This is a genomic window from Amycolatopsis sp. NPDC004368 (genome assembly GCF_053602515.1).
On record NZ_JBSGDT010000002.1, the window covers coordinates 1 to 113910 of the forward strand.

Here is a 113910-nt window from a genome sequence, read left to right on the forward strand (position 1 = left end):
TGCGCCGCGGCCGGGCCGGTGGACGTCCACCGGCTTTCGACCGCACTGCCTACAAACGCCGCAACGTCGTCGAACGTTGCTTCAACCGTCTCAAGTAGTTCCGTGCCATCGCGACCCGGTTCGACAAGACCGCCGCCTCCTACCGGAGCATGATCGATCTGGCCACACTGCCCATCTGGCTTTGAGGATAGGCCCTGGGGAGGGCGGGGGTTTGCCTGGTGAGTTCCGAGGGCGGATCAGCGGCTGCGCGGTCACGGATTGGCCGCCGCGAAGTGCCGTGGTCAGATGGGCGTCCAGCGGGGTGAGGGCCGCGGGCAGATTGGTGTAGACGGGAGCGTGCCTGGAGGTGCCGTCCACTGCGATCGCTAGTGGCGTGGTTTCGGCTGGGTCGGTGGTGCTGGTTTCGTGACGGCGGCCAGCGCTGATCACGTCGTTGAGGGACGTCGCCGGCCACGTGTCGCAGCGGTCTCGTCCGGTGTTGCCTGGCGGGGATCGAAGCCGGGTCCCTCAACTGATCGCAGGTCAGCGCTGGCCACGACGGCAGCCGCGGCGAGCGTCAGAACCGCCTGACCCAACGAGGGCGGGGGTTTGTCCGGTGAGTTCCGCGGGGCTGATCAGCGGCTGCGTGGCCACGGATTCGCCGCCTCCAACTGCGCCGCCAGGCCCAGTAGCAGGGATTCCCCGCCGGGTGGGGCGACGAGTTGGACCGAGGTCGTCAAGGCCAGAGCCGGGTGGTGGCCGACCGGGACGGAGAGGGCCGGGTAGCCCGCGAGGTTCCAGAAGCCCGTGAAGTCGGCGACGCGGACGGACGGGACGACGTTCGCGAGCCAGGAGCGGCGGTGCCAGCGCGTGGCTTTCGGGGGGAGGGTCGCGAGTGTCGGGGTGATGAGGACGTCGTGGTCGGAGAAGAACGCTTCGGCGCGGGTGAGGAACGTGGTGCGCGCGCGGTCGTGGACGAAGGGGCGCGTGAGGTGGCCCAGGCGGACGTGGGTGCGCGTGCGGGGCTGCAAGTCGCGGAAGGTGAACTCGGCGTCGGCCTGGGCGGCGGGGCCGGCGAACCAGCGGGCGAGGAGCGCGAGCACGGTGTCGAAGCCGTACGCCGGCGTGGCTTCCGCCAGGGTGTGGCCGGCCCCGCGCAGCAGGGCGACGGCCTGCGTGACGGCCCGGCCGAGCGGGCGCGGCAGCGGGGTGTGGGTGACGGGGACCTGCTTCGAAAACGCGATGCGCTGCGGAGCCGGCGTCGGCACGTCGGCCAAGGCGGGGTCCTCGCCGAGGACGGACATGAGCAGGGCCGCGTCGGCGGTCGTGGTGGCGAGGGGGCCGTGGGTGGACATGCCGAACCAGCCCTCGGTGGGCTCCTGGACGACGCCGCGGCCGGGCTTCAGGCCGATCAGGCCGCACATGGCGGCGGGCAGGCGCACGGAGCCGAGGCCGTCGGTGCCGTGCGCGACGGGCACGAGGCCCGCGGCGACGGCAGCCGCGCTGCCGCCCGAGGAGCCGCCCGCGGTGTACGCGGGTTCCCACGGGTTTCGGGACACGCCGTCGGGGTCGTCGCTCATCGGGTAGAGGCACAGCTCCGGCACGCGCGTCAGGCCGACGATCACGGCACCGGCTGCCCGCAGTCGGGCGGCGATCACGCCGTCCTCGGCAAAGGGTGCCTGCGGCCCCGCGGCCGACCCCCAGCCCGCGTACTCGCCGGCGACCTCCGTGACGTCCTTCACCGCCACCGGCACACCGGCCAGCGGCAGATCCCGCAGGTCGGGTCGCGCCGCGACCTCCGCCGCCTCCGCCAGGGCCTCCGCCGCCCGCACCCGTCGGAACGCCCCGACGACGCCGTCCGCCGCCGCGATGCGGGCGAGGGCGTCCTGGGTCACCTGGACCGGGTCCAGCTCACCGGCGCGCACCGCGCGCGCGATCTCCACCGCAGTCTGCACCATGGTCCGCACCCTAACCGTCCTCAGTGGACAGCCACAAGGCTCCGCACGTGCGGGGAGGTAGCCAAGGTGCACGTGGGGCGGCCCCGGGCAGTCGCACGCCGAGCGATGGAGCCCCGCGGGCCGCGTCACCTCGGGCAGCTCAGCCGCCGGTTCCGGCTAAAACCTTTGCGCTCGAACCAACTGTGAACAGGTCCAGACCGAACAACTCAGGACGCGAGAGCCTCCGGTGACCGGGTCCAACGTGCCACCCACAGGGCAACCTCGCGGCAGCTGGTGAGCCACTTGCCGAAAGGTCCAGACAATCAACGACCGGGCAGGCCGCGCCTCGGCCACGTCCCTTCAGCCGAGGGCGCTCACCTGAAGCAGGCAGAGGCACCCAGCATCGACCACAGCAAGGCGTTGAACCGCCGAAGAGCCAGCGCCCAAAAGGCCCACAGCGGTGCGGACCGGCCAAAAGTCCAGACCGGACACGTCCCCAGAAACCTCGGGCCACAAAAGGAACAAAAAGGGCCTTCCCTCACAAAGAGGGAAGGCCCGAGCAGAAGCCGGTGCTCAGATGGCGCCGGCGCGCAGAGCGTAGGCCACCGCGTGGGCGCGGTTGTTCAGGCCACACCGGGTCATCAACCCGTAGAGCACGTTCTTCACCGTGCGTTCCGAGTAGCAGAGCTTCGTGGCGATCTCCTCGGTGCCGTAGCCCTCGGCGACGAGCCGCAGCACGTCGCATTCGCGGGCGGCCAGGCCGGACAGCGTCAGGCCGTTGGGCTCGAGCACGTCGCGGCGCATGCGCTGGACCTGGCCGAGCAGGGCGCCCTGCAGGCGGGGCGGCAGGCTGGCCGTGCCGTCGCCGGCGGTGAGGACCGCGGTGACCAGCTCGGCGCCGCCCGTCTCACGCCGGGGCAGGATGGCGACGACGCCGCACTCGATGGCGGTCATGAGGTCGCTCTCGCGGAAGTGGTCGGCGACGATCACGAGGTGCGGTCCGGCCAGCTGTTCGGACTCGCGCCCCAGCTCCTTGACCCGCGACAGCACGCGGTCGGTCACGTGCTCCTCCATCACGAGGACCACGTCGGCCTGCGCGGCCGAGTCCTCGGGGAGGACCTGCAGCTCCGCGCGGGTGCCCAGCAGACTCGCAGCGCCGGCCTTGGTGATCGGGTCCGAGGCGAGGACTGCGACCTTCACGAGCTTCACGACTTCTCCTACCGCCACTCCTGGTTGACGGTGACAAGTCTCGCGCGCGTGACTTCACGTTTTCTTACCAAGAGTCTTCACATCCGGCGAAGTTGTGAAGAAGTTCCCCATACCCGCAGGTCAGCGTCTTTTACTCACATCTTCACGAAGCCCTTGACGTCGGCGCTGAGACCGGCTGACTTCACGGCTGGGAGCACACCCCGCACGAACCCGCGGCCGACTTGCCGGCGATCTCGCGGAACGCCTCGCGCGCCCGCGCGACGCAGCCGGGCATCCGGTCGACGGCGTCGGTCCACGCCCGCTTGGCCGACCAGTAGCGCGCCTGCGCCTCCGGCGTCCAGCCCGCCATGTCCCGTTCCACAGTGGACTCCAGCTCGGCCAGCACGGCCCGGATCCCGCCGGTCGTCTTGCCCATCCGGTCCAGGATCTCATCGGCGTCGGTGAAGTCGAAACGCCCTGCGCTCATGTGCCGCTCAAGCCACCCGTCCACGGGGCCACCCGCTCGTCGCCGGCCGCGCCGCCGGTGACCGCGAGCAGGTCGGCGAGCCGGCCCAGGATGAGGTCGTACTGCTGTTCCCAGTCGTTCATCGCCTGGCCGAAGCGCACCGAGGCCTCGCCCCGCCACGACGCCTGCAGCGCCGCCATCTCGCTGTTGACCCGCCTCAAATGGGCGTTGGCCGAGTCTATCGCGCGGGCGAACTCACCCGCCGCACCTCGCATACCGTCCGGCACCATCGTCGGAGGAATCGAATTCACGATGTCTCCTCACCACACGTCCCCAGTACCCGCGCCCGTGCCGCGTGGGCTTGGCACCGAGCGTGACCCACCGACGGGGGGTGGTGAAACCGCGGACCAGGTGGTATGCCCGATTTTCGGATATCCTTGCCTGCGGTTCCACCGTGCTTGCGCCGGTGGAGTTTCCCCCGTGTTCGCCGTCACGCCGAGTGGCGGTCACGCCCCGCCCCCAGACTGGCGGCCCGGCGGCACGCGGACCCGGCCCACTCCACCACCCGTTCGGGCGTAAGATCACGACTGGCATCCGGCGTGTGACGATCCGTCAGGCGCGTGAAGGGAGACCGATGTCGGCAGCGGACGGCGCGGCGGGCGGTATCACCGCGCCGAAGATCCGGCTGCTGGGCCCGGTCCGCGCCTGGCGCGGCGCCACCGACACCGAGCTCGATCTCGGCTCGGCCCACCGGCGCACGGTCCTCGCGGTGCTCGCGATGTCGCCCAACCGCACCGTTTCCCGCGAAGAGCTGATCGACGCCGTGTGGGGCGACGCTCCCCCGGCCAGCGCTCAGGGCAGCATCTACACCTACATCTCCGGGCTGCGCCGCGCGCTCGAGCCAGGCCGGGTGAAGGGCGCCGGACCGCAGCTGCTCGCGTCGATCGGGTCGGGGTACTCGCTGTGCGTCAACCCCGAAACCGTCGACGTCCACCACTTCGAAGCGCTGCGCGAGCAGGCCCAGCGCCATCTGGCGGCCCGCGAGTGCAACCTCGGGCTCGCGAAGCTCGACGAGGCGCTCGCGCTGTGGCACGGCGAGCCGCTTCAGAATCTGCCCGGCCCCTTCGCGGCTTCGCAGCGCGCGCGGCTGGAAGAGCTGCGTCTGACGACGGTCGAGCGCCGCGCCGAGGTCCTGCTCGACAACGGCGGGCACCACGAACTGCTCACGGAGCTGCTCGCCTCGGCGCGCGAGCACCCGTTCCGCGAACCGTTGCACGGGTTGCTCATGCGCGCGCTCGCCCTGAGCGACCGCCGCACGGAAGCGCTTGCCGTGTACACCGACCTGCGGGACAAGCTGATCGACGACTTCGGCACCGAGCCGGGCCCCGCGCTGCGCGAGCTGTACGAGCGCCTGCTCGGCGGCGGTTCCCCGGTGGAGCGGCCGGCGCCGCGGCCGGCCCCCGCGCCCGCCCGGGTGCCGCGGTTCCCGTTGCCGGTGCTGCCGCCGCGCGCGGAGATCTTCTTCGACCGCGCCGGCGAGACGCTGCTGCTGCGCGAAACCGTCGCCGGCCTCGACGGCGGGCTCGGCCGTTCGGTGTGGGTCGAGGGCGAACCCGGCATCGGCAAGACGGCGCTGCTCGCCGAAACCCTCGCGATGGTGCAGGACGCGGGCGCCAAACCGCTGTTCGCCTCGGCCGACGCGCTCGACCAGCGCTTCACCCTGCGGCCGCTGCTCGACGCGCTCGGCGTGCACCCGCGCGCGTCGGACCTGCGGCGCGCGGAGCTCGCCGTCGCGCTCGCGGAGAACCCCGGCGCCGACCCGGTGGAGGGCATCCTCGGGCTGGTGCGCGAGCTGTGCGCGGACGAGCCGCTCGCGCTCGTGGTCGACGACCTGCAGTGGGCCGACGACGCCACGCTGCGCGTGTGGCGCTACCTCAGCCGGGAGACGCGGCGGCTGCCGTTGCTGCTGATCGGCGCGTGCCGTCCGGTCCCCCGGCCCGCCGAGCTCGACGCCCTGCGTGCGGAGCTCGCGGCCGACGGCACGGAGCTGCTCACGCTCGGGCCGCTGCCGGAGAGCGCCATCCGCGACCTCGCGGGAGACCTCGCCGGTGCCCCGCCGGGCCAGGTCCTGCGCACGCTGATCGCGTTCGCTTCGGGAAACCCGCGCTACGCCAAGGAAATCGTGGAGACGCTGCTCTCCAACTCGATGATCCTGCTCGACGGCGCGCAGGCGATCGTCGACAGCAACACCTGCCGCACGATCCCGCCGCCGCTGGGTTCACGCGTCACGCTGTACCTGAGCTTCCTCTCCAGTGGCACGCGAGACGTGCTGCGCTGGGCTGCGTTGCTGGGCAAGGAGTTCTCGCTCGCCGACATCGCGATCGCCACCGAACGGCAGGCGACCGCGCTCGTCGGCGCCGTCGAGGAAGCGCTGGCGGCCGGCGTGCTCACCGAGTCCGACGCGCTGCTGACCTTCCGCCACCCGCTGCTGCGCCGCGTGCTGTACGAAAAGACGCCGGCCGCGATGCGCGTGGCGCTGCACCGCCAGCTCGCCGAGGCGTTCCAGGGCGCGGGCGCGCTGCCCGAGCGCGTGGCCGAGCAGCTGGCCGCCGCGCCGGTGCAGGTGGACCCGTGGGTCACGGCGTGGTTGACCGAGCACATCGGCACGGTGGCGGCGGAAGCGCCGCGCATGGCCGTCGACCTGCTCAAGCACGTGGTCACGCAGCCGACGCTGCCCGCCGACGCGCGCGAGCCGCTCACGGCCACGCTCGCGCGGCTGCTCTTCTGGCTCGGCCGGGAACCCGAGGCCGAGGCGCGCTCGGTGGTCGCGCGGACCGAGGACAGCAGGCAGGCCGCGGAGATGCGCTGGATCCTCGCCTACATCTACTACCGGCGCGGCGAGTTCGCCGAAGCGTCCGAAGAGGTCCGGCGCACGCTCGCCGATCCGAACGTGCCCGAGATGTGGCGCGGCCGGCACGAAACGCTGCGCGCGACGCTCGACCGCCTGGCCGTGGCCGAAACGTCCGAACCGGACCTGTCCGAGCTGGGTGTGCTCGACGGGCTCGACGACGCGGCCGAACCGCTGAGCACCGCGCGCCGGCTGGCCGCGACCCGCGCCGTGCCGGGCGAGATGCACCTCGCCGGCGCCGTGCACTACTACTGGCGCGGCCGCTGGCCCGAGGCGCTCACCGAGCTCGACACGGTGATCAAGGGCGGTGCCGAAACGGCGTCGTACGTGTTGCGCAGCCCCGGTTCCGCGCTGCTCGTGCACGGCGTCGGCGCGTTGATCGCGAGCCACCGCGACGAACCGGAAGAGGCGAGCGCGCACCTCGACGCCGCCGCGCACCAGCACTGGCCGGCCGACCTCGAGCCCAACGGCGGCGACTACCTGCTGGCCGCCGAGGCCCAGCTGGCCGAGCTGGAAGGCAACCCGGAGGCGGCGCTGGCCGCGCTGACGCCGTTGCTGGACCAGGGTTATCCACCTTCGGCGCGCCAGCAGTGGCTGCCCGATCTGGTGCGCCTGGCGATGCAGCTGGGCGAGCCGCACTACGCGTACCAGGCGCTGCGGCTCATCGGTGACACCGACGGCTCCGATGTCCCACCCGCGCACACCGCCGCCGCGGCCCACTGCCGCGGCCTGGTTTCGGGCGACCCCGACGCGATCCTCGGCGCGGCCGCGCACTACGAGGCCGCCGGCCGCGTGCTGAAACACGCGCGCGCGACCGAGGACGCCGCGATCCTGCTCGCGGAACACGGCCGGCTCGACGAGGCGCGCTCGGCGTTCCGCGCGGCGCTCACGAACTACACCGCGCTCGGGGCGGCCTGGGACGTGCGCCGGGCCGAGACGCGGATGCACCCGCACGGCATCCGCCGCGCCAATCCCGTTCGCAATCGCGCGTCGGGTGAATGACCCGGTTCCCCGATCAGCGGAACCGGCCCTGAGGCCCGCCGGATGGTGGCCACTCGGACGATGCCGGGTGATCACCGGCTGCCGGTAAGCTCGCCGGGGTCAGACCGGTACGTCGAATGGAACGGCATGCCAGGGGATGCGCACAGCGGGTTGCGGGTGGACGTGCTCGGCCCGTTGCGGGCCTGGCGGGGTCCGGCCGAGGTCAAGCTCGGGCCGGCGCGCCAGCGTGCCCTCTTCGCGATGCTCGCGGTCAACGCCGGCCGGTCGGTGCCGCGCGCTGAGCTGATCGCCGGGGTGTGGGGCGACTCGCCGCCGGCCAGCGTCGAGGGCAGCGTGCACACGTACATCTCGGGCCTGCGCCGCGCGCTCGACCCCGAGCGCACGAAGTGGGCGGCCTCGGGCGTGCTCGTGTCCGACGCCGGTGGGTATTCGCTGGCGCTGGAGCCCGAATCGCTCGACGCGGCCGTGTTCGAACGTCACCGCGAGCTCGCCCAGCAGCACACCGCCGGAAGTGATCACGACAAAGCCGCCGCGGAGTACGACTCGGCGCTGGCGCTGTGGCACGGCGAGGCGCTGTCCGGCGTGCCCGGCGCGTTCGCCGAACGCCACCGCGAGCACCTCGCCGAGCTGCGGCTGGACACGCTCGAACGCCGCGCCGCGGCCGTGCTGGAGCTCGGCGGCCACCAGGACCTGATCGCGGAGCTGACCGTGCTCGCCGGCGAGCACCCGCTGCGCGAGTCGGTGCGTGAGTCGCTCCTGCTCGCGCTCTACCGCAGCGGCCGGCACTCCGACGCGCTCGACGTGTTCCGCGACGCCCGCGCCACCCTGCGCGCCGAGTTGGGCGTGGAACCCGGGCCGCGGCTGCGCGAGCTGCACCAGCGCGTGCTGGAACAGGACCCGGCGCTCGACCTGCCCAGGGCGAAGGCGCCCGAACCCGCGGCCGGTCCCGCGCCGATCTCGGTGCTGCCGCCGCGCGTGAGCCGGGCGCTCGACGACGGAGAAAGCGGGCCGTTGTTCGGCCGCGAAGCCGAGACGGAGCAGCTGTCCGAGCTGCTGGCCGAGGTCCGCGACGGGCGGGGCCGCGCCGTGTGGATCGAGGGCGAGCCGGGCATCGGGAAATCGGAGCTGCTCACCCGCGTGTTCAGCCACGCCATGACCGGCGGCTTGCAGCTCGCGTGGGTGGCGGCCGACGAGCTGAGCACCCGGTTCCCGCTGCAGGTGATGCTGGAGTGCCTCGCGATCGACGCCGCTTCACCGGATCCGCGCCGGGCGCGCGTCGCGAAGGAGCTCACGGGCGAGGGGCCCGCGCAGCGGGCGTGGGGTTCGAGCGACCCGGTCCTCGGCGCCGTCGACCGGCTGCTGTCGCTGGTCGACGAGCTGTGCGCCGACGCCCCGCTGGTGCTCGTGATCGACGACCTGCAATGGGCCGACGAGTCGAGCGTGCTCGTGTGGCACCGGTTGTGCGCGGCGACGCGGCAGCTGCCGTTGCTGCTCGTGGCCGCGACCCGGCCGGCGCCGGACCGCGCGGAGCTGGCGCAGCTGCGCCGCGGCGTCGAGTCGCGTGACGGCGTGGTGCTGGACCTCGAGCCGCTGGAGTCCGACGACGTCGTGCGGCTGATCGAAGGGCTGCTGGGCGCGGACCCCGGTCCGGGCCTGCGTGAGCTGGCCGCCCGTGCCGCGGGAAACCCGTTGTACGTGAAGGAAATGGTCGACGTCCTGGTGCGCGCCGGTGCGGTCGAGGTCGACCGTGGATACGCCGACGTCGACGACCCCGCCGAGTTCGAGACGCCGCGCTCGCTCGTGGCGGCCGTCGACCGGCGGCTCGACTTCCTGCCGGCCGAGACGCAGGACGTGCTGCGCTGGGGTGCGTTGCTGGGCATGGAGTTCGCGGTGGGTGACATCGCGGCCGTGCTCGGGATCCGGCCGTCGGACCTGTTGGGGCCGCTGGAAGAAGCGGTGGCGGCCAACGTGCTCATCGACACCGGCACGCAGCTCGCGTTCCGGCATCCGTTGCTGCGCCAGGCTCTTTACAACCGGCTGTTGTCGGGCACGCGGGCGGCGCTGCACCGGCAGGCCGCCGAAGCGCTGGCCCGGATCGGGGCGCCGGTGAAGCGGGTGGCCGAACAGCTGGTGGCCGCTCCGTCCACTGTAGACCCTTGGGTGCTGGACTGGCTCACGGAGAACCAGTCGGCCGTGACCAACCGCGCGCCGCTGATCGCCGTCGAGTTGCTGGAGCGCGCGCTCACGGCGTGCTCGGCCGCCGACCCGCGGCGCGAGGCGCTGATCACCGCGCTGACCAAGGTGCTCTTCCGGCTCGAACGCAACCCGGAACCCCTTGCCGTGCAGGCACTCGAGCTGGCTCGTGACCCGGAGAACGTCGCGGAGATGCGGCACTTGCTGGCCACGCTGCGGTTCCGGCGCGGCGCCGTCGCGCTCGCCGTGCAGACACTCGAAGAGGCCGAGGACGATCCGGCGCTGCCCGAGATCTGGCACGTTCGGCGCCGGCACCTGCTGGCCAACTTCCGCCGCGGCGGGCTCGACGACCTCGACGTGGCCGAGGCCAGCGCACACCAGGCCCGCGCCGAGGCCGACGGCGATCCGTACCTCACGGCCCACGCGCTGCAGACGTTGTGGCTGGTCGATTCCGTGCGCCGGCACCACGAAAGCGCGCTGACGAACATCGACGCGGCGATCGAGGCCGTCGGCGACGAGCACGAGCTGGCCGACCTGCACTTGGACCTGCTGGACAACCGCGTCTTCACGCTCCAGAACCTCGACCGGCTCACCGAGGCCGACCGCACCCTGCGCGCGGCGGGTGAGATCGCGCAGCGACACGCGATGCCGATCGGGTTGCAGGTGTCGGTCGCGGTGCACCGCTACTGGGAGGGGCGCTGGGACGAGGCGCTGGTCGAGCTCGACACCGTGACGGAGGACGGCCCGGCGATCACCTTCTACGGCCTGCGTGAACCCGGAGCGGCGGCGCTGCTGTTGCACGGCGTCGCTTCGCTGATCGCGGCTCGGCGGGGCGAACGTGGCCAGGCCGCGGCGCACCTGGACGCGGCAGAGGAATACGCCCCGGCCACCGGCGCCGAACGCGAGAGCTTCGACTTCCTGCTGGTGGCCAACGCCGTGGTGGCGTGGCAGCGCGGGGAGATCAAGGAAGCGCTGGCCGTGCTCGAACCGATCTTGAACCCGACGTACGCGCAGATGATGCTGCGCCACCAGTGGTTGCCGATGTTCGTGGGACTGGCGCTGGAGGCCGGCGACCTCGCGCTCGCGTTGCGCGGGCTGGCGGTGTGCGAGGAGGAAGCGGCCAAGGAACGCGAGCCAGCCCGGGCCCACGCGGCCATGGACTGGTGCCGCGGCCTGATCGACGGTGACCCGGCGCCGGTGCTGCGGACGGTGGAGCACTTCCGCGCGGTGGGCCGCAGACCCGAGCTGGCCGCCGCGCTGGAAGACGCGGCCGTGCTGCTCGCCCGCACCGACGACCTGCCCGCGGCACACACCGCGCTGGACGAGGCGGCGGAGCTGTACACCTCGCTGTCGGCCCGGTGGGACCTGCAGCGCGCGGAGAAACGCCTGCGGGAGCTCGGTGTTCGCCGCGGCGGGCGGTTCGTGGCCGCCGCACGGCCGGGCCACGGGTGGGATTCGCTGTCGCCGCTGGAGGTCCGGATCGCGACGCTCGTGGCGGAGGGCCGGTCCAACCCGGACATCGCCACCGAACTCGCGTTGCCGCGGCGGACCGTGCAGGCTCACGTGGCGCGGTTGCTGGGGAAGCTGGAGTCGCCGTCGCGCAGCGGGGTGGCCAACGCGGTCGCTCGCCGGATCGGCTGAGGTTCACGCGCCCGATGCCCCGCTGCGGCGCCGGGCGCACCCAACGCCACAGCGGGGGCACATCAGGGCAGGGAGTTGAGCTTCGCGACCTCACCCAGGAACCGACCGGAGTCCTTGATCGTGCGCACCTGCGTCTCGAAATCCACGTGGATGAGGCCGAAGCGTTGCGTGTACCCCATGCCCCATTCGAAGTTGTCCAGCAGGGACCAGGCCAGGTAGCCGCGGACGTCGGCGCCCCGGGTCATGGCGTCGTGCACGGCGCGGATGTGGGTGTCCAGGTAGGCGACGCGCGCGGGGTCGTGGACGCGGCCGTCGGTCACGGTGTCCTCGAAGGACGCGCCGTTCTCGGCCACCACCAGCGGCAGTCCGCCGGTGTGGGAGTCGAGCCACACCAACAGATCCGTGAGCGACGACGGGGTCTGCTCCCAGCCGAACGCGGTGAGCGGACCGCGCGGGGGCAGTACGTCCATGCCGCGCAGGCCGGGCAGCGGGCAGTTGCTCGTGGCGAGCGGGTCGTCGAGCGGGGCGACGCGGGCGGGGGCGTAGTAGTTCACGCCGAGCCAGTCGATGGCGGCAGCGATGAGGTCGGTGTCGCCGTCCTTGATCGCAGCGGCGAAGCGGCCGCCGTGGTGTTCGACGTCGGCCATCACGTCCTCGGGGTAGCCGCGGCCGAGCACGGGGTCGAGGAAGAAGCGGTTGTGGATGCCGTCGAACTTGCGCACGGCTTCGCGGTGGGCGTCGGTGTCGCCGTCGGCCAGGGCGGGTGCGAAGTTCAGCGCCAGCGAGAAGTCCTGGCCCGGCCGGGCCTGCTCGGTGAGCGCGCGCATGGCGAGGCCGTGGCCCAGCAGCAGGTGGTGCGCGGCGACGAGCGCGGTGTCGTAGTCCTGGATGCCGGGCGCGTGCACGCCGCTGCCGTAGCCCAGGAAGGCGGCGCAGAACGGCTCGTTGATCGTCGTCCACTGGGGTACGCGGTCGCCGAGGGCGTCGTGGACCACGGCGGCGTAGTCGGCGAAGCGGTACGCGGTGTCGCGCGCCGGCCAGCCGCCCTCGTCCTCGATGGCCTGCGGCAGGTCCCAGTGGTACAGCGTGAGCACCGGCAGGATGTCGCGGCTCAGCAGCTCGTCGACGAGCCGGTCGTAGAAGGCGAGACCTTCGGCGTTGCGGGTGCGGCCGTCGGGCATCACGCGCGGCCACGCCACCGAGAACCGGTACACCGGCAGCCCCAGCTCGCTCAGCAGCGTCGCGTCCGCGCCGTAGCGGTGGTAGTGGTCGCACGCGACCGCGCCGGTGTCGCCGCCCAGCACCTTGCCGGGAGTCGCGCTGTAGGTGTCCCAGATGGACGGTCCGCGTCCGCCTTCGGTGGCCCCGCCTTCGATCTGGTACGACGCGGTCGCCGCGCCCCACCAGAAGCCGGACGGGAACTCGAGCTCAGCCATGCACAGCACCTTTCAGGATCCCCCGCACGATGTACCGCCCCAGGACCAGGAACAGCGCGATCACCGGGAGCACGCCCAGCGTCGCGCCCGTGAGCATCAGCGCGTAGTCGGTGTAGTAGCCACTGGCCAGCTGCGAGAGCACCACCTGCACGGTCGGCGTCTCGTTGGGGTCGAGCACGACCAGCGGCCAGAAGTAGTCGTTCCACGTGGCCATGAACGTGAGCATCGCCAGCACCGCGGCCTGCGGCCGGATCGCGGGCACGGCCACGTGCCAGAAGGTGCGCACCACCGACGCACCGTCCACAGTGGCCGCGTCCACGAGCTCGCCGGCCACCGCGCCCTCGCACGCCTGGCGCATCCAGAACACGCTGAACGCGCTCACCAGTGCCGGCACGATCACCGCCTCCAGCTTCCCGTACCAGCCGAAGTCGCCGACCACGAGGTACAACGGGATCACGCCGAGCTGCGCCGGCACCATCGCCGAGCCCACCACGAAGAGGAAAAGGCTGTTGCGGCCGGGAAACCTCAGCCGCGCGAACGCGAACCCGGCCAGGCTCGCGAGGACCACATTGGACACCATCACCGTCACGGCCACGATCAGCGAGTTGCCGATCGCCAGCCAGAAGTCGACGGTGTCGAACACGCGCCGGATGTTCTCCAACAGGTGCCCGCCCGGCAGCAGCAGCGGTGAGGTCTCGCCGATCGCCGCGTTGTCCCGGGTGGAGATCACGAACGACCAGTACAGCGGGAAGAGCGACGCGCCCACCACACCGACCAGCACCACGTACACCCAGGCGCCCGCGCGCCGCCGCGGGATCACGGCGCGCTCACGAACCGGCGCACCAGCCGGTAGTTGAAGAACGCGAACAGCACGCAGAACACGAACATCACCCACGAGATCGCCGAGGCGTAACCCGCGTCGAACTTGCCGAAACCCTTTTCGTACAAGTACATCGTGAGCGTCTGGAACTGCCGGTCGTTGCCACCCGCGCCGCTCGAGCCGGTGGCGTCGAACAGCTGCGGTTCGGCGAACAGCTGCAGGCCGTTGACCGTGCCCGCCACCGCCGTGAACGCGATGGTCGGCCGGATGCCCGGCACGGTCACCGACCAGAACGAGCGCCAGCGCGACGCGCCGTCCAGCGCCGCCGCCTCGTACAGGTCCTGCGGCACGGCCTGCATCGCCGCCAGGTAGATCAGCGCGTTGTAACCGGTCCAGCGCCACATCACCATCGTCGCCACGGCCAGGTGCGAGGACCACTTGCGGGCCTGGAAGGAGATCGGGTCGATCCCGAACCAGCCGAGCACCTCGTTGACCACGCCGTAGTCGCGGCTGTAGAGCTGCGTGAAGACCAGCCCCACGGCCACGACCGACACCACGTTGGGCAGCAGCACGCCGGTGCGCCACCACGTGGCCGCGCGCAGCGGCCGGTTCAGCAGTGCCGCGATCCCGAGCGCCAGGAAGAACTCGGGGACCGCGGCGAGCAGGAAGATGCTGGTGGTGTTGAACAGCGCGTTGTAGAACCGGCCGTCGGTGAACAGCTCGGCGTAGTTCGCGAGCCCGAACCCGCCCTGGTCGCCGCCGAGCAGGTCCCAGTCGTGCAGCGAAACCCAAGCCGTGTAGACGATCGGGAACGCGCCGAACACCGCGAACACGGCGAAGAAGGGGGCGATGAAGAGGAACGGCGTCGCCTTGCGGTCCCACCGTCCCGACCGAGCGCCGCGCACGGCGCCTACTTGATCGCCTCGCGGCCGAGGTTCACGGCGTCCTGCCAGGCCTGGTCGACCTTTTCGGACCCGTCCTCGATCCGCCCGAGCGCCCGGCCGAACTCGGGCCGGACGTCGGCGTCGTGCAGACCCCGGTAGTTGGGACGCAGGGTGTCGGCGGACGCGGCGTAGATCCGGCCGATCGGCGCGCCGGAGAAGTACGGGTCGGTGTGGGCCACGACCTGCGGGTCCTTGTAGACACCCGGCTCGCTGGGCAGGATGCCGTCGGACAGGAAGATCTTCTTCTCCTGCTCGGGCGCCGTGAGCCACTTCGCGAGGTCGTAGGCTTCGTTCGGGTGCTCGCTCTGCTTCGGGATCGAGAGGAACGACCCGCCCTGGTTGCCGCTGGCGCCGGGCACGGTCGTCACGTCCCACTTGCCGGTGTTGCCGTCGCCGCCGGCTTCCTTGATCTGCGTGAGCATCCAGGCCGGGCACGCGATCGTGGCGAAGGTGCCCTGCTTGATCGCGACGTTCCAGGCCTGCGTGTACGTGGTCGCGCCGGCTGTCTGGCCCTTCTGCGCGAGGGTGCCCGCGAGCATGAAGGCGTTGCGCACGCTCGGGTTCGTGCCCGCGATGTAGGAGTCGTCGCGCGAGGAGAAGTAGTTCTCCGGCGACTGGTTCAGCATCGCTGTGTAAACGGTTCCAGCGGAGTCGGCGAACTTCACCTTGGGCAGCTTGTCGGTGAACCGCTGGGAAAGCTTCGCGTACGCGTCCCAGGTGGGCATGAGCTTCGCGACGGCCTCGCGGTCGGTCGGCAGGCCCGCCTGCTGGAACAGGTCGCGGCGGTAGCACATGGCGAGACTGCCCATGTCCGTGCCAAGGCCGAGCACGTCGCCGTCCTTGGTCCCCTGCGCCCACTTCCACGACGCCCACTGGTTCTGCAGCTGTTCGGCGCCGTAGTCCCCGAGGTTCACGAACTTGTCCTTCACCCCGAGGTACTTGGGGATCTGCTGCTCCTCGATCGCCACGACATCGGCCGCGCCGTGGCCGGCCGCGAGCTGCGTGGCGAGGGTCTTGAAGTGCGTGTCGAAGTCGGTGACCCGGCTCTGGATCTCGATGTTCGGGTGATCCTTCTCGTACTGCGCGAAGAGCGGGGCATAACCGAACTCACCGAAGGTGGCCACGGTCAGCTTGATCTTCCCGCCCGAGGCGGCGGAGCCCCCGCCGCAAGCGGTTGTCAGCAGGAGGAGCGCGGTCGTCAAGACGGCGACGGTCGGGCGCCGGGTCAGCTTTCGCACGGGGTGAGCTTCCCTCAGATAACACCTGCGCGCAGGGCGTAGGCGACGGCATGCGGTCGGTTGCGCAGCTTCAGCCTATTGGTCATGCCGTAGATGACGTTCTTCACGGTCCGTTCCGAGTAGCAGAGCTTGCCCGCGATCTCCGCGGTGTCCCAGCCCTCGGCCATCAGCCGCAGCACATCGACCTCGCGCGGGGACAGCGCCGCGCCACCCGCGGTGTGCTGCAGGCTCTCGGCCTGACCGAGCAGATCACGCAGCGACGTCTCCCTGCCCGACGCGGCGGCCGTGATGCTGCGGACGAGCCCGTCGCCCGCGATGGCCTCGCGCGGCAGCACGGCCACGACGTGGCAGGCGGCCAGCTCCGGCAGCTCGTCGGCGTCGACGTACCCGGCGACGAGGACGATCGCGGCCGGCGTCTCCGAGGCGGCCGCGCGCAGGGCGGCCTTCAGCTCCGTCGTCACGCGCCCGGCGGCGAACACGAGCACCGCCGCTTCCCCGCGCCGCTGACCGGGCAGCACCTGCACCTCGGGCCGCGACCGCAGGTGGTCGATGATCCCCGCGAGCGCAATGGGATCCGAAGCCCACGCCGCCACCCTGACCTGATCCATCGCCGCTACCTCCCTGAAGAAACACCGATCCCGTGTCTGCCAGTCTGGACACAGCGGCTTCACGAATTCTCTAGCCGCGATGAAGCCGTTCTTCACGGCGTGAAGTCGAGCTCCACCAGGGGCTGGGCCACCGTCGCGTCGAGCCAGGGACAAAACGTGTAAGGAACTCATGAAAATGCCCGCCCGGAAGCGGCTACCTGCGGCGATCGCGACGACCTTACTGGTTGCTGACGTTCTCGCCGGATGTGCTTCGCCCCACACGGTTTCCGGTACCGCGCAGGCGCAGCCGGGTGCCGAGCCGATCACGAGTACGGCGCCGACGGCGTCTTCCGGGTCTTCGATGCCCGCGCCACCACCGTCTTCGCGCTCGGCTTCACCGTCTTCATGCGACTCACTGATCGCTTCACTCGACGTGCGCGCGCGAGTCGCACAGCTGGTGGTGCCGGGTGTCGACGCGGCGAATCCCGCGGCGGTGACAAAACTTGTCCAGCAGTACCAAGTCGGCGGGTTCTTCGTGGGAGGCAATAAAACCACGCTGTTGCAGAATAACGCGCTGGCCGCCGTGCAGAACGCCGCGAAGATCCCGGTGGCGGTTTCCGTCGACGAAGAGGGCGGGCGCGTGCAGCGCATCGACGACCTCGACGGCTCGATGCCGAGCGCGCGTGAGCTCGCCGCGACCAAGACCCCGGCCGAGGTTCGCGCCCTGGGTGTGCAAAGGGGCCGACAGCTGCACGCGCGCGGGATCACAATGGACTTCGCGCCCGACGCCGACGTGAGCGACGAACCGGACGACGCGGTGATCGGAGACCGTTCGTACAGCTCGGATCCCGCCAAGGTCCGCCAGTACGCCATGGCTTTCGCCGAGGGCCTGCGCGAGGGCGGTGTGACGCCGGTGCTCAAGCACTTCCCCGGCCACGGCCACGGTTCCGGCGACTCGCACAAGGGCACGGTCACCACCCCGCCGCTCGACCAGCTGCGGAAGGTGGACCTCAAGCCGTACGAGAACATCGCCGACTACGGCGCCGTCGAGGTGATGGTGGGTCACCTCGACGTGCCCGGGCTCACCGACGGCGTGCCCGCGTCGATCTCGCCCGCCGCGTACCAGCTGTTGCGGGGCGACTACCACTTCACCGGCCCGATCATCACCGATGACCTCGGCGGCATGAAGGCGATCACCGACCAGTACCCGCTGCCCGACGCCGTGCTGAAAGCCCTGCAGGCGGGTGCCGACGAGGCGTTGTTCTCCTCGGGCAACGGCGACGTCGGCGCGGTGCTCGACCGGCTGGTGAAGGCCGTGTCGAGCGGCGAGCTGCCCGCGGACCGGGTGGCGGCGTCGGTGGAGCGGGTGCTGAAGTCGAAGCACGCGTGCACGTGATCGGAGTCCATTCCGGACTACCAGGGCTACGCTGACGTCCGGATCACCGTCTCGGGAGGAGCACCACATGACGACGGACGCCACGGCGGCCGGCACCCTGCAACTCGGCGGCGAGCTGACCGTGAACCGGATGGGCTTCGGCGCGATGCGCCTGGCCGGCCCGGGAGTCTGGGGACCGCCGCAGGACCTGGCCGAGGCGTCGGTGGTGCTGCGCCAGGCGCTGGCGATGGGCGTGAACCACATCGACACGTCGGACTACTACGGCCCGCACACCGTCAACGAGCTGATCCGCACCAACCTCGCTCCGTACCCGGACGATCTGGTGCTGGTGACGAAGGTCGGCGCGCGCCGCAGCGCCGACCGCGGCTGGCCGCCCGCGCTGACGCGCGACGAGCTGATCTCCGCCGTGCACGACAACCTGCGCAACCTGGCCGTCGAGGCGCTCGACGTGGTGAACCTGCGCCTGGGTGACGAGACGGGCGGCTACCCCGTGTGCGTGTCCATCGCGGAACCGTTTTCCGTGCTGGCCGAGCTGCGGGAACAAGGTTTGATCCGCCACCTCGGTGTGAGCCACGTGACGGCCGAGCAGCTCGACGCGGCCCGCCAGATCGCGCCGGTGGTGTGCGTGCAGAACGCCTACAACCTCGCCCACCGCGACAACGACGAGCTCGTGGACAAGTGCGCCGAGCTCGGGATCGCGTTCGTGCCGTACTTCCCGCTGGGTGGCTTCAGCCCGCTGCAGTCCGCGGTGCTCGACGCGTGCGCCACGCGGCTCGAGGTGAAGCCGATGCAGGTCGCGCTGGCCTGGCTGCTGCAGCGTTCGCCCGCGATCGCCGTGATCCCGGGCACGTCGTCGCTGGCGCACCTGAAGCAGAACATCGCGGCGGCGTCCTTGGCGCTCCCGGCCGACGTCGTGGCGGAGCTCGACTCGATCGGTGCCTAGTTCGGCGTCACCTCCAGCGTCACCGTGCGGTTGGCGGCCGCGTCCGTGCCCGCGTGCACAGGCGTGGCCTGGTCCGCGCTGGTGATCGCGAACGTGGTGAGCGGTTGTCCGCTCGCCGTCGCCAGCACGCGGGCCGCCGAAGCGGCGCGGGCCAGCGCGGTCGACGAGCCGCCGGTGGCCGGGCCACCGGGCACGGCGACACCGTGGCCGATCACGGTCACCCGCACGTCGAGTCCCTTGAGGACGGCGCCCCAGCGTTGCAGCGCCCGCCGGCCATCGGCGCTGGGGCTGGTGGCGTTGGGACCGAAGAGGCCTTCGTCGAAGGTGATGGTGACGGCGGAGCCGGTGGTCACCCGCACGCCGTCGCCGCCGAGCCGCGAAGCCAGCGCTGCCAGCTCCTGCTGACGGCTTTGGTCCGCCGCGGCCGCCTGCGACAACGAGGCGTGCAACCGGTCCAGCTCGGCCTGCACGGCGGGACTCGTCGTCGCGGCCGGTGTCGCACTCGACGCCGGCTGCGGTACGGACCACGGCAGCGTCACCACGATCGCCGCCGCCCCGGCCACGGCCACTACCGCCGCGCCGAGGGCCGCGAGCCGTCGGCCGACCGGACGTCGGCGCAGCCGTCCCGAGCGGATCCTGGCGATCACCCGCCGTCCGGCCAGCGCCGCCTCGGACTCCGGGGCCAGCACCTGTACCAGCGCCCACGCCGCGTCGGCCAGCTCCAGGTCACCGGCTTGGGCGTGCACGCGGGCGAGCAGGTCGAGCCGGGCCACGTTGTCGCTCGCGTCGCGCTGCAACAGCTCCACGGCTGCCGCGTACTGGCCGAGGCGTGCGAGATCGGCCGCCTCGGCGAGCGTCAGCTCCTCGGTGAGCTCGCCGAACACGGTCATCACGGCCGCTCCTGACGCTGGATGCCGTCGAACCCGCCCTGCGCGTCGCGCGGCAGCAGCGCGCCCAGCCGGAGGTTCACGTCGTTGAGGGTCGTCCAGTTGCGGGCGTTGAGCGCGTTCTCGCCTTCGCGGACGAGTTCTCGGGCGCGCCTGGGGTCGGTCATCCGGTCCTGTGCGGCGCGCAGGGCGTGGAAGATTTCCTCGTCGAGTGAACCGTCGCGGCGCAGCAGCAGCACCTGCAGGTCGGTGGCGCGGTCGGAGAGGCGCTCCGCGGCCGCGACGTCCCGCGCGTCGCGCACCGTCTCGTACCGGCGTTCGATGTCGGCCAGCTCCGTGCGGTCCTCCTCGGATCCGACGCGCTCGACGAGCTCCCGGCAGTGCTCGATCTGGTCGCGCAGCCGGGCCATCACGTCGGGGATGCGCAGCTCTTCCTCGATGTCGTCGAGCTCGGCCTGGACCTCGCGCATCCGCTGGTCCGCGGCCACGGCAGCGCCCTCGTCGTTCGCGCCCGAGGTGACCTCCGAGCGCACCGCCGCGACCGTGCCCTTCTCGTCCAGCCGCATCAACAGCCCGCGGGCTCGGTCGGAGCGGGTCGTCTCGGCTTCGGCGCGCAGCTGCTCGTAGCGCGCCTCCAGCTCGTTGAGCTGCCGCCGCAGGGCCGGCACCTCGGGAACGGTGGTCTTGCCGAGGTCGACGTCGGCGTCGAACTGCTCGTCGAGAACCGGCACGTCCGCGGTGACCGTGACCAGCCGCGACTGGTCCATCTCGAAGGTCACCAGCACCTCGCTGCCTCGCGGCAGGTCGCGGCGCACGTCCTGGGCCTTGATCTCGATGAGCCCGACCTGCTTGTTGCGATCACCGCGGCGGAACTCGCCCTCGGCGATCGGGATGCGGATCACCGAGCCCTGCTCGGAGCGGCGCACGCCCGCGGTCGTGTAGAACGGCTGCGTGGCCTGGGCCGGCAGCGGCTGGTTCTTCATCAGCATCGGGGTGAACGAGCCGTCGGCCTCGGTGATGCCCACGCTGAAGACCACGGACTCGCCCGGCATCTCGTTCAGCACGTGGGTGATCGTGAAGCCGGACGGGTCGACCGGCATTCGTGCGCCTGCCAGGTCGATCAGCTCGACCTCGAAGCGGTTCGCTTTCCACTCTTCGAGCGCGACATCGAGGGTGAACGCTCCGTCCGGCGACAACGCTACTTCCGCGCTGCGGTACTCCAGCCCACTCTGCACCGCGCTCAGCGCCACGCGAAAACGGGCCCACTCGGCGCCGCCCGGAGTCTCGAACCGGCCCGAAATCGGAATGGACTGGAGACTGGTCGTGGTCGGGCAGGACAGGACGACGGAGAACTCGCCGCGCTTGGCCACGACCTTGGCTCGCGGCAGCGCCTGCGTGCCGGCGTAGATCGCGGCGCCCCGCGCCACGACCGTACTCGGGTCCTGGCTGTGGTCGAGGGGGATGCCGAGCCCGTCGTTCGGGTCGGCCAGCAGTTCGCGCAGCCCCGGCGCCAGAGTCGGGCCGCCGACGAGCAGAAGCCGGTCGATGTCGGAGGTCTTCAGGTTCGCGTTGGCGAGCGCTTCGCGGCAAAGGTGCACCGCACGCAGGTAGAACGGCATGGCGAGCCGATCGACGTCCTCGCGCCGGAGGGTGTACTCGAACAGCTCAGACGCACCGCCGCCGAGGTTGAGTTCGGTCATGATCTGCGCCTGGTCGGTCGACGACAGCGCGATCTTGGCCGATTCCGCGGCCGCGCGCAGCACCGTGACGACGTTGAGCCAGCGTGGGTTGTCGACGGCGAAATCCTCGAGCCCGAACTCCTTCGCGGCGGCGGGGCCGAGGAGGCTGCCCACGATGGCCGCGTCGATGTTCTTGCCGCCGAGGCCCAGGTCACCGGCGTGGTGCAGCACCGAGAGCTCACCCTCGACCGTGCTGACCACGGCCGAGTCGAACGTGCCACCGCCGAGGTCGAACACCATCCAGTAGGCACTGCGGCTCTCGTTCTGGAACCCGTACGCGAACGCGGCCGCCGTCGGTTCCTGAACCAGCGGACAGCGAACGGTGAAGCCCGCGAGCTTCGCCGCTTCGCTCGTGGCCTCGGTCTGGTTGAGGGCGAACGCCGCCGGCACGGTGATGACCGCGGCCGCGGGCGGCTCACCGAACCGGCGGGCGGCGTCGCCACGCAACGACTTGAGCACCTCGGCCGACAGCTCGACCGGTGTCATCGACAGCCCGGCGCGCGCGAAGGTGCGCCTCGCGTCCGCGTAGCCCATGGCCTGCTTGAACTCGATCTGAACGTTGTCCGGGTCGCTTTCCCGGCGCGACTTCGCCGCGGCGCCGACCTGGATCAAGCCGGGTTTCGGCATCCACACGGCCGACGGCGTGTAGTCGCCCTGCACGTTGTTCTTGACCACCGAGACCTGGCCGGCGTCCAGCACGGCGAGCGCGCTGTTCGTCGTGCCGAGGTCGATGCCGAAGTCAATGGTGTCCCGCATGAGCTTCCTCCGCCTCAGCCGTTATCCGACTCGGTGCCGGGGGCGACCGGGCACCCCACGATGACCTGTCCCATCTGAATCCTTCGCCCAGCCAGGTAAACCGAAGGCCGCACCGTCTCCACCACCCGCTCGGACACGAGCCGGGGTTCGTCCTGGAACAGCAACGCTTCCAGCGCCAGGCCCGAGTCGAACGCGATGCCGTCGTGGTCCTGGATCCGCACTCCGGCCGCGTCGAGAGCCTCCTGGCTCGCCGACAGGTACCGGCCGGCCTGCCTCGCCACGCGGTCCTGCACGCCCGTGAGCTTCTTGCGGGCCCGCCAGAACGCGGTCGCCGCCGCGGCCAGGTCCGATTCGGACAGTGCCGGCTCCCCCGCTTTCCCGGCGGCGCCTTCGGCCGCGGCCAGGAGCGCGGAGACCTGTTCGGCCAGTACCCGCAGCCGTGCTCGTTCTTCCGCACCCCACAGCGGTTCGGGGATGCGGAACTCCTTGTGCTGCCGACGCTGGCGCCGGTCTTCGGTGTTCGTCACACCCGTGTCCTCTCCGTGGTGACGTGGGCGGTCCCGACCACGAGCAGCAGCACCGCCGTCACCACCGTGATCCAGGCGGGGATCGGCGTGCCGCCCGCGTGCATCGTCCGAAGCACGACTCCCGCCACGACATCGGTCACGATCAGCCCGGTCAGCCGGCGGCGCCCCCCGATCGGGTCGCCGGCGAGGCCGAGGGTCAGGAACAGGCCGGGAACGCCGATGAGCAACGAAGGCAGCAGCGGCGAGGTGAGCAGCGAGTTCAGCAGAACGACACCGAAGGCCACGTGCAGCAAGGCCGCCAGCACCCGGCCGCCGGAATAGTGGCGCAGCGTCGGCCGGCGGTCCTGCAGCAGTTCCACCGAGTGGATCATCCGGCGGGCCTGATCCCGGTCCTCGTCGCGCGGTGCGACCTCGACGATGGTGTTCAGCACGGGGATCGCGTCGTCGTAGCGGCCGCGTTTGATGTGCCCGGTCACCGTGGTCCACAGCTGCCCGACGTCGACGGGGGCGTGCACGCGGCGGGAGCCGAGCGCGTCCTGCTCGTTGCGCTTGACGGTGGCCGTCGTGCCGGGGTCGTTGGTGAGCCGTTCGGCGAGGGCGAACACGTCGCGCAGCAGACCGGTGGGCGCGCCCGGCGAGTCCGCGAGTGCCACACCGATGTTGTTCAAGGCCACCGCCGACAGCTCCGCGAGGGTCTCGGTGCGGCGGAACTCCTTGCGGGGCACGAGTTGTTCGAGACGGTCCAGTGAGCCGCCCAGCGATGCCACGGCGCGTTCGGCCGCCGTGCGCGCCTGGCCTTCGTCGAGCAGCCGGCGCAGGTCCTTGAGCAGGGCATCCACGCGCGCGTACGTGGGCTCGGCCGCTTCACTGCGCGCGTCGGCCACGGTGTGCTTGTCGCCGCCGAACAGCGGCAGGTACCGCACGAGCCGGTGGGGCTCGGCGGACTCGGCCGTGACCGCGACGAGCGGGGCGAGCAGGGCCTCGGGCAGGCCGCCGCGAATTCCGTCCACAGTGGACTCATCGAGCCGCCGGTCGCCGAGCACCGCCACCCGGTGGGCGAGGTGGCGCCAGAAGGCCTCGCTCTCGAGCGTGGCGGCCCAGCTGCGCGCGGCCTCGTCCCACAGCGGCGCCGGGTGGTCCTCGCTCACCTCCAGCTCCGCCTCGAGCGCGGCCGCGTGCGCCGCCACGGCGAGGTCGTGCTTGTGGTGCAGCTGCGGCGGGCACTCGCACTCGTCGGGGATGCCCCAGGTCCAGAACAGCTCGTCGACGAACCGCTGCTCGGTGTTGCCGAGCGCGTCGAACGCCGAGCGGATCTCCTCGGGCGTCGTGTCGGCCGGCACGCCGGGCGGGCGCGAGCCGCCGACGTCGAGTACGCCGAGGACGCGCTGCCGCTGTTCCCGCACGGCGCGGCGCGAAGCTGTGGCCGGGAGGCCGGTGATCCGGAAGGGGTTGCGACGGTAGAGACGTGGCGTGGCGATCGCCCGGAGTCGCCCGGCCGCGGTCCGTTCGCGGCTGTCGTTGGCACCCATGGTGGGGAAGGTAGGCGGGGGCCTCGGGAGGGGTCCCGGTTGGTTTTGGTTGGTGGTGGGGGTGGGGGGCGGGAGTGGGTCAGTTTGTGGGGTGGGGGTGGGGGGCCGGAGTGGGTCAGTTCGTGGGGGGCCGGACTGGGTCAGTTCGTGGGGGTGGGGGCTTGGGTTGTTGGTGGGTGATGGTTGGGGTCGTTGGCCGACAGTAGGCGAGGGCTTGCCGCCTTCGGCGGAAAAGGAGATCGGGGCAGGGCTCCCCGAGCGGCAATTGTTGCGACGGTTCGGGGGTGTTTGTCAAGGATGGAAAGACTCCTTGACAAACACCCCCGAACCGCGCTGTCGCTTTTCGTCGGGGGCCGGCCGGGGGAAGGGTCGGGGTATGGGGTTTTCGCGGACTTGAGTTGGGCTGCCCGGTGGCGGTTTCAGGGGGGAAGGCCGAGTTGTCGAGGGGCTGGGTTGCGCTTGGCCCGGCGCGATTTCAGGAGGAAGAACGGGTCGTCGAGGAGGTCAGATGTGTTGGGCCGGCTGCGGAGCCGAGGTGCAAGGACTAGTTATCGAGAAACCGCAACTGGATCGAGCCACGAGCACTGCCCAACCTCAACTTCAGCTCGACTCACGGACCGTCAGCGAAACCGGCAAAACCCGGCGCCTCGGTGGAGGTTCGCGGCCGTCCAGCATCTCCACCAGCGTGGCCACCATGGCGTGCACCTGTTCGCGCGGGTCCTGGTGCACCGACGTCATCGGTGGTGTCATCTCGGGGGCCAGGGTGGCGTTGTCGTCGAAGCTGACGACGGCGACGTCGGCCGGGATGGTGCGGCCGGTGGACGAGAGGGTGCGCAGGGCGCCGACGGCCATCATGTCGCTGGCCACGAACACGGCGTCGAGGTCGGGGGCACGGTCCAGCAGCGCTGCCATGGCGCGGGCGCCGCCGGCGAGGGTGAAGTCGGACTCTTCGGCGAGGTCGGTGGGGTCGAGACCGGCGTCGACGAGGGTTTTGCGCCAGCCTTCCAGGCGGTCGATGGGGGCGCCCTGGTCCTGGGGGCCGGCGATGGTCGCGATGCGGCGGCGGCCGCTCGACACGAGGTGGGACACGGCGAGACGCGCGCCGCCCTCGTTGTCGAAGTCGACGACGTGCACGCCGCGGCGCAGGTCAGCCGCCTGGCCGCCGAAGACGACCGGCACGCGGAGCAAGCGCAGCGCGCGGGGCAGCGGGTCGGCGCGGTGCGGGGCGAACACGAGCACGCCGTCGACGTGCCCGCCTTCGAGGAAGCGCACCGTGCGCGTGAGGTCCTCGCGGGTGTCGCTGAAGATCAGCACCATCTGGCAGCCGACGTCGGCCAGTTCGCGGTAGCCCGCGCGCATCACCGCCGTGCGGTAGGGGTCGTCGAGCAGCCGCGCCTCCGGTTCCGACAGCACCACGGCGACAGCGCCCGTGCGCCGCGTGACCAGCGACCGCGCGGCCTGGTTCGGCGAGTAACCGAGATCGCGCGCCGCGGCCAGCACCTTCTCGCGAGAGCGCGCGCTCACGTAGGTGTCGTCGTTCAGCGCCCGCGAAGCGGTGGAGCGCGAGACACCGGCGAACGCCGCGACATCTTCCAGCGTCGGGCGCTCGTCCTCGGACCGAGGCGCCACCGGCACCCACCCCCTGACTTGAGCTCGGCGGCCAGCTTAGCCGCACGATTCAGGGAGCGCTCCCGGAAGGGCACGCTCCGATAACCACACTTGACATGGAACTCCAGCCCACCCACACTCGTCAACCGTCTGGGAGCGCTCCCAGAAATCGAACCTTCAAGGGGTTGACGGTGTTGGCAACGGTGACAACGTTCCGGAAGGGCCTGGCCCTCGCGCTGGGCATCACGACGACGGCGCTCGCCCTGGCGGCGTGCGGTGGCGGCGGTGGCAGCAGCAGCGACATCCCGGCGGCGGCCGGGCCGAACGAGCACGTGGAGCTCACGCTGGCCACGTTCACGGAGTTCGGCTACGAGGCACTGATCCCGGAGTACGAGCGGCTGCACCCGAACATCAAGATCACGCACCGCAAAACCGGCCAGGGCGGCCCGTACGCGCAGGACATGATGACCAAGCTCGCGGCGGGCTCGGGTCTCGCCGACGTGCAGGCCGTGGAGGAAGGCCACCTCTCCGACATCCTCGCGAAGTCGTCGAAGTTCTACGACCTCACGCAGATCGGCCCGGCCGACGCGAGCGCGGACCGCTGGCTGCCGTGGAAGTACGACGCCGGCAAGGACAAGACCGGCAAGCTCATCGGCTACGGCACGGACATCGGGCCCGACGCCATGTGTTACCGCAAGGATCTGCTCCAGCAGGCCGGACTGCCGACGGACGACGCGTCGGTGAAGGCGATGTTCGCCACCTGGGACAGCTACTTCGCCGCCGGCGCGCAGTACGCGTCGAAGACCGGCAAGGCGTGGTTCGACTCGGCGGCGCAGAACTTCAACGCGATGGTGAACCAGCTGCCCGTGGGTTACCTCGACAAGAGCGACAAGCTCACCGTCGAGTCCAACCAGGGCATCAAGGACGCGTGGGCGAAGGTGACCGACGCCGTCGCGAAGGGCGAGTCGGCGAAGCTCACCGCGTTCAGCAACGAGTGGAACTCCGGCTTCCGGCAGAGCGCGTTCGCGACGAAGGTCTGTCCCGCGTGGATGCTCGGCGTGGTCAAGGAACAGGCCGGGCCGGAGAACGCCGGCAAGTGGGCCGTCACCGACGCGTTCCCCGGCGGGGGTGGCAACTGGGGCGGCTCGTACCTGACCGTGCCCACGCAGAGCAAGCACCCGCGGGAAGCCGCGGCGCTGGCCGCCTGGCTGACGGCGCCCGAGCAGCAGCTCAAGGCGTTCCAGGCCAAGGGCACCTTCCCGAGCCAGGTCAAGGCACTGGAGAGCCCCGAGCTGCTGAGCCAGACCGACGCGTACTTCGGCGGCGCGAAGGTCGGTGAGCTGTTCGTGGCGCAGGCCAAGAAGGTCACCCAGGCGCAGTACAAGGGTCCGAACGACGGGCAGATCCAGGAGAACGTGACGGCTCCCGCGCTGCAGGCCGTGGAACAGGGCAAGTCGCCGGCCGACGGCTGGCAGCAGCTGGTTGACGGCGCGAAGAAGCTCGCGCGGTGACGAGCACCGTCACGCGCGAAAGCACGCAGGCCGGGGTGCGGCGTCCCGCACCCCGGCCGGGGCTGCGCGACCGGCTGTCCCGCTGGGACGTGAAGGTGTCGCCCTACCTCTACGTGGCACCGTTTTTCGTGGTCTTCGGCATCGTGGGGCTGTTCCCGCTGCTCTACACCGCGTACGTGTCGCTGTTCCACTGGGACGCCGGCGACGACAACCCCGATTTCATCGGCCTCGACAACTTCAAGGAGCTCTTCGCCGACACGCAGTTCTGGCACTCGCTGGAGAACACCGTCAGCATCTTCCTGCTCTCCAGCGTGCCTCAGCTGATCATCGCCGTGCTCCTGGCCGCCTTGCTCTCCACGCGGCTGCGGGGCGCGACCGGCTGGCGCGTCGGGATCCTGCTGCCGTACGCGGCGAGCCTGGTGGCGCTCGGGATCATCTTCGCGAACTTGTTCGGCCCGCGCTACGGACTCGTCAACGGTCTGCTGCAGACGATCGGACTGTCCCCTGTGGACTGGCAGGCCAACCGGTTCGCGAGCCACGTGGCCATCGCGATCATGGTCAACTGGCGCTGGACGGGCTACAACGCGCTGATCGTGCTGGCCGCGATGCAGGCCATCCCGAAGGAGCTGCACGAGGCGGCACTGATCGACGGCGCGGGCACCGTGCGGCGCTTCCGGCACGTGACGCTGCCGCTGCTCAAGCCGACGCTGATCTTCGTCACCATCACCTCCACGATCGGCGGGTTGCAGATCTTCACCGAGCCCAAGCTGTTCGACGCCATGCCTGGCTCGAACAACGGCGGGTCCACGCACCAGTTCCAGACGGTGACGCTCTACCTGTACCAAACGGCGTTCGAGAACTTCGATCTCGGCTACGCCTCCGCGATCGCGTGGGTGCTGTTCCTGATCATCGTGGTCATCGCGGCGCTGAACTACGTGCTGACCGGCCGGATCGCGCGCACGCCCCGAAGGAGGAAGGGATGACCACGCTGACCACGCGGGTGAGCCGGCTGGGCAAACCCCGCAAGGCCACCTACTGGGTCCTGGCCGTGTTCGTGCTCGGGTCGCTGTTCCCGTTCTACTGGTCGTTCCTGGTCGCCAGCCGCGACAACGGCATGCTCACCGAACGCGTGCCGCCGCTGCTGCCGGGCGGCAACTTCTTCGCCAACGCCGCGCGCGTGTTCGACACCGTGCCGTTCTGGAAGGCGCTGGCCAACAGCGTGATCGTGTCCGGCACGGTCACGCTCACCACGGTGCTGTTCTCCTCGCTGGCCGGGTTCGCCTTCGCCAAGTTGCGCTTCCGCGGCCGCAACGCGTTGTTCGTGTTCATCGTGGTGACGCTCGCGGTGCCGACGCAGCTGGGCATCATCCCGCTGTTCATCGCGATGTCGAAACTCGGCTGGGCCGGTGGGCTGCAGGCGGTGATCGTGCCGAACCTGGTCACCGCGTTCGGCGTGTTCTGGATGCGGCAGTACACCGTGGACGCGGTGCCCTACGAGCTGATCGAGGCCGCGCGCGTGGACGGCTGCAGCATGATCCGGATCTTCTGGAACGTGTGCCTGCCCGCCGTGCGCCCGGCGGCGGCGATCCTGGCGATGTTCACGTTCATGATGTCCTGGAACGATTTCCTGTGGCCGCTGGTCGTGCTCGACGTCGGCAACCCGACCGTGCAGGTGGCGCTGGAGAAGCTGCAGAGCGGCTACTACGTGGACTACTCGCTCGTGCTCGCCGGCACCACGCTCGCGACGATCCCGATCCTCATCGTCTTCCTCCTGCTCGGCCGCCAGATCGTGGCCGGGATCATGCAAGGTGCCGTGAAAGGGTGACCATGTCCGTTGACTCACAGGCCGCCGGAACCGGGCTCGCGTTCCCGCCCGGGTTCGTCTGGGGCGCTGCCACGGCGGCGTTCCAGATCGAGGGGTCGACCACTGTGGACGGACGCGAACCGTCCGTGTGGGACACCTTCGCCGCCCGCCCGGGTGCGATCCGCGGCGGTGACACGGGCGAACCGGCGGCCGACCACTACCGCCGGGCGGGCGAGGACGTCGAGCTGATGCGCTCGCTCGGCCTCGGCGCGTACCGGTTTTCCCTGGCGTGGCCCCGGATCCAGCCCGACGGTGTGCCCAACGTGCGGGGCATCGCGTTCTACGACCGGCTCGTCGACTCGCTGCTCGCCGCCGGGATCGCGCCGTGGGCCACGCTGTACCACTGGGACCTCCCGCAGCGGCTGGAGGACCTCGGGGGCTGGGCCTCTCGGGACACGGCGTACCGCTTCGCCGAGTACGCGGAGACGATCGTGGGCGTGCTCGGCGACCGCGTGGCGAGCTGGTCGACGCTCAACGAGCCCTGGTGCGCGGCGATGCTCGGCTACGCCAAGGGGGTCCACGCCCCGGGCCGTGCCGATCCGGGGGCCGCGGCCGCCGCGGCCCACCACCTGCTGCTCGGCCACGGGCTCGCGATGGACGTGCTGCGCCGGGCTGCCCCGGGCGTGCCGGCCGGGATCACGCTCAACCTGTACCCGGTCACGCCGGACTCGGCCGGGCCCGAAGACGCCGAGGCCGCGCGGCTGGTCGACGGGCAGCAGAACCGGCTGTTCCTCGACCCGGTGCTGCGCGGCGGCTACCCGGCCGACGTGGTGGCCGATCTCGCGCCGTTCGGGTTCGCCGACGTGGTGCTGCCCGGCGACGAGGACGTGATCGCCGCGCCGGTCGACTGGCTCGGCGTGAACTACTACCGCGACTACCGCGTGGCCGGCTCACCGCGGCCGGGCAGCTCACCAGCCGAAGCAGAGTGGTTGGGCGCGGCGGGTGTGCACTTCGTCCCCGACGCGGCGGCGCCGCTCACCGACTCGGGCTGGGAGGTGCGCCCGGCCGGGCTCACCACGTCGTTGCTGCAGGTGCACCGCGACTACCGACCCGTTCCGCTCTACGTGACGGAGAACGGCGCGGCCTACCCCGACGTGCCGCACGAGGGCGAGATCGCCGATACCGACCGGGTCGCGTTCCTCGACGCGCACCTGCGCGCGGCGCACGACGCGCTGGCCCAGGGCGTGGACCTGCGGGGCTACTTCTACTGGTCGCTGCTCGACAACTTCGAATGGGCCGAGGGGTACGCGAAACGGTTCGGGCTCGTCCACGTCGACTACGCGACACAACGGCGAACACCGAAACGCAGCGCGCATTGGTACGCGGAGGTGATCGCGCGGGGCGCGTTGGAAATTCACCCTGAAAGCGCAACGCACCATTCACCGGGACATCCATAAATCGACGTAACGGACAAACGGGACGCCCGGTGTTCGCCGCCGTGAACACCGGGCGACCAGCGGCCCGCACTGGTCTGAACCTGTCTGACAAGACAACCCCGCGACCTGCTGTGATCGCCCAGCTCACCGTTGCCAACTCCCAAGGTGAACCGGTATAACTTTCTTCACGCCACGCACGAAGTGGTCGGCAATTCGGTCCCCCACCGTTTCGATGAATTGTCGCCCGCATTCCGATCCCTGCCGTTTCCGCCGCATTCGGCCGGGCCCGGCCGATCGTGCGCGGAATTCTCTCTCCCCGTCTCCTTGGAGTGCCCGAATGCGCATTTCGAAACTCAGAACCCTCGCTGCCGCGGCCCTGCCCGTATTGGCGGGTGTCGCCATGGCCACCGTCAGCCCCGCCGTGAGCGAGGCCGCCCCGGCCGCGGGCGGTGCGTTCCCCGCCCACTACTCGGCCCCGTACCTGCAGGTCAGCGACGGCGACATCGGTCAGATGGCCGCCGACATGAACGCGACCGGCACGAAGTTCTACACCCTGGCGTTCCTCACGCCCTCCAGCGGCTGCAACCAGCTGTGGGAGGCGAACGGCACGGGCGTGGGCTCGTTCAAGTCGCAGATCAGCTCACTGCAGGCCGCGGGCGGCAACGTGATCCCTTCGTTCGGCGGTGCCGCCGGCGGCGAGATCGCCCAGACCTGCACCAACACGGCGAACCTCACGGCGGCCTACGCCAACGTGGTCAACACCTACGGCACTCCGCGCCTCGACTTCGACATCGAGGAAGACACCATCAAGGACACCGCGGCCAACCAGCGCCGCAACTCCGCGCTCGCGGCGCTGCAGCAGCAGAACCCGAGTGTCCAGGTGGACTACACCCTCGCCGTCGACCCGAGCGGCCTGGGTTCCACGCAGATGGACATCCTGCGTGACGCCAAGAACAAGGGTGTCAACGTCAGTGTCGTGAACCTGATGGTGATGGACTTCTACGACGGCCAGCCGGTGCTCGGCGACGCGCTCGCGTCGGCGCGCTCGGCCGCGAACCAGCTCGCGAGCCTGTACGGCATCTCGACCTCGGCGGCCTACGCCAAGATGGGCCTCACGCCGATCGCCGGGCGCAACGACGACGGCGCGCAGTTCAGCCAGTCGGACGCGCAGCAGCTGGAGACGTTCGCGGCGCAGAACGGTGTGCAGGAGCTCTCGTTCTGGGAGGTCCAGGACTACGACCGCGCCACCGGGTACGCGTACTCGCGGATCTTCAACGCCATCACCGGCGGCGGTGGCGGCACCACCACGCCCCCGCCCACGGGCGGCAAGCAGATCACGGGCTACGGCGGCAAGTGCGTGGACGTCGCGGGCGCGAACCCGGCCAACGGCACCAAGGTCGAGCTCTACACCTGCAACGGCACCAACGCCCAGCAGTGGACCGCGACCGGCGGCACACTGCAGGCGCTGGGCAAGTGCATGGACGTCGCCTCGGCGGGCGTCAACGACGGGGCGAAGGTGCAGCTCTACGACTGCAACGGCACCGGCGCACAACAGTGGACCCGCTCGGGCACCCAGTTCGTGAACTCCGGCTCCGGCAAGTGCCTCGACGCCACCGGGCCCAGCTCGGCCGACGGCACGCAGCTGCAGATCTGGACCTGCACGGGTGGGGCCAACCAGCAGTGGTCCATGTGAGTCGGTGATTTTCGGACTCGTTCCACGAGCCGGTGGGGAGCAGCTTCCTTGCTCCCCACCGGTTTTTCGCGTTTTGAAGAACTTTTCGCGTTTTGCCGTCATGGCTCGCGAGGTCGGTCGTCGGATCCACGTCGGCCCGCCCACGAGCAGAAGCGAGGCAAAACGATGACCGTTCAGTGCCACGACGCGGAACAAGAGGTCGGCGTGTGGTTGACCGGGGAGTTCTCAGGACGGCTGCCCGCCACGACGGTGGCGGACGTGATCCGCGCGACGCGGCGCGACCTGGAAGGCCGCATCGCGACGGAGGAGCTCGGCGAGATGCTGCACCGCATGGCCCGCGCGCGGCTGCAGCGGCTGCTCACTGCGGACGGCCGGATCCCGCGTTCCCGCTGACGGGTTTCTCGTCCAGCTCCGGGGTCGGTGTTCCGCCGAAGAGGTCCCGCAGGCGGTTGCGGCGTGCGAGGTAGTGGGCGCCGAACCGCCGGCGCGACCGGTCGAGCTTGCGCCCGGCGTAGCGGCGCCGCGCCCACGCGGAGTCGGGTTTCGCCAGCCGCAGCGCGCCGACCAGCGCGATCAGCGGGACGACGACACCCAGCACCCCCGTGGCGAGCTTGCCCTTGAGCAGGCAGACCAGCGCCGTGACCAGGTGTACCGCGATGCCCAGCAGGTACGACCACATCGCCGACTCGCCACGTGTCTCGCCGATCGGTGACGCTTCGAGCAGCAGCAGGATCCCCAGCGAGCCACCGATGAGCACAGCGTCGATGGACTTGCGGCCGCTTTCGGCCCAGTAGACGTCGTCGAGGTAGAACCAGAGCGCGAACTCGTCGAGCACGAGCGCCGCACCCACCCCGAACAGCCCGGCCAGGATCTCGCCCCACGGCGCGTCGGGCGAGAAGCGGAACTCGAGCGCGCCGACGACGAGCACGAGCAGGATGCCCCACACCTGGTGGTGCACGTGGACGCCGCCGATGTGGATGTCGTGGATCAGGCCCGTTCGGCCCTGCGGTTTGCGCTGCTTCGCGCGGATGCGGCGGGTGAGGCCGCGCACGACCACGAACGTGAGGAGGAACCCGACCACCGCCCACATCGAGGCGGCGCGGCCGGTGTCCACGAAGACGCGGTCATACCAGTCCACGGCAGGCTTCTTCCCTCGTCGCCGGAAGCTGCGGTGCCGTCCATTGCCGATCCGGCCGGCAGCCACAGCGGGGACGCTCGCCTGTCAGGGTACGTCCAGTTTGGTGCCCGCCTGCTTTTTGGCCGGATCGGCAACCACTGCTTCGTCCTCGTTGTCCTTTTCCCTGATGCGCTCGCCGGTCGTGTGATCCTGGCGCGGGTAGGGTCTTCCCCGTGCGTGTCGAGATCGTTTCGCTGCTCGTGTCACCTGTGCACGCGTTCGAGGGCCGTCCCGCCGACGGGCCGCGACCGGACCCCGTGCCGGTGTCGCGATCCTGCGTGGAGGTGCGTGCCGGCCTGGGCCTGGTCGGCGACCGCTACTTCAACCACGCCGCCCACCGCGACGCCGCGGTGACCGTGTTCGACGTCGACGCGCTTGCCGAGTTCGGCCCCGTGGACCCGTTGCTGACGCGCCGCAACATCCTGCTGCGCGGCTTCCGCATCGACGACCTCGCCGCTCGCCGCGACCGCCCGGGCGCGTTGTTCACCCTCGACAGCGGCGACGGCCCGGTGCGCTTCCAGGCCCGCCGCCCGGCGAACCCGTGCGCCTGGATGGACGTGACCGTCGGCCCGGGCGCCTTCCGCGGCCTGCGCGGCCGCGGCGGCGTGCGGTGCGTGCCGCTCGACGACGGGGTGCTGAGGGTGGGGCCGGCTCGGTTGACCGTGGAGGAACCTTCCTTGGAGGCCGGATGACCGACGCTTGGCACCAACCCCTGCACCACATCCCCGGCGGCTCGCTCACCGGTGACACCAACCAGACCACCGGCATGCGCCGGTACGAAGCCATCTCGGGCAAAACGGTGGGCTCGCGGAAGGTCTGGATGGGCGAAACCCACGTCACGCCCCACACCAACTCGGGCGACCACCACCACGGCTCCGCGGAGACCGCCATCTACGTGCAGTCGGGCCACCCGGTGTTCGTCTTCGCCGAGGGCACCTCGGAGGTCCGCATCGAGACGTCCCCGGGGGACTACGTGTTCGTCCCGCCGTACGTCCCGCACCGCGAGGAAAACCCGACTGGCGAGGACGCGGTGGTGATCATCGCGCGCAGCAGCCAGGAGGGGATCGTGGTGAATCTGCCCAGCTTGTGGGCCGAGGTGGAAATCCCGTCGGAGTAGGTTCGCGCCCCGCGTCAGGACCCCGGCGACATCCGGCTGCTCAACGGCAACGTCTGCCGCTCCGGCGGCCACCACACCTGCGCGGGCGGCGGCGGCACGTCGTCCTCGGGCAACTCGAGCGCGTCGAGGCCCTTCTGCCACCGGCTCCAGTGCGCGGCGCACAGCCCGCGCCACAGCGACGCCTCCGAGCACTCCTGCCGTCGGCACGGCTGCACCTGCTGCCCGCTATCCACCACGTTCACGTCTCCAACCACGCGACTCGGCTCCCGACGCTTCCCAGCTTGCCCCGGAAACGATCGGAACACCCCGTGTCCGCGCCAACACAACCCTTGTGCAGCAACGACAACGACGAGGCTCCAGCGTACTCCCGCCCACGTCGAGCCCGGGTTCGGGCGTGCGGCACCCGTTCAGCGGTTGACGCTGTCGTCCCGGTGGAGGTGGCTGAGGTCGTACTCCCGCGCCGCGGTTCGCTGGGGCCGGGTGCGGAGCAGGGACTCGTCCGGGGAGGAGTCCACGTCGTTCAGGCCGAGGGTGACCGCGTGGCGGATCTGTTCGCGGTTTTCGCGCACGACGGAGGAGAAGAAGTCGTCGATGCGGGGGTCGAGGAGGACTTCCAGGAGCACGCGGAAGGAAGCGTCCACGGCCGCGCGGACGATCTCGTCGTGGAAGGGCAGGCGGCGCAGGCGGCCGAGTTGCGGGTCGGCGGCGAGCTTTTCCGTGATGATCGCGCGCAGTTCCACCTTGTTCTCGCTGAGGGACTTCGCGAGGTTCTCCGGGTAGTTGCCCGTCTCGAGGACCTTGACGACCTCGTCCATCACGGCGATCGTCACGGGTTTCTTGATGGCGCGCACGAGCGGGTCGGACAGCCGGTCCATCAGCCGGTAGAAGAACTGCTCCCCGACCGCCCGGTCGGCCGCCCGGCCGATGCGGATGAGCAGCAGCAGCCCGGCGATCAGGTGGTGCTGCGCGACGAACGGCGGGTACGCGACCGGGATCATCGCGAAGACCTCGTACCAGTTGCGCGTGAGGAAGGCCGTGCGCCAGGCGACCTTGCGCCACCGCCACAGGAAGTGGAGCAGGAAGATGCCGCAGATGACGCAGTCGACCCGGAAGAACCACGCGTCGGCCTCGGGCGGGGGCGGGGAGCCGAGCAGCAGGTAGCCCAGGCCGCCCACGGAGACGACAGCGAGCAGGAACATCACCCAGTCGTCCACGTGCACGTTGCCGGGGAGGATCCCGCTGTTGAGCTCGGCCTCCCGCCGGCCGGTGGTGGTCATGCCATCTCCAGGAATCGACGCCGCGTGGCCCGATCATGGCACGTCACGACCCTGCGGGCCGCGCGACGAGCCCGCGGTCAGGCAGCGACGACCGGTCCCACCGGTACGGCCGGGTCCGAATCCACCCCCGTCGGCCACCCCGCCGCCGTCGAGCATCCGGCGACGAAGAGCACAGGCAGCGCCGGCAAAGCGACCTTGTCACGGATTCCGGAGACCCCGGACCGTCAGGCGAACGTCCGCGCCGCGCAACAGCTCCGCTGGATCACGCAACTGGCCCGAGCAGCGTCTCACCGAGCGGAGTCGTCAGGTACAGCACCGAACGCCCCGACCGTTGACCCGCCACCAGACCCGTCTCGCGCAGCACGCGCAGGTGCTGGGACACCGCGCTCGGCGAAACGCCCAGCGCCCCCGCCAGATCCGTGGTCGTGGCGGGCGAGCGCAGTGCCTCCAGCAGCTCGGCGCGCGGCCGTCCGAGCAACTTGACCACGGCGGCACCGGGACCGGCCAAGCCCACTGTCCACAGTGCACCGATGCCGCGCGCCGGGTAGCGCACCGTGGTCTGCGTCGCGGTGTTGTGCTTGATCAGCACGTCGGGCGAGCCGAGCACCAGCGGCATCAGCACCAGCCCACCGGGCCCCCGGTTGACGACCAGGTCCGGCCCGACCTCCGAGAGAACCAACCGTCCCGCCGTCCACCGCAACGACGGGTGCAGGTCCGCGAACAGCCGCTCGCTGCCCCCGACGGCCAGCTGCCGGGCCCGGTGGGCGACGTCCGCGTCGAGCACCGCGCGGATCCGCGGCCAGAACGGCGCCACCAGCCGGGAGTACGCCGTCCGCAATTCGCCGGCCAGCGAGGCCAACCCCGCCGCCGGACGCGCCGCCAAGCCGGCCAGCGCGGGCGGCAGGCGGTCGCCGAAGACGCGCGTCAGGCTCGCCCGCACGTGCCGCGCGGTGGTGTGCCTGAGCGCGGCGAGGTCGTCGTCGATCGTGCTGCTCACGTGGGCCGGGGCGGGGACGAGGAAATTGGGCCAGCTCGGCTTCTCGGCCGTCAGCAGCGCTCGCGCCAGCGGCACGTCGAGCGGATCACGCGCGAGCTCGTCGGCCGCCCACCGCAGCCAGCGCCGGTGAATCGGCCCGCGGTTGCGTCCGAGGACCTGGAGCAGCGCCGCCACCGTTTCCGACAACGGCGACACGGCGAACCGCGTCGCCGCCAGCTCGGCGACGCCGACCTCGACGATGCGCGCCACGGAGCCGAGTATGCAGCACCGGGCTAAATCGTGTCGGCGCTTCGCGGGGAACCGCAAGATCGGCCGCATGACGCGACTTCTGCCGGCGTACCGGCGACTGTGGTGGGCCGCCGGGATCAGCAACGTCGGCGACGGCGCCTTCACCACCGCCGTGCCCCTGCTGGCCGTCTCCGTGACGCGCGATCCGCGGCTGATCTCGCTGGTCACCGCCGCCGCGTTCGTACCGTGGCTGCTGCTCGCACTGCCCGCCGGCGCGTGGGCCGACCGCCACGACCGCGTGCGGCTGATGTGGCGCGCCCAGCTCGCGCAGGCCGTGGTCGCCGCCGCGGTCGCGCCGGCGGCCGCCCACGGCAGCATCACCCTGCTCGTGGTCGCCGCACTGGCCCTCGGCGCGGGCGACGTCGTCTTCGGCACGGCTGCGCAGGCGTTCCTGCCGGACGTCGTACCGAAACCCTTGCTGCACAGGGCCAACGGCTCCCTGCAGGCCGTCACCACGATCGGCGTCCAGTTCGCCGGCCCGCCACTGGGCAGCGTGCTGTTCGCCCTCGCCGCCGCGCTGCCGTTCGGCCTCGACGCCGCGTCGTTCGCCGCCTCCGCCGCCCTGATCGCGACGCTGCCCCGACGCCCGCACCGGGCCAGGCCGAAAGCCCCGATCACCGAAGGCCTGCGCTGGCTCGCACGCCACCGCCTGCTGCGCACCCTCACGCTGGTCCTGGGCGTGAACACGTTCTGCGGCCAGCTGGCCAACGCCACCCTCGTGCTCCTCGCGACCCAGACACTGCACGTCAGCGCCCGCGGCTACGGCGTGCTGCTCGCGGCCGCGGCGCTCGGCAGCGTCGCCGGCGGCCTGGTCAACGCGCGGATCGTCGCCCGCATCGGGCCGCCGGCCGCGCTGATCGCCAGCCTCGCGGTGAACACCGCCGTGTTCGCCGCCATCGGCCTGGCCCCGGCCGCGCTCGTGCTCGGCGCTCTCCTGGCGGTGAACGGTTTCGTTACCACGCTCTGGAACGTCGTCACCGTGAGCCTGCGCCAGGATCTCGTGCCCGCACCGTTGCTGGGGCGCGTGACCAGCGTCCACAAACTGCTCGGCTGGGGTCTCATCCCCCTCGGCACGCTGGCCGGCGGACTGATCGCGGCGTCCTTCGGCCTGCGCGCACCGTACCCGGTCGCCGGAACCGTGCGGGGGCTGGCCTTGCTCGCTGCGCTGCCGATCCTGCTGCAGGCCCGGCGAATCCACCGGGCCGGGGAGGAACCACCCGCGCCCTCGGCCGTCTCCGGGACCTGATGATCTGGCCGGTCCGCCGCGCCCTGCTCAAGCAGCCGAACAACTCCGACCCGACCAGGCCGGGGAAGCTGAACAACTCCCCCGGCCGTCGAACTCAAGCCGTGAGACCCACCGCGGCCTCGGCCGTGTTCACGAGGAACGTCAGCGTCTCCCGGAAGTACAGCTGCACGCTGTCGGCGTCGTGGCTCGTGTAGCCGATCGACAGGTCCTGGCCGAAGTGCAGTTCGTAGTCGCCGCCGCGGGTGGTGAGGACGCAGGCACCCTCGATGGCGGGCGCCAGGATCAGGTCGCCGTCCACGATCTGCTTCAGGTGCTCCAGCACGGGGTAGCCGTGGCTGGCCGCCTCGATCGCCGCCGTGTACGCGGCGTTGCTCAGCAGCACCGAGTACGGGCCCGCGACACCGGCCGAGCGCAGCCGAGCCAGTGCGTCGCCGATCGCCTTCGGGTAGGCGCTCGCCTCGGCCGGCAGGGCGACCGGGCTCAGCGACGACGCGGGGCGGATGCCCTCGATGCCGGCGCCCGCGAAGCCGTCGAAGACGATGCGGTCCTCGGCGTACGCGATGGCCTGCGCGGCGTCCTTCACCGGCTGCCAGTCGGGGTCCTTCGCGCCCCACTCCACGGAGTCGACGGCCTCGCGCGTGACCGTGAAGGGCACCTTCAGGTCCACGATCCGCTGAGCCGTGCGCAGCCGCGTGGTCACCCCGGTCAGGGGGCTGTCGATGCCCTCGACGTGCCCGGTGCCGACGGCCGAGAGCGTCGCGTCGTCGGCCACGACCACGTCGACCACCTTGCGCGCCGACGCGAACTCGGCGAACGTGCGCCGGGCCTCTTCCTCGAGGTCCGACCAGGCGGCGTCGGAGATCGGGGCGAGTTCGCGATGCAGGTTGTTCATGACCGGGGACTCCTTCGCAGGCTGCCGATGCCCAGTGACGTGCCGGGCTTGCGTGCCGGAGGTTCCGGCTCGGGTTCGTCCGCCGCGGCTTCGGCGACGGACGGGTCTTCCAGGAACTCCGCCGTGGGCACGTAGAACAACGCACCCGTCAGCGGCGTCGAGAAGTCGAGGATGGCGTCGGTGTTGCCGGGCGGCGAGCCGACGAACATGTTCTCGAGCATCGTCTCGATGATCGAGGGGGTCTTGGCGTAGCCGATGAAGTACGTGCCGAACTCGCCGTACGCGGGCCGCCCGAAGGGCATGTTGTCGCGCAGGATCTCGAGCTCGTTGCCGTCCTCGTCTTCGATCACGTTGAGCGCGATGTGCGAGTTGGCGGGCTTCTCCTCGTCCGACAGCTCCACATCGGACAGTTTGCGCCGGCCGATCACCAGCTCCTGCTGCTCGGTGGTGAGCTTGTTCCACGCCGCCATGTCGTGCAGGTACTTCTGCACGATCACGTAGCTGCCGCCGTTGAACGCCCCGTCGTCGTCGACCAGCACGGCGTCGACGGCGCCGCGGCCGGTCGGGTTCTCGGTGCCGTCGACGAAGCCGAGCACGTCACGCGCGTCGAAGTAGCGGAAGCCCTGCACCTCGTCGACGACCGTGACCACGCCGTCGAGCCGCGCCATGATCAGCGACTCGAGCTCGAAGCACAGGTCCATGCGCTCGGCCCGCAGGTGGAACAGCAGGTCGGCGGGCGTCGTCACGCTCGCGTGCTTGTCACCGGCGAACACGGGCAGGTCGTGCAGCTCGGCCGGACGCGGCGAGCCGTAGATCCGGTCCCATGCCGAGGAACTGAGGCCCGCCACGCAGCTGAGCCCGCCGTCCAGCGACCGGAACCCGACGGAACGCTGCAAGCCGGACAGATCCGCCAGCAGATCCCTCGCCACGGACTCCCCGCCGGGGTTCACGCGGACCACCAGGAAGATCGCCGCGCGCGTGAGCGGGCCGATCACCCCCTGCGGCTCCGGGGGCAGCTCGGCTGAAGACGCCGTCACCGCTCACCTCCGGCGCAGCGTACCTTCTCGACCACTCGCCCTCCCACCTGCCTGACTGAACGACGCGAATACTAACCCGGCACTGCGAATTCCTCTGCCGCACTCACACGGCCGGGACACGCGGGCCGTCAGGCCGTGCGAAAGAGTTGCCCGAGCACCCGCGGCACGGCTTCTTCGAGTTCGGAAGCCACCGACTCGCGGCCGGCCAGGTAACGGAGCAGGACCTGCTGGAACAGGCCGTCGAAGGTCGTGTACGCCACCGCCTCCGACACCTGCGGCGGGGCGCCGGTCAGCTCGGCGTAGCGCTCGACGACCCGCCAGATCATGGCCTGGCGGCGGTCTTCGATGTCGAGCACGTCGGCGCGGAAGGACTCCTCGAACAGGCTCTGGTTGCGCAGGTCGTACCAGAGGCGGTGCATCACCGCGTCGGTGCGCAGCGTGGTCGCCATGGCCGCGCCGAAACCGCGTTCGAGCTCGTCGGCGGTGCTCGCCTCGGCGACCACGTCGTCGTAGCGCGTCACGCAGACCTCTTCGAACTTGCGCACCGAATAGGTGAGCAGCTCGACCTTGTCGGCGAAGTAGTAGTGCAGCACGCCGTGGGAAAAATCCGACTTCTGGGCGATCTCACGCAGGCTCGTGCGGGCGTAACCCAGGCCGGCGAGCGCCTGCAGCGCGGATTCCGCCAGCTGTTCACGCCGCTGGGCGAACTTGTCCACGCCCCGGCGCGAGATGCGCTCCTTGGCCTGCGTCACGCCGGGAGTCTAGCGCGACCCGACAAAATCTTGACGACTGTCCAAAATTGGCTACGGTGTGACCTCCGCCGCAGGTACGACCTGAGCGGGCGGACCGCGCTGGTGACGGATGGGGCACAGGGTCTCGGCGCGGGGATGGTCGAAGCGCTCGCGATGGCCGGCGCCACCGTGGTCGTCGCCGACGTGCGGGAGGAACAGGGCCGCGCGACCGCCGACTCGATCAAACAGACCGGCGCGACGGCCGGGTTCGTCCCCCCTCGAGGCGACGGACGACGAGCGCTGGGAGCGCGCCGTGGCCGGTGTCGTCGGCGAGTACGACGGCCTCCACGTGCTCGCGAACAACGCGGGTGTGGAGATCACCGGCCTCGTCGCGGGCTTCGACCCGGCCCACGTGCGCAAGATGCTCGAGGTCAACGTGCTGGGCACCGCGCTGGGTGCGAAGCACGCGTTCCGCGCGATGCGCCCGGGCGGCGCGGCCGGCAACGGCGGCGCGGTGGCCTCGTGCCCACGCAGATGGGCAACCGGCTGGCCAATGACGTCGTCGACCGTGCCGAGGACATGATCATCACCGGCGGGTTCAACGTCTACTCCGCCGAGGTGGAGCAGGCCCTGATGACGCACCCGGCGGTGCAGGACTGCGCCGTGGTCGGGCTGCCGCACGAGAAGTGGGGCGAGCAGGTCACCGCCGTCGTCCAGCTCCACAGAGGACGGTCGGTCACGTCGGACGAGCTGCGAGCCATGGCGAAGGACCTGTTGGGAACCGTGAAACCGCCGAAGGCGGTGGAAATCTGGCCGGGCCTGCCGAGGTCGAAGGTGGGCAAGGTGCTGAAGACGGACGTGAAGGCTCAGTTCCTGGGTTGAGCGGGTCTCCGACCGACGGGCAGCCGTTCGACGAGCTTCACCAGCCAGGCGTGCGCGGCGATCCCACACAGCCCCACTACCAGGCCGACGGCGAGGCCGGCCACCACGTCGTGCGGATAGTGCGCACCGAGGTACACCCGCGACGCGCCGACGAGCACCGCGAACACCGTGGCCCCCGCACCCCAGGTGCGCCGGATCAGCAGCACGGCACCGGCGAAGGCGGCGGCGATCACCGTGTGGTTGCTGGGAAAGGAGTAGTCCGCGGGCGCGTCACACGGCAGCAGCGTGTGCACGCCGGCCACCACCCGGCACGGCCGGACCTCCGCGAACAGCGCCTTCAGCACCGTGTCGAACCCGAGCGCCACGGCCACCGCGATCGGCACCCACACGGCACGGGCAAGCGCGGCCGCACCGCGGGCGCGCCACAGCAGCACCAGCATCGCCGGCACCACGAGAAAGACGCCGTATTCGCCGAACACCACGGCGAAGCCGGCCAGCCAGTGCTGCGACCACGCGAAATCCGTGACCGCGCGGTAGATCCCGGCGTCACCACGCCAGCCAGAAACAACATCCATATCGAAATACTACACGCTCGTCAAAGTACGACACCGGTGTAGATTCGATCCCATGCCAAGCAGGGAACGCCGCGCGCCCGGGGAGCTCGAAGCCGAGGTGCTCGGCGTGCTGTGGGACGTGGGCCGGCCGGTGTCCGCGACGGAGGTGCAAGAGCGGCTCGGCGGTGCGCTGGCCTACACCACCGTCGTGACGATCCTGTCGAGGTTGTTCGAGAAGGGCGTCGCGACCAGGGAGAAGCGCGGGCGGTCGTTCGCGTACCGCCCGGTGGACGACGAGCCCGGCCTGGCGGCCCGGCGGATGCGCAAGGTGCTCGACGCCGAGGCCGACCGGCCGGGCGTGCTGGCGCGGTTCGTGTCGAACCTGTCGGCCGAGGACGAGCAGCTGTTGCGCGACCTGCTGCGCGAGAACGGTGGCTGACGTGGACCCCGAGGTGTTCGTCCCGCTCCTGCTGCCGCTGGCCGGATGGCCGGTGGCGCGGTGGGTCGCGCCGCGGCTGGCGCCGAGGGCGGCGAGCTGGGTGCTCACCGGCTGTGCGCTGGTGCTCGCGGTGAGCAGCACGAGCGCGCTCGTGTTGCTGGCCGCGCGGGGGCTGGCGCGGGTTCCGTGGGTGGCTTCGCTGGGCGGTTTCGGCGTTTCGTCGTTCGAGGATGCGAACGCGCCACTCGCCTTCGCGGCCGGTACGGGCCTGATCGCCGCGGCGGCGGCGCTGGTGTGCACGGGAATCCGGTACGTGCGCCGGTATCTCGGCGTCAGCGCCGAACTCGACGCGCACGGCGGCACCGGCCAAGTCGTGGTGCTGCCCACGGCGGAACCGATCGCGTTCGCGGCAGCCGGCCGCATCGCCGTGTCCAGTGGGCTGCTGGCCGCATTGGACGCAGGGGAACGGCGCGCACTCTTCGCTCACGAACGCGCACACTTGGCTTTGCGCCACCACTTCTTCGCCGCGGGCCTCACCGTCGCCTCGGCGCTCAACCCCCTGCTGCGACCCCTCGGCACCGCCGCGCGCTTCGCGCTCGAACGCTGGGCCGACGAAACGGCCGCGGCCCACGTCGGCGACCGGCGCGTGGTCGCCACGGCCGTCGCGAAAGCCGCGCTGGCGGGCAAATCCGGCCGATCGCCCGTGCTCGCCGCGACGGGAGGCCCGGTGCCGCAACGGGTCCGGGCGTTGCTCAGCCCGCGGTCGCCGAAAGGTCCCTTGGCCGCCCTGGCGATCGCGCTCGTGCTCGGTGTTTGCGGGATTTCCGCGGCGAACGCGCTCGACGCGGCGATCGACCTGCACGCCGGCGTAGAACTGGCCCAGGCCGCGTATCCGCGCGAACACTGAGCGCGAGCCTCGAACAATCACCGGCACAGACCGTTGTCCGGTCTTGCCCACTCCCACGGGGAGAAAGAAAACGCCCCCCGGCCGAGCTCCGCTCCGGTGCCGCTACCGTTGGCGTTTCGAGCGCCGGGTGACGTCGAGCCCCGGCATGTCGGTGAAACTGCAGAAGAGGAGCCCTGATGCGTCGCACCAAGGCCTCCGGTCCGCTGCGCGCGGCCCAAGTCGCGCTCGTGGTCGTGTCCCTGCTCGTGCTGGGCGGCACCGGCTACGCGTATTCGACGCTGCAGTCACTCACCGACGGCCTGACCAGGGCCGATGTGATCACCGCCGGCGACGCGCCCCCGCTCGGCGAGCAGAACATCCTCATGGTCGGCCTCGACACCCGCACCGACGCGCAGGGCAACCCGCTGCCGGCCGACGTGCTGTCACAACTGCACGCGGGTGGCGCCGACGACGGTGGTGACACCACCGACACGATGATCGTCATCCACATCCCCGCGGGCGGCGGCCAGGCGACCGCGATCTCCATCCCACGTGACTCCTACGTGCAGATTTCCGGCGACTACGGCAAGCACAAGATCAACTCCGCGTACACCTACGGGCTCGTGGCGGAGAAGAACAAGCTGGTCGCACAGGGTGTGTCGGGCGCGCAGCTGGAAACGGACTCGGCGCAGGCCGGCGCGAAGACCGCGATCGATACCGTGCAGCAGTTCACCGGGCTCAAGATCACGCACTACGCGGCCGTGAACCTCGCCGGGTTCTACTACCTGAGCGAGGCCGTCGGCGGTGTGCCGGTGTGCCTGAGCAAAGCCGTGCACGATTCGTACTCCGGCGCGAACTTCGCGGCGGGCCCGCAGAGCGTCGGCGGCGCGAAGGCGCTGCAGTTCGTGCGCCAGCGCCACGGGCTGCCCAACGGTGACCTCGACCGCATCAAGCGCCAGCAGGTGTTCATGGCGAGCATGGCCAAGACGATCCTGTCGGCCGGCACGCTCGCCGACCCGGGCAAGCTCGACGACCTGATCACCGCCGTGAAGAAGGCCGTCGTCGTCGACTCGGGCTGGGACATCGTCGGGTTCGCCCAGCAGCTGCACGGCATGAGCGCGGGCGCACTGAAGTTCGTCACCGTGCCGGTGGTGAGCATCTCGCTCAAGACGCCGTCAGACGGCGACGCCGTGCAGGTGGATCCCGACCAGGTGCAGCAGTTCGTGCGCCAGCAGCTGGGCACACCGGACACCTCGTCGAACGCGCCGGCCGCGCCCGGTGACTCCAGCCTGAGCCAGTACACCGTGGACGTGCGCAACGCGTCGGACACCAGCGGCCTGGCCGCGACCGTGGCCGACAAGCTCGCGGCCGCCGGCTACGGCAAGGGCACGGTGGCCAACGCGACCACGCGCAAGATGTCGATCGTCTTCTACGGTGGCGGCCAGAAGACCGAGGCGACGAAAATCGCGAAGTCGCTCGGCGGCATCGCCGTGAGCCCCGACTCCTCGTTGGACAAGGACCACTTCCGCGTGTTCCTGGGCAAGGACTACAAGGACGCCAGCGGTTCGTCGAGCAGCATGGGCGCGCCGCGGGTGCACCCGGCGGCGTTCGTGAGCCCGGCGCCCGCTCAGGCCCCGCCGCCGATCACCGGCGACGGCGTCCCCTGTGTGAACTGAGTCCTTTTCGTCCCGAAATATCACTTTCGCGCATCAAGAGAATTCACCCTGAAATCGCGTTTCCGGTAACGCCCGCTCAGCGGTCCCACGACTGAGCGGGTGAACCGAAACAACGGCGAAAAGGGTTTCCCGCCATGCCCGAAAGACAGAAACCGGCCAACCTCGCGAAGCTGTTGAGCCTGCTTTTCGCGGCGAATGCGAAACGCGTTGCCGCGAGTGCCGAAGAGCTCGCGCAGCGTGTGCTCTCGACCGTCGGCGCCCGCCAGCCGGAGTCGCGGATCTCGGCCGACTCGCAGACCTACTGGCACCGGCCAGGTGGAGATCGCTGGCAGGCCAACGCACATTGGCGTGACGCGTCCGTGTTCCAAGGTACCGATCTGTGGTCGCGGCTCGGCAAAGAGCACCTCGATCTGTTCGACGCGGGCGCGCGGATGGCGGGTTTCACCGAGCCTTGGCACCGCGTTCTGGAATGGGGCTGTGGCGGCGGCGCGAACGCTATTCACTTCGCACCACGAGCCGGGGAATTCATCGGCGTCGACATCGCGACGGAAACATTGCAGGAATGCGAACGACAGGTGAAAGCCGCCTGCGACACACCGTTCCTGCCGGTGGCGATCGACGTCGCGAACCCCGAACAAGCACTCGACGCCATCGGCGAGAAAGTCGACGTTTTCTTCTCCTGTTACGTTTTCGAACTCATCCCCACACCCGAGTACGGCGAACGCCTGCTGCGCATCGCCCGGCAGCTGCTCACGCCCGGCGGCCTGGCGATGATCCAGATCAAGTACGACCCCGGCGCGTGGCGCACCGGCCCGCGCCGCCGCGCGTACCGCACCGGCCTCGCCGAGATGACCACCTACGGCATCGACGCCTTCTGGCAGACCGCCACGCGCTGTGGACTCGCGCCACTGGCCGTGCACCTCGTCCCGCGCAACGAGCTGGACGAACGCTACGCGTACTTCTTCCTGCACAACGGAACCGGCACCGGAGACCACCACTGAGCAGCGAAGAGTACCAACTGTGATCACCATGCCACAACAAGTTCATGATCATCACCACAGCAGCGTGTTCACTCAAGCACGGTAGGTAAACTTAGGGGACGCAAACAACTACCCCGAACGGAGCCAACGCCGCCTCCCTCTGGACCAGTGGACCCCGGGAGGGCTGAGCTTTGGCGACCCCGCCGATCGAGATCACCGGCACCGAACAGCGCGTCGAGGAACTGCTGGCGACTCAGCCTCAGCTGCGCGACGCCGTACCCGACCCCACGATCACCGAGGCCATCCGACGGCCTGGGCTGCCGCTGGTCGAGCTGATCGAAACGGTGATGACGGGGTACGCCGAGCGCGCCGCGTTCGCCGAGCGGGCCGGCGAAACCGTCACAGACCCGGCGACGGGCCGCATGTCGCGCCGGCTGCTGCCGCGGTTCGACACCGTGACCTACCGCGAAGCCTGGGAACGTGCGGGCGCCCTCGCCGGCGAGTGGACCCACCACGCGGACCACCCCGTGGCCGCCGGGGATTTCGTGGCCACCCTCGGGTTCATCAGCACCGAGTACTCGATCGTCGACCTCGCCTGCGTGCGCGCGGGTGTGGTTTCCGTGCCCCTGCAGGCGGGCGCTACCGCGGGCACCCTCAGGCCGATCGTCACCGAGACCGGGCCGAAGCTGCTCGCGTCCAATGTGGACAACCTCGACACCGCCGTGGACCTCGTGCTCGACGCCGCGACCGTGCAGCGCCTGGTGGTGTTCGACTACCACCCGGAGACCGACCGCGAGAAGTTCGAAGCTGCCCGCGCGCGACTCGCCGCGGCCGACAGCGCGGTCGTCCTCGAACCGCTCGCCGCCGTGCTCGAACGCGGCGCCACGGCCGCTCCCGCGCCGGTGGTCGAAGCGGACCCGGAACGCCTGTCGCTGCTCGTCTACACCTCGGGCAGCACCGGCACCCCCAAGGGTGCGATGTACCCCGACCGGCTGGTCGCGAACCTGTGGCTGGGGATGTTCCCCGAGCGCCCCGCGTTCCCCGTGGTCAACCTCAATTTCCTGCCGTTGAGCCACATCATGGGCCGGGCACTGCTCGTCGGCACGCTGGCCGTGGGCGGCACCGTGCACTTCGCGGCGAAGAGTGATCTGTCCACTTTGTTCGAAGACGTCGCCCTCACGCGGCCCACCGAGCTCGTGGTCGTGCCCCGCATCTGCGACATGATCTTCCAGCACTACCAGAGCGAGCTCGACCGCCGCGCGCTCGGCGCCGGGTACTCCGCCGAGCTGGAAAACGAGGTCAAGCTCGACCTGCGCTCGAACTTCCTGGGCGGCCGCATCACGTGGGCGGGGTTCGGTTCCGCACCGTTGTCGGCCGACCTGCAGGCGTTCGTCGAATCGCTGCTGGGCATCGAACTGCACGACGCCTACGGCTCCACCGAGGCCGGCATCGTGCTGTGGGACCACGTGCTGATGCGCCCGGCCGTGGTCGACTACAAGCTCGACGACGTCCCGGAGCTCGGCTACTACTCCACCGACACTCCGCACCCGCGCGGTGAACTGCTACTCAAGGCGAGGTCTGTGGTGCCGGGCTACTACCAGCGCCCGGACGCGACGGCCGAGGTCTTCGACGCCGAGGGCTACTACCGCACCGGCGACGTGATGGCCGAGACCGCACCGGACACGCTGCACTACCTCGACCGGCGCAAGAACGTGCTGAAGCTTTCTCAGGGCGAGTTCGTGGCCGTGTCGCGGTTGGAGGCCGAGTTCGCGGCCGCGCCGGCGATCCGGCAGATCTACCTCTACGGCAGCAGCGAGCGCGCGTATTTGCTCGCGGTGATCGTGCCGACGCCCGAAGCGTTGGAGACGTTCGATGACACCGAAAAGCTCAAGGCGCAGCTGAGTGAGTCGCTGCAGAGCATCGTGAAGGAGTCGGACCTCAACTCCTACGAGATCCCGCGCGACTTCCTCGTGGAGACCGAACCGTTCAGCCCGGAAAACGGGCTGCTCACGGGAATCCGCAAGCTGGCGCGGCCGAAGCTCAAGGAGCACTACGGCGAGCGGCTCGAACTGCTCTACCACGAGATCGCCGAACGCGAGGCGAGTGAGCTGCGCGAACTGCGGCAGGTCGGGCTTTCCCAGCCGGTGTTCGACACGGTGGCGCGCGCCGCGCAGGCGCTGCTGGGCTCGGCGTCGGGCGAGCTGAGCCCCGAAGCACACTTCGTGGAGATGGGCGGCGATTCGTTGTCGGCGCTCTCGTTCTCCAACCTGCTGCGGGAGATCTTCGACGTCGAGGTACCGGTGGGCGTCGTGATCAGCCCAGCCACCGACCTGCGCAAGCTCGCCGCGTACATCGAGGACGCGCGCGAGTCGGGCGCGAGGCGGCCCACGTTCGCGGCGGTCCACGGCGCCGGCAGCACCGAAGCCCGCGCGGACGCGCTGACGCTCGACAAGTTCCTCGACGCGGCCACGTTGGAGGCCGCGCGCACCGTGGCTCGGCCGAGCGGCACCGTCGCCACGGTGCTGCTGACCGGCGCCAACGGTTACCTCGGCCGGTTCCTGTGCCTCGAATGGCTCGAACGCCTCGCCGAATCGGGCGGCCGGCTCGTGTGTCTCGTCCGCGGCAGCTCGGCCGAAACCGCCTATCGGCGTCTCGAAGCCGCGTTCGACAGCGGCGACGCCGAGCTGCTGCGCCACTTCCGCGAGCTGGCGGCCGATCACCTGGAGGTGCTCGCGGGTGACATCGGCGAGCCAGACCTCGGCCTCGACGCGCCGACGTGGCGGCGGCTGGCCGAGACCGTCGACCTCATCGTGCACCCGGCCGCGCTGGTCAACCACGTGCTGCCCTACGACCAGCTGTTCGGTCCCAACGTCGTGGGCACGGCGGAGCTGATGCGCATGGCGTTGACCACCCGGCTGAAGCCCATCACGTATCTGTCCACAGTGGCCGTGGTCGCCGACCAGGCGTCCTCGGGTGACGAGGTTTCCGACATCCGCGTGACGAGCCCCGTGCGCCGGCTCGGCGACGGGTACGCCAGCGGTTACGCCACCAGCAAGTGGGCCGGCGAGGTGCTGCTGCGCGAGGCCAACGACGCGTTCAGCCTGCCCGTGGCCACGTTCCGCTCCGACATGATCCTGGCCCACAGCAGGTTCTCGGGCCAGCTCAACGTGCCGGACATGTTCACGCGCCTGCTGCTCAGTCTTATCGTCACGGGCATCGCACCAGGTTCCTTCTACTCTTCGCCGGCGCCCGCCCACTACGACGGCCTGCCCGCCGACTTCACCGCCGAGGCCATCACCACCCTCGGCCTCCAGGCGACCGAGGGCTACCGCACCTACAACGTCCTCAATCCCCACGAGGACGGTGTCTCCCTCGACACGATCGTCGACTGGCTCGCGGCGGCCGGCCACCCCATCCAACGCATCGACGACCACGCGACCTGGTTCGCCCGCTTCGAGACGGCCATCCGTGGCCTGCCGGAGAAGCAGAAGCAGCATTCTGCTGCTACCCCTGCTCCACGCCTTCGCCCAGCCCCTGACTCCCGTCGACGGTGCCGGCATTCCCACCGCCCACTTCCGCTCGGCCGTCCAGGACGCCGGAATCGGCCCGGACAAGGACATCCCGCACGTCACGGCCGAGCTGATCCGGAAGTACGCGGCGGATCTGGCTCAGCTGAACCTGATCTGAAGTCCGCGCTCGCGTTGCACTCACGCGGGTGGACAAGATCACTGCGGCGCAGCACGCGCCCCAACCGCATCCGCGCACGCAGCGACGCGGTGAACCCGGCACCAGGAAGTCCGACTTCGGGGAGCGGGCACCCGAGGCCGTCACAAAAGCAGTCGTGGACGCGACCTGGCTGTGATTACCCTGTCCTGATGGGGCACAAGGGAATCCGCGACGGCGGGCCACCACGCGACCCGGCGTTCCGGCCGGAAGACGTGGTGGGGTTGCCGATCCGCAAGGCCGTGATCGAGCTGACCCGCCACGGCTACCTCATCGACACGCCGACCACCCACGACCGGACCTTGCTGAAAATGCACAACCGGGTGCGGCTGACGGCGAGCGAGGGCGTGATCACCGGCGTGACCGTCGGCTGAACTCCCCTGAGCGCACGAAAAGCGGGGCCGGTCCACAGTGGACCGGCCCCGCTTTTCGTGCGGGCTGTGGATCAGGCGTTGCCGCGACGACGGCGAACCAGCACCAGCATCGCGCCGCCGGCCAGGACGAGGCCCGCGCCGATGCCGATGGGCAGCGAGGCGTTCACGCCGGTGTTGGCCAGCGGGGCCGAGCCACCGGCCGGGGCGGCCGGGGTGGTCGTGGGCGCCGCGGGGGTGGTCGGCGGGGTGACGCCGGCCTCGGTCCACGTGGCCGAAGCCGCGGTCTCGACCGAGGTCTTCTGCGACTCGGCGACGATCAGCGACTGCGCCGGGTGCTTCGCGTAGTCCTCGCCCACGAACAGGCGGCCGGTGTCGAGGTGGCCGACGGCCTTGAGCGCCAGCTCGGCGCTGCCGGCCTTCGCGTCCTCGGGCACGTCGAGGTAAAGCTTGCTGCCGTCCTTGACCTGGCTCTCCGTCACGGCCTTGCCGTCGGCGTCGACGAGCTTCACGCCGTCGGGCAGCTTCGTGGTGAGGTCGGTGACGTCACCGCTCGAGGTGACGGTGAACGGGCCGATGCGCGTGCCGGCCTCACCCTTGGCCGAGGCCGGGGTGATGCTCAGGGTCGGCTTGGGCTGCTGGCCGATGCCGACGTTGTCGCTGCCGGTCAGGTAGTCGTACAACGCGAGGATGTCGGCACCGTGGTCGGCCGCGTGGGAAATGTCGTCCAGCACCGGGTGTTCGCGGTTGAGGTTCTCGTCGTCGCTGAAGTGCCACACGGCGGCCTGCGTGCCCGCGATGGCCTCATCCTGCGACAGACCGTCGTGCAGAGTCACGCCCTTGGCCGACAGTTCGGACTCGATGCCCTTGAGGTCCTCGGAGGGGAAGCCGTGGTGCAGGACCCAGTTGATCTTCGCGTTGTTCCTGGTGAACGGCGAGTCCGGGTTCGGGTACTTGTCCCAGGGCGTCTCGAGCATGTCCTGGCCCGCGTCGATGTTCGTCTCGATCTCGACGCAGTACAGCTTCAGCGTGCTGCCGTCGGAGAGCTTCAGGCCGAACAGCACCGTGTTGTAGTAGTGCTTGACGTCATTGCCCTTGTCGAGGTTGACCCCGATGCCCTCGGTGAAGGCGCCGGGAACGAGGCGCCCACGAGCCGCGCCGTCCTCGGCCTTCGTACCGGCGGTGCCGGTGGTGCCTGTTTGCGCGGTGGCGCCCTGCGCCGCCAGCAGCAGCGCGGCGGCCGCGGCTGCAGCCGCGATCCCGCCTCGCACCAGACCTGACCTGAACTGCATCTGTTCTCCCATCCAAGCCCGAACCGGAAAGTCGGAGCCGCGTGAGAAAACACACCCCGATCACGACGGCCACCAATCAGGTGAGAATCCACCCAGTCAAGCGATGCGGAAGCATACACACAGCTCACACGGCCACCCACGGTGGTCCCCACGACCTTCGAAGTCGTCCACCTGGGCGTCACCACGGCGTTTGCACTCCGTCACCGACCAATTCGGGCACACCCCGTTTTCCTGGGTATACACCTGGTGTAGAGTCAACGCGTATAGCCACCATCCGGAGGGGACCAGACATGTCGGTGGGGACCACCCTGCTCGCCTTGCTCGAGCCAGGACCGCGGCACGGGTACGACCTGAAGCGCGCGTACGACGAACAGTTCGGCCAGGACCGCCCGCTCGCCTACGGGCAGGTCTACGCCACACTGTCGCGCCTGCTGAAGAACGGCCTCGTCGAGGTCGCCGGCGTCGAGGCGGGCGACGGGCCCGAGCGCAAGCGCTACACGATCACCGACGCGGGCGTGACCGACGTCGAGCGGTGGCTGGAGACGCCCGAAAACCCCGAGCCGTACCTGCAGAACACGCTCTACACCAAGGTCGTGCTCGCGCTGCTGTCCGGCCGCAGTGCCACGACCGTGCTCGACGCGCAGCGCACCAAGCACCTCGGCGCGATGCGCGAGCTCACCCGCCGCAAGCGCGACGGCGATCTCGCGACACAGCTGATCTGTGACCACGCGCTGTTCCACCTCGAAGCCGACCTGCGCTGGCTGGAGCTCACCGCCGCGCGGCTCGACGAGCTGGCCGCGCAGGTGCGCTCATGACGCAAGCCCTGCTCGTCGCGGAAGGCGTGGAGAAGGCGTTCGGCCCCACGCAGGCGCTGCGCGGCGCCTGCGTGTCCGTCGCGGCCGGGGAGGTGCTCGCGATCATGGGCCCCTCGGGATCGGGCAAGTCGACGCTGCTGCACTGCCTCGCGGGCATCGTCCACCCCGACGCCGGCACCATCACCTACGGCGGCCGCGACCTCGTCGCCATGAGCGACCGCGAGCGAAGTGCGTTGCGGCGCACCGAGTTCGGCTTCGTGTTCCAGTTCGGCCAGCTCGTGCCCGAGCTGACGTGCCTGGAGAACGTCGCGCTGCCGCTGCGCCTGCAGAAGGTCGGGCGGCGCAAGGCCGAGGACGTCGCGCGTGAGTGGCTCGAGCGGCTGCAGGTGTCCGACGTCGCGGACAAGCGCCCCGGCGACGTCTCGGGCGGCCAGGGGCAGCGCATCGCCGTCGCCCGCGCGCTCGTCACGCGGCCGAAGGTGGTCTTCGCCGACGAGCCGACGGGCGCACTCGACTCGCTCAACGGCGAGAAGGTCATGCGCATGTTCACCGAAGCCGCGCGGGAGACCGACGCGGCGGTGGTGCTCGTGACGCACGAAGCCCGCGTCGCGGCGTACTCGGACCACGAGATCGTGGTGCGCGACGGGCGCGTGGCGGACCCGGAGTTCGCGCAGTGATCGCGAACCTGGCACTCGGCCTCCGGCTGGCCGTCGGGGGCGGCCGGATGTCGGGACAGGCGCTGCTGCGCCTCGCCATGACGGCGGCGGGCATCGGGCTCGTCGTGGCGGTGCTGCTGCCCGCGGCCTCGGTGAGCTCGGTCGTGAGCGGCACGGAGAACCGGGCCGCGGCGGCCACACCGAGCACGGCCGCGCGCCCCGGTGTCGACCCGCTGTACCTGGTCCGCTGGTCGGTGTTCGCCGGCACCCGGTTCGTCACGCTGCGATCGGTCGCGGCGAGCGGGCCGAACGCGCCGGTGCCGCCCGGGCTGAGCGCGGTGCCGAAGCCCGGTGAGCTGGTGGCTTCGCCGGAGCTCGTGCGGGTGCTTTCCGGCCCGGACGGCGCTTCGCTGCGCAGCCGGCTGCCGGCCGCGCCGGTGGCGACGATCGCGAAACCCGGGCTCGTGGCCGCCGGCGACCTCACGGCCTGGTACGGCACGACACCCGACGACGTACGGGCGAGCCCGGACGTGACCACGGTCTACGGCTTCGGCGGCGGGCAGGTCCCGCGGGTCGCCGTGCAGGCTTCGGTGCTCGCCGCGGTGCTGCCGGTCGTCGTGGCGCTGCTGCTGCCCTTGCTGATCTTCGTGACCACGGCGTCGCGCATGGGTGCGGCGCAACGCGATCAGCGGCTCGCGGCGCTGCGGCTGCTCGGTGTCGACGCACGGCACATCCGCTGGGTCGCGGCCGGCGAGTCGTTGCTGGGCGCGATGATCGGCCTGGTGCTCGGGGTGGCGTTGTTCCTCGCGATCCGCCCGACACTGGGGTCGCTCGACCTGTTCGGCTACCGCGTGTTCAGCGACGACTTCGTGCCACCGTGGCCACTCGCGGTGCTGGTGCTGCTGCTCGTGCCCGCGCTGGCCGTCGGGGCGGCGTTGTTCGGGCTGCGGCGCACGATCGTCGAGCCGCTCGGCGTGGTGCGCCAGGGCAAACCGGTGCGCCGGCGGATGTGGTGGCGCTGGGTGGTCACCGGTGTGGGCGTGCTGCTCGTCGGCACGGCGTACGCGACCGACCCGGGCGTCGGCAGCGACAGCGTCCTCGTCGCACTGACCGGGGGTTCCGCGTTCTTGCTGGTGGGGGTGACGGTGCTGCTGCCGTGGATCGTGGAGGGGATCGCGAGGCGGCTGCACGGCGGGCCGCCCGCGTGGCAGCTCGCCGTGCGGCGGTTGCAGCTCGACAGCGGCACGCCGAGCCGGGTCGTGTCGGGGCTGGTCGTGGTGGTGGCGGGCAGCATCCTGCTGCAGGTCGTGCTCAACTCGCTGTTCGCGGCCGACGCCGTCGAGGCCGAGACGGACCCGTCGTGGCCGGGCGCGGCGCAGGTGAGCGTGATCGCCGACGACGAGACGGCCGCCGAGGCGCAGCGGCGCGTCGCGAGCGCGGCCGGGCTGACGCAGGTGGGCACGATCCGCACCACGGAGGCGGTTTCCGGCGATCAGTGGACCACCGTGGAAGTCGGTTCGTGCGCCGCGCTGGCGTTGCGGGCGCAGCTGCCGTCCTGTGTGGACGGAAGCGTGTTCGCGATCGGTGACACGCGCGTGCCGACCGGGCAGGTTCGGCTCACGAAGTCCACCTCGGACCCCGGCGGCCCGAGGTGGACGGTCCCGGCGGGCGTGGTGCGCTTGCCGGCGACCTCGGCCGGACGGCGCCTGGAGGACACCCTGCTGGTCACCGAGGGAGCAGTCACCGGGCTCGCGCTGCCCAGCGGGTTGCCCCGGATCTACGCGACGGGCCCGGGGACCACGACGGCCGTGGCCGATCGCGTGGCGGCCTCCGTCGCGAGCCTGACCTGGCACGTCGAGGTGGACACGGACGAACGCCCGGGCGCGCCGACCGGGATCCTCGGCACGATCCGGGCGGTGCTGCTCACGGCGTCGCTCTTCGTGCTCGCGGTGGCGGCGCTGAGCCTGCTGCTGCTGGCGGTGGAACAGATCTCCGAACGGCGGCGGGCACTCGCGGCGCTGGCCGCGTCGGGTGTTCCGCTGGGTGTGCTGATCCGCAGCTCGTTCGCGCAGACCGCACTGCCCGTGGTGATCGGGGTGGCGCTGGCGGTGCTCGCGGGCACCGGGCTCACGTTGCCGATCCTGCGGGCCGCGGACATCCCGGTGAAGCTCGACGGCGGTCTGATCGCGAGCATGGCCGGCGCTGCCGTGGCGGCGGTCTTCGTGGTCACGGCGTTCACGATTCCGCTGCTGCGCCAGGTCACCAAGGTGGAATCTCTGCGCGCGGAGTGAAAGTTCACCACCCCGTCAAGCCCGCGACCCACCTTCGTCGCGGGCTTTTCGGGTCGGGCTCCTTCTCCGCCATCACTTTCTGCGCCAGCATGATCACCGCCCCAAGTCCCCTTTCGGAAGGTCGACCTGTATGCGAACCTTCAAACGGCTCGGTGCGGTGCTCGGCGCCACCACGCTGGCGCTGGTGATCCCGGCCGCCGCCGCGTATGCCGATCCCCCGCACAACCTCCCCCAGAACGCCAACGGGTACGAGCAGTCGTTCTCGCCCGCCTACGACTACGACGGCGACGGCTGCTACGCCACGCCGGCCATCGGTCCGGACGGCACGCTCAACCCCGGCCTCAACCCCTCGGGTGCGGTCAACGGCAGCTGCCGCGACCAGTCGGACCTCGACAACACCCAGACCTACTCCCGCTCGAAGTGCAACAACGGCTGGTGCGCAGTGGTCTACGCCAGTTACTTCGAGAAGGACCAGGCGGTGGCGGGCAGCAGCCTCGGCGGCCACCGGCACGACTGGGAGCACGTGATCTCCTGGATCAACCAGGCGAGCAACCAGGTCGAGTTCGTGACGACCACGCAGCACAGCAGCCAGGTCACCTACCCGCGCTCGCAGGTGCGCTTCGACGGCTCGCACCCGAAGGTCGTCTACCACAAGGACGGACTAAGCACACACTTCTTCCGCCTGGCCAACGGCAACGACGAGCCACCGGAGAACCACTACCACAACTGGCGGTACCCGCCGCTGGTCGGCTACGAGGGCTACCCGTCCACCGCGCTGCGCGACAAGCTGATGTCCGCCGACTTCGGCGCCGCCACGATCAAGATCAACGACGGCCGCTTCAACGGCCTGCTGTCGGCCTCGCTGCCATCGGGCATCCCGTTCGACCCGAACGCCTGACCGGCTCCCTGACGACGGGTGTCATCCTCGTTCCGGGGTGACACCCGTCTTCGGTGTCCTGCGTCACGACTTGCCACCCCGACTATGCACAGTCATACATCGTGATGCATAATCATACTCATGTCCAAGGTGCTCACTTCCCTTCCCGTCGGCGAACGGGTCGGCATCGCGTTCTCCGGTGGCCTCGACACGTCGGTTGCGGTCGCGTGGATGCGTGACAAAGGCGCGGTGCCCTGCACCTACACCGCCGACATCGGCCAGTACGACGAGCCCGACATCGAGTCAGTGCCGGGGCGCGCGACGTCCTACGGCGCCGAGCTCGGCCGGCTCGTCGACTGCAAGGAAGCGCTGGTCGAGGAGGGTCTGGCGGCCCTGACCTGCGGCGCGTTCCACATCCGCTCGGGCGGCCGCGCCTACTTCAACACCACGCCGCTGGGCCGCGCGGTCACCGGCACCCTGCTCGTGCGCGCAATGCTCGAGGACGACGTGCAGATCTGGGGCGACGGCTCCACCTACAAGGGCAACGACATCGAGCGGTTCTACCGCTACGGCCTCCTGGCCAACCCGGCCCTGCGCATCTACAAGCCGTGGCTCGACGCCGACTTCGTCACCGAACTCGGCGGGCGCAAGGAGATGTCCGAGTGGCTGGTCGCCCACGGCCTGCCATACCGCGACAGCACCGAGAAGGCCTACTCGACGGACGCCAACATCTGGGGCGCCACCCACGAGGCCAAGTCGCTGGAGCACCTCGACACGGGCATCGAGATCGTGGAGCCCATCATGGGCGTGCGGTTCTGGGACCCGGCGGTGGAGATCGCCCCCGAAGACGTCACCATCGGCTTCGAGCTCGGCCGCCCGGTCTCGATCAACGGCAAGCAGTTCGCGACGTCCGTCGACCTGGTCCTGGAGGCCAACGCCATCGGCGGCCGCCACGGGCTCGGCATGTCCGACCAGATCGAGAACCGCATCATCGAGGCCAAGAGCCGCGGCATCTACGAGGCCCCCGGCATGGCCCTGCTGCACGCCGCGTACGAGCGGCTCGTGAACGCGGTCCACAACGAGGACACCCTGGCCAGCTACCACAACGAAGGCCGCCGCCTCGGCCGCCTCATGTACGAGGGCCGCTGGCTCGACCCGCAGGCCATGATGCTGCGCGAGTCGCTGCAGCGCTGGGTCGGCACGGCCATCACGGGCACCGTGACGCTGCGGCTGCGCCGCGGCGAGGACTACTCGATCCTCGACACGTCCGGCCCTGCGTTCAGCTACCACCCGGACAAGCTGTCGATGGAGCGCACCGAGGACAGCGCCTTCGGCCCGGTCGACCGCATCGGCCAGCTCACGATGCGCAACCTGGACATCGCCGACTCGCGGGCGAAGCTGGAGCAGTACGCCGGCCTGGGCATGGTCGGCAACGGCACACACCCGGCCCTCATCGGCGCCGCCCAGGCCGCCTCCACGGGCCTCATCGGCGCCATGCCGGAGGGTGGCGCGGAGGCGATTGCTTCGCGCGGCCGGGCCGATGACGTGGAGTTGCTGGACAGCGCGGCCATGGAGTCGGGCACGGACTGATTTCTTTCACGGCACAAGCGCCCCGACTGCCCGGCAGTCGGGGCGTTTGTCGCTTCCGGGGCTTTCTGATTGCACCGAACCCTCGTGAAGCCAATGCCCGCCGCAAGCGTTCGCACGGTTTCGGCGACGGAGGGATGGGCGGATGGCGTTGGGCGAGAACCAACCCACCCAGGGCCATTAGTCCACAGTAGACACTCTAGAACGTCGGCGGTGTGATCAACCAAACCGCCTTCAACGGCTCACCCTCCCCGACATGCCACCGATGCGGCACCGTCGAATCGAGGTAAATCGCGTCGCCGGCTTCCAGGCGGACCTCGTCGTCGCCGACCCAGAAGATCATTTGACCCGCCAGGACGATGCCGCATTCCTCGCCGACGTGGGAGTGGGGGTGGCCACCGCTGGTGGCGCCCACCGGGGCTTCCACCCAGACGACCTCCATCTGGTGCTGGAGGTCGGGGCTGAGCAGTTCGTTCATGATCCCCGAGCCCGGGTACATGATGCGTTTGCGCTGCCCGCTCTTGGAAACCGAGTACCGCAGTGGGTTCGCCGGCGGGGCCTCGTTGCTGAACAGCTCGCCGACGGTGTGGCCGAGCACGTCGGCCAGGCGCTTCAACGCCTCGAGGGACGGGTTGGCGCGCCCCCGCTCCACCTGGCTGATGTAGCCGACGGAAAGCCCCACCGCCTCGGACACCTCCGTGAGCGTCGTCCGGCTCTCGTGGCGCCATTCGCGCAGCTTCGAGCCGATGTGCACGCCCTCCGACGTGCTGCGCGGCTCGTCGGACTGCTCGGGGGGTGAGGCCATGTGTCGCTCCTGCGCGGGCGGGGGTTGGGGTGAGGGGCCGAAGAACGTCAGAGGGCCACTGTACAAGTTTTACCGTGAGTTCAACCAGTGAAACATCAGCACCTTTACGAAAGATCAAAAACGACGCGCACGTCGATTCCGCAACGACCGTTGCATCCGGAGTGACCAGGAGTTATGACGCTGACCAGCACAAAGATCCACAGCATCAGCCTTGACACTCAGCTGAGTTGACAGTAAAAATCTGCACTCACAGCACGCCTCCAGCGGATCTGGTCCCCGCCGCCGCCGGCGTCGTCGTCTCGAATCATCCGAACCAATGACGCGGAGGAATGATGATGACTTTCCCTGGGCGGCACCGAAAACTCGCGCTGGCGTTGGCCACGGCCGCCGCGCTGGTCACCGCGTGCGGGTCGAGTGGGTCGAGCAGTGACAGCATCAAGATCGGCGTGCAGTTCGGCCTGACCGGCGCCGATGCCGCGTTCGACGCGGTCTACCAGGACTCCGCCAAGCTCGCCTTCGCCGACCTGACCAAGAACGGCGTGAACGGCCACTCCGTCGAACTGCTCTACGCCGACGACGCGAGCGACCCGGCCACCGCGGTCACGGTGGCGCGCAAGTACATCACGCAGGACAAGGTCTCCGTGCTCTACGGACCGGCGTTCACGCCCACCGCGCTGTCGACCATGCAGGTCGCCAGCAGCACGAAAACCCCGTTCTACACCCCGGGCAGCATCAACCCGCAGCTGACGAAACCGCTCAACAAGTACACCTTCGCCCCGGCGTTCTCCTCCGACGACGTCGCCGTCGGCATCGCCAAGCTCGTGCACTCCATGGGCGCCAAGAAGGTCGGCATGATGGTGGAAAGCGACGCGTACGGCGACGCCGCGCTGTCCGGCGCGAAGGCCGCGCTCGCGAAGTACGGCCTCACCGTCGATGCCACGCAGAAGATCGCCGCCAACGCCACGGACGCCACGAGCCAGGTGCAGGGCCTCAAAGACGCGGGCGTCGACGCCGTGCTGCTCGGCATCACCGCACCGCCGATGGCCGCCGTCATCAACGCCGAGATCCACCAGGCGACCTACCTGCCGCTGGTCACGTTCGCCGGCTCCAACACCTCGCTCGACCAGCTCGCGAAATCCGACCCGAAGGTGCGCTACTACGCGCTGACCCCGTTGGCGTGCCCCGTCGGCGACCCGTGCACGGCCGACTTCATGAAGGCCTGGAAGGCCGAGCACCCGACCACCGAGCCGATCGTGTGGACCGTGCAGGCCTACGCCGCGGCGAAGGCCTTCATCGCGGGCCTGCGCAACGCCAAGGACACCACGCCGGAAAGCCTCATCACCGGCCTGGAGACGATGCAGCCGTTCAAGACGCCGGAACTGCCGTGCCCCATCGCGTTCTCCACGACCTCGCACAAGGGCAACTCCTGCACCAACTTCTACGGCATCGCGGGCGGCAAGGTGTCGTTCTTCGGCAGCGACACCACCCAGAACCAGCTCACCGCCAACTGACCTGGCCCCAGTGAGGACTGATCGATGGTCACCACCGCCACTTTCGGCACCGGAATCGTCAACGGATTCGCCCTAGCCCTCGTCTCACTCGGTTTCACGCTCGTCTACCGCGCGACCGGCGTGGTCAACTTCGCCAACGGCAGCCAGATGGTGCTCGGCGGTTACGTCGCGTGGGAGCTCGGCTCGCACGGGTTCCCCGCCTGGGTGGTGATGCTCGGCGCGGTCGCCGCGGGTGTCGCGTCGGGGGTGGTCGTGGACCAGATCGCGTTGCGCCCGTTGCGCGGCGCGAGCCTGCTCGCCCAGATCATCGTGCTGATCGCGGTGACCGAGGTGGCCAGTGGGGTGTTCCTGTCGTCGTTCGGTGCCGAGGCCAAGACGATGACGCCGTACGCCGGCCGCTCGCCGATCGTGCCGGGTCTCGGCTGGTCGGCGATGGACGTGGTGCTCATGGTGGTGAGTCTCGTGCTCGTCGCCGGGCTCACGCTGGTGCTGCGGGGCACGTCGGCGGGGCTGCGGATGCGGTTGGTCGCGAGCAACCGCCTCGGCGCCACCGTCGTCGGCGTGAACCCGGCGCGGGTTTCCACGCTGGCGTGGTGCGTCGGCGGCGGCCTCGCGGCCCTGAGCGGCGCGCTGATCTTCCCGACCTACCTGCTCTCCCCCGACCTCGGGCAGCAGTACACCTTCGACAGCTTCGCCGCGGTGGTGCTCGGCGGGTTCGGCAGCCTGCCGGGCGCCGCGGTCGGCGGGGTGCTGATCGGGGTCGTGCAGTCGGTCGTGTCGGGCGCGATCGGGGCGAGCTACAGCGCCTTCGTCTCGCTCGGCGTGATGCTCGTGATCCTGCTGACGCGGCCCACCGGACTGTTCGGAGCCCGCGCATGACCACGGTCAACGTCCCCCGCCGCGTGCGGGCCGCCGTCCGCGACACCGCGCTGCCGGTGGACAAGTGGCTCGGGCGGCTGAAAGTGCCGACACCGACCACGGTCACCTCACCGGCCGGCGAGAAGCGCTACCTCGGTTCACTGTGGACGGTCACCGGCGTGGTGCTGGTGGCGGTGCTCGTCGCGGTGTGGGCCGACGTCGGCGGCGCGTACATCCAGACCGTGGTCGGCTTGTTCGCCGCGTACCTGGTGTCCGCACTCGGCTACACGGTCGTACTCGGGCAGGCCGGGCAGTTCGCCTTCTGCCAGAACGCGTTCATGGCGCTGGGTGCCTACGGCTACGCGGTGTCCGAGCCCCGGTTCGGCCCGGTGGGCGGGCTGGTGGTCGGGGCCCTGGCCGCCACCGTGGCCGGCACGATCATCGGCGTCGCCATCATCCGCACCCGCGACCTGTACCTGGCTCTGCTCACCCTCGCGTTCTCCCAGGCCGCGCTGCTCGCCATCCAGCTGTGGCCCCCGACCCAAGGCGACAACGGGATCCTCGTCGCCCTCGGCGGTGATCAGGCCTACCTCGTGGCCGTGGTGTTCGCGGCGGTGGCGCTGATCGTGGTGCAGCGCATGACCCGTTCGAAGATCGGCCGGGCGTTCGCGCTCGTGCGCACCGACGAGAAGGCCGCGGCGACGATGGGCGTGAACGTGCCGCTGACCCGCATGCTGGCGTTCGCGTTCAGCAGCCTGCTCGGCGGGCTCGGCGGCGTGCTGCTGGGTGCGGTGCTCACGTTCATCACGCCGACGAATTTCACGCTCGAACTCACGTTGCTGCTGCTCACGATGATCGTGATCGGGGGCGTCGGCAGCGTGTGGGGCGCGGTCACGGGAGTGCTGATCATGGTGGTGGTGCAGCAGTTCCTGCCCAGCAGCGGCAGTTTCGGCAGTTACCTCAACGCCGCGCTGCTGTTCGTGATCCTCGTGCTGCGTCCCGGCGGGCTGCGGTCGCTGGTGAACGTGCGGTCCTCGGGAGGCGGGCGTGGCTGACGCGATCCTCGACCTCGACTCCGTGCTCGTCCGCTTCGGCGGCCTGGTCGCGGTGTCGGAGGTGAGCTTCTCCGTGCGGCGCGGCTCGGTCACGGGTCTGGTCGGGCCCAACGGCGCCGGCAAGACCACGCTGTTCAACGCGATCAGCGGCCTGGTCCCCGTGACCGGCGGCTCGATCACACTGCGGACCACGAAGGGGTCGGCCGACCTGACCCGCGTGGGTGCGTGGCGGCGCGCCGGGCTCGGCATCGGCCGCACGTTCCAGGACTCGCGGCTCGTGGCCGGCCTGCCGGTGCTCGACCAGCTGGCCACGAGTGCGTTCTCCGGGCCCAGCCGGTTCCTCGGCGCCGTGCTGCGCGGCGGCGGGTTCCTGGCCGACGAGAAGCGACTTGTCGACCGAGCACACGAAGTACTGGCGCAGCTGAAGATCGAGCATCAGGCCGCGGTGAACGTCGACCTGCTCTCGGCTCCGCAACGGCGGCTGGTGGACCTCGGCCGCGCGCTGATGAGCCGGCCCGAGCTGCTGCTGCTCGACGAGATCAGCGCCGGGATGCCGGTGGAGGACAAGGAAATGGTGGCCGACCGCGTGCTCGACTACGTGCGCACCTCGGGCGCCACGGTGATCTTCGTCGAGCACGACATGGGGTTCGTCCGGCGGGTCGCCGACCGCGCGGTGGTGCTGGCCGAGGGCGAGATCCTCGCCGACGGCGGCCCCGAAGAGGTGCTGCGGCGCCCGGACGTGCTCGCCGCCTACATCGGTCCCGGAGCCGAAGGAGCACTGCGATGACGTTCTCCGCGCAGGGAATCCACGCCGGCTACGGGCGGATCCCGGTCGTGCACGACCTCTGCTTCGACGTCGCCGCCGGCGGTTACCTCGGCATCGTCGGCGCCAACGGCGCGGGCAAGAGCACGCTGCTCAAAGCCCTCGCCGGCGTCGTCACGCCGCACGCCGGCCGCATCCGCCTCGCGGACGAGGACCTCACCGGCGTGCCCGCATGGGACCGGGCCCGCCGGGGCCTGGCGTTCGTACCCGAATCACGCGAACTGTTCGGTGACCTGACGGTGGAAGAGCACCTGCACGCGGGCTGCCTGCGCGCGAAGGGCCGCACCGAACGCGCGGAGCGGACCGAGTTCGCCTACGAGCTCTTCCCCGTGCTGCGCGACCTGCGCCGCCGCGCGGCCGGGCGGCTTTCCGGTGGCCAGCAACAGTCCTTGGCCGTCGCGCGCGCGGTCGTCTCCCAGCCGAGGGTGCTGCTGCTCGACGAACCTTCGCTGGGCTTGTCCCCGATCGCGGTCAGCGGGCTCGTCGAATCGCTGACCCGGCTCGCGCGGACCACCGACATGGCGGTGGTGATCGCCGAGCAGAGCCTCACGGTCGTGCGGGAGCTGTGCGACGACGTGCTGGTGCTCAACCTCGGCCGCGAGGTCGAGCGAGGCCCGGCCGGCGCGGTGCTCACCCGCTCGGTCATCGAGAACGCGTTCCTGTGAAAACTGCCCCGGAGGTGTGCGACAGGTGACAACCAGCAAGATCTCCTCGATCGACGTGATCCCGTTCCGGATCCCGCTCAAACACGAGGTGAAGTTCGCGACGGGCCGGCTGACCCACGCCGAGCACCTGCTCGTGCGCGTGCGCACGGCCGACGGCGTGGTGGGCCTGGCCGAGGCCATTCCGCGGCCGATGATCTACGGCGAGACCACCGTGTCGATCGCGCACGTGATCGACACGGTGATCGCGCCGGCCGCGATGTCGCTCGACCTGCTCGGCACCGAGGAACTCGGGCACCGGCTGCGCCACCTCGCCGGCAACCCCACCGCCCGTGGCGCCGTGGAGCTGGCGATGTTCGACGCGCTCGGCAAGACGCTCGGCGTCCCGTGCCACGAACTGCTCGGCGGCTACGCGCCGGAGGCCCGCGTGACGGCGATTCTCGGCGCGGGCACGATCGACGAGGTCGTGGCCGAGACCGCGGCGCTGCGCGCGGACCACGGCATCACCTGCTACAAGGTCAAGGTCGGCCTCGAGCTCGACCGCGACGTGCGGTTGATGGCCACGCTGCGGGAAGAGCACCCCGACGCGTTGATCTACGTGGACGCCAACCACGGCTACTCGGCTTCCGACGCGATGACGTTCCTGGAAGCCACCAAGGACCACCGGCTCGCGTGGATCGAAGAGCCGTGCCCGGCCGAGGACGTGCTGGGGCGGGCCGACGTGGTCGCCAAGTCGACCGTGCCCGTGCTCGGCGACGAAAGCAGCACGACCCCGCGCGAAGTCGCGACCGAGATCCTCGCCCGGCGCTGCACGATGATCAGCATCAAGCTGGCCCGCACGGGCATCCGCGCGTCGACGCGGATTCGCGAGTTCTGCGCGGCCGTGGGCGCGCAGGCGATCGTGGGCAGTCAGGGCGACTCGGCCATCGGCACCTACACCAGCGCCGCGTTCGCCGCCGCCAACCCGGTCACGGCGCAGCACCCGGCCGAGCTGGCCTACCTGCTCAACCTCGACGGCGACCTCGTGACCACCCCGCCCGAGATCCGCGACGGGGTGCTGCGGATCCCTGCCGAGCCCGGTTTCGGGTTCGACATCGACGAAGCCGCGCTCGCGCGGTTCCGGACCGACCGGCCCGGGGAAAGGAGCTGACCCGCGTGTTCCGCTACGACCAGGCAAGGCAGGTGCTCACCGTGGGGGCGGGCACGATCGCGACGGTGGCGGACGAGCTCACCGCGCTGTCCGCCCGTTCGGTGTGTCTCGTGGGCAGCCCGCGCTCACTCTCCTCCGCCGCGGGCCGGGCGGTGCGCGAAGCGCTGCAGGGCTTCGACGTCCGTCACGAGTTCGGCAAGATCGCGCCGCACGCCCCGATCACCGACACGGAGGTGATGGCCCGGCAGCTGCGCGACGACCCGCCCGACGCGCTCGTGGCCGTGGGCGGCGGCAGCGTGAGCGACACCGCGAAAGCGCTTTCGATCCTGTTGGCCGAGGGATTTCCGCTCGAGGCCAAGTGCTCCACGTTCACCCCGCCGGACGTGTTGCGCCACGTGCAGCTCGACCAGCCGAAGATCCCCGTGGTCACCATCCCCACCACGTTGTCGGGCGCGGAGGTGACGCCGGGCGGCGGCGCCACCGACGCCCACGGGATCAAACGCGTGTTCTGGGACCAGAAAGTGGCGTCCCGCGTGGTGGTGTACGACCCGGAGCTGTTCACCGACGTGCCCGCCGCGCTCCTGCTGACCACGGGCATGAACGGGCTCGCGCACTGCGCCGAAGCGCTGTACTCGAAGTCCGCGTCACCGTTCACCGACGCGCTCGCGGCCGAAGGCGCGCGCCGGTTCGCGCAGACGTTGCCGCGCATCGGTGGGGCCACCGGGGCGTTGCCGATCGACCTGCTGGAAGACGCGCTCACGGCCGCGGCGATCGGCGGCCTCGTGATCAGCAACGCGCGGGTCGGCCTGCACCACGCCGTGTGCCATGTGCTCGGGGCCGCCTACGGCGTGCCGCACGGCGTCGCGAACTCCGTGATGCTGCCCTACGTCCTGGAGTACAACCACGACCACACCGAGGCGAAGCAGGCGATCCTGGCCCGGGCGTTGGGTGAAGGGCTTGCGGTACAAGGCAGCGCTGCGGTCCTGGTGGCGACCGTGCAGAAGCGGGCCGGCGTCCCGCGGACGCTGGCGGACACCGGGCTGGCCGAAGGCGATCTGCCGCGCGTGGCCGAGGAAGTCATGCAGGACCGTGGTTTGTTCTTCAACCCCAAGCGGGTTCCCGACGCCGACGCGGTGCTCGGCGTGCTGCGCATGGCGTGGTCGGGCACCGTGACCGGGACCGCGTGATGGCGGAGCACGCCTCGGAGCTGGTCGACCTCATCACCGCGCCCCGCAGTGTGGTCGTCGTCGGCGCGTCTTCCGACCCGGCCAAACCCGCGGGCCGGCCGCTGGCCTACCTCAACCGCTACGGCTTCACGGGTGAGGTGTTCGTCGTCAACCCGCGCCACTCCGTCGTCGCCGGGTATCCGGCGGTGCCGACCGTGCTCGACATCCCCGTCGACGCCGCCGAAGCCGCCATCGTGAACCTGCCGGCGGACCAGGTGCCGAGCGCACTGCACGACCTCGACAGCCGCGGCGTGCGGGTCGCGGTGGTGATCGGCAGCGGGTTCGAACGCCCCGACAGCGCGCCGCGCCAGGAGCTCAACCGGTTCCTGGCCGCTCCCGACCGGCGGCTGCGGGTGATCGGCCCCAACTGCGTGGGCACGATGAGCGTGGTTTCCGGCGCGCACCTCAACTTCTCGAGTGTGCTGGGCCGCGGACCGGCGCGCGCGGGTTCGGTCGCGATGATCACGCAGAGCGGCGCGAGCGGCAACGGCCTGCTCATGTCGATCCTGAGACGCGGCGGCGGCATCGCGCACTGGTTCAGCACCGGCGACGAGTTCGACGTCGGTGCGCTGGAGCTGCTCGTCGGGGTGCTGGCGCGCGACGAAGTGCGCACGGTCGGGCTGTTCCTGGAGGCCATCACCGACCTCGAGTGGCTGCCGCGAGCGACCGAGGCCATCGCGCGCACCGGAAAGCGGGTGTTCCTGGTCAAGATCGCCGACAGCGATCTCGGCCAGCTCGCCGCGGGCGGGCACACCGGGCGCGTCGTCGGGTCGAGTGACATCTCGCAGGCGGTGCTGCGGCAAGCCGGGTTCATCCGGGTGCCGGGCATCGCCGAGCTGGCCGACTGCCTCGTCGCGGCACAGGTCGTGGGCGAGCTGCCCGCGCGACCGCGGATCACGGCCGCGTCGGTGTCGGGCGCGGGGGCGGTGGTGCTGGCCGATCGGGTGCAGCAGGCGCGGGCGTTGTCGTTGCCGCCGTTGGGCGCCTCGACCCGGGCCCGGCTGCGGGAGGTGCTTGCGGATCGCGTCGAGCTGCACAACCCCCTGGACGTGCCGTTCCTCGGCGAAACCGAGACGTTCGCGCGGACGGTGGCGACGCTGTCCGAGGCGCCGGAGACGGACGTCGTCGTGGCGGTGGAGTCGAGTCTGGCGCACGAGCGCGAGGTGCTGGCCGACGTGCTCACCGCGCGGTCGCCGTCCGCGTGCCCCATCGTGCTGAGCCACCTCAGCGAGGACGACCCGATCCCCGAGTCCCTCGTCGCGCGGCTCGCCGCGGCGCGGGTGGCCGTGGTCCCGACGCCGGAGCGCGCCGTGCGGACGCTGGGTCTGCTGGCGGGCGACGCCGAACCGGAAACGGCGCAGCACTCGGCGGAAGAACCGGCCGACCACCTGGGTATCCCGGACGTCGCCGCGCTGCTTCCTGCGGACTTCCCCTGGGCGCCTTGGGTTTCCGCGCCCGACCGGGAAGCCGCGGCGGAGGCGGTCCGGCGGTGGGGTTATCCCGTGGCGATCAAGGCCGCGGGGCAGACGATCGCCCACCGGTCCGAGCTGGGCGCCGTCGCCGTGGTGCGCGACGAAGCCGCCTTCGCGCCCGCGTACGAACGGGTCGCCAAGGTGTGCGCCGAGCACGGTGACGAGGTTGTGGTGCAGCGGGGCGTCGGCACGGGGCAGGAAGTGCTCGTCGCGGTGGTGCGCGACCCGGAGTACGGCCTCTCCGCCGTGCTGCGCCCGGGTGGCGTCAACGCGGAACTGCTCGACGACCAGGTCGTGCTCTGGCACGGCTGGCCGGCCGAGCAGCGCCTCAAAACCCTGCGGGAGTCACGGCTCGGCGTGCTCCTGTCGGGCTACCGCGGCCAGGTCGCGGGTGACGTCGGCGCGCTGGGCGCCGCGATCACCACGTTGTTCACGGCACTCGCCGACCAGCCGGTGTCGTTCGTCGAGCTCAACCCCGTGGTCGTGCTGGCCGACGGGATCCGCGCGATCGACGCGCTGGGGCGGAAATGAAAGGACGGAAATGACCGCGCAAGGCAGGTTGCAGCACTACCAGGAGTCCCTCGGCAACATCCCGCCCGCCATCTCGACGATGTTCGCGATGGACGCCGGCTTCGCCGGCGACTACACCGACATCCGCGAGCGGATCTACACCGACCACGCCGACGGCCTCACGCTCGCGATGAAAGAGCTGCTGCTGGTCATGTTCGACCTCGCGGTGAGCAACGCCGGCGGCGCGATCAACCACCTGCGTGCGGCCAAGCGCGCCGGACTCACGGCCGAGCAGCTGCGGGAGTCGCTGCAGATCGCGTTCCTCGTGCTCGGCGTCTCGGGCTGGGGCAAGGTCGGTTACAAGCTGTGGGCGGCCTGGGAGAACGACTTCGAGGAAGAGGGGACGAGCACCAATGGCCACCACACGGCTTGAGTTCAGCACCGAGATCACCGACGAGATGCTGTCGGAGGCGGCGGCGCTCGAAGGCCAGGAGATCCGCGTCGAGCCGTGGAACAACGAGGCCACGCTCGACACCATCCGCCATTACGCCTGGGGCCTCGGCGACCCCAACCCGCTCTTCCACGACGAGCAGTACGCGGCGGCGAGCCCCCACGGCGGCGTGATCGCCCCGCCGACGTTCCTGTACTCCAGCTACGACGGCGCCATCGGCCTCGGGTTCCCCGGCGTGCAGCCGATCTACGCGGGCACGGAGTGGGTGTTCCACGAGACGATCCGCCGCGGCGACCGGATCCTGCCGAAGGCGCGGCTGGGCAAGGTGACCGTCCACAGTGGCCGCCACTCGTCGCGGTTCGCCATCCAGCGCGTGCACACCGAATACCGCCGCGAAAGCGATGGTGTGCTGCTGGCCGAGGCCCTGGCCAGCACGTTCCGCGTGCCGCGTGCGTCGGCTTCGGGTGGCTTGTCGTACCAAGCCCGCGACCGCCACGTCTACCGCGACGAGGAGCTGGAGGAGATCCGCCGCTGGGCGACCACCGAGGTCCGCCAGGGCACGACGCCGCGCAACCCGGCCGACGTGCGTGTCGGCGACCCGGTGCCCGAGGTCGTGAAGGGCCCGATCGACCAGATCACGATGACCGCGTACTACGCCGGCTGCATCGGCTCCCCTGGGTACAAGGCGGCCGAGCTCTCGTGGCTGTACCGCACGTGGGCCGTCGAGTCGCCGGAACGGCTGCCGAACAACTACGACCCCACGTACTTCAGCGAGCGCGTGCTGCCGAGCCTCGGGCACCAGGATCCCGAGGTGGCCAAGGAGATCGGCATGCCCGGCGCGTACAACAACGGCCCGCAGAAGTGCGGCTGGATGGCGCACCCCGTGCTGAACTGGATCGGCGACGCCGGTTCGCTGCGCGAGTTCTCCGTGCGCCTGCGCCGCCCGGACATCTTCGGCGACACCGTCTGGTGCGGCGGCACGGTCACCGAGGTCCGCGACAACGGCGAGGTGCTGATCGCGCTGGCGGCCCGCAACCAGCTCGGTGAGCAGACCGCCGAGGGCAGCGCCCTGGTGCGCTTGAGCTGAAAGCCCGGCGGGCGGTGCGTTCGCGGCGCCGCCCGCCGACACCTCGTCAGTCCGCCTGGGGGCACGGTCCTCTGTTGACCGGCGCAGACGGGGCCGGTGACAACGCTTCGGTGGAACCGCCTGATCACCGATGGTTGACAACCGGCCGCGCCGATCGTTGAGGTGGTCGAACGATGACGGACCCCGACCTCCGCGACCTGGAGCCGGAGTGGCAGGCGGTGAAGCACAGACATCCCGTTGGTTCTGAAGTGATCGCCGAGATCACCGACGTCTTCACGGCCAACCGTGAGTACGGCGTCAGGTTCGATGGCGTCTGGTCTGTCCTCGAGTGGGCGGGCTCACCGCCCGTGGTCGGCGCCAACGCCCGCTTCGTGGTGTATCGCCACCTCGATGCCACCCGGCGGGTGCTGCTGCGTAGCAGCTGACCACTCACCGACCGCCCATGACACGTGTGTGTCATAGCGTGGTTGACAATCCACTCACCCGGCGGCTCCTTCGGGCAGGGACAGGAACCGCGCGGCGTTGCCGCCGAGCAGCAGGCCGCGGTCGGCTTCGGACAGGAACTGGGCCTTGTGCACGACCTGGCCCACCGGCCGTTCCCCCAGCGGGTACGGGTAGTCGCTGCCGAGCAGGATGTTCTCCACGCCCACGACGTCGACCAGCAGCCGCAGCGCCGACGGGTCGAACACCACGCTGTCCACGGCAAAGCGCCCGAGGTAGCTCGACGGGGGTTTGGCCGAGCCGCCGAGGATGTCGTTGCGTTCGTGCCAGGCGTTTTCGAGCCGGCCGAGCCAGAACGCGAACGAGCCGCCGCCGTGGGCGAAGCAGATCTTGAGCGTCTCGGGCACCCGGTCGAACACGCCGCCGAGGATCATCGCGAGCAGCGAAAGGTGCGTCTCCGCGGGCATGCCCGTGATCCACTGTGCCATCCACCGGTTCAGCCGCGGCGAGCTCGGCATGTCCCACGGGTGCACGAACACCGGCACGCCGGTCGCCGCGCAGTGCTGCAGGAACGTGACGATGCCGGCGTCGTCGAGGTCGGCCTCGCCCACGTGGTTGCCGATCTCGACCCCGCGGTGCCCGGCGGCCACGCAGCGGTCCAGCTCCGCGCACGCCAGGTCCGGGTCCTGCAGCGGAACCTGGCAGAACGGCAGCAGCCGCCCGTTCGCCGGCTCGCAGATCTCCAGCGCGAGGTCGTTGAACACCTTCGAGATGCGCACGGCCTCGGCGGGCGTGCGGTCGTAGGAGAAGAAAACCGGGGTCGGCGACACGACCTGCAGGTCGACCCGGTCCTCACCCATGTCACGCAGCCGCTCGCCGGCGTCCCAGCAGTTGGCGAGCACGCGGCGGAACTCGCGCGAGCCGACCATGATGGTCGCCTCGCGCTCGTTCTCGACGCGCAGCCACGGCAAGGAGCTCTGTTCGACCGGGCCGTCGCTCAGCGCCGGCCAGCCGCGGGGGACGAAGTGCGTGTGGACGTCGATCACCTGGGACATCAGAGCGCGGACCTTCCGGGGTGCACGGTGCCGCAGTTGCCGCACTTGCGCAGGGACTCGTCGTTGTAGAACTGCTCGAACACCGGCGGCAGGTCCTCGACGATGTCGCGCACCTGCAACTCGACCTCGTGCACGAGGTGCCCGCAGTTGAGGCAGTACCACTGGAACTTCTCGAGCGTGCCCTCTTCGCGCACGCGCTCGATGACCACGCCGATCGAGCCGGTCTCCGGCCGCTGCGGCGAGTGCGGCGTGTTGCCGGGCAGCAGCCACATGTCGCCTTCGCGCACGTGCACGGTCTGCTGACCTTCGTCGGTCACGATGTTGACGTGCATGTTGCCCTTGACCTGGTAGAACCATTCCTCGTACGGGTCGACGTGGAAGTCGGTGCGCTGGTTGGGCCCGCCCACGACCTGCACGATGAAATCGCCCGTGCGCTCCCACATCTGCTTGTTGTTCACCGGCGGCTTGAGCAGGTGCTCGTGTTCGGAGACCCACGCGGGGAAGTTGAATACGGGGTTGATGTCGGTCATGTCAGTTCCCTCCGGTGGTTTCGCGGGGCACGTGGGCGACGGCCTGGATCTCGATGAGCAGGTGCGGGTGCGGCAGCTGGTGCACGGCGACGGTGGTGCGGGCCGGGCCGGTTTCGTCGAAGTAGCGGCCGTAGACCTCGTTGTAGCCGCCGAAGTCGTTCATGTTTACCAGGTAGCTGGTGATCTGCACGACGTCGGCGAGGCTCCCGCCGACCGAGGCCAGGATGTCCTCGATGTTGTCGAGCACGGCGGCGGTCTGCACGCGGATGTCGAGCGTGGTGGTGCCGAACTCGTCAGCCTCGGCTCCGGCGAAGGTGTTGTCGGGCAGGCGGCTGCTCGTGCCGGAGACGAACACCAAGTCACCGGCGCGCTTGACGTGCGGGAAGCGGCCTCGTGGTTTCGCCTTGTCCGCCAGTGTTTTGGCTTCGGTCATCGATCTGCTCCCTGGTCTGCGACGGAGAACCGCGCCCGGCCGAGCCCGGACACGGTGGCGCTCACGTGGGTTCCGGGCTCCAGCTCGACCGCCGGGGTGGCCGCGCCCGCGAGCAGGACCGTGCCCGCGGCGAGCGGCAAGCCATGGCGTTGCGCCATGCGCACGGCCGCCGGGACCGCGCGCAGCGGATCACCGAGGATCGCGGCGGTGGAACCGGAGGCGACGAGGCGACCGTCCACTTCGAACAGCACGCCGCGGTTGTCGAGGCCGGCTTCGAGCGGGCGCCACGGGCCGAGCACGAAGGCGGCGGCCGAGGTGTTGTCGGCGACCACGTCGGCCAGGGAGAACTTGAAGTCGCGGTAGCGCGAGTCGATGATCTCGATCGCGGGCGCCACGGCGTCGATCAGATCGGGGCCGGGAACTTCGCCCGGTTCGATGCCGCGGCTGAGCCGGAACGCGACCTCGGGTTCGGCGCGCGGGTGGATGAGGTCGCCGAGGTCGAGCTCGGCACCGTCGGCCAGGACCATGCCCGAGGTGAGGCGGCCGATGATCACGTCGGCCACACCCATCTGCGCGGCTTTCGCCTTGCTGGTGAAGCCGAGTTTCACGCCGACCGGTCGTTCGCCGCGGGTGAGGCGGCGGTCGACCAGCTGCCGCTGCACGGCGTAGGCGTCGTCGAGCGAGAGCTCGGTGGGCAGCTGCTCGCACGGCTTGCGCGTGGTCGCGGCGTCGTCGAGCCGGGCGGCGAGGTCCTCGATCATGCCGAAGCCCCTTCCCGCGCGGCCACCAGGTCGAGGGCGACGTCGACGAGCATGTCCTCCTGGCCGCCCACGAGCCCGCGTTTCCCGGCCGCCAGCAGGATCGCGCGCACGTCGAGGTCGTAGCGGGCCCCGACGCGTTCGGCGTGGAGGAGGAAGCTGGAGTAGACGCCGGCGTAGCCGAGGGTCAACGTCTCGCGGTCGACCCGGACCGGCCGGGTCTGGAGTGGACGGACGAGGTCTTCGGCGGCGTCCTGCAAGCCGAACAGGTCGCAGCCGTGGTCCCAGCCGAGCAGATCGGCGACGGCGATGAACGCCTCGATCGGCGTGTTCCCGGCCCCCGCACCCTGACCGGCCAACGACGCGTCGACCCGGTAGGCGCCGTGTTCCACCGCTGTGACGCTGTTGGCCACCGACAACGACAGGTTCTCGTGCGCGTGAATCCCGATCTGCGTCCCCGCGTCGAGCACTGCCCGGTACGCGTCGATGCGCTCGCCGACGTCCTTCATGGTCAATCGGCCACCCGAATCGGTCACGTAGACGCAGTGCGCGCCGGCGTCCTCCATGATCTTCGCCTGCTCGGCCAGGTGCTCCGGCGAGTTCATGTGGCTCAGCATCAGGAACCCGGCCACGTCCATGCCGTTCTCCCGAGCCCACCCGATGTGCTGGACGGCGATGTCCGCCTCCGTGCAATGCGTCGCGATCCGCACACTCGACACACCCAGGTCCCGCGCCGCGCGCAAATCCTCGATCGTGCCCACTCCGGGCAGCAGCAACGTGGTGAGTTTCGCCTTCTGCACGACCTCCGCGGCGGCCGCGATCCAACCCGCGTCGGTGGCCGCGCCGTGGCCGTAGTTGACGCTCGAACCGGCCAGCCCGTCGCCGTGGGCCACCTCGATCGCCGCGACCCCGGCGGCGTCGAGCGCGGCCGCGATCGACCGCACCTGCCCGACGCTGTAGCGGTGCGCGATGGCGTGCATGCCGTCTCGCAGCGTCACGTCCTGCACGTAGATCTTCATCGAAGCGCCCCTTCCGCGGCGACCTGCACGAGCCGTTCCGCGGTCCGCAGCGCGGCCGAGGTCATGATGTCGAGGTTCCCGGCGTATTCCGGCAGGTAGTGCCCGGCGCCCGAGACCTCCAGGAAAACCGCCACCTTCACCCCGCGGAACGCGCGCCCGAGCGCCGGCAGGAACGGCTCGTCCACGCGGTCGAACTGCACGCGCTGCTTGAGCCGGTACCCCGGCACGTAGTCCCGCACCCGCTCGACCATGGCCTCGATGGAAGCGCTCACCGCACTTTCGTCCACTTCGGATTCCTCGACCAGGCAGAACACCGTGTCGCGCATGGTGATCGGCGGGTCGGCCGGATTGAGCACGATGATGGCCTTGCCGCGCCCCGCGCCGCCGACCGTCTCCAGCGCCCGCGCGGTCGTCTCGGTGAACTCGTCGATGTTGGCGCGCGTGCCCGGACCGGCCGACTTGGCCGCGATCGTCGCCACGATCTCCGCGTACGCCACCGGCGCCACGGCCGAAACCGCGGCGACGATCGGCGTGGTGGCCTGGCCGCCGCAGGTGACCATGTTGACGTTGGGCACACCGAGGTGTTCGTCGAGGTTGACCGTCGGCACCACGTACGGCCCGATCGCCGCCGGCGTGAGGTCCACGAGCTGCTTGCCGTGCGGGCCGAGGACCTCGTTGTTCTGCCGGTGCGCGCCGGCGGAGGTCGCGTCGAACACCAGCCGGATGTCGGCGAACTCGGGCAGGGCGACGAGCCCGGCCACGCCCTCGGCCGTGGTCGCGATGCCGAGCCGCTTCGCCCGCGCGAGGCCGTCGGAAGCGGGGTCGATTCCCACCACGGCCGCGACTTCGAGCTCGTTCGAGAGCCGTTTGACCTTGAACATCAGGTCGGTGCCGATGTTGCCCGACCCGATGATCGCCACCGGGGTGCTCATGCGCGCGTCCCTCCGTCCGGTCCGCCGGTGAACCCGACGCGGACCTCTCCGATGCCTTCGAACCGGGCCACGTAGCTCCCGGGTGCCCCGACCGCCACCATCGGCCCCCACGCCCCGGCGAGGACCACTTCCCCCGCCCGCAATGGTTCGCCACGTCCGGCGACCTCCCGCGCGAGCCACGCGACGGCGACCGCGGGCGAGCCGAGGCAGGCCGCGCCGACGCCGGTCGAGATCGGCTCACCGCCGTGTTCCAGCGTCATGCCACACCCGGACAGGTCCACTTCGGACAATCGAACCGGCCGCGTGCCGAGCACGACCGCGCCGCTGGACGCGTTGTCGGCCACCGTGTCCGTGATCAGGATGTCCCAGCCGGCCACACGCGAGTCGACGATCTCGATCGCCGGAAGCACGAAGTCCGTGGCCCGCAGGACGTCGACCACCGTCGCGCGTCCGGGCAGATCCGCGCCGAGCACGAAGGCGACCTCGCCCTCCACCCGGGGCTGGCAGAACCGCGCCAGGGGGAACTGCGCGCGGTCGCCGAACACCATGTCGTCGAGCAGCACCCCGAAGTCGGGCCGGTCGACGCCGAGCTGGCGCTGCACCGCCTCCGACGTCAGGCCGATCTTGCGCCCGACCACGCGGCGGCCGCTCACGACCTTGTCCGCGATGATCCGCCGCTGCACCTCGTAGGCCGCGTCGACGTCGCTCTCGCCGAGCAGCTCGCGCACGGGCGCGATGGGCTTGCGGTCGCGTTCGGCTCGCAGCAGCGCCTCGGCCACCGCCTCGATCGCGGCGTTCACAGCGCCACGCACACATTGGTCGGCTCGGTGTAGAAGTGCACCGAGTGCGCGCCACCCTCGCGGCCGATGCCCGAAAGCCCGTTGCCGCCGAAGGGCGAGCGCAGGTCACGCAGGTACCACGTGTTGACCCACGACATGCCCACCCGCATCGCGCCCGCGACGCGGTGGCCGCGTTCGAGGTCCGTGGTCCACACGGCTGCGGCGAGGCCGTAGTCGCTGTCGTTGGCCAGGCGAATCGCCTCCTCCTCGGAGTCGAACGGCACCAGCGCCGCGACCGGGCCGAAGATCTCCTCACGCAGCACGCGGTGGGTGTTGTCCAGCCCGGTCCACAACGCGGGGCGCACCCAGGCGCCGCCCTCGAGCCCGGCGCCGAGATCGGGAACTCCGCCGGTGGTGAGGAGTTTCCCGCCCTCCTGCTCGGCCAGCTCGTAGTACGAGAGGACCTTTTCCCGGTGCTGCCGGGAAATCAGCGGGCCCGTGGTGGTCTCCGGGTCGTCGGGCCGGCCGAAGCGCAGGGCCTCGGCGCGTTCGGCCAGGCCGGCGGCGACCTCGTCGAACACGCCGCGCTGCACGTAGATCCGCTCGGTGCACAGGCAGATCTGACCGGTGTTGGTGAACGTCGAGCGGGCGAGGCCGTCGACGGTTCGGCTCACGTCGGCGTCGTCGAACACCACGGCCGCGTTCTTGCCGCCGAGCTCGAACGACACCGGCAGCACGCGCGGCGCCACGGCCTGCATGATCGCCGAGCCCGTGCGGGATTCACCGGTGAAGGTCACGCCGTCGATGCCCGGGTGGTTGGTCAGGAACTCGCCGGCCGAACCGGGGCCGAAGCCGTGGATCACGTTGAAGACGCCGTCGGGCAGGCCGGCCTCGGTGAGGATCTCGGCAAGCAGCGTCGCGCTGGACGGGGTTTCCTCCGACGGCTTCACCACCACGGCGTTGCCCGCGGCCAGCGCCGGCGCGACCTTCCAGGTCAGCAGCAACAGCGGTAGGTTCCAGGGCACGATCACCGCGACCACGCCGAGCGGCTTGCGCAGCGCGTAGTTCAGCGCGCGCCCGGCCGGGCCTTCGGTGAGGAACGAGTCGAGCCCGGCCGACGCGATCGTGTCCGCGGCCGCACGGAAGTTGGCCGAGGCGCGGGACACGTCGAGGCGCCGCGCCAGGTCGAGCGGCTTGCCGGTGTCGGCGACCTCGGCGGCGAGCAGGTCGTCGAAGCGTTCCTCGATGTGGTCGGCGATGCGGCGCAGCAGCCTCGCACGGTCGGCGGCCGAGGTGCGGCCCCACGCGCTGTCGAGCGCGGCTCGGGCGGCGCGCACCGCGCGGTCGACCACGGCCTGGTCGGCTTCCTCGACCCGGGTGACCAGGGTCCCGTCGACCGGGCTGACCTTGTCGAACTCCTCGCCTCCGCTGTCGGTGAACCGCCCGTCCACGAAACTCTTGAGCACCATGTCGACCTTTCCGGGTGGCTGTGGTCCTGCTCCATCGTCTCGACCTCCGGCTATGCCTGACAAATGCCAAAGCTTTAAGTTGATATGCGCAGATGGCTATAGTGGCCAGTCATGGCCCCTCGTGAGCTCCCGCGGCTGCTGGACGGCCGGATGAAGTTCCGCCACCTCGTGCTGCTCGACGCCATCGCGCGGCGCGGCACGATCGTCGGCGCCGCCGCCGAGCTGCACGTGACCCAGCCGGTGGCCACCCGCGGGCTGCGGGAGCTGGAGGAGATCCTCGAGGTCGAGCTGTTCCGGCGCGGCCCGCGCGGGCTCACGCCCACCGTGTACGGCGAGGCGTTCACCGAGCACGCCCGCGCGATCCTCGCCCAGGTCCGCCAGGCGGCCCGGCACGTGGTCGAGCTGGCGGGCGCCGAGCGCGGCACCGTGGTGGTGGGCACTCACCTGTTCGGGTCGAACGTGCTGCTGCCCCGCGCCATCGCCGCCCTGAAGGCCGAACGCCCGAACCTCACCGTCGCCGTGCGCGACGGCACACCCGAGTCACTGCTCGTCGAGCTGAGCGCGGGCCGCCTCGACCTGATCGTCGGCCGGCTCACCCAGATCTCCGACGAGGGGTTCCTCCGCCGCAAGCTCTACGACGAGTCCGTGGTGCTCGTGGTCCGCGCCGCCCACCCACTGGCCGCCGCGAAGACCGTGGACCTCCCGACGGTCGCCGAATACCCGTGGATCCTGCCCGGCCCGGAGACGGCGCTGCGCCGTGAGCTCGAGGAGCTCTTCCACAGCAACGACGTGCTCTTGCCCACCAACCGCGTCGAAGCCACTTCGTTCCTCACCGTGCGCCAGCTCCTGCGTGACACCGACGTGGTGGCCGCCCTGCCCCGCCTCATCACCGAAGACGACCCCGACATCGTGCGCCTGCCGCTGTCGCTCGAACCGATCGGCCACAGCGTGGGCATCACCCTGCCCGCGGCCGGCACGCCGACGCCGTCGGCGAATGCGTTGATCGACAAGCTGGTTGAGGAAGCCGGGCAGGTGAAACGGCAGTTCGAACCGGCTCCGTGAGCCCGGGGCGATCCGGACTCGGGCCGGCAGAGCCTGCTGTCTGCTGGGAGGGTGGTGAAAGCGGGCGCGGCTCAGAAGAACCAAGGCACCGCGTCGTGGCCGCGGTCGGTCACGTCGCTGAAGCGGCCGCCCAGGAATCCCAGCGGTTCGCCTTCTCGTTCGCAGATGCGTTGTACCGCGCCCAAGACGATCTCGTGATCTCCCGCCGTCAGGACCTGGGTGACGGTGCAGTCCAGATGCACCAGGGCGTCCGGGATCACCGGAATCTCGTGGGAGCCGTGCGTCACCGGCAGGCCGTCGAAGTGGTCCTCGCCGCGGCGGGCGAACCGGAGCGCCAGGTGTTCCTGCCGGGTCGACAGGACGTTCACGGCGAACCGGCCGGCGGTCACCACCGCCTCTGTGGTGCGGGCGCCCGTGGTCAAGCACGCCAGAAGCAGTGGCGGCCGCAACGACACCGAAGTCAGCGAGTTCACCGTCATCCCGTGCGGTACGCCGTCGACACCGGTGGTGACGACCGCAACCCCCGTCGCGAAGCGGCCCATCACGCCGCGCATGGCCAGGGGGTCGACGGACTTGGTCACGACAGGTCCTCGCCGTACCCGGCCAGGAAACGGTCCACTTCGGACAGCGGGCCTTCGAACCCGTAGTTGCGGAACGAGTATCCCTTGACCACAAAGGGCGCCCCGGCGTAGAACAGCTCGTACTGCTGATGCCGCCCGGCGAACTCGCTGCCCACGGCGTCCCACACCAGCTTGAACAGCTTCACCCGCTCGACCGCCGGCGTGCCCGGGCTGTACCCGTACCGGTCGATGTCCGACCGGGTCTCCGCGCTCGTCAGATCGGCCACACTCGACGGAACCTGCAGCACCCCACCGCCCACGAGGTCGCGCAAGATGGCCAGCACCCGCGGGTACAGCTCGGCCTGCAACCCCATGGCCCCGTACAACGCCCGGCTGCCCGGCCGCCACAAGCCCGACGAGTCGGGCGTCGCCGTGTACTCCGCGGCGAGCACGGCCGACTCCACCACGGACACGAGGCTCGCCAGCTCACCCAGCTTTTCCACCACGCCCGGGAACTTGTCCACGCCGTTCACCGCCGCGACCTTGCGGGCCAGGCCGGCCAGGAACTGCAGCTTCACCGAGAATCGGATCTGCGCTTGCCAATTTCCCAGCACGTGCGCGCCGGTGTCGAAGAACTGCCGTCGGACCGCGGCGACGTCGCGGTAGACGAAAACGCGCTCCCAGGGCACGAAGACGTCCTCGAACACCAGCAGGGCATCGGTTTCGTCGAAGCGGGTGCTGAGGGGGTAGTCGAAACTGCTGGTGGCGGCGGGGGCGTACGGACGGCGGCAGTAGAGCTTCAGGCCTTCGGTGTCGACGGGGAGCACGAAACTCAGCGCGAAGTCCGTGTCCTCCGGCGTCAGCGGCTTGATGCACGACACCAGGATCTCGTCGGCCACCGGCCCTCCCGTGGCCAGCATCTGCGCACCCCGCACGACGATCCCGTCGGCGCGTTCCTCGGCGACGCCGACCTGCACCAGGTCGCCGTCCCAGGCGCTGGCGGTGGTGGCGCGCGAGACCTGCGGCGGGATGATCGCGTAGGACAGGTACAGGTCCTCCTCGACGACGCGCCGCTGGAAGGCCTTCACGTTGGCCGCGAAGTCGCCGAACACGTCGGGGTGCGAGGCGAACGCGGCCAGGAACGCGCCGACGTGGTCCGGGCTGCGGCCGACCCAGCCCTGCGTGTGCCGGGCCCAGGTCGTGGCGGCCTCGCGGAAGGCGGTGAGGTCCTCGCGGCTGCGGGGCGCGGTGAACAGTCGGTTCACCGGCGATCCGTCCACATCGGACCGGGACAGACCCGACGACGGTTCGGCGGCGAGGTCGAACAGCTCCGCCACCGTCTGGGCGATCGGGGCGAACGCGGGGTGGCGTACCACTCCGTCCACCCGCCGGCCGTCGAGGTACACCCGACGGCCGTCGTCGATCGCGTGCAGGTAGTCCGATCCGCTGCGCATCAAGGCCTCCTCTACTGGGTTGCGTGCACGTGGGTCTGGGCTTCACTCCTCAATGGACAGGCCGGGTCAATCCCGGCCCGCCTCGACGAACTTGCGCGCCGTCAGCTCCGGGTTGGCCAGCAGCACCTCGTGGCTGCCCTCCATCCCGACGAGCCGGAACATCACCAGCCGGTTGGACAGCCGCGGGTGCCGGCCCCACTCGCCCTGCGTGATGTCGTTGTCCTCGGACGGCGCCAGGTAGCTGAACGCCTGCGGCACCTTGTCCCAGCCCGTCATGTCGGCCGGGTCGGTGAAGGTGGTCCACGGCTGGGGCCGCAGCCGGTCGTACACGCGCCGGGCGTCTTCGGCCGAGCCGTCGCCGTAGAACGCGTCGCGCCAGACGGGGAAGGGCAGGACCATGCCGCCGTCGCCGCGTTCGTCGTGGCTGGCCTTCAGCGCGGCGACGAGGTGCGGCGGGATCTCGTCGACAAGGGCGCGCCCGTGGCCCGGCACGAAGGCGGCGAAGTACACCATCCGCCGGATGCGTTCGGGCAGCGCGATCGCCACGCGGGTGATCAGGTATCCGCCCCAGCTGTGCCCGACCAGCACGATGTCGGTCAGGTCGTGCTCGCGGATGTACTCGATGATCGGCGCCGCGGCGCCACGCAGGTCCACGTGTTTGTCGTCGTTTTCGCCGAGGCCGCCCGCCGTCGGGGTGTGGACCTCGTGGCCCGCCGCCTCCAGGTGCCCGCGGACGGGTTCCCACAGTTCTCCGAAGTGCCACGCGCCGTGCACCAGTACGAATCGCATCCGCCGCTCCGTTCTCACCATTGAGTGCGTACGGCACATGCTGCTTCCGGCGAACCCCCGCGACTATCGGCGAAGCGACGCGCGAGCATCGGATTCGCGCAAACCTCAGCGACCGCCCAGCACCGCCGACGGCGTGACCCCGAACCGCGCCTTGAACTGCGCGGCGAACTCCCCCAGGTGGAAGTACCCGCACTCCGCCGCGACGCCGGTCACGGTCGTCGTCCCCGGCTCGCCCGCTGCGAGCAGCCGCCGCGCGCGGTCGAGGCGCTGGGCGCGCAGCCACTGCCCGGGAGTGGTGTCGAGGTCCCGGCGGAACCCGGCCTGCAAGCTGCGCAGGCTCGTGCCGCACCGGCGCGCGACCTCCGACAGGCCGATCGGTTCGGCCAGGTGGTCGAGCAGGTACTCCATCGCCCGCCTGACCTGCGCCGACGGCGTCCGCTCGGGCTCGTCGTCCGGCCGTCGCTGCGAGAGCAGGAAGGACTCGATCACCAGCTCACCCAGCTGCTGCCCCACCTCGGGCCGCGCGAGACCCAGCGTCGGCAGGCTGACCACGCTCTCCAGCAGCCGGTACAGGAACGCGGGCTGCTCCGGCTGCGACAGCGGCAAGTCCACCGGCCCGGCCTTCGCGACGCCGTTGATCCGCCGCGCCGTTCGCTCGACACAGCGCCGGTCCATCCGCACGATCAGCTGGTCGAACGCGCTGTCGATGTCCAACCGGAACTCCCGGTAGGGCCCGACGACCGCCGGCCGGCCCGGCGCCAGCTCGGCGGTGTCGCGCCCGTAAGTGAACTTCGCCGACCCCGCCACGGGCAACGTCAGCAGGAAGTTGTCCTCCTCCGGCACAGCGGGCGCCACCGTCACGTCGGCGCCGTATCTGAGGCGGTTGACCGAGATCGGCCCCGCCGCGAGGTGCTCCAGCCGAGTCGCGAGCCGCGCGTGTCGTGAATGGACCAGCAGCCGATGCGGACGCAACGCCGCGGTACAGGCCTGCGTCACCTCGTCGGGATCACCACTGGCCGCGAGCACCTGCTGCGACACGTCGGCCAGGTCGGCCGCGAGCTGCGCTGCTGTCATGCCGCCTCCCGGTGCGTTGCCCCTCAGGACAACATTCCGGGTCGCCGTTGTCCAGCGGAACGCAGAGTCCCGGCAGCCGCCTTGGCCGTACAGTGGCCGCCGTGCCTCGCCTCGTGCTCCTGCGCGGCCCGTCCGGCGCGGGCAAGACCACCACTGCCACGGCCTTGCGCACCCGGTGGGGCCGCGGCACCGCCCTCATCCAGCAGGACGTGGTCCGCCGCCAGATCCTCTGGGAACGCGACGCGCCCGGCGCCGCGAACATCGGCCTGACCGAGGTGATGTGCCGCCACACCCTCACGGCCGGACACGACGTGATCCTCGAGGGCACTTTCCCGGCGGCCCACTACGGCGTGATGCTCCGCCGGCTGCTCTCCGACTTCGCCGGCGTGGCCTTCTTCTTCGCAGTCCCGTTTCCCGAAACCGTCCGCCGCCACGCAACGCGCCCCCAGGCGACCGAGTTCACCCCGGACGACATGCGGAGCTGGTACCTCCCGCACGACCAGCTCGGCATTCCCGGCGAAGTCGAAATCGGCGCCGAGCTCCGCGCCGAGGAGACGGTGGCCCTCATCGAGACCACCGTCACCGACCGCGCCGGCCCTGCTCAGGAAGCCACCACCGCCAGCTCCGCCGCCGCGATGTCCGCCGCGCCGGCGGCGTTCGGGTGGAAGGCGTCGTTCATCAGACCCGCACCGGCTGCCGCCGGGAAGCTGTCCCAGCGGTCGAACAGGTCGAGTACCGGCACGCCGTGGGCGTCGGCGACGGTGTACACCGCTTCGCGGTACGGGGCCAGGTCGACCCAGTCCGGGTCGCCGGGGATCTGGGCCTCGAGGACCACGTCGCAGGTGTTCTCCAGGGCCGAGACCATCGCGTCGAGGTTTGCCGCGTAGCGGTCCGGGGCGACGCGGGTCTGTTCGTTGGCGTCGTTGGTCATCAGGGCGATCAGGGCGAGGTCCGGGGCCCAGGCCACCACGTGGTTCAGCGCCGAGTACGCCTCGCCGCCGGCGACCCAGTCCGTGGTCGTGGACATGGAGATCCCGAAGTCGCACAGCGCGACGCCGGTGACCGCCTCGATGCCGATGCTGCCGACGCGCAGGTCGCCGTCGCCGTCTGCCACGGTGACGGTCACGGTGTGCGAGCCGGCCGGCATCTTCGGGAGCGCCCCGAGGTGCGTCGTCAGGCCCGCCGCGCGGCTCAGCCGGACCTCGCCGGGCTCGCCGTCGACCGCGATGGTGCACGAGCGCGTGCCCTGGGTGATCACGCGGACCAGGTGGTCGCCGTCCTCGGCGACCGAAGCGGTCAGGGTGACGCTGTCCCCCGCCGTGCCGGCCGAGCCGAAGGTCGTCAGCGCGCCGGGCGCGAACTCCGACCACGACCCGGTGAACGACAGCCTCGCGTCGGAGGTCATGGTCCGCGGGTTGAGGATCACCGACGCGCCCCGCATCGGGAACCCCTGCGCCGCCATCATCCCGGCCATCACCACCGGCGGTGACTGCGTGGCGGGCTGGAGCCCTTGGCCGGCGCTGATCGAGTCGCCGATCTTCGCGTACCGGGCCGAGCCGGTGCCCGCGACGGCGGCGGCGCGCTTCCACCGCCAGCGCCGGATCGAGGCCGCGGTCATGCCGTACAGCTGACGGCCGTCGTCGTATCCACCGGGGTGGGCCTGGCCGAGCGGACCGGTCATCGTGCGAGCTCCTGGGGTTCGTCGGGCGGAAGTCGACCCATGATCACACCCGCCGCGCACATCCGGGTGGCCGGTTCGTACCGTTGGTGACACTGGTGCGGGCGCGATGCCCGCTCGTCACCGGCGGGCCGGAGACTAGGGTCGAGCCTGTGTTCGTGAAGATCTGCGGCCTGAAGACCACGGCCGATGTGGCGTGCGCGGTCGAGGCGGGAGCCGATGCGGTGGGTTTCGTGCTGTGCGCGAGCCCGCGGCAGGTGAGCAGCGCCGAGGCCGCGCGGCTGGCGGCCGACGTGCCGGCGGACGTGCTCACCGTCGGTGTCTTCAAGGGCGTGCCGCTGCCGGACATCCGCGACGCCGTGGCCGAGACCGGCATCCGGGCCGTCCAGCTGCACGGTTCGGGCTACTCGCCGGCCGATTTCGCCGCGTTGCGCGACCTGCCCGTGCGGCTGGTCCGCGCGACGGCCGTACGCGACGGCGTGGCCCCGGCCGTCGGTGAGTACGGCGAGGACCTCCTGCTGCTCGACTCCCCGCAGGCCGGCTCCGGCGAGACGTGGGACTGGTCGGTCGCGACGCCCGACGGCGACTGGCTGCTGGCCGGCGGGCTCACCCCGGGCAACGTGGCCGAAGCCATCACGAAAGTGAAGCCGTGGGGCGTCGACGTGTCCAGCGGAGTCGAGTCCGCGCGCGGGGTGAAAGACCAGGGGCTGATCCGGGATTTCCTCGCTGCGGTAAGGAAAACGCCAGGAGCTGCGTCGAACGGGGAGTGACAGCGGGCGGGCTCCGATGACCGCCCGCTGTCCTTGATCACTTCGTCAGGAACTCGTTCAGGCTCAGCGCCCGGTTGACGATGCGGACGTCACCGATCCAGCCGTGGAACACGTTGTCGATCGCGCCGCCGTACTCGTGGCCGCCGAGCATCCAGGCGAGGCCGAGCGAGGTGATGCCGATCGAGTCGGTCGAGGGGTTGTCGGCCACCGGCGAGCTTTCGATGTACGCCTTGGTGTGGTGACCGTCGTTGACCACCGCGAGGTGCCACCACTGGTCCTCGGGCATGCCGTGGCTCCAGTTGGTGGTCGGGTAGGTCTGGCTGAGCGGGTAGCAGTTGAACTGCAGCTCGCGCCCGTTGTTCGTGGTCATGAGCTGGGCCACCGGCTCCTTGGGGTCGGTGTTCTTGCCGAACTTGCCCGCGGCACCGGCCGCACCCCGGCGCACCAGCACCGGCATGTTGCCGTTGTTGCCACCGTCCCAGTCGCGCGGGATCTTCACGAACGTCTCGATCGTGTAGCCGTGCTTGAACTGCTCGGTGTTCAGCGGCGCCTTCGCCCCCGTGGTGAGGTACGCGCCGTGCAGCGGGTTCTTGCCGCCGATGAAGCGCAGGCTCGCGTGGGCCGGCTGGTCGGGGTGGTGGTCCTCCGACCAGGTCAGCGCGCCGGGCACGGTGCCGGGCACCGAGGCCAGCGTGAGGTCGTTGCCGTTGCCGGAGAGGTCCTTGACCTTCTGGGTCGTGGTGACCGGGCTGCCGGGCGCGGCGTGGTTGTTGTCGAAGCGCCAGTACGCGATCGTGCCGGGCACCAGGACCTTGTTGGCCGCGCGAGCCGCACGCGTCTTCACCGGGATGAAGCCGGAGAAGCGCTGCTCGAAGTCGAACGGCATGGAGAACCGGTCGACGGCCGTGGTCAGCCGCGACTCCATGACTTCCAGGCGGTTGCGCTTCGCCGGGTCCTTCTCCAGGATCCACGGCGAGATCGTCTCGACGTCGATCGTGTTGCGCTCGAGGTCGAAGTGGTACAGGCGCAGCATGCCGCCACCGCTCATGTACCGGTTCTGGTAGTTCGTGATGTGCAGGTGCACGTCGTTGCCGACCGTGTTCTTCTTCGTGATGCGCCCCGAGGGCCAGTAGTGGCCGTTGAGCGTGAGGAAGATCTGGTCGTTGTCCTTGATCAGCTGGTCCCACACGGTCTGGCCGTAGCCGGTGATCTCGGCGTTGTTCTCGGGGTCGCCCGACTCGTACGGGTACACCTCGTCACCGTAGGTCGGCGCGACGATCTCGTGGCAGGTCAGGATGACCGGCATCTTCGGGTGCGCCTTGATGACCTTGTTGGCCCACGCGAACCCCTCCGCCGACGTCCGCCAGTCCATGGCCAGCAGCAGCCAGTCGCGACCGGCCGCGTGGAACGTGTGGGCGGTGTTGTAGCCGCTCTTGTCCGAGCTGAGGAACGACTTGTTGCCCGCGAAGCGCTGCGGGCCCATCGTCTGCAGGTAGGGCGTGTTGCCGCGGGTGTCGTCACCGGACACGTCGTGGTTGCCCGCGAGCACGCTGTAGGCGACGTTCGCCCTGTCGAGGATCTTGAACGTCTTGTCCACGGCCTGGAAGGACGTGATGTCGGCGTCCTGCGTCACGTCACCGAGGTGCGCCATGAACACGATGTTGTCGTTCGGCGTGCCGCTGTTCTCGATCACGTACCGGAACGACGCTTCCTGCGGCTCCGGGTTCAAGCTGTTCTGGCTGCCCCAGTAGAGGTACTGGGTGTCCGGCATGATGGCGACGGTGAACTGGAGGCTGTCGCCGTCCGGGCTCCACTTGCCGTTGGCCTTGCCGGCGGTGTTCGCGGTGTCGGCCATGGCCGGGGCCACGCCGAGTGCACCCAGTGCCGTCGCCCCGACACCAGCCAAACCCGCGTTGCGCAGGAATGATCTCCGGTTCGGGCCGGCCTGGTTTTCGCGCATGATGTGCCTCTTCAGGTTTCCGGGGGATTCCGAGCGACCCGGACGCTATTCAGGTGTGCTTGATCGGACGCGAACTCCAGGTGACCACCTCACGTCGAATCCTTTACGTTGAAGGCCTTGAGACGCAGGTCACGGCCATGTTCGCGGTTCAGAAAATTCTTTTCCGACATCGTGTCAGCAGCGCTTGATCTTCACAACACATTTCCAGTGAATTGATCTTGATCAGGCGCGAAGAAAGCCCCTCGGCACCTCGGCTGCACATTCGGAAAAACAGTTAATCGGGGAGGCTGCGAAGCAAGAACATCCGGTGGCGCCGAGACAACGAGTCACGAAACCTGGCGACCAAGTCGCGCGGCCCCGGTTCGGGCGGCCGGCCGACTCACCGCGTGCCGACGAGTCCGCCGGGGCGCCGCCACACTCCGACGGACCTCGCCGACCGGAGTGCCCACGCACTGAGAAGTCGCCAGCTGTCCACTACCCGTGATCGAGCAGTTCCAAACCTCTCCGTCGCACCAGGGTTTCCGGACAGTTTCGGTGCCCGTATTTCCCCGGTCATTCGATGCTACGATCACAATCGATCACAGCATTCGTGCGCCTGGTCAAGGTCAGCCTGCACGCCAATTTCAAGGAGCACTCATGGCCCAGAAGGTTCTCGTCGAAATGCTCGACGACATCGACGGCAGCCCGGCCACCCAGACAGTCCCCTTCGGACTCGACGGTGTCAGCTACGAGATCGACCTGTCCGACGACAACGCCGCTGCCCTGCGGGAAGAGCTCGCGCGCTACATCGGCGTGGGCCGCAAGACCGGTGGCCGCAAGGTCCGCGTCGCCGCGGGGCAGCCGACCACGGCCACCCCGGCCGACCGCGAGCGCTCGCGCGCGATCCGCGCCTGGGCCAACGAAAACGGCTACCAGATATCCGAGCGCGGCCGCATCCCGTCCGACGTCGTGAGCGCCTACGAGCAGGCCGAACTCGAGGCGGCCAAGCCCGCGTCGCCGGCTCGCAAGCGCGCACCGCGCAAGAAAGTCGCGGCTGCGAAGAAGTAACGCGTTGTGAAGTGCTGACCGCAGTGGCCGTTTGTTGACGACGAGCACCCCGATCGTCAACAAACGGCCCCGTCAGGTCAGCGCGCGGTCGATCCGCGACTTTCGCCGGTTCGCAGTTCTTTGCCGATCCACAGTGGAAAACCGCTCAGTCCCGGCCGCCCGACTTCTTCCGGAACCGCGCCGGCGGCTCACCCACCGCCGCGCGAAACGTCTGCGCGAACGCCGATTCCGAGCTGTAACCCACCTGCCGCGCGATGTGCGACACCGGCTGGTCGGAACTCGTCAGCAGATCGGCCGCGAGCATCATCCGGATCGTGGTCAGCAGCGTCGCCACGGTCGTGCCCGTTCGCGCGCTGAAGCGGCGCAGGAATGTCGCCCGTGACATCGACGCCGCCGCGGCCATGCGCTCGATCGTCCACGGCTCACCCGGACGCTCGATGACGGCGGCCAGCACGTGGCCGAGCACGTCGTCGCCCATGGCCGTCCACAGTGCCGGCGTGTCGAGCCGCTGCTCGGGCCGGCTGCGCAGCGCCATCGCCAGCAGCGCTTCGCACAGCGAAGACACGATCACCCCGGTGCCGGAGCCGTCGTACCCGGCCTCGCCACGCAGCACGTCGGCCAGCGTGATCGCCGACGAGTCGAGCTTCACGTGCACCAGCGGCGGCAGCAGGCGGAACAGCAGCGCGCCCGCGGCCGAGTCCACGTGGTAGTGGCCGCAGAACAAGTCGAGTTCGGGCTTCACGTTGCCCACGGTCCGCCGGGTCGTGAACGTCGGCCCCGGCTCGTCGACCCAGCGGCGTTTGCGGCCCGTCGTCACGCTCACCTGGTGGGCGTCGCCGTGGGCGAACACGAGCATGTCGCCGGGCGAGAGGTCGACGGCCGTCGTGCCCGTGGTCGCGGTGCACTGCCCGTCGAGCACGAGGTAGTACGGCACTTTGTCCGGTCCGGTGGCCTCGTGCTCCATGCTGAACTTGCCGGCGATCAGGCACCGCACGTCGATGGTGCCCTCGAGTTGCGCGAGCCGGATCAGGCGGCTCACTCCGTCCAGGGACCGATCTGTCGTGTGCCGGTCGTCCATGGGCACCTCGTCGTTTCTCGATCGTGGCTCGCTACTGAAGAGAAAACGGGCGAAATAGCCGACGGTTTCGGCCGTCGACCATTTCGGTCACGGCGCCGGTCACCCATCACCGGCGCGTCCCGACCTCCTTCCGGAACCGGTTCGGCTGCGTACCGACCGCGGCCCTGAAGGCCTGCGCGAACGCCGATTCCGAGTTGTACCCGACCTGCCGCGCGATGTGCGACACGGAGTGATCCGAACGGGTGAGCAAATCGGCCGCCACCATCATCCTGATCGTCGTGAGCAGCGACGCGACCGTGGTGCCGGTGCGCGCGGTGAAACGGCGCAGAAAGGTCGCGCGCGACATCGACGCTGCCGCCGCCATGCGCTCGATCGTCCACGGCTCACCGGGCCGCTCGACGATGCCGGCGATCACCTTGCCGAGCGTGTCGTCACCCACGGCCGTCCACAGCGCCGGCGTGTCGAGCCGCTGCTCGGGCCGGCTGCGCAGCGCGATGTCGAGCAGCGCGCCGAACAGGGAACCCAGCAGCGAGCGCGCGCCGAGCCGGTCGAAGCGGGCCCCGCCCCGCAGCACGTCGGCCAGCCCGGCGCCGTAGACCCCCAGCGTGACGTGCACCAACGGGGGCAACGTGCGGAACAGCAGCGTGCCCATGGCCGAGTCGGTTTGGTAGTGGCCGCTGTAGAGGTCCAGCTCCGGCTCCGCGCCGAGGCTGCGCCGGGTCGTGAACACCGGCCCCGGTTCCTCGGTGAACGGCCGCGGCGGGCCGGCCGTCACGCACACCCGGTGCGCGTCGCCGTGCGGCAGCACGAGCAGGTCGCCCGGACCGAGCTCGACCGCCGACAAGCGAGTGGAGACGGTGCAGCGGCCCTCGACCACGAGGTGGAACGGCACTTTGCCCGGGCCGGGCGCGACGCGGTTCATCGTGAACTGCCCGGCGGTGAGACACCGAAGGTCGGGAATGCCCTCGATGTGCGCCAACCGGAGCAGCCGGCTCACTGCGTCCATGAACCGATTCCGACAGAATGTGATCCGATCATAGGTATTTCTCTCCCGCGATCCAGGCAATCATCAAGCGGTACAAGCACCTCGCTCATCGGTGATCAGGGAATCGGCGGCCCCGGCTGGTGACAGCCGGGCACGGGTCGCGCCATTCGGCCGGTGGTGAAGTCAATTTATATTAGGGTAAGGATTCCGGTGACGCGTTGGTGACCATTGCCCGTTCCGGGCGCCGCCACCCGCCCACTTTCTGTCCGTTGTGGACGGTCCAACCCTGCTTCGAAGAACGGAGAGCACACCCATGCCCATGATCACGACCAACGACGGCGTCGAGATCTTCTTCAAGGACTGGGGCCCCCGCGACGCTCAGCCGATCGTGTTCAGCCACGGCTGGCCGCTCTCGTCGGACGACTGGGACACCCAGATGCTGTTCTTCCTGAACGAGGGCTACCGCGTGATCGCCCACGACCGCCGTGGCCACGGCCGCTCGGCCCAGGTCTCCGACGGCCACGACCTCGACCACTACGCCGCCGACCTGGCCGCGGTCACCGAGCACCTCGACCTGCGCGAGGCCATCCACGTCGGGCACTCCACCGGCGGCGGCGAGGTCGTCGCCTACCTGGGCAACCACGGCGAGTCCCGCGTGGCCAAGGCCGCCATCATGTCCGCGATCCCGCCGCTGATGGTGAAGACCGAGTCCAACCCGGGCGGCCTGCCCAAGAGCGTGTTCGACGACTTCCAGAAGCAGCTGGCCGCGAACCGGTCCGAGTTCTACCGCGCCGTCGCGTCCGGCCCGTTCTACGGCTACAACCGGCCCGGCGCCGTGCCGTCGGAGGCCAACATCCAGAAGTGGTGGCTGCAGGGCATGATGGGCGGCGCGAAGGCCGGCTACGACGGCATCGTGGCCTTCTCCCAGACCGACCAGACCGAGCAGCTCAAGAAGATCACCGTGCCGGTCCTGGTCATGCACGGCGACGATGACCAGGTCGTGCCCTACGAGGACGCCGCGCTGCTCTCGGTCAAGCTGCTGAAGAACGGCACCCTCAAGATCTACCCGGGCTTCCCCCACGGCATGCCGACCACGCACGCCGACACCATCAACGCAGACCTGCTCGAGTTCTTCCGCTCCTGATCCGGCCCGCTCGAAGGAGGTCCTCTGTGGACGGTATCAACCCCGACGTGGCACCCAGCGGCACCGGTTGCGTGGACTGCAACGCGGCCAGCCCCGCCGGCTGGTGGTACCACCTGCGCCGCTGCGCGGAGTGCGGCCACATCGGCTGCTGCGACACCTCGCCCAGCCAGCACGCCACGGCCCACAACGTCGCGACCGGGCACCCCGTCATCCGCAGCTTCGAACCGGGCGAAACGTGGTTCTGGAACTACGCCACCCAGGAGAAGTTCGCCGACGGCCCCGCTCTGGTCGCACCCATCAGCAAGCCGGTCGACCAGCCCGCCCCCTTCCCGACCGACCGCCTGCCGGCCGACTGGGAGAACTACCTGCACCGCTGATCCACTGGGAACGCGAAGTGCCGCCTGGCCGTTTTACGGCCAGGCGGCACTTCGCGTTGCAGGGATCCAAGATTCCAACGCATTCCTCGACGGCAGCAAGGCGAGTAACCCGAACGGGGGCAGTTGCACGCCACGGAAGAATCAACTGCGGCGAACAGCGTCGCCCTCTCCAGGAATTGTTGCGCAGATTGACAAATCGAAGGAAATCCTTTTTCCGCGACGGTTGGCCGGGAACCCGCGCAACGCCGCCAGGGCGACGACCGCGGGCTCCACCCCGTCGTGACGGACAGTCATCGGCCACGCGGTGTGGCGCTCGCGGGTGCCACAGCAGTGCCCCCGACGGGGTTCGAACCCGCACTGGGTCGATTTTAAGTCGACTGCCTCTGCCAATTGGGCTACGGGGGCACGAACACCTTAGCGGGACGCCCCTCTCCCGTCAGACGCGCGGCGTGTGTTCCGCCACAGCCGACATCTCGCCGCGGGCCGACGCGCCCAGAACAGCCAGGGCCTGCCTGCGCGGGACCACCGGGCCCGCTCCCGCCCGGGTCGAGACAGAGAAAGCCGGACCCCCCACGGGAGGCCCGGCTTCAGCAAGGAGAACTCAGCCCTTCGAAACCCGGGCGAACTCTTCCTTCGGGTTGTTGATCTGCCCGAGCGAGATCACCTCACGCCGGAACAGGCCGCCGAGCATCCAGTCGAACAGGATGCGGATCTTGCGGTTCCACGTCGGCATCGCCTTGAGGTGGTAGGCGCGGTGGAAGAGCCAGGCCGGGAAGCCCTTGATCTTCAGGTTCAGCGCGTCGGCGACGCCCTTGTGCAGGCCGAGGCTGGCCACCGCACCGAGGTTCTTGTGGAAGTAGTCCTTCGGCTGGCCGCCGCGCAGGACCTTGATGATGTTCTTCGACAGCAGCGTCGCCTGGCGCACGGCGTGCTGCGCGTTGGGCGGGCACGTCGCCGTCGGGTCCTGCTCGGTGCGCGAGAGGTCGGGGATCGCGGCGTTGTCGCCGGCCGTCCACACCTCGGGGTGGCCCACGACCTGCATCGCGGCCGTGGCCTCGACGCGGCCGCGCTTGTCGAGCGGCAGGTCGGAGCCGGCGAGCACCGGGTTGGCCTTCACGCCCGCGGTCCAGATGAGCGTGTCGGTGTCGAACTCGGTGCCGTCCGAGAGCACGACGTGACCGTTTTCGAACGACTTCGCCGCCGTGGACAGGTACACCTCGATGCCGCGCTTCTCCAGCTGCTGCACGGTGTACACGCCGAGCGTCTCGCGGACCTCGGGCAGGATGCGCCCGGCCGCCTCGACGAGCACCCAGCGGATGTCGGCCGGCTTGATGTTCGGGTAGTAGTTCTCCACCGCGAACCGGGTCATGTCCTCGAGCTCGGCCAGCGCCTCGATGCCGGCGAAGCCGCCGCCGACCACCGTGAAGGTGAGCAGGCGCTTGCGCAGCTCGGGGTCGAGTGTGCTGGCCGCCTCGTCGAGCTTGGTCATGATGTGGTTGCGCAGGTAGATGGCCTCGCCGATGGTCTTGAAGGCGATGCCCTGCTCCGCCAGGCCAGGGATCGGCAGGATGCGCGCGACGGCGCCGAGCGCGACCACGAGCACGTCGTAGTTCAGCGTCTCGATGTGGCCGTCGGCGGCCTCGACCGTGACGGCCTTGCGGTCGTTCTCGATCTTCGTCACGCGCGCGGTGAGCACGTGGCAGCGCTTGAGCACGCGGCGCAGCGGCACCACCACGTGACGGGGTTCGATCGCGCCGGCCGCCGCCTCGGGCAGGAACGGCGCGTAGGTCATGTGCGGCTGGGGGTCAACGACGGTCACGGAGGCCTCGTTGGCGCGCAGCATCTTCTGGAGCCCGTACGCCGTGTACAGGCCGACGTATCCACCACCGAGGATCAGGATCCGAGTCGGTTCCGACTTAGCAGCCATGCCTCCATAGTCGCACCTGTTCAGCCGTATCGCTCGGGTACCCCACCCCGCTGTGACCAGCGTCGCCATGCAGGCGGTAACGATTCAGAAGAGGCCCGCGGCCGAGGCCGCCGCCGCCATGATTTCGCACACCATCGCGTGAGTCACCCGGCCAGTCTGGACGTTACGCGGTGACACGTGGTAGCAGCCGTAGAGCTGTAGGTCACCGAGCCCCACCACGGCCCCGTGCGCGAACGCGGGCCGCGGCCGGGGCACCGGCAGGCCCGCGTCGGCCAGCACCGGCAGCAGCGCCTGCCAGCCGAACGCGCCGAGCACCACCACGGCCTCCAACGTCGGCGCGAGCAGCCGCAGTTCGTCGGCCAGCCAGTGACGGCAGGTGTCCCGCTCGGCCGGCGTCGGCTTGTTCTCCGGCGGCGCGCAGCGCACGGGCGAGACGAGCCGCGTGCCCCGCAGGGTCAGACCGTCGCCGCGCCGGGTGGACGTCGGCTGCGACGCCAGCCCCACCTCGTGCAGCACGCGGAACAGGAAATCGCCCGACGGGTCGCCGGTGAACATCCGCCCGGTGCGGTTGCCGCCGTGCGCCGAGGGCGCGAGCCCGACCACGGCGAGCTTGGCGTCCGACGGCCCGAACCCGGGCACGGGCTTGGCCCAGTAGTCCTCGTGCGCGTACGCGGCTCGCTTGGTGATCGCCACGCTCTCCCGCCAGGCCACCAGCCGCGGGCAAGCGCGGCAGTGCGTGACGGCGTCGTCGAGCTCGGCGAGGGTGGCCATCAGGTGCCGGCCAAAGCCGTGCGGCACAGGTGATCGGCCGCGCGCGTGGTCTCGGTCAGCCGGTGGCGCTCGACATGCGCCGTCGCGGGGTTCGGGCACGCGTCGGTGGGGTCCACGCGGCCGCGGGGCCGGTGCTGGACCTCGATCACCTCCGGAATCGTGACGGCCCGGCGCATACCGCCAGCTTCCCACAGCACGGTTGGCTAGGTTGGGATCATGTCCGACACCACCGAAGAGACGCCCGAGAAGCCGGCCACGCCGCCCGAGCCCGTCGACGACCTGGTCACCACCCACCACACCCTCACGGTCAAACGGCGCAAACTCGCCTACACCGCGCAGGCCGGGCGTGTCGTGCTGCGCCAGGAAGTGGTCAAGGACGGCAAGTCGGAGGGCCACAAACCCAAGGCCGAGGTGTTCCTCACCGCCTACACCCTCGACGACGCCGAGCCGGGCTCGCGCCCCGTCACCTTCGCGTTCAACGGCGGCCCCGGCTCGTCGAGCATCTGGCTGCACATGGGCCTGCTCGGCCCGCGGCGGGTGCTCTCGGGTGACGTCGACGACCTGGTCGCACCGCCGTACGGCCTCGAGGACAACACCGAGTCCCTGCTGCAGCACAGCGACCTGGTGTTCATCGACCCCGTGTCCACGGGCTACTCGCGGGTGACCGACGGCGGCGAGTCGAAGGACTACACGGGTTTCCAGGGCGACCTCGATTCGGTCGCCGAGATCATCCGGCTGTGGATCTCGCGCAACGAGCGCTGGCTGTCGCCGAAGTTCCTCGCCGGCGAGTCGTACGGCACGCTGCGCGCCGCCGCGCTGGCCGGGCACCTGCAGGACCGCTACGGCCTGTACCTCAACGGCCTGCTGCTGATCTCGTCAGTGCTCGACATGGGCACGCTGCGCTTCCACGAGGGCAACGACCTGCCGTACTCGCTGTTCGTGCCCACCTACGCCGCCATCGCCCACTACCACGGCTTCCACGGCGACCGCCCCCTCGACGACGTGCTGGCCGACGCCGAGGACTTCGCCTCGAAGGAGCTGCCCTGGGCCCTCGCCCGCGGCGCCCGTCTGTCCACTCAGGACCGCACCGAGGCCGTGGCCACCCTGGCTTCCCTGACGGGCCTGTCGGAATCGTATGTGGACCGGGTCAACCTCCGCATCGAACACGTCCGCTTCTTCACGGAGCTCCTGCGCGACCGCGGCCTCGTCGTCGGCCGCATGGACGGCCGCTTCACCACCTGGGAGGTCGACGGCGGCCGCGAACACATGAGCGACGACGCCTCCATCTCCCGCATCATCGGCGCCTACGCGGCCGGCTTCAACCACTACGTCCGCGCCGAGCTCGGCTACCAGAACGACCTGCCGTACGAAATCCTGTCCGGCGAGGTGTTCAAGGCCTGGTCCTACAAGGACTTCGAGGGCCGCTTCGTGTCCGTCGTGGACTCCGTGAGCGCCGCGATGCGCGCCAACCCGCACCTCAAGGTCCACGTCGCCTTCGGCCACTACGACGGCGCCACGGCCTACTTCGCGTCCGAGCACGTCCTCGCGCACCTCCAGATCCCGGACGAACTGCGCGAGAACATCGACACGGCGTACTACCCGGCGGGGCACATGATGTACGTGCACGAACCGACGCGGGTCCAGCAGTCGAAGGACCTGGGCAAGTTCGTGAAGGAGGCTTCGAACCGGTAGTCGTCGCGGGCTTCCGGCTCAAAGGACGAGGTCGGCCAACCGGTCGACCTCGTCCACCTCCGCGACGGTCGGGGTGAAGGTCAGTTCGTTCAGACCCGCCGACTCGAACTCCCGCACGATGGCCTTGATGCGGTCCGGCGTGCGGACGGCGCCCTCGGCGATGGTGGTGGCGTGGGAGCCCGCGTAGGCGTAGTAGGAGCGCAGGTAGGCGTCGCCGAGGTCGGCGGCGGTGGTGGAGAAGTAGGCCAGGCCCAGCAACCGCGGCTCGCCGGTGCGGCCGGCCTGGGTCCAGGCCTCCCGGATCTCCTTCACGGTCGGCTCGGCGCGCGCCGGGCCACCGCCCGCGCCCGTCCAGCCGGCGGCGTGCTCGACGGTCCGGCGAACAGCGCGTTTGCTGTGGCCACCGATCAGGAGCGGGATGCCGGGGAGGTCACCGACCACCGGCCGCTGCTCGCCCTCGAAGTCACCGGCCTCCACCGGTTCACCCTGCCACGCCCGCCTCAGGTAGCTCAGCTGCCGATCGAATGCGGCGCCCCGGCCGGCGAAGTCCAGGCCCACCGGCAGGTAGTCGGACTCCCGCGCGCCAACGCCGAGCCCGAGGGTCAACCGCCCGCCCGAGAGCGCGGCCACGGTTCCGGCCACCTTCGCCAGCACCGCATCCGGGTAGGTCGGGCCCAGCACCGCGTTGGTCAGCAACCCGATCTCGTCGGTCGCTCCCGCCACGCCGGCGAGCGCGGTCAACGAATCCCACGACGGGTACGCAACGCGGCCGATCGTGGAGACGAACGCGAACCCGCGCTCCTCAGCGCGACGCGCCCACTCGAGCAGCACCCGAGCATCAGTGCCAGGAATCGTGTTGGGAATACCGATGCCGATACGCATGCCGCCAGTGTGCAGCCACCCACCAACCCCCGCAGCGCAGCCACACCACGGCTACCGCAACGAACCACCCCGCGGAAACCGCCGGCCGACCGCACGAAAACCGCCGGCCAAGGACCCGACCGGACCAGGACCCAAACCCCTCCCTGCCCCCCGATCCGAAGCCTCCCTACGGCCGCCGACCCCTTGTCAAGGTCCTCTTTCCCGCCTTGGCAAGGGGTCGGCGGCCGTTAGCACAATCGAGCTTCGGGGGGGCTAGCCCAACGCGACTCGCCCCGCGAGGCCAACGACTACATCAGAAGCCAACAACTACTTCAGAAATTGCTTCCCCTGCGTGACAGCCGCATACGCATCCACAGCCCCGTGCCCGTAAAACCCGTTGAACGCCGCATTCCCCTGGCAAGTGGCTGTGAACGAAGCATCCCGGCCCTCGTCCAGGTAATCCACCGTCCGCGGCACCGGGCACGCGATCGGCGAAGCCGTCCCTTCGATCACCCGCTGCACGGCGTCCGGGTCGAGACCAAAACCGGACCCCGACTTCTTCCCGTACTCCGACACGATCAACGCCGCCACACCGGTCGCGTGCGGCGTGGCCATCGAGGTCCCCTGCAGCCACTGGTAGTACCCGACCCGGCCGTCCGGCGCGACAGCTTTCTGCACGCCCAGCCCGACCCCGGCCGGAGTCACGTTCCCGGCCGCGTCGATGTTGCCCTCGGCCACACCCACGTTCCGCGGGTACGCCGAAAGGATCTCGTTCTCCACCGTCTGGAACCACGGCGTGCCGAAGCCGTCGCGGTAGTACCCGCCCGGTGCCGAGACCGAGATCTGCTCGGTGCCGTAGTTGGAGTAGTCCGCCTTCGCCTGCGACGGACCGAAAGCACCGACCCCGATCGTGTGCGGGCCCTCCGTCGGCATCGTCAGGCAGGACGCGTTGTCGATCTGGCGCGGGTGCGCCGCCGCGCTCGGGTAGTCCGGGCTGGTGGCGTCGGGCAGCGGCGCCCCGAGGTCGGTGTGCTCATTGCCGAGCGCGACGACCATCGTCACGCCCTTGCGGTGCGCGTAGTTCAACGCCCGCGTCGTCGCCTCGATGACGGTGCGCTGCTCGGCCTGCTCCTCGGCGGAGTCAGCCGGGTTGGCACGGCAGTTGTAGAGCCAGGGATCCGTGTAGAAGCTCATGTTCACGACGTCGATGCCCGCGTCGCCGGCATACGTCAGCGCGTCGACGGTCGGCTGCAGGAAGAAGAAGCCCGAGTCCTGGCCGGCGCGGATGTTCACCAGCGAGACACCGGGCGCGACACCGGAGACGCCGAACCCGTTGGCCGCCGCGCCGATCGTGCCGGCGACGTGGGTGCCGTGGCCGTTGTCGTCGTGGTCCACCGGGTCAACGCAGCCGCGGTATTCGCACGGGCCGTCCACCACGGTGCCGTTCACGTCCGCCACGATGTCGCGCGTGAAGTTCCGCGAGTCGGCCCGGTCGAAGTTCGGCGCGATGTCCGGGTGGCTCGCGTCGACGCCGGTGTCGATGATGCCGACCTTCACCCGCTTGTCCCCGGGCTGCACGGAACGCGCGAGATCCGAACGCGTCGACTTCAAGCCCCACAGCTGGTCGTCGAGCGGGTCCGTACCAACCCCGCGATGCGGAGCAGCAGAAGCACGACGGCCCTCCTTCTCGACCACGTTCGGCTTCACCTTCTTGCCACCCCGCGGCGCCGACCCGATCGACTTCGCCCGAGCGGCCCCGAACACCGCGCCACTGGCGGAAACCCGCGAGACGAAACCCGAAGCCGGCGCCGTGGCCGTGATCAGCCCGACGGCGGTGTTCGTGGCGACGACCGTTCCCCCGGCCGCACGCACCGCGTCGGCCGCGGCGCCGACGTCCGAACGCGCCAGCACGGTGAACTCCGCCACCGGGCCGGACACCCCCGCCGACGCGACCGGAACGGAGAACGCCGCGCCGAGCAGGGGTACCGCCAAAACGGCGAAAAGCAGTCTGGGTCTCTTCACTGGTCCTCCTCCAGAGCGAAAACCGACAGTGCAACGTACATACCGGACACACGTTGCAGCAATCGCCGGGAGGAGAAACCCGACTAAAGTGCTAGTCGTTGCCAATCCGACCACAGTCACGGCCGAATGACTTCGCAGCAACGGTTACGTGCCGCGAGGGGCTGGGCCACTTTTGGCCGGAGTGGCAAGGTCAGGGAACCACGGACTTGGCCTCCGCGAAGTGGCACGCCGAGAGGTGCCCGTCGGTGCGCGGCTGCAGCTGCGGCACCTCCGTGGCGCAGATGTCCTGCGCCTTCCAGCACCGCGTGCGGAACCGGCAGCCCGACGGCGGATCGAGCGGGCTCGGCACGTCACCCTCGAGCCGGATGACCTGCCGCTGCCCGCGCACCTCCGGGTCCGCCACCGGCACGGCCGAGAGCAGCGCCTGCGTGTACGGGTGCGAGGGCCGTTCGTAGATCTCGTCCTCGGTCCCGATCTCCACGATCTTGCCGAGGTACATCACGGCCACGCGCGTGGACAAGTGCCGCACCACCGACAGGTCGTGGGCGATGAACACGTACGACAGGCCGAACTCGGTCTGCAGGTCGCCGAGCAGGTTCATCACCTGCGCCTGGATCGACACGTCCAAAGCGGACACCGGCTCGTCGCAGATGATCACCTTGGGCCGCAACGCCAGCGCCCGCGCTATGCCGATGCGCTGGCGCTGCCCGCCCGAGAACTGGTGCGGGTAGCGGTTGATGTGCTCGGGGTTGAGCCCCACCACCTCCAGCAGCTCCTGCACCTTCTTCGCGCGCGAGCCCTTCGGCGCGACCTCGGTGTGGATCTCGAACGGCTCGCCGACGATGTCGCCCACCGTCATGCGCGGGTTCAGCGACGTGTACGGGTCCTGCAGCACGATCTGGATCTCGCGCCGCATCCGCCGCAGCTCGCCGCCGCGCAGCTTGAAGATGTCGCGGCCCTCGAACGTCGCGGTGCCGGCCGTCGGCTCCTCCAGGCGCATCAGCACCTGCGCGAGCGTCGACTTGCCGCAGCCCGATTCGCCCACCACACCGAGCGTCTCGCCCGGCTGGAGGTCGAACGAGACGCCGTCGACCGCCTTGACGTGGCCCACGGTCCGCTTGAACAACACACCCTGGCGCACCGGGAAGTGCTTCACGAGCTCCTGCACGCTGAGAATCGGCTCAGGCACGGCTTTCCACCACCTCATCGGCGAAGTGACACGCACTGACCCGGCCGAACCCGAGGCTGTGCAACGGCGGCCGTTCCTCCGAACAGCGCTGCTCCGCCCGCTTGCACCGCGGGTGGAACGGGCAGCCCGGCGGGATGTCGAGCAGGCTCGGCGGCAGGCCCTTGATGGTCTCGAGCGTCTGTCCCTTGAGGTCCAGGCGCGGCAACGAGTCCATCAGCGCCGCCGTGTACGGGTGCCCGGGCGAGGAGAACAGCTCGTGCACGTCGGCCTGCTCCACGATCCGGCCCGCGTACATCACGGCGATCCGGTCGGCGACCTCCGCCACCACACCGAGGTCGTGCGTGATGAGCACGAGACCCATCTGGCGTTCGCGCTGGATCTCGCCCAGCAGGTCCATGATCTGCGCCTGCACGGTCACGTCGAGCGCCGTGGTGGGCTCGTCGGCGATCAGCAGCACCGGATCGAGCGCCAGCGACATCGCGATCATCGCGCGCTGGCGCATGCCGCCCGAGAACTGGTGCGGGTAGTCCTTCACGCGCCGGGCGGCGGCCGGGATGCGCACCAGGTCCAGCAGTTCGACCGCGCGCTTGTGGGCGTCCTTCTTGGACAGTCCCTGGCGGACCCGCAGCTGCTCGGCGATCTGGAACCCCACGGTGAACACGGGGTTGAGGGCCGAGAGGGCGTCCTGGAAGATCATCGCGATCTCGGTGCCCCGCAGCTCGCGGCGCCGCTCGGGCGTGGCCGTGAGCAGATCCTCGCCGCGGTAGCGGATCGAGCCGCCGGTGATCACGCCGGGCGGCATGTCGAGGATGCCCATGATGGTCTGCGCGGTCACGCTCTTGCCCGAGCCCGATTCGCCCAGCACCGCAAGGGTTTCCCCGGCGTGCACGGAGTAGCTCACGCCGTTGAGCACGTTGGCCACGCCGTCGGCCGTGCGGAACTCCACGCGCAGGTCTTCGACCTCGAGCAGCAGTTCGTTCTGTGTATCGGTCATCGGCCGCTACCTCGACTTCGGGTCGAGCGCGTCGCGGATCCCGTCACCGAGCATCACGAACGCGAGCACGGTGAGGGTGACGAACGCACCGGGGAACAGGAGCATGTGCGGGTCGGCCCGGAAGTAGTCGCGGGAGTCGCTGATCATCACACCCCACGAGATCACGGGCGGGCGCACGCCGATGCCGAGGTAGGCGAGCGTCGCCTCCGCGCCGATGGCCGCGCCGAGCGCGATGGTGGCGTAGACCAGCACTGGCGCGAGTGTGTTGGGCAGCAGGTGCCGGAACACGATGCGCGGCGTGCTGGCGCCGAGCGCGCGGGCGGCCTTCACGTAGTCGAGCTGCTTGGCCACGAGCGTCGCCGAACGCATGATGCGCATGGCCACCGGCCAGGTCAGCACCGCGATGGAACAGACCACCTGCACGATGATCGTCACCTGCCCCGGGTTCGAGCCGGGCGCGTTGAACGTGGTGAGGATGACGATCGCGCCGAGCACGAACGGCAGGCCGGCGAAGATGTCGCCCAGGCGCGAAAGCACGCTGTCGATCAGGCGGCCGTAGTAGCCGGCGACGATGCCGACGAGCGAGCCGAACACCACCGTGAGGATCGTGGCGAACACCCCGACCAGCAGCGACGCGCGGGTGCCGTAGATCGTGCGGGCGTAGACGTCGTAACCCTGGTTGTCGTAGCCGAACCAGGCTTCGGACGACGGCGGCTGGTTGGCCTTCGTCAGGTCGCTGAACCCGGCTTCGCGGTGGGAGAACACGCTGGGGAACAGCGCGATGAGCACGACCAGCAGGATGATCACCGCGGAGATCACGAACACCGGCTTGCGGCGCAGCTGGCGCCAGGCGTCACCCCACAGGCTGCGGGGCTTTTTCGTCTCGGTCGCGGAATCGTCGATGCGCGAGAGCTCCGCCGCGTCGACGGCCCCGCCTCCGACGAGGTTCGGGTCAGTCATAACGGATCCTCGGGTCGAGAACGGCGTAGAGCAGGTCCACGATCAAGCTCATCAGCAGGTACACCAGCACGAGCAGCACCACGACGCCCACCACGGTGGCGCTCTCGCGGTTCTGGATGCCGCGGAAGATGAGCCCGCCCAGGCCGTTGATGTTGAACACGCCCTCGGTCACGATCGCGCCGCCCATCAGGGCGCCGAGGTCGGTGCCGAGGAACGTCAGCACCGGGATCACCGAGTTGCGCAGCAGGTGCACGCCGACCACGCGGCTGTTGGGCTGGCCCTTCGCGATGGCCGTGCGGATGTAGTCGGCGTGGCGGTTCTCCGCGATCGACGTTCTCGTGAGCCGGGCGACGTACGCCATCGAGAGGCTGCCCAGCGCGATGCCGGGCACGATCAGCTCACCGAAGCCCGGGTCGTCCGACACGCTCGTGTCGATGATGCCGAGCTCCGTGCCGAGCACGAGCTGCAGCACGATCGCCGTGACGAACACCGGGAGCGAAATCAGGAACGTGGTCGAGACCAGCACCAGGTTGTCGAGGAAACCCTTGCCGCGCAAGCCGGTCAGCACGCCCGCGGTCAGGCCGATCACGGCCTCGATGAGCACCGCGACGAGCGCCAGGCGCAGCGTGATCGGGTAGGAGTTGGCGATGAGCTCGCCGACGGAGGTGCCGTTGAAGGTCTCGCCCCAGTCGCCGGTGAACAGGCTGCCGAGGTACTTGAAGTACTGGACGATCAGGTTGTCGTTCAGGTGGAACTTCTCGGTCATCAGGTCGACGTAAGCCTGGGGGCAGGCCGTCTGACCGCATTTGCCGGAGAAGGGATCACCCGGGACGGCCCACACCAGCGTGTAGATCAGGAAGGTCGTTCCGAAGAACACCGGGATCAGCTGGAGCAGGCGTCGCAGGACGTAGCGAATCATGCGTCAGTTCCTAGGAGTGCGCGCCGGGCGCGCCGCGGACCGTCCTCGCGGGACGGTCCGCGGCTGCCGTGGTGGTGGGACGTGGTTTTCAGCGCGTCACTTGGTGACCTCGACCGACGAGTAGTCGGCGCGGCGGCGGAAGTCGAGCGTCACGGCCTTGGTGTGCTTGGACTTCGCGGCAACACCCTTCTCGTCCCACACCGGGATCGAGGGCAGGTCCTTGGCGATGGCGTCCTCGGCCTGCTGGTAGATCTTGATCGCGGCGTCCTTGTCCGGCGTGGAGTCGGCCTGCTCGAGGAGCTGGTCGACGGCCGGGTTGGTGTACACCGAGTCGTTGGACGAAGCACCCGTGCGGTAGATCGGGTTCAGGAAGTCCTCGATCGACGGGTAGTCCGCGGACCAGTCGCTGCGGCCCATGCCGGTGAGCTTGTGGCCGGTCACGATGCTGCGCCACTGGCCGAAGTCCGTGGCCGGCACGAAGTCGCACTCGACGCCGAGCACGTTCTTGATGCTGTTGCACGCGGCCACCAGCGGCTCCTTGCGGCCACCGTCGGCGTTGGAGGCGATGGTGAGCTTGCCCTTGAAGCCCGAGGCCGCGAACGCCGCCTTGGCCGCGGCCGGGTCGAACTTGCAGAACTGGCACACGCCGGGGCGGTAGCCCTCGATGCCCTGCGAGACGTAACCGTCGGCCGGCACGTAGGTGTCGTTCATGACGGTCTTGGTGATCTGCGCGCGGTCGATCGCCATGGAGATGGCCTTGCGCAGGTTGAGGTTGTCGTAACCCTGCACGTAGTACGGGATCGCGATGGTGCTGATGCCGAGCAGGTGACCGGTGACCAGGTTGTCCTTGAGGTCGGTCTTGTACTTGCCGCCGGCCAGGGCACTCGGCGGCAGGGTCTCGATGAAGTCGAGCTTGTTGCTCAGCAGGTCCTGGTACGCGGTTTCCTGGCTCGCGTAGATCTTGATGTCCAGGTCCTTGAACTTGACCTTGTCCTGGCCCTTGTAGTCGTCGTTGCGCGTGAGCTTGATGTCGACGTTGGGCGTGCGGCTCACGAACTTCATCGGGCCGTTGCCGATGGGGTGCGCCGCGAAGGCCTTGGGGTCTTTGAAGAACACGTCGGGCAGCGGCGCGAAGGCCGTGTAGCCGATCTTGGTCGAGAAGACCGAGAACGGCGCCTTCAGCGTCGCGGTGAACTCGTAGTCGCCCTTGACGACCAGGCCGGACATCTTGTCCGTGGTCGGCTTGGCGTTCTCGTCGGCCGGGTGCACGTCGTCGTAACCCTGGATGTTCTCGAAGAACGTGCTGTTGATCTGGCCGTTGGGCGAGTAGGCGCCGTAGTTCCAGGCGTCGACGAAGTTCTTCGCCTTGACCTCGGTGCCGTCGTGGAACTTCCAGCCCTGCTTGATCTTGATGTCGAAGACCTTCGAGTCGGTCGTGGTGATCGACTCGGCCATCTGGTTGTAGGGCTGCGCGTTGTCACCCTTGAACGCCACCAGCTCCGCGAACATCGCGTCGACGGCCTTCGAGCCACCCAGCTCGTTGGTGTTCGTGGGGATCAGCGTGTTCTGCGGCTCGGTGCCGTAGACGGTGAAGGTCCCGTTGGGATCCACCTCACCGGACGACCCGCTACTGCTGGAGCCACCACCACACGCGGCCAGGACCAATGACAAGGTTGTCACCACCGCGGCGGCTCCCCAGAGCCTGCGTGAACGCCGCATGTTTCCCCTCCATCTCATGTTCCGAAAAGTGAGATGGAGGTTATCGGGCTATTGGCGGTTTGTAACCAGATCACTCGGTTGCAAATGAGTGACAACCTTGTCGCTCACCCGGGCAGAGCACGACCAAGGTCTTGTTGATCACTCTCGGTGCCTGCGCTGCTCCGCTCAGGCGAGGGAAAGCGCAATGCCGTCGAGGATGTCGTGCTCACTCACGACCAGCTGGTCCGGACCACCGAGTTTCGCGAGCTGCTCGGCGAGCACCTGCACGATCACCGCACCACCGCCGATCACGTCCACCCTGCCCGGATGGATCACGGGGTTGGCCGCGCGGGTGGCGCGGTCGGCCGCCAGCAGGCTCGTCGCGAGGCGGTCGATCTCGGCGTGGGAGAGCTTCGAGAGGTGGGTGCGCTCGGAGTCGTACTCGGGCAGCTCCTGGGCGACCGCTGACAACGTGGTCACCGTGCCGGCGACCCCGATCCAGGTCTTCGCCTTGGCCACGTCGACGACGTCGAACGCCTCTTGCAGGATCGTCTCGGCGGTGGTTTTCGCCCGGCCGATCTCTTCCCCGGTGGGCGGATCCTGCGTGAGATCGCGCTCGGTGATGCGCACGCAGCCGATGTCCACGGACTTGGCCGCGAGCACCTCGGCGCGCTGCCCGTCCCACGTGCCCAGGACCAGCTCGGTCGAGCCGCCGCCGACGTCGACGACCAGGAACGGCCCGTCATCGGGATCCTGCTCGCCCACGGCGCCGGCGAAGGAGAGACGGGCTTCCTCGTCGCCGCTGATCACTTCGGCCTCGACGCCGAGCGTCTCGCGGGTCATCGCGAAGAACTCGTCGCGGTTGCTGGCGTCCCGCGTGGCGGACGTGGCGACCATACGGACCTTCTCGACGCCCTTGCGCCGCGCGGCGATCGTGTAGTCGGCCAACGCTGCGCGCGTGCGCTCCAGCGCTTCCGGCGCGAGGCGGCCGGTGGCGTCGACGCCTTGGCCGAGCCGCACGATGCGCATCTCGCGGTGCAGGTCGCGCAGGTCCACCGTGCCGTCGTGGCGCGGGGTCAGCTCGGCGACGAGCAGGCGGATGGAGTTGGTCCCACAGTCGATCGCGGCTACACGAGGCATGGCGTCGACCTTACTGGGTCGAGGTCAGGAGCTCGGGGAGTTGCCGGTGGTGGTCGGCGTCGACGTGTCCGGGCTGTCGGGCGGCGTCGAGCTCTGCCCGCCACACGGCGGGAGGCTCGTGGTGGTGGTTGGACTCGTGCTTGGGCTTTCCGGCGTGGTCTCGGGCGTACTGCTGCCGGTCGAGACGCAGGTCGGCGTGGTGCTGGTCGTCGTCTCCGTCGTGCCGGTGTTGCCCGTACTGCTCACCGGCGGCAACGACGACTGCGGCGGCCCGCTCGGAGTCGTGGTCGTACCCGACACCGGCGGCGGTGGCACGGCCGGCGGCTGCGGGTTCGGGTTCGCGTTGGGCGCGCCCACCGGAATCTGGCTGTCCGGCAGCGGCGCGACTCCGTTGCGGTAGGCCTCGGCCCAGAGGATGACGGTGTTCACGTACACGTCGGAGTTGTTGTAGCGGTAGATCGCCGTGCGCAGCTGGTCGGGGTTCGCGACGTCCAGGCCGCCGGAGCACAGGTAGCGCGCCGTGGCGAGCGAGGCGTCGAACAGGTTCTCCGGGTCGGCTTTGCCGTCGCCGTTGCCGTCGGAGGCGTACTCGCGCCAGGTCGCCGGGATGAACTGGGCCGGCCCCACGGCGCGGTCCCAGACCGTGTCCTGGTCCAGCAGGCCGCCGTCGGTGTCAGGGATCGCCGCGAACGGCCCGGTCCCGTTCAGCTGCGGCCCGAGGATCGGCTCCAGCGCCGTGCCCGCCGCGTCGACGTATCCACCGCGCGCGTGGTTCGACTCGATCCGCCCGATGCTCGCTACCAGCGCCCAGTCGATGTTGCAGTTGGGCTGCTCGCGCCCGAGGACGTCCGCCGCGTTCTTGTACGCCGCCAGCGCCGTCGTCGGAATGCCCAACGGACCGCTCGGAAGCTCGAACGCCGGCAACGGCAGGGGAACGGGCGCCTCGGGCAAGCTGCCGTCCACGGCGACCTGCTCGATCTGCGGGTTCTGCGGGTCGTACCCCTGCTCGAGCGCGACGTCCTTCGTGTGGGTCGTCGGCAGCCCCGCCGTCCACTCCCCGATCGCCGCAACCCCCACGACGGCCGGCACGACGGCCAGAACCCCGACGGTGATCGACACGACGGTGCGGTGGCGGGCAGTGAGGGTGTGGGTGCGGTAGCGGGCTTTGCGGGTGGCGAGGTGGAGGGCGCGGGGGGTGCGCGGGGTGCGGAATCTCCGGGTGGGCGGTGGCTGGGTGAGCCGGGGAGCTTCGGCTTCGGCTTCGGCTTCGGCTTCGGCTTCGGCTTCGGCTTCGGCTTCGGCTTCGGCTTCGGCTTCGGCTTCGGGCTGACTCAACACGGCCGCCTCGGCGGCGTCGACGTCGGGGCGCTCGGCCTCGATCGCGGCAGCGTCGCTCAGCTCACCGTCGTCCGGCTCGGCACCAGCCCCAGTCCCAGCCGCGGCCACACCTGCTTCTTCGGCGCCAGCACCTTCAGCAGTGATCTCCACCTCAACGTCCGCGCTCGAGGCGTCCGCGCCGTCTGGGCGACCGTCGGCTTCGCTCGAAGGTCCGTCCCCAGGGCCATCGGCGTGGGGTCCATTGCGGAGCTTCCGGGCGATGTGCCCGAGTCCGCGTGGCGCCCGCATCGTCCGAACCCTCCTCGGGGTCACCCGGTGGTGAGCCCGATCGTTGCCTACGTCGTGTGAAGATTCCGTACTCAGCTTGGCGGCGGGTCACCCTTTCGGGAACCCACAGATGCAGTAACTGCCCGCCCGTCCGGACTATCTGCACACGAGAGCGCAGCGTTACCCCTCAGCCGCGGCGCACTCGCCCGAGGGCCAGCCCTGGGTCTGGAGCCAGGCGAGCGTCTCGTCTCCGAAGGGGTTGACGCCCGGCCCGGCGGCCAGCGTGTGGGCGAGGTGGACGTGCAGGCACTTCACCCGCCCCGGCATGCCGCCGGCGGTGACCTGGGTGCCGAGGGACTCGATGGCGTCGCGTTCGGCCAGGTAGGTGTCGTGCGTGCGCTGGTACGCCGCCGCGAGCTCGGGGTCGGTTTCGAGCCGCGCGGTCATCTCCTTCATCACGCCGGACGCCTCCAGCGTGCCGACCAGCGACGTGAGCCGCGGGCACGTCAAGTAGTACAGCGTGGGGAACGGCGTGCCGTTCTCCAGCCGCGGGCTCGTCTGCACCACCGACGGATGCCCGCTCGGACACCGCGCCGCCACGGCCCGCAACGCCCGCGGCGGCCGCCCGAGCTGCTCCGCGATGATCTCCCGGTCGGCCTCGGTGACCGGCTCGAAGCGGGGGGTTTCCGTGCTGCTGTCGGTGGTGTTCACGCCCCCAGGCTAATGCCGCCGACGCCCGGCCCCTCGGCCACCTCCGCCGGAACCCCCGAGTTATCCACAACTCGCCTCCCCTGTGGACAACTCGCCTCCCGACGGCCTCGCCGCCTCTTTGTGTCGCCCCCGGCCGAGACCATGGGATGGGGACGCCCCCAAGGGACGGGGCTGTTCGTCCGCCCAAGCCCCACAGCCTCAGCCGTCAATCCACCGACAACACAAAAAACAGAAACCCCAGAAACCGGGTTCCCCTCATCCCCTGAAGCTCCTCCGGAAACAGTTCCCAGGCCTCCGGTGCCACCGGTGGCTCACTGATCACCCGGATCCGAAAGCCCGCCTCCGTGAACGCGTCCGTCATCGCGTGCAGCGGACGTTCCCAGAAGCGCAGCTCCGCGGTCCCGCCGCCCAGGTTCCAGGTCTCCGTGCGCGATGAAATCGAGAAGTAGTGCGGATTTTCCCCCGCTTCGCGTTGCATGAGGGTGATCGCGAACGGATGGTCCACGGACACGAGCAGCCGCCCGCCCGGGCGCAGAACCCGGCGGAACTCCGCCAACGTCGGCCCCCAGTCCTCCAGGTAGTGCAGCACCAAAGAAGCCACGACGTCGTCGAATGAACCGTCCGCGAACGGCAGCGGGTCGGCCAGATCGACAACGCGCAGGTCCACCGAGGAACCCAGCCGAAGCCGGGCCTGTTCCAGCATCCCGGCGCTCGCGTCGATGCCGGTCACGGTGGCGCCGCGGTCGCGCAACGCGGCCGACAACGGCCCCGAACCACAACCGGCGTCGAGGATCGACCGGCCGGCGACGTCACCTGCCAGCTCCAGCATCGCGGGGCGCTCGTAATAGGCGTTCATGAGGCTGGCCTCGTTCTCGGCCGTGCACCCCGGGGCGATGGTGTCGTAGTCCGAAGTCATGCACCCCACCATGCCCAAAAAACGGCGGAGCGCCCACAAGAACGAGCGCCCCGCCGAAGGAAAATCAACCGCCTGAAACCGAATCCCACAGTTTCTCGTACCAAGATCCCTGCGGAACCGCCGCTGGGTTCGCCGCGGGAGGTGGTGCGGAGGGCTGGTCCTCCGGCAGCTGCACGATGTACGGCGTCTCGCCCGGCTTCACGTACCGCAGGCGCCGGCGGGCTTCCGCCTCGATCTGCGCCGGGTCACTCAGCTGGGCCTTGCGGTCGCGCAGGGCGTCGACTTGCTCTTGCAGCTGGGCCTGCTGCGCTTGCTGCTCACGCACTTCCGACCGCTGGCTGAGGTACGTCCGCAGCGGCACCGCCACCGTGAACGCCAGCGCGCACACCACGATCGCCACCACGGCCGCGCGCCTGGTGGTCGACATGCCGAGCACCTTCGCCGCGCCCGACGCCCGCTTCGCCGCCAGGCCACGGCGCAGCCGGGCCCGAGTCGTCTCCGCGGAGGTCACCTCCGACGTGCGCCGCCGCGCCGACGCGGGGCGGCGGGCCCGGGTGGACCCGCCTCCCTCGGCGCGCCGGGTCCGCGTGGACCCCGCGCCGGTAGCGCCGCGGCGGCTGCGCGCCCTCCCCCGGTCGGCCATGGAACCCTCAGGCCTCCGCGGTGAACCGCGGGAACGCGAGGTCGCCGGCGTAGCGCGCGGCGTCCGCCAGCGTCTCCTCGATGCGCAGGAGCTGGTTGTACTTCGCGATCCGCTCGCCGCGCGCCGGGGCGCCCGTCTTGATCTGGCCGACGCCGGTGGCGACGGCGAGGTCCGCGATGAACGTGTCCTCGGTTTCGCCCGAACGGTGGCTCATCATCGACTTGTAGCCGTACGACGTGGCCAGCGACACCGCGTCCAGCGTCTCCGACAGGGTGCCGATCTGGTTGACCTTCACCAGCAGCGCGTTGGCGGCGCGGCGGGTGATGCCCTCCTCGAGGCGGTCCGGGTTGGTGACGAACAGGTCGTCGCCCACGAGCTGGACCTTGTCGCCGACCTCGGCGGTCAGCTGGACCCAACCGTCCCAGTCGTCCTCGCTCAGCGGGTCCTCGATCGACACGAGCGGGTAGTCGCGCAGCAGTTCGGCGTAGTAGGCCGACATCTGCTCGGCGCTGCGCTTGCTGCCCTCGAACGTGTAGGCGCCGTCGGCGAAGAACTCGGTGGCGGCGACGTCGAGCGCGAGCGCGACATCGCGGCCCGGCGCGTAGCCGGCCTTCTCCATGGCCTGAAGGATCAGGTCGAGCGCCTCGCGGTTGTTCGACAGGCTCGGCGCGAAACCGCCCTCGTCGCCCAGGCCGGTGGACAGGCCGCGGCCCTTCAGCACGCCCTTGAGCGCGTGGTAGACCTCGGTGCCCCAGCGCAGCGCCTCGCGGAACGACTCGGCGCCGATCGGCGCGATCATGAACTCCTGGATGTCCACATCGGTGTCGGCGTGGGCGCCACCGTTGAGGATGTTGAGCATCGGCACGGGCAGCACGTGCGCGTTCGGCCCGCCCAGGTAGCGGAAGAGCTCCAGCTCGGCCGACTCGGCGGCGGCCTTCGCGACGGCGAGGGAGACACCGAGGATCGCGTTGGCGCCCAGGCGCGACTTCGCCGGCGTGCCGTCGAGGTCCACGAGCTTCTGGTCGACGATCCGCTGGTCCACGGCCTCGACACCGATCAGGTCCGGGCCGATCTCGTCGAGCACCGCGGCGACGGCGCGCTCCACGCCCTTGCCGTTGTACCGGCCTGTGTCCCCGTCACGCAGCTCGACGGCTTCGTGCTCGCCGGTGGACGCACCCGACGGGACCGCGGCCCGCGCCAGCGTGCCGTCGTCGAGAGCCACCTCCACCTCGACGGTCGGGTTGCCGCGCGAGTCCAGAATTTCGCGCGCGCCTACCTGCTCGATGAGAGCCACGCCATGCTCCTCAGTGGGTCGTGCCTGCGGTGACGCCGCCCAGAGTAGCCGTCCGCGGCTTTCACCCGTTGGAGGCACGGCCGTTCCGCTCAGTGCCCGTCCGGGTCCTCCGGGCGCACTTCACGCCACCCGGACGGCAGCTCGACGGTCTCCGAGGTCTGCTCCCAGAACGTCCAGCTGTTGCCCCCGGGGTCCGCCACCGTGAACACCCGCGCGCCGTACGGCTGATCCTGCGGCGGCTCCGGCTCGGCGTCCTCGCCCAGCGCCGAGCGCACGCGGTCGTACTGCGCGTCGACGTCGGTCACGTAGATGATGTTGAGCTGCCCGACCGGTCCCTCGACACCCTTGGCCGCCCAGTATTCGGGACCCACGCCCGCGAGCTGCACCGTTCCGGTGCCCGCGCACAGCGTCGCCTGGAAGACCTCGCCCGACGCGTCTTCGAAGCGCACTTCTTCTCTGAAGCCGAAGACCCTGGTCAGCCACTCCAGCGCCGCCGTCGCGTCGGTGTAGTAGAGGTAGGGCGCCAGACCCAGGTAGCCGGGTTCCTGTCCGCTGCTCATGGCGAGACAGTCCACCACGACCTGTTCGTCGTCTCGTGTCAGCCCCTCGGTAGCGGTATCGTGGGAGTGACCATGACGGACGCCGCAGCAGCACCAGAGCCCACCGGCGAAGACCGTTTCCGGGCCTTCCGCCAGGCCGAGGATCTGGTCGAACGCCACCGCCCGCTCGACGCGCTCAAAGCCCTTCAACCCCTCCTCGACGACGACCGGCCGAGCGTGCAACTGCTGCTCGGGCGCGCGTACTTCCATTCGGCGCAACTGCGCCGGGCCGAGCGCGCCTTCACCCGAGTCCTCGAGCTGGATCCGACGGACCACTACGCGCGCTTCGTCCTCGGACGGACCCTCCAGCGCCTCGGCCGGTTGGCCGAGGCGCTGGCGCAACTGCGCATGGCTTCCGCGATGAACCCGGTGCCGGAGTACCTGGAGGCGATCGCGGAGGTCAGGGCGAGGATCACGCTGCAGGACCGGTGACGCCGCTCGGCCTTTTGGCCGGTGACGGCTCTCTCGGCCTGACCCATCGGCCCCGGCACCCGGCCGGTCGGCTGATCCGACGGACCCCTGTTCCGAGCGAACCTTGAGTCATCACCGAGAACGACCCAAGGAGCTCGAGATGAACGTCTTCGCCTTCATCGCCGTCTACGCCGGCCTCGCCGTCCTGCTGCTGGCCGCCCTCTCGCCGATCATCGTCGAACTGGACAGCCGGTTTCCGGTGGGGCGTCGGGAGCGCAGTGCCGCGCCTCGGCACGCTGCGAAGCCGGTGAAGGGCACGCGGATCACCGCGCACGCTTGAGGTGCTCCGTCAGACGGCCACACTCGCCGCCGCATAGGAGTCCGCCGCCGAGAAGGCCTGCTGTACGTAGTCCACCGAGGCGTTGTAGAACAGCATCCCCCGCCACCAGCCCGACGGAGTTGCCAGGTCGTCGCCGCCGGAGCAGAGGTAGCGGGCGGCCGTGAAGGCGGCGTCGTCGAGGTTTTGGGGGTTGGCGGGTTTGCCGTCGCCGTTGGCGCGTTCCGCGTATTTCGTCCAGTTGGCTTGGGTGAAGTGCAGGGGGCCCAGGCCGGAGCCGTCGGGAACAGCAGGGGCGTCACCGGTGGCGGACACCGTGAGTGACGGCGTGGCGAGGTGGCCGATGGCCGCCAGGGTGGCCCACGACAGATGGCACGCCGGCTTCTGGCGCCGCATCCACATCTCCGCGCGGCCGTACGCGGCGAGGACGCGGGCGGGCAGCTGGGTCTTCCCCGAGACGCGCGCGGCCCACGCGTCGAGCTCCGCCTGGTCGGACTCGGTGGGGCGGTCCGGGGGCGCGGCGAGCCCGGCGCGCGGCGCGGCGGCCCCCGAAACCGGCTGCTGCGGTTGCACCGAAAACGACGAAACAGGCGCAACAGCAGCAGGTGGAGCCACCGCCGGCGCCGGGTTACGCACGCCGATCGTCACCACCAGCACGACCCCCGTGAGCACCAGCCCGAGTGACAACGCGATCCGGCTGACGTACCGGCGAGGAGGAGCCACCCGGACAGGTTACTTCTCCCACCACCGCGTGACGCCAGATCGGGTGATCACGCCTTCCGTCGGCTGACCCACAGGGCGCGCAGGACGGTGCCGAGCCCCGACAGGGTGTCCGGGTGGGCCAGCATCGTGGTCACGCGCACGAGCTTCCCGTTGATCACCGGGTCGACCCGCGAAGCCTTGAGCATCACGCCACTGAACCACTTCGTCAGGCGGTACCCCTTCGGATAAGGCCCGTCGACGTGCGGGAGCTCCAGGTCGGCCAGGGTCGAGGTCTGCCAGGCCGAGTCGACGACCATTCGCACCAGGTCGAAGTACGCCTTCGCCGGCTGGGCCGGGTCGGGCTGTGAACGCAGGTACCGCGACAGGCGCGAAGCGTGCAGCATCGCGGCCGTCATGCCCTGCCCGTAGATCGGGTTGAACGACGCCACGGCGTCACCGGCCGCGAAGAGGCCCGCCGGCACGCGGTCGAGCTCGTCGAAGTCCCGGCGGCGGCTGTCTGCCTGGTGGTAGGTGGCGATGTCGCCGATCATCCTGGCGCGCGTGGCGATCTCGCCGTACAGCGAAGGGAAATACCGGGTACACCGCCGCACCAGGTTCTCGAGGAACGGCCGCGAGCTGACCAGCACCGGCGCGTCGCCCGGGTCTGCCGCGGCGAGCGGCATCGTCTTCTCGCCGTTGATGAAGAGCACAAAACCCGAGCCGTCTTCCGGCAACAGCCGAGCACCCTCGGCGACCGCTTCCTTCGCGAACCCGGGAAACCACCGCTCCAGCTGCACCGAACCCGCCGCGAGCAGCGCGTGGACCTGCGTGCCCTGCGGCACCCCCGGACGCGGCGCCCCGCCTTGGTCATCGGCGCCGCGCTCGATCACGAGCACCTCTTCGGCGTGGTCGCTCAGGACCCTGGCCGCCATCAGGCCGGCGATGCTCGCCCCGAGCACCACAGCGCGCTTCACGAGCACCGGCGTGACCTTGGGCGGTTCGGGTGTGCTGAGCTCGGCGAACACCTGAACCTCGGAACCGCTCACAACGAGTACTCCCTGCATCACCACCGGCGCATCCGCGCGGGGAAAACCACTGAGACGCAGGGGGGATCGCACCGGATCGACGCGACCGTTGGAGCCGTGCAGTACGGCCGTCCCGGTAGTGCCCGCGGCGGCTGCCCGATCGACAGCCAAGGCAAGCAGACGGTTAACTCCCAGCCCCAGCAGCCCACGTCACACAATTCGTTATGGACCCGCCGCACACCTCGCTGACCTGCGGTTACCCTAACCTAACCACCGCAAGACGTCCGCTTTGACCGGTTCAGTGACCGGGCCCAGGCGTACGCTCCTCTGGACTTACAGGCAAGGCTTACCTAAAAACATCTCGTCAGGTATGCGGAGGAGGGCTGAGCAGTGGTGTTTTCGAGCGCGCTCATCGGGCTGCGTGAAGGGCTCGAGGCCGCCCTCGTGGTCAGCATCCTGGTCGCGTTCCTGGTGAAGACCGACCGGCGGCACGCGCTGAAGTTCGTCTGGCCCGGGGTCGGCGCCGCGGTG

Annotated in this window: 103 protein-coding genes, 1 tRNA gene and 2 pseudogenes (1 of these 106 only partly in view); 46 read left to right on the forward strand and 60 right to left on the reverse strand. The window is 70.1% G+C overall.

Going from position 1 to position 113910, the window contains the following annotated elements; all coding sequences use genetic code 11:
• Positions 1 to 614: 614 nt before the first annotated feature.
• The 4 genes from ACWEOE_RS03520 to ACWEOE_RS03535 all read right to left on the reverse strand — a co-directional run bounded on the left by ACWEOE_RS03520 (position 615) and on the right by ACWEOE_RS03535 (position 3881).
• Positions 615 to 1937: an amidase family protein gene (locus ACWEOE_RS03520; RefSeq protein ID WP_452003384.1), complete on the reverse strand. Its 1323-nt coding sequence runs from the start codon at positions 1935 to 1937 to the stop codon at positions 615 to 617.
• Positions 1938 to 2489: 552 nt separating this feature from the next.
• Positions 2490 to 3125, reverse strand: coding sequence for a response regulator transcription factor (locus ACWEOE_RS03525; RefSeq protein ID WP_204093458.1), 636 nt, complete (start codon positions 3123 to 3125; stop codon positions 2490 to 2492).
• Between the two features lie 181 nt (positions 3126 to 3306).
• Positions 3307 to 3591 (reverse strand): WXG100 family type VII secretion target, encoded by a 285-nt coding sequence (locus ACWEOE_RS03530; protein ID WP_452003387.1) that lies wholly within the window; start codon positions 3589 to 3591, stop codon positions 3307 to 3309.
• Positions 3588 to 3881, reverse strand: coding sequence for a WXG100 family type VII secretion target (locus ACWEOE_RS03535; RefSeq protein ID WP_452003390.1), 294 nt, complete (start codon positions 3879 to 3881; stop codon positions 3588 to 3590). The genes ACWEOE_RS03530 and ACWEOE_RS03535 overlap by 4 nt, the downstream gene beginning before the upstream one ends.
• Positions 3882 to 4204: 323 nt before the next feature.
• Here ACWEOE_RS03535 and ACWEOE_RS03540 point away from each other — a divergent pair, with 323 nt between their 5' ends.
• Both ACWEOE_RS03540 and ACWEOE_RS03545 read left to right on the forward strand, forming a co-directional pair.
• Positions 4205 to 7480 (forward strand): BTAD domain-containing putative transcriptional regulator, encoded by a 3276-nt coding sequence (locus tag ACWEOE_RS03540; RefSeq protein WP_452003393.1) that lies wholly within the window; start codon positions 4205 to 4207, stop codon positions 7478 to 7480.
• A 126-nt stretch (positions 7481 to 7606) separates the two neighbouring features.
• Entirely contained in the window at positions 7607 to 11314 is a 3708-nt protein-coding gene (locus ACWEOE_RS03545) for a BTAD domain-containing putative transcriptional regulator (protein WP_452003396.1), read from the forward strand.
• 62 nt (positions 11315 to 11376) lie between these two features.
• Here ACWEOE_RS03545 and ACWEOE_RS03550 read toward each other — a convergent pair whose 3' ends face one another.
• From ACWEOE_RS03550 to ACWEOE_RS03570, 5 genes are read right to left on the reverse strand one after another with little or no spacing between them, the layout of a single operon-like run.
• Positions 11377 to 12750: a GH1 family beta-glucosidase gene (locus ACWEOE_RS03550; protein ID WP_452003398.1), complete on the reverse strand. Its 1374-nt coding sequence runs from the start codon at positions 12748 to 12750 to the stop codon at positions 11377 to 11379.
• A complete protein-coding gene (locus tag ACWEOE_RS03555) occupies positions 12743 to 13570 on the reverse strand; it encodes a carbohydrate ABC transporter permease (protein WP_452003401.1) in 828 nt (275 codons plus the stop codon). Before ACWEOE_RS03555 ends, ACWEOE_RS03550 begins: the two co-directional genes overlap by 8 nt.
• Positions 13567 to 14475, reverse strand: a complete 909-nt coding sequence (locus ACWEOE_RS03560; protein WP_452003404.1) for a carbohydrate ABC transporter permease — start codon at positions 14473 to 14475, stop codon at positions 13567 to 13569. Before ACWEOE_RS03560 ends, ACWEOE_RS03555 begins: the two co-directional genes overlap by 4 nt.
• A gap of 5 nt (positions 14476 to 14480) precedes the next feature.
• A complete protein-coding gene (locus ACWEOE_RS03565) occupies positions 14481 to 15752 on the reverse strand; it encodes an ABC transporter substrate-binding protein (protein ID WP_452003406.1) in 1272 nt (423 codons plus the stop codon).
• A gap of 14 nt (positions 15753 to 15766) precedes the next feature.
• A complete protein-coding gene (locus tag ACWEOE_RS03570) occupies positions 15767 to 16360 on the reverse strand; it encodes a response regulator transcription factor (RefSeq protein WP_452003409.1) in 594 nt (197 codons plus the stop codon).
• A 220-nt stretch (positions 16361 to 16580) separates the two neighbouring features.
• Between ACWEOE_RS03570 and ACWEOE_RS03575 the strand changes: the two genes are divergently transcribed.
• Both ACWEOE_RS03575 and ACWEOE_RS03580 read left to right on the forward strand, forming a co-directional pair.
• The gene (locus tag ACWEOE_RS03575) at positions 16581 to 17735 is read left to right on the forward strand and encodes a glycoside hydrolase family 3 N-terminal domain-containing protein (protein WP_452004534.1); all 1155 of its coding nucleotides are present in this window, start codon (positions 16581 to 16583) and stop codon (positions 17733 to 17735) included.
• Positions 17736 to 17802: 67 nt separating this feature from the next.
• Positions 17803 to 18678, forward strand: coding sequence for an oxidoreductase (locus ACWEOE_RS03580; RefSeq protein WP_452003412.1), 876 nt, complete (start codon positions 17803 to 17805; stop codon positions 18676 to 18678).
• On the opposite strand, the gene ACWEOE_RS03585 is transcribed toward ACWEOE_RS03580, so the two are convergent.
• The 5 genes from ACWEOE_RS03585 to ACWEOE_RS03605 all read right to left on the reverse strand — a co-directional run bounded on the left by ACWEOE_RS03585 (position 18675) and on the right by ACWEOE_RS03605 (position 25745).
• Positions 18675 to 19568 carry a hypothetical protein gene (locus ACWEOE_RS03585; protein WP_452003414.1) on the reverse strand — a complete coding sequence of 298 codons (894 nt, stop codon included), beginning with the start codon at positions 19566 to 19568 and terminating at the stop codon, positions 18675 to 18677. The two genes, ACWEOE_RS03580 and ACWEOE_RS03585, sit on opposite strands and share 4 nt — an antisense overlap.
• Positions 19568 to 22060 (reverse strand): Hsp70 family protein, encoded by a 2493-nt coding sequence (locus ACWEOE_RS03590; RefSeq protein WP_452003417.1) that lies wholly within the window; start codon positions 22058 to 22060, stop codon positions 19568 to 19570. Before ACWEOE_RS03590 ends, ACWEOE_RS03585 begins: the two co-directional genes overlap by 1 nt.
• A gap of 14 nt (positions 22061 to 22074) precedes the next feature.
• Positions 22075 to 22587 carry a hypothetical protein gene (locus ACWEOE_RS03595; protein ID WP_452003420.1) on the reverse strand — a complete coding sequence of 171 codons (513 nt, stop codon included), beginning with the start codon at positions 22585 to 22587 and terminating at the stop codon, positions 22075 to 22077.
• On the reverse strand, positions 22584 to 24116 hold the full coding sequence (locus ACWEOE_RS03600; protein ID WP_452003423.1) for a hypothetical protein: 1533 nt from the start codon (positions 24114 to 24116) through the stop codon (positions 22584 to 22586). The genes ACWEOE_RS03595 and ACWEOE_RS03600 overlap by 4 nt, the downstream gene beginning before the upstream one ends.
• A 600-nt stretch (positions 24117 to 24716) precedes the next feature.
• Positions 24717 to 25745, reverse strand: a complete 1029-nt coding sequence (locus ACWEOE_RS03605) for a LacI family DNA-binding transcriptional regulator (protein WP_452003426.1) — start codon at positions 25743 to 25745, stop codon at positions 24717 to 24719.
• Positions 25746 to 25927: 182 nt separating this feature from the next.
• Here ACWEOE_RS03605 and ACWEOE_RS03610 point away from each other — a divergent pair, with 182 nt between their 5' ends.
• The 6 genes from ACWEOE_RS03610 to ACWEOE_RS03635 all read left to right on the forward strand — a co-directional run bounded on the left by ACWEOE_RS03610 (position 25928) and on the right by ACWEOE_RS03635 (position 32561).
• Positions 25928 to 27235 (forward strand): ABC transporter substrate-binding protein, encoded by a 1308-nt coding sequence (locus tag ACWEOE_RS03610; protein WP_452003428.1) that lies wholly within the window; start codon positions 25928 to 25930, stop codon positions 27233 to 27235.
• Positions 27232 to 28218 carry a carbohydrate ABC transporter permease gene (locus ACWEOE_RS03615; RefSeq protein ID WP_452003431.1) on the forward strand — a complete coding sequence of 329 codons (987 nt, stop codon included), beginning with the start codon at positions 27232 to 27234 and terminating at the stop codon, positions 28216 to 28218. The genes ACWEOE_RS03610 and ACWEOE_RS03615 overlap by 4 nt, the downstream gene beginning before the upstream one ends.
• A complete protein-coding gene (locus ACWEOE_RS03620; RefSeq protein ID WP_220244166.1) occupies positions 28215 to 29060 on the forward strand; it encodes a carbohydrate ABC transporter permease in 846 nt (281 codons plus the stop codon). The genes ACWEOE_RS03615 and ACWEOE_RS03620 overlap by 4 nt, the downstream gene beginning before the upstream one ends.
• Before the next feature lie 2 nt (positions 29061 to 29062).
• Entirely contained in the window at positions 29063 to 30496 is a 1434-nt protein-coding gene (locus ACWEOE_RS03625; RefSeq protein WP_452003434.1) for a GH1 family beta-glucosidase, read from the forward strand.
• A 379-nt stretch (positions 30497 to 30875) separates the two neighbouring features.
• Entirely contained in the window at positions 30876 to 32168 is a 1293-nt protein-coding gene (locus ACWEOE_RS03630; protein ID WP_452003437.1) for a ricin-type beta-trefoil lectin domain protein, read from the forward strand.
• A gap of 165 nt (positions 32169 to 32333) precedes the next feature.
• On the forward strand, positions 32334 to 32561 hold the full coding sequence (locus ACWEOE_RS03635; RefSeq protein WP_452003440.1) for a hypothetical protein: 228 nt from the start codon (positions 32334 to 32336) through the stop codon (positions 32559 to 32561).
• On the opposite strand, the gene ACWEOE_RS03640 is transcribed toward ACWEOE_RS03635, so the two are convergent.
• Positions 32527 to 33306, reverse strand: a complete 780-nt coding sequence (locus ACWEOE_RS03640) for a hypothetical protein (protein WP_452003443.1) — start codon at positions 33304 to 33306, stop codon at positions 32527 to 32529. The two genes, ACWEOE_RS03635 and ACWEOE_RS03640, sit on opposite strands and share 35 nt — an antisense overlap.
• Before the next feature lie 212 nt (positions 33307 to 33518).
• Here ACWEOE_RS03640 and ACWEOE_RS03645 point away from each other — a divergent pair, with 212 nt between their 5' ends.
• Both ACWEOE_RS03645 and ACWEOE_RS03650 read left to right on the forward strand, forming a co-directional pair.
• On the forward strand, positions 33519 to 34037 hold the full coding sequence (locus ACWEOE_RS03645; RefSeq protein WP_452003446.1) for a molybdenum cofactor biosysynthesis protein: 519 nt from the start codon (positions 33519 to 33521) through the stop codon (positions 34035 to 34037).
• Positions 34034 to 34462 carry a cupin domain-containing protein gene (locus ACWEOE_RS03650; RefSeq protein WP_452003448.1) on the forward strand — a complete coding sequence of 143 codons (429 nt, stop codon included), beginning with the start codon at positions 34034 to 34036 and terminating at the stop codon, positions 34460 to 34462. Before ACWEOE_RS03645 ends, ACWEOE_RS03650 begins: the two co-directional genes overlap by 4 nt.
• Positions 34463 to 34476: 14 nt before the next feature.
• On the opposite strand, the gene ACWEOE_RS03655 is transcribed toward ACWEOE_RS03650, so the two are convergent.
• The 3 genes from ACWEOE_RS03655 to ACWEOE_RS03665 all read right to left on the reverse strand — a co-directional run bounded on the left by ACWEOE_RS03655 (position 34477) and on the right by ACWEOE_RS03665 (position 36985).
• Positions 34477 to 34704, reverse strand: coding sequence for a hypothetical protein (locus ACWEOE_RS03655; protein ID WP_452003451.1), 228 nt, complete (start codon positions 34702 to 34704; stop codon positions 34477 to 34479).
• A 165-nt stretch (positions 34705 to 34869) separates the two neighbouring features.
• Entirely contained in the window at positions 34870 to 35739 is an 870-nt protein-coding gene (locus ACWEOE_RS03660; protein ID WP_452003453.1) for an ion transporter, read from the reverse strand.
• Positions 35740 to 36001: 262 nt separating this feature from the next.
• On the reverse strand, positions 36002 to 36985 hold the full coding sequence (locus ACWEOE_RS03665; protein ID WP_452003455.1) for a DUF5937 family protein: 984 nt from the start codon (positions 36983 to 36985) through the stop codon (positions 36002 to 36004).
• A gap of 67 nt (positions 36986 to 37052) precedes the next feature.
• On the opposite strand from ACWEOE_RS03665, the gene ACWEOE_RS03670 reads away from it, so the two are divergent.
• Positions 37053 to 38270 carry an MFS transporter gene (locus tag ACWEOE_RS03670; RefSeq protein WP_452003457.1) on the forward strand — a complete coding sequence of 406 codons (1218 nt, stop codon included), beginning with the start codon at positions 37053 to 37055 and terminating at the stop codon, positions 38268 to 38270.
• Positions 38271 to 38364: 94 nt separating this feature from the next.
• Here ACWEOE_RS03670 and ACWEOE_RS03675 read toward each other — a convergent pair whose 3' ends face one another.
• The 3 genes from ACWEOE_RS03675 to ACWEOE_RS03685 all read right to left on the reverse strand — a co-directional run bounded on the left by ACWEOE_RS03675 (position 38365) and on the right by ACWEOE_RS03685 (position 40951).
• The gene (locus ACWEOE_RS03675) at positions 38365 to 39162 is read right to left on the reverse strand and encodes a family 1 encapsulin nanocompartment shell protein (protein WP_452003460.1); all 798 of its coding nucleotides are present in this window, start codon (positions 39160 to 39162) and stop codon (positions 38365 to 38367) included.
• On the reverse strand, positions 39159 to 40199 hold the full coding sequence (locus ACWEOE_RS03680) for a Dyp-type peroxidase (protein WP_452003463.1): 1041 nt from the start codon (positions 40197 to 40199) through the stop codon (positions 39159 to 39161). The genes ACWEOE_RS03675 and ACWEOE_RS03680 overlap by 4 nt, the downstream gene beginning before the upstream one ends.
• A gap of 128 nt (positions 40200 to 40327) precedes the next feature.
• Complete coding sequence (locus tag ACWEOE_RS03685) at positions 40328 to 40951, reverse strand: TetR/AcrR family transcriptional regulator (protein ID WP_452003465.1); 624 nt, start codon at positions 40949 to 40951, stop codon at positions 40328 to 40330.
• Between the two features lie 292 nt (positions 40952 to 41243).
• Here ACWEOE_RS03685 and ACWEOE_RS03690 point away from each other — a divergent pair, with 292 nt between their 5' ends.
• Both ACWEOE_RS03690 and ACWEOE_RS03695 read left to right on the forward strand, forming a co-directional pair.
• Positions 41244 to 41513, forward strand: a complete 270-nt coding sequence (locus ACWEOE_RS03690; RefSeq protein WP_452003468.1) for an SDR family NAD(P)-dependent oxidoreductase — start codon at positions 41244 to 41246, stop codon at positions 41511 to 41513.
• Positions 41489 to 41812: pseudogene (locus ACWEOE_RS03695) on the forward strand (AMP-binding enzyme); the annotation flags it as partial. The gene ACWEOE_RS03690 and the pseudogene ACWEOE_RS03695, both read left to right, overlap by 25 nt.
• Here the strand turns inward: ACWEOE_RS03695 and ACWEOE_RS03700 are convergent.
• The gene (locus ACWEOE_RS03700; protein ID WP_452003470.1) at positions 41797 to 42387 is read right to left on the reverse strand and encodes a phosphatase PAP2 family protein; all 591 of its coding nucleotides are present in this window, start codon (positions 42385 to 42387) and stop codon (positions 41797 to 41799) included. The pseudogene ACWEOE_RS03695 and the gene ACWEOE_RS03700 sit on opposite strands and share 16 nt — an antisense overlap.
• Positions 42388 to 42439: 52 nt before the next feature.
• Here ACWEOE_RS03700 and ACWEOE_RS03705 point away from each other — a divergent pair, with 52 nt between their 5' ends.
• The 5 genes from ACWEOE_RS03705 (at position 42440) to car (ending at position 50444) form a co-directional block, all read left to right on the forward strand.
• Entirely contained in the window at positions 42440 to 42805 is a 366-nt protein-coding gene (locus ACWEOE_RS03705) for a BlaI/MecI/CopY family transcriptional regulator (RefSeq protein WP_452003472.1), read from the forward strand.
• A gap of 1 nt (position 42806) precedes the next feature.
• Positions 42807 to 43712: a M56 family metallopeptidase gene (locus ACWEOE_RS03710; protein ID WP_452003475.1), complete on the forward strand. Its 906-nt coding sequence runs from the start codon at positions 42807 to 42809 to the stop codon at positions 43710 to 43712.
• Between the two features lie 176 nt (positions 43713 to 43888).
• The gene (locus ACWEOE_RS03715; RefSeq protein WP_452003478.1) at positions 43889 to 45367 is read left to right on the forward strand and encodes an LCP family protein; all 1479 of its coding nucleotides are present in this window, start codon (positions 43889 to 43891) and stop codon (positions 45365 to 45367) included.
• A gap of 134 nt (positions 45368 to 45501) precedes the next feature.
• The gene (locus ACWEOE_RS03720) at positions 45502 to 46368 is read left to right on the forward strand and encodes a class I SAM-dependent methyltransferase (protein WP_452003480.1); all 867 of its coding nucleotides are present in this window, start codon (positions 45502 to 45504) and stop codon (positions 46366 to 46368) included.
• A 170-nt stretch (positions 46369 to 46538) separates the two neighbouring features.
• Positions 46539 to 50444, forward strand: coding sequence for a carboxylic acid reductase (car, locus tag ACWEOE_RS03725; RefSeq protein WP_452003483.1), 3906 nt, complete (start codon positions 46539 to 46541; stop codon positions 50442 to 50444).
• 71 nt (positions 50445 to 50515) lie between these two features.
• Here car and ACWEOE_RS03730 read toward each other — a convergent pair whose 3' ends face one another.
• Entirely contained in the window at positions 50516 to 51733 is a 1218-nt protein-coding gene (locus ACWEOE_RS03730) for a thioester domain-containing protein (protein WP_452003486.1), read from the reverse strand.
• A 290-nt stretch (positions 51734 to 52023) separates the two neighbouring features.
• On the opposite strand from ACWEOE_RS03730, the gene ACWEOE_RS03735 reads away from it, so the two are divergent.
• The 5 genes from ACWEOE_RS03735 to argG all read left to right on the forward strand — a co-directional run bounded on the left by ACWEOE_RS03735 (position 52024) and on the right by argG (position 57962).
• Complete coding sequence (locus ACWEOE_RS03735) at positions 52024 to 52548, forward strand: PadR family transcriptional regulator (RefSeq protein ID WP_452003488.1); 525 nt, start codon at positions 52024 to 52026, stop codon at positions 52546 to 52548.
• Positions 52545 to 53225 carry an ABC transporter ATP-binding protein gene (locus ACWEOE_RS03740; protein ID WP_452003491.1) on the forward strand — a complete coding sequence of 227 codons (681 nt, stop codon included), beginning with the start codon at positions 52545 to 52547 and terminating at the stop codon, positions 53223 to 53225. Before ACWEOE_RS03735 ends, ACWEOE_RS03740 begins: the two co-directional genes overlap by 4 nt.
• Positions 53222 to 55495: an FtsX-like permease family protein gene (locus ACWEOE_RS03745; RefSeq protein WP_452003493.1), complete on the forward strand. Its 2274-nt coding sequence runs from the start codon at positions 53222 to 53224 to the stop codon at positions 55493 to 55495. Before ACWEOE_RS03740 ends, ACWEOE_RS03745 begins: the two co-directional genes overlap by 4 nt.
• A gap of 130 nt (positions 55496 to 55625) precedes the next feature.
• Positions 55626 to 56393, forward strand: a complete 768-nt coding sequence (locus tag ACWEOE_RS03750; protein WP_452003496.1) for an NPP1 family protein — start codon at positions 55626 to 55628, stop codon at positions 56391 to 56393.
• Positions 56394 to 56513: 120 nt separating this feature from the next.
• Positions 56514 to 57962, forward strand: a complete 1449-nt coding sequence (argG, locus tag ACWEOE_RS03755; protein WP_452003499.1) for an argininosuccinate synthase — start codon at positions 56514 to 56516, stop codon at positions 57960 to 57962.
• Positions 57963 to 58158: 196 nt separating this feature from the next.
• On the opposite strand, the gene ACWEOE_RS03760 is transcribed toward argG, so the two are convergent.
• Positions 58159 to 58764, reverse strand: a complete 606-nt coding sequence (locus ACWEOE_RS03760) for a helix-turn-helix domain-containing protein (protein WP_452003501.1) — start codon at positions 58762 to 58764, stop codon at positions 58159 to 58161.
• 335 nt (positions 58765 to 59099) lie between these two features.
• Here ACWEOE_RS03760 and ACWEOE_RS03765 point away from each other — a divergent pair, with 335 nt between their 5' ends.
• The 11 genes from ACWEOE_RS03765 to ACWEOE_RS03815 all read left to right on the forward strand — a co-directional run bounded on the left by ACWEOE_RS03765 (position 59100) and on the right by ACWEOE_RS03815 (position 69994).
• Positions 59100 to 60275: an ABC transporter substrate-binding protein gene (locus ACWEOE_RS03765; RefSeq protein ID WP_452003504.1), complete on the forward strand. Its 1176-nt coding sequence runs from the start codon at positions 59100 to 59102 to the stop codon at positions 60273 to 60275.
• Between the two features lie 24 nt (positions 60276 to 60299).
• On the forward strand, positions 60300 to 61154 hold the full coding sequence (locus tag ACWEOE_RS03770; RefSeq protein WP_452003507.1) for a branched-chain amino acid ABC transporter permease: 855 nt from the start codon (positions 60300 to 60302) through the stop codon (positions 61152 to 61154).
• A complete protein-coding gene (locus ACWEOE_RS03775) occupies positions 61151 to 62188 on the forward strand; it encodes a branched-chain amino acid ABC transporter permease (protein ID WP_452003510.1) in 1038 nt (345 codons plus the stop codon). Before ACWEOE_RS03770 ends, ACWEOE_RS03775 begins: the two co-directional genes overlap by 4 nt.
• Positions 62181 to 62975: an ABC transporter ATP-binding protein gene (locus ACWEOE_RS03780; protein ID WP_452003513.1), complete on the forward strand. Its 795-nt coding sequence runs from the start codon at positions 62181 to 62183 to the stop codon at positions 62973 to 62975. The genes ACWEOE_RS03775 and ACWEOE_RS03780 overlap by 8 nt, the downstream gene beginning before the upstream one ends.
• Positions 62972 to 63676 (forward strand): ABC transporter ATP-binding protein, encoded by a 705-nt coding sequence (locus ACWEOE_RS03785; protein ID WP_452003515.1) that lies wholly within the window; start codon positions 62972 to 62974, stop codon positions 63674 to 63676. Before ACWEOE_RS03780 ends, ACWEOE_RS03785 begins: the two co-directional genes overlap by 4 nt.
• A gap of 25 nt (positions 63677 to 63701) precedes the next feature.
• Positions 63702 to 64823 (forward strand): mandelate racemase/muconate lactonizing enzyme family protein, encoded by a 1122-nt coding sequence (locus ACWEOE_RS03790; RefSeq protein WP_452003518.1) that lies wholly within the window; start codon positions 63702 to 63704, stop codon positions 64821 to 64823.
• A gap of 5 nt (positions 64824 to 64828) precedes the next feature.
• Positions 64829 to 66010 (forward strand): iron-containing alcohol dehydrogenase family protein, encoded by a 1182-nt coding sequence (locus tag ACWEOE_RS03795; protein ID WP_452003521.1) that lies wholly within the window; start codon positions 64829 to 64831, stop codon positions 66008 to 66010.
• Complete coding sequence (locus tag ACWEOE_RS03800; protein WP_452003523.1) at positions 66010 to 68052, forward strand: acetate--CoA ligase family protein; 2043 nt, start codon at positions 66010 to 66012, stop codon at positions 68050 to 68052. Before ACWEOE_RS03795 ends, ACWEOE_RS03800 begins: the two co-directional genes overlap by 1 nt.
• Before the next feature lie 10 nt (positions 68053 to 68062).
• Entirely contained in the window at positions 68063 to 68464 is a 402-nt protein-coding gene (locus ACWEOE_RS03805; protein WP_452003526.1) for a carboxymuconolactone decarboxylase family protein, read from the forward strand.
• Positions 68445 to 69569 carry an FAS1-like dehydratase domain-containing protein gene (locus ACWEOE_RS03810; protein ID WP_452003529.1) on the forward strand — a complete coding sequence of 375 codons (1125 nt, stop codon included), beginning with the start codon at positions 68445 to 68447 and terminating at the stop codon, positions 69567 to 69569. The genes ACWEOE_RS03805 and ACWEOE_RS03810 overlap by 20 nt, the downstream gene beginning before the upstream one ends.
• A 173-nt stretch (positions 69570 to 69742) precedes the next feature.
• Positions 69743 to 69994: a hypothetical protein gene (locus ACWEOE_RS03815; RefSeq protein WP_452003532.1), complete on the forward strand. Its 252-nt coding sequence runs from the start codon at positions 69743 to 69745 to the stop codon at positions 69992 to 69994.
• A 54-nt stretch (positions 69995 to 70048) separates the two neighbouring features.
• Here the strand turns inward: ACWEOE_RS03815 and ACWEOE_RS03820 are convergent, their stop codons facing one another.
• From ACWEOE_RS03820 to ACWEOE_RS03855, 8 genes are read right to left on the reverse strand one after another with little or no spacing between them, the layout of a single operon-like run.
• Positions 70049 to 71065: an amidohydrolase family protein gene (locus ACWEOE_RS03820; RefSeq protein WP_452003534.1), complete on the reverse strand. Its 1017-nt coding sequence runs from the start codon at positions 71063 to 71065 to the stop codon at positions 70049 to 70051.
• A complete protein-coding gene (locus tag ACWEOE_RS03825; RefSeq protein ID WP_452003537.1) occupies positions 71065 to 71595 on the reverse strand; it encodes a 3-hydroxyanthranilate 3,4-dioxygenase in 531 nt (176 codons plus the stop codon). Before ACWEOE_RS03825 ends, ACWEOE_RS03820 begins: the two co-directional genes overlap by 1 nt.
• A 1-nt stretch (position 71596) precedes the next feature.
• Positions 71597 to 72028, reverse strand: a complete 432-nt coding sequence (locus tag ACWEOE_RS03830) for a RidA family protein (RefSeq protein ID WP_452003540.1) — start codon at positions 72026 to 72028, stop codon at positions 71597 to 71599.
• Positions 72025 to 72789: a 2-keto-4-pentenoate hydratase gene (locus ACWEOE_RS03835; RefSeq protein WP_452003543.1), complete on the reverse strand. Its 765-nt coding sequence runs from the start codon at positions 72787 to 72789 to the stop codon at positions 72025 to 72027. Before ACWEOE_RS03835 ends, ACWEOE_RS03830 begins: the two co-directional genes overlap by 4 nt.
• The gene (dmpG, locus tag ACWEOE_RS03840; protein WP_452003546.1) at positions 72786 to 73805 is read right to left on the reverse strand and encodes a 4-hydroxy-2-oxovalerate aldolase; all 1020 of its coding nucleotides are present in this window, start codon (positions 73803 to 73805) and stop codon (positions 72786 to 72788) included. Before dmpG ends, ACWEOE_RS03835 begins: the two co-directional genes overlap by 4 nt.
• Entirely contained in the window at positions 73802 to 74737 is a 936-nt protein-coding gene (locus tag ACWEOE_RS03845) for an acetaldehyde dehydrogenase (acetylating) (RefSeq protein WP_452003549.1), read from the reverse strand. Before ACWEOE_RS03845 ends, dmpG begins: the two co-directional genes overlap by 4 nt.
• Entirely contained in the window at positions 74734 to 75537 is an 804-nt protein-coding gene (locus ACWEOE_RS03850) for a 2-keto-4-pentenoate hydratase (protein ID WP_452003551.1), read from the reverse strand. Before ACWEOE_RS03850 ends, ACWEOE_RS03845 begins: the two co-directional genes overlap by 4 nt.
• The gene (locus ACWEOE_RS03855; RefSeq protein ID WP_452003554.1) at positions 75534 to 76985 is read right to left on the reverse strand and encodes a 2-hydroxymuconic semialdehyde dehydrogenase; all 1452 of its coding nucleotides are present in this window, start codon (positions 76983 to 76985) and stop codon (positions 75534 to 75536) included. The genes ACWEOE_RS03850 and ACWEOE_RS03855 overlap by 4 nt, the downstream gene beginning before the upstream one ends.
• A 111-nt stretch (positions 76986 to 77096) precedes the next feature.
• Between ACWEOE_RS03855 and ACWEOE_RS03860 the strand changes: the two genes are divergently transcribed.
• A complete protein-coding gene (locus ACWEOE_RS03860; protein ID WP_452003557.1) occupies positions 77097 to 78047 on the forward strand; it encodes a LysR substrate-binding domain-containing protein in 951 nt (316 codons plus the stop codon).
• A gap of 71 nt (positions 78048 to 78118) precedes the next feature.
• On the opposite strand, the gene ACWEOE_RS03865 is transcribed toward ACWEOE_RS03860, so the two are convergent.
• From ACWEOE_RS03865 to ACWEOE_RS03880, 4 genes are all read right to left on the reverse strand, one after another.
• A complete protein-coding gene (locus ACWEOE_RS03865; RefSeq protein WP_452003560.1) occupies positions 78119 to 78628 on the reverse strand; it encodes a flavin reductase family protein in 510 nt (169 codons plus the stop codon).
• Entirely contained in the window at positions 78625 to 80061 is a 1437-nt protein-coding gene (locus ACWEOE_RS03870) for a 4-hydroxyphenylacetate 3-hydroxylase family protein (RefSeq protein ID WP_452003563.1), read from the reverse strand. The genes ACWEOE_RS03865 and ACWEOE_RS03870 overlap by 4 nt, the downstream gene beginning before the upstream one ends.
• Before the next feature lie 66 nt (positions 80062 to 80127).
• Positions 80128 to 80850 (reverse strand): alpha/beta fold hydrolase, encoded by a 723-nt coding sequence (locus tag ACWEOE_RS03875; protein WP_452003564.1) that lies wholly within the window; start codon positions 80848 to 80850, stop codon positions 80128 to 80130.
• A 105-nt stretch (positions 80851 to 80955) separates the two neighbouring features.
• Positions 80956 to 81924, reverse strand: a complete 969-nt coding sequence (locus ACWEOE_RS03880; protein ID WP_452003567.1) for an AraC-like ligand-binding domain-containing protein — start codon at positions 81922 to 81924, stop codon at positions 80956 to 80958.
• Between the two features lie 113 nt (positions 81925 to 82037).
• Here ACWEOE_RS03880 and ACWEOE_RS03885 point away from each other — a divergent pair.
• Positions 82038 to 82364: pseudogene (locus ACWEOE_RS03885) on the forward strand (AAA family ATPase); the annotation flags it as partial.
• 161 nt (positions 82365 to 82525) lie between these two features.
• On the opposite strand, the gene ACWEOE_RS03890 reads toward ACWEOE_RS03885, so the two are convergent.
• Complete coding sequence (locus ACWEOE_RS03890; protein ID WP_452003569.1) at positions 82526 to 83605, reverse strand: SGNH/GDSL hydrolase family protein; 1080 nt, start codon at positions 83603 to 83605, stop codon at positions 82526 to 82528.
• 149 nt (positions 83606 to 83754) lie between these two features.
• Between ACWEOE_RS03890 and ACWEOE_RS03895 the strand changes: the two genes are divergently transcribed.
• On the forward strand, positions 83755 to 84372 hold the full coding sequence (locus ACWEOE_RS03895; RefSeq protein ID WP_452003571.1) for a phosphoribosylanthranilate isomerase: 618 nt from the start codon (positions 83755 to 83757) through the stop codon (positions 84370 to 84372).
• A 37-nt stretch (positions 84373 to 84409) separates the two neighbouring features.
• Here ACWEOE_RS03895 and ACWEOE_RS03900 read toward each other — a convergent pair whose 3' ends face one another.
• The gene (locus tag ACWEOE_RS03900; protein ID WP_452003573.1) at positions 84410 to 86332 is read right to left on the reverse strand and encodes a LamG-like jellyroll fold domain-containing protein; all 1923 of its coding nucleotides are present in this window, start codon (positions 86330 to 86332) and stop codon (positions 84410 to 84412) included.
• A 636-nt stretch (positions 86333 to 86968) separates the two neighbouring features.
• Between ACWEOE_RS03900 and ACWEOE_RS03905 the strand changes: the two genes are divergently transcribed.
• The gene (locus tag ACWEOE_RS03905; protein WP_452003576.1) at positions 86969 to 87379 is read left to right on the forward strand and encodes a histone-like nucleoid-structuring protein Lsr2; all 411 of its coding nucleotides are present in this window, start codon (positions 86969 to 86971) and stop codon (positions 87377 to 87379) included.
• A gap of 145 nt (positions 87380 to 87524) precedes the next feature.
• Here the strand turns inward: ACWEOE_RS03905 and ACWEOE_RS03910 are convergent, their stop codons facing one another.
• Positions 87525 to 88418, reverse strand: a complete 894-nt coding sequence (locus ACWEOE_RS03910) for an AraC family transcriptional regulator (RefSeq protein ID WP_452003578.1) — start codon at positions 88416 to 88418, stop codon at positions 87525 to 87527.
• Positions 88419 to 88563: 145 nt separating this feature from the next.
• Positions 88564 to 89463, reverse strand: coding sequence for a cupin domain-containing protein (locus ACWEOE_RS03915; protein WP_452003580.1), 900 nt, complete (start codon positions 89461 to 89463; stop codon positions 88564 to 88566).
• Positions 89464 to 89755: 292 nt separating this feature from the next.
• On the opposite strand from ACWEOE_RS03915, the gene ACWEOE_RS03920 reads away from it, so the two are divergent.
• A complete protein-coding gene (locus tag ACWEOE_RS03920; RefSeq protein ID WP_452003581.1) occupies positions 89756 to 90586 on the forward strand; it encodes an alpha/beta fold hydrolase in 831 nt (276 codons plus the stop codon).
• Positions 90587 to 90612: 26 nt separating this feature from the next.
• Entirely contained in the window at positions 90613 to 90963 is a 351-nt protein-coding gene (locus ACWEOE_RS03925; RefSeq protein WP_452003584.1) for a UBP-type zinc finger domain-containing protein, read from the forward strand.
• 331 nt (positions 90964 to 91294) lie between these two features.
• Here the strand turns inward: ACWEOE_RS03925 and ACWEOE_RS03930 are convergent.
• From ACWEOE_RS03930 to ACWEOE_RS03945, 4 genes are all read right to left on the reverse strand, one after another.
• Positions 91295 to 91368 (reverse strand) — tRNA-Leu (locus tag ACWEOE_RS03930).
• Positions 91369 to 91564: 196 nt separating this feature from the next.
• The gene (locus ACWEOE_RS03935) at positions 91565 to 92890 is read right to left on the reverse strand and encodes an NAD(P)/FAD-dependent oxidoreductase (protein ID WP_452003586.1); all 1326 of its coding nucleotides are present in this window, start codon (positions 92888 to 92890) and stop codon (positions 91565 to 91567) included.
• Between the two features lie 84 nt (positions 92891 to 92974).
• Positions 92975 to 93661, reverse strand: a complete 687-nt coding sequence (locus tag ACWEOE_RS03940) for a uracil-DNA glycosylase (protein WP_452003589.1) — start codon at positions 93659 to 93661, stop codon at positions 92975 to 92977.
• Positions 93661 to 93858: a hypothetical protein gene (locus ACWEOE_RS03945; RefSeq protein WP_452003592.1), complete on the reverse strand. Its 198-nt coding sequence runs from the start codon at positions 93856 to 93858 to the stop codon at positions 93661 to 93663. Before ACWEOE_RS03945 ends, ACWEOE_RS03940 begins: the two co-directional genes overlap by 1 nt.
• A 19-nt stretch (positions 93859 to 93877) precedes the next feature.
• On the opposite strand from ACWEOE_RS03945, the gene ACWEOE_RS03950 reads away from it, so the two are divergent.
• Positions 93878 to 95353, forward strand: a complete 1476-nt coding sequence (locus ACWEOE_RS03950; protein WP_452003594.1) for a S10 family peptidase — start codon at positions 93878 to 93880, stop codon at positions 95351 to 95353.
• An 18-nt stretch (positions 95354 to 95371) separates the two neighbouring features.
• On the opposite strand, the gene ACWEOE_RS03955 is transcribed toward ACWEOE_RS03950, so the two are convergent.
• The 14 genes from ACWEOE_RS03955 to ACWEOE_RS04020 form a co-directional block, all read right to left on the reverse strand.
• Complete coding sequence (locus tag ACWEOE_RS03955) at positions 95372 to 96235, reverse strand: LLM class flavin-dependent oxidoreductase (RefSeq protein WP_452003596.1); 864 nt, start codon at positions 96233 to 96235, stop codon at positions 95372 to 95374.
• A 306-nt stretch (positions 96236 to 96541) separates the two neighbouring features.
• Positions 96542 to 98236 (reverse strand): S8 family serine peptidase, encoded by a 1695-nt coding sequence (locus ACWEOE_RS03960; RefSeq protein ID WP_452003597.1) that lies wholly within the window; start codon positions 98234 to 98236, stop codon positions 96542 to 96544.
• A 190-nt stretch (positions 98237 to 98426) separates the two neighbouring features.
• Positions 98427 to 99425: an ABC transporter ATP-binding protein gene (locus ACWEOE_RS03965; protein ID WP_452003600.1), complete on the reverse strand. Its 999-nt coding sequence runs from the start codon at positions 99423 to 99425 to the stop codon at positions 98427 to 98429.
• A complete protein-coding gene (locus ACWEOE_RS03970) occupies positions 99418 to 100419 on the reverse strand; it encodes an ABC transporter ATP-binding protein (RefSeq protein WP_452003602.1) in 1002 nt (333 codons plus the stop codon). Before ACWEOE_RS03970 ends, ACWEOE_RS03965 begins: the two co-directional genes overlap by 8 nt.
• Positions 100420 to 100425: 6 nt before the next feature.
• Entirely contained in the window at positions 100426 to 101379 is a 954-nt protein-coding gene (locus ACWEOE_RS03975; RefSeq protein WP_452003604.1) for an ABC transporter permease, read from the reverse strand.
• Positions 101372 to 102298, reverse strand: a complete 927-nt coding sequence (locus tag ACWEOE_RS03980; RefSeq protein WP_452003606.1) for an ABC transporter permease — start codon at positions 102296 to 102298, stop codon at positions 101372 to 101374. The genes ACWEOE_RS03975 and ACWEOE_RS03980 overlap by 8 nt, the downstream gene beginning before the upstream one ends.
• 96 nt (positions 102299 to 102394) lie before the next feature.
• On the reverse strand, positions 102395 to 104017 hold the full coding sequence (locus ACWEOE_RS03985) for a peptide ABC transporter substrate-binding protein (RefSeq protein ID WP_452003609.1): 1623 nt from the start codon (positions 104015 to 104017) through the stop codon (positions 102395 to 102397).
• A gap of 165 nt (positions 104018 to 104182) precedes the next feature.
• Positions 104183 to 105136 carry a Ppx/GppA phosphatase family protein gene (locus ACWEOE_RS03990; RefSeq protein WP_452003611.1) on the reverse strand — a complete coding sequence of 318 codons (954 nt, stop codon included), beginning with the start codon at positions 105134 to 105136 and terminating at the stop codon, positions 104183 to 104185.
• 24 nt (positions 105137 to 105160) lie between these two features.
• A complete protein-coding gene (locus ACWEOE_RS03995; protein WP_452004537.1) occupies positions 105161 to 106255 on the reverse strand; it encodes a lytic transglycosylase domain-containing protein in 1095 nt (364 codons plus the stop codon).
• A gap of 666 nt (positions 106256 to 106921) precedes the next feature.
• Complete coding sequence (locus ACWEOE_RS04000) at positions 106922 to 107452, reverse strand: DUF501 domain-containing protein (protein WP_452003614.1); 531 nt, start codon at positions 107450 to 107452, stop codon at positions 106922 to 106924.
• 205 nt (positions 107453 to 107657) lie between these two features.
• Entirely contained in the window at positions 107658 to 108368 is a 711-nt protein-coding gene (locus ACWEOE_RS04005) for a class I SAM-dependent methyltransferase (RefSeq protein WP_452004540.1), read from the reverse strand.
• A 64-nt stretch (positions 108369 to 108432) separates the two neighbouring features.
• Positions 108433 to 108795: an FtsB family cell division protein gene (locus tag ACWEOE_RS04010; RefSeq protein ID WP_452003616.1), complete on the reverse strand. Its 363-nt coding sequence runs from the start codon at positions 108793 to 108795 to the stop codon at positions 108433 to 108435.
• 223 nt (positions 108796 to 109018) lie between these two features.
• Entirely contained in the window at positions 109019 to 110305 is a 1287-nt protein-coding gene (gene eno / locus ACWEOE_RS04015; protein ID WP_452003619.1) for a phosphopyruvate hydratase, read from the reverse strand.
• 89 nt (positions 110306 to 110394) lie between these two features.
• Positions 110395 to 110865, reverse strand: coding sequence for a VOC family protein (locus tag ACWEOE_RS04020; protein ID WP_452003621.1), 471 nt, complete (start codon positions 110863 to 110865; stop codon positions 110395 to 110397).
• Positions 110866 to 110937: 72 nt separating this feature from the next.
• On the opposite strand from ACWEOE_RS04020, the gene ACWEOE_RS04025 reads away from it, so the two are divergent.
• A complete protein-coding gene (locus tag ACWEOE_RS04025) occupies positions 110938 to 111336 on the forward strand; it encodes a tetratricopeptide repeat protein (protein ID WP_452003623.1) in 399 nt (132 codons plus the stop codon).
• A 139-nt stretch (positions 111337 to 111475) separates the two neighbouring features.
• On the forward strand, positions 111476 to 111655 hold the full coding sequence (locus ACWEOE_RS04030; RefSeq protein WP_452003625.1) for a hypothetical protein: 180 nt from the start codon (positions 111476 to 111478) through the stop codon (positions 111653 to 111655).
• Between the two features lie 9 nt (positions 111656 to 111664).
• Here ACWEOE_RS04030 and ACWEOE_RS04035 read toward each other — a convergent pair whose 3' ends face one another.
• Positions 111665 to 112324 (reverse strand): murein transglycosylase, encoded by a 660-nt coding sequence (locus ACWEOE_RS04035; RefSeq protein ID WP_452004543.1) that lies wholly within the window; start codon positions 112322 to 112324, stop codon positions 111665 to 111667.
• 98 nt (positions 112325 to 112422) lie between these two features.
• Positions 112423 to 113400: an FAD-dependent oxidoreductase gene (locus ACWEOE_RS04040; RefSeq protein ID WP_452003627.1), complete on the reverse strand. Its 978-nt coding sequence runs from the start codon at positions 113398 to 113400 to the stop codon at positions 112423 to 112425.
• Positions 113401 to 113769: 369 nt separating this feature from the next.
• On the opposite strand from ACWEOE_RS04040, the gene efeU reads away from it, so the two are divergent.
• Positions 113770 to 113910: the start of an iron uptake transporter permease EfeU gene (efeU, locus tag ACWEOE_RS04045; protein WP_452003630.1), read on the forward strand. The gene runs 708 nt beyond the window's last position; 141 of the gene's 849 nt are visible here — the first part of the coding sequence; it begins with the start codon at positions 113770 to 113772; the stop codon falls past the right edge of the window.

What these genes read in the sequence shown, in the direction of transcription:
- ACWEOE_RS03870 (WP_452003563.1), bottom strand. Translation starts at nt 80,061, where the DNA reads ATGCGCAGCGGATCGGACTACCTGCACGCGATCGACGACGGCCGTCGG.
- ACWEOE_RS03825 (WP_452003537.1), bottom strand. Translation starts at nt 71,595, where the DNA reads ATGACCGACATCAACCCCGTATTCAACTTCCCCGCGTGGGTCTCCGAA.
- ACWEOE_RS03635 (WP_452003440.1), top strand. Translation starts at nt 32,334, where the DNA reads ATGACCGTTCAGTGCCACGACGCGGAACAAGAGGTCGGCGTGTGGTTG.
- ACWEOE_RS03940 (WP_452003589.1), bottom strand. Translation starts at nt 93,661, where the DNA reads ATGGCCACCCTCGCCGAGCTCGACGACGCCGTCACGCACTGCCGCGCT.
- ACWEOE_RS03520 (WP_452003384.1), bottom strand. Translation starts at nt 1,937, where the DNA reads ATGGTGCAGACTGCGGTGGAGATCGCGCGCGCGGTGCGCGCCGGTGAG.
- ACWEOE_RS03820 (WP_452003534.1), bottom strand. Translation starts at nt 71,065, where the DNA reads ATGTCCCAGGTGATCGACGTCCACACGCACTTCGTCCCCCGCGGCTGG.
- ACWEOE_RS03785 (WP_452003515.1), top strand. Translation starts at nt 62,972, where the DNA reads ATGACGTTCTCCGCGCAGGGAATCCACGCCGGCTACGGGCGGATCCCG.
- ACWEOE_RS03590 (WP_452003417.1), bottom strand. Translation starts at nt 22,060, where the DNA reads ATGCGGGACACCATTGACTTCGGCATCGACCTCGGCACGACGAACAGC.
- ACWEOE_RS03830 (WP_452003540.1), bottom strand. Translation starts at nt 72,028, where the DNA reads ATGACCGAAGCCAAAACACTGGCGGACAAGGCGAAACCACGAGGCCGC.
- ACWEOE_RS03735 (WP_452003488.1), top strand. Translation starts at nt 52,024, where the DNA reads ATGTCGGTGGGGACCACCCTGCTCGCCTTGCTCGAGCCAGGACCGCGG.
- ACWEOE_RS03990 (WP_452003611.1), bottom strand. Translation starts at nt 105,136, where the DNA reads ATGCCTCGTGTAGCCGCGATCGACTGTGGGACCAACTCCATCCGCCTG.
- ACWEOE_RS03670 (WP_452003457.1), top strand. Translation starts at nt 37,053, where the DNA reads ATGACGCGACTTCTGCCGGCGTACCGGCGACTGTGGTGGGCCGCCGGG.
- ACWEOE_RS03905 (WP_452003576.1), top strand. Translation starts at nt 86,969, where the DNA reads ATGGCCCAGAAGGTTCTCGTCGAAATGCTCGACGACATCGACGGCAGC.
- ACWEOE_RS03715 (WP_452003478.1), top strand. Translation starts at nt 43,889, where the DNA reads ATGCGTCGCACCAAGGCCTCCGGTCCGCTGCGCGCGGCCCAAGTCGCG.
- ACWEOE_RS03800 (WP_452003523.1), top strand. Translation starts at nt 66,010, where the DNA reads ATGGCGGAGCACGCCTCGGAGCTGGTCGACCTCATCACCGCGCCCCGC.
- ACWEOE_RS03845 (WP_452003549.1), bottom strand. Translation starts at nt 74,737, where the DNA reads ATGAGCACCCCGGTGGCGATCATCGGGTCGGGCAACATCGGCACCGAC.
- ACWEOE_RS03585 (WP_452003414.1), bottom strand. Translation starts at nt 19,568, where the DNA reads ATGACCGTGTTCGGCGAGCTCACCGAGGAGCTGACGCTCGCCGAGGCG.
- ACWEOE_RS03530 (WP_452003387.1), bottom strand. Translation starts at nt 3,591, where the DNA reads ATGAGCGCAGGGCGTTTCGACTTCACCGACGCCGATGAGATCCTGGAC.
- ACWEOE_RS03815 (WP_452003532.1), top strand. Translation starts at nt 69,743, where the DNA reads ATGACGGACCCCGACCTCCGCGACCTGGAGCCGGAGTGGCAGGCGGTG.
- ACWEOE_RS03540 (WP_452003393.1), top strand. Translation starts at nt 4,205, where the DNA reads ATGTCGGCAGCGGACGGCGCGGCGGGCGGTATCACCGCGCCGAAGATC.
- ACWEOE_RS04020 (WP_452003621.1), bottom strand. Translation starts at nt 110,865, where the DNA reads ATGAGCAGCGGACAGGAACCCGGCTACCTGGGTCTGGCGCCCTACCTC.
- ACWEOE_RS03580 (WP_452003412.1), top strand. Translation starts at nt 17,803, where the DNA reads ATGACGACGGACGCCACGGCGGCCGGCACCCTGCAACTCGGCGGCGAG.
- ACWEOE_RS03740 (WP_452003491.1), top strand. Translation starts at nt 52,545, where the DNA reads ATGACGCAAGCCCTGCTCGTCGCGGAAGGCGTGGAGAAGGCGTTCGGC.
- ACWEOE_RS03720 (WP_452003480.1), top strand. Translation starts at nt 45,502, where the DNA reads ATGCCCGAAAGACAGAAACCGGCCAACCTCGCGAAGCTGTTGAGCCTG.
- ACWEOE_RS03760 (WP_452003501.1), bottom strand. Translation starts at nt 58,764, where the DNA reads ATGGCCTCACCCCCCGAGCAGTCCGACGAGCCGCGCAGCACGTCGGAG.
- ACWEOE_RS03920 (WP_452003581.1), top strand. Translation starts at nt 89,756, where the DNA reads ATGCCCATGATCACGACCAACGACGGCGTCGAGATCTTCTTCAAGGAC.
- ACWEOE_RS03875 (WP_452003564.1), bottom strand. Translation starts at nt 80,850, where the DNA reads ATGCGATTCGTACTGGTGCACGGCGCGTGGCACTTCGGAGAACTGTGG.
- ACWEOE_RS03955 (WP_452003596.1), bottom strand. Translation starts at nt 96,235, where the DNA reads ATGCGTATCGGCATCGGTATTCCCAACACGATTCCTGGCACTGATGCT.
- ACWEOE_RS04010 (WP_452003616.1), bottom strand. Translation starts at nt 108,795, where the DNA reads ATGTCGACCACCAGGCGCGCGGCCGTGGTGGCGATCGTGGTGTGCGCG.
- ACWEOE_RS03935 (WP_452003586.1), bottom strand. Translation starts at nt 92,890, where the DNA reads ATGGCTGCTAAGTCGGAACCGACTCGGATCCTGATCCTCGGTGGTGGA.
- ACWEOE_RS04025 (WP_452003623.1), top strand. Translation starts at nt 110,938, where the DNA reads ATGACGGACGCCGCAGCAGCACCAGAGCCCACCGGCGAAGACCGTTTC.
- ACWEOE_RS03625 (WP_452003434.1), top strand. Translation starts at nt 29,063, where the DNA reads ATGTCCGTTGACTCACAGGCCGCCGGAACCGGGCTCGCGTTCCCGCCC.
- ACWEOE_RS03805 (WP_452003526.1), top strand. Translation starts at nt 68,063, where the DNA reads ATGACCGCGCAAGGCAGGTTGCAGCACTACCAGGAGTCCCTCGGCAAC.
- ACWEOE_RS03650 (WP_452003448.1), top strand. Translation starts at nt 34,034, where the DNA reads ATGACCGACGCTTGGCACCAACCCCTGCACCACATCCCCGGCGGCTCG.
- ACWEOE_RS03765 (WP_452003504.1), top strand. Translation starts at nt 59,100, where the DNA reads ATGACTTTCCCTGGGCGGCACCGAAAACTCGCGCTGGCGTTGGCCACG.
- ACWEOE_RS03730 (WP_452003486.1), bottom strand. Translation starts at nt 51,733, where the DNA reads ATGCAGTTCAGGTCAGGTCTGGTGCGAGGCGGGATCGCGGCTGCAGCC.
- ACWEOE_RS03810 (WP_452003529.1), top strand. Translation starts at nt 68,445, where the DNA reads ATGGCCACCACACGGCTTGAGTTCAGCACCGAGATCACCGACGAGATG.
- ACWEOE_RS03950 (WP_452003594.1), top strand. Translation starts at nt 93,878, where the DNA reads ATGTCCGACACCACCGAAGAGACGCCCGAGAAGCCGGCCACGCCGCCC.
- ACWEOE_RS03750 (WP_452003496.1), top strand. Translation starts at nt 55,626, where the DNA reads ATGCGAACCTTCAAACGGCTCGGTGCGGTGCTCGGCGCCACCACGCTG.
- ACWEOE_RS03975 (WP_452003604.1), bottom strand. Translation starts at nt 101,379, where the DNA reads ATGACTGACCCGAACCTCGTCGGAGGCGGGGCCGTCGACGCGGCGGAG.
- ACWEOE_RS03855 (WP_452003554.1), bottom strand. Translation starts at nt 76,985, where the DNA reads ATGGTGCTCAAGAGTTTCGTGGACGGGCGGTTCACCGACAGCGGAGGC.
- ACWEOE_RS03915 (WP_452003580.1), bottom strand. Translation starts at nt 89,463, where the DNA reads ATGGACGCAGTGAGCCGGCTGCTCCGGTTGGCGCACATCGAGGGCATT.
- dmpG (WP_452003546.1), bottom strand. Translation starts at nt 73,805, where the DNA reads ATGAAGATCTACGTGCAGGACGTGACGCTGCGAGACGGCATGCACGCC.
- ACWEOE_RS04030 (WP_452003625.1), top strand. Translation starts at nt 111,476, where the DNA reads ATGAACGTCTTCGCCTTCATCGCCGTCTACGCCGGCCTCGCCGTCCTG.
- ACWEOE_RS03775 (WP_452003510.1), top strand. Translation starts at nt 61,151, where the DNA reads ATGACCACGGTCAACGTCCCCCGCCGCGTGCGGGCCGCCGTCCGCGAC.
- ACWEOE_RS03545 (WP_452003396.1), top strand. Translation starts at nt 7,607, where the DNA reads ATGCCAGGGGATGCGCACAGCGGGTTGCGGGTGGACGTGCTCGGCCCG.
- ACWEOE_RS03630 (WP_452003437.1), top strand. Translation starts at nt 30,876, where the DNA reads ATGGCCACCGTCAGCCCCGCCGTGAGCGAGGCCGCCCCGGCCGCGGGC.
- ACWEOE_RS03600 (WP_452003423.1), bottom strand. Translation starts at nt 24,116, where the DNA reads ATGGGTGCCAACGACAGCCGCGAACGGACCGCGGCCGGGCGACTCCGG.
- ACWEOE_RS03985 (WP_452003609.1), bottom strand. Translation starts at nt 104,017, where the DNA reads ATGCGGCGTTCACGCAGGCTCTGGGGAGCCGCCGCGGTGGTGACAACC.
- ACWEOE_RS03835 (WP_452003543.1), bottom strand. Translation starts at nt 72,789, where the DNA reads ATGATCGAGGACCTCGCCGCCCGGCTCGACGACGCCGCGACCACGCGC.
- ACWEOE_RS03700 (WP_452003470.1), bottom strand. Translation starts at nt 42,387, where the DNA reads ATGGATGTTGTTTCTGGCTGGCGTGGTGACGCCGGGATCTACCGCGCG.
- ACWEOE_RS03550 (WP_452003398.1), bottom strand. Translation starts at nt 12,750, where the DNA reads ATGGCTGAGCTCGAGTTCCCGTCCGGCTTCTGGTGGGGCGCGGCGACC.
- ACWEOE_RS03620 (WP_220244166.1), top strand. Translation starts at nt 28,215, where the DNA reads ATGACCACGCTGACCACGCGGGTGAGCCGGCTGGGCAAACCCCGCAAG.
- ACWEOE_RS03880 (WP_452003567.1), bottom strand. Translation starts at nt 81,924, where the DNA reads ATGACAGCAGCGCAGCTCGCGGCCGACCTGGCCGACGTGTCGCAGCAG.
- argG (WP_452003499.1), top strand. Translation starts at nt 56,514, where the DNA reads ATGTCCAAGGTGCTCACTTCCCTTCCCGTCGGCGAACGGGTCGGCATC.
- ACWEOE_RS04005 (WP_452004540.1), bottom strand. Translation starts at nt 108,368, where the DNA reads ATGACTTCGGACTACGACACCATCGCCCCGGGGTGCACGGCCGAGAAC.
- ACWEOE_RS03660 (WP_452003453.1), bottom strand. Translation starts at nt 35,739, where the DNA reads ATGACCACCACCGGCCGGCGGGAGGCCGAGCTCAACAGCGGGATCCTC.
- ACWEOE_RS03890 (WP_452003569.1), bottom strand. Translation starts at nt 83,605, where the DNA reads ATGACCGGTCCGCTCGGCCAGGCCCACCCCGGTGGATACGACGACGGC.
- ACWEOE_RS03705 (WP_452003472.1), top strand. Translation starts at nt 42,440, where the DNA reads ATGCCAAGCAGGGAACGCCGCGCGCCCGGGGAGCTCGAAGCCGAGGTG.
- ACWEOE_RS03675 (WP_452003460.1), bottom strand. Translation starts at nt 39,162, where the DNA reads ATGAACAACCTGCATCGCGAACTCGCCCCGATCTCCGACGCCGCCTGG.
- ACWEOE_RS03900 (WP_452003573.1), bottom strand. Translation starts at nt 86,332, where the DNA reads ATGCGCGAAAACCAGGCCGGCCCGAACCGGAGATCATTCCTGCGCAAC.
- ACWEOE_RS03970 (WP_452003602.1), bottom strand. Translation starts at nt 100,419, where the DNA reads ATGACCGATACACAGAACGAACTGCTGCTCGAGGTCGAAGACCTGCGC.
- ACWEOE_RS03980 (WP_452003606.1), bottom strand. Translation starts at nt 102,298, where the DNA reads ATGATTCGCTACGTCCTGCGACGCCTGCTCCAGCTGATCCCGGTGTTC.
- ACWEOE_RS03770 (WP_452003507.1), top strand. Translation starts at nt 60,300, where the DNA reads ATGGTCACCACCGCCACTTTCGGCACCGGAATCGTCAACGGATTCGCC.
- ACWEOE_RS03570 (WP_452003409.1), bottom strand. Translation starts at nt 16,360, where the DNA reads ATGGATCAGGTCAGGGTGGCGGCGTGGGCTTCGGATCCCATTGCGCTC.
- ACWEOE_RS03860 (WP_452003557.1), top strand. Translation starts at nt 77,097, where the DNA reads ATGGCCCCTCGTGAGCTCCCGCGGCTGCTGGACGGCCGGATGAAGTTC.